Source organism: Castellaniella sp., assembly GCF_047971665.1.
Classification (GTDB): Bacteria; Pseudomonadota; Gammaproteobacteria; order Burkholderiales; family Burkholderiaceae_B; genus Castellaniella.
The window spans coordinates 55,257-167,803 of the sequence record NZ_JBKEAA010000018.1; the positions used below are offsets into that span (position 1 = coordinate 55,257).

General features: G+C 65.1%; 101 protein-coding genes, 1 pseudogene and 1 riboswitch (1 of these 103 only partly in view). Of the genes and pseudogenes, 55 read left to right on the forward strand and 47 right to left on the reverse strand.

Annotated elements, in window-relative coordinates; translation table 11 throughout:
* The 3 genes from ACK5JE_RS06970 to ACK5JE_RS06980 form a co-directional block, all read left to right on the forward strand.
* Positions 1 to 34 carry the 3' portion of a formylglycine-generating enzyme family protein gene (locus ACK5JE_RS06970; protein WP_416800971.1) on the forward strand. It extends 821 nt beyond the left edge of the window, so only the last 34 of its 855 coding nucleotides appear in the window; the start codon falls outside the window, past its left edge; its stop codon occupies positions 32 to 34.
* Between the two features lie 193 nt (positions 35 to 227).
* Entirely contained in the window at positions 228 to 1,391 is a 1,164-nt protein-coding gene (nirK, locus tag ACK5JE_RS06975; protein WP_416800972.1) for a copper-containing nitrite reductase, read from the forward strand.
* 90 nt (positions 1,392 to 1,481) lie between these two features.
* Positions 1,482 to 1,799 (forward strand): c-type cytochrome, encoded by a 318-nt coding sequence (locus tag ACK5JE_RS06980; protein WP_416800973.1) that lies wholly within the window; start codon positions 1,482 to 1,484, stop codon positions 1,797 to 1,799.
* On the opposite strand, the gene ACK5JE_RS06985 is transcribed toward ACK5JE_RS06980, so the two are convergent.
* From ACK5JE_RS06985 to ACK5JE_RS06995, 3 genes are all read right to left on the reverse strand, one after another.
* Entirely contained in the window at positions 1,800 to 2,675 is an 876-nt protein-coding gene (locus ACK5JE_RS06985; protein WP_416800974.1) for a MurR/RpiR family transcriptional regulator, read from the reverse strand. It lies immediately after the preceding gene.
* Between the two features lie 229 nt (positions 2,676 to 2,904).
* A complete protein-coding gene (locus ACK5JE_RS06990; protein WP_416800975.1) occupies positions 2,905 to 3,459 on the reverse strand; it encodes a cob(I)yrinic acid a,c-diamide adenosyltransferase in 555 nt (184 codons plus the stop codon).
* 29 nt (positions 3,460 to 3,488) lie between these two features.
* Positions 3,489 to 3,923 carry a GNAT family N-acetyltransferase gene (locus tag ACK5JE_RS06995; RefSeq protein WP_416801075.1) on the reverse strand — a complete coding sequence of 145 codons (435 nt, stop codon included), beginning with the start codon at positions 3,921 to 3,923 and terminating at the stop codon, positions 3,489 to 3,491.
* Between the two features lie 123 nt (positions 3,924 to 4,046).
* Between ACK5JE_RS06995 and ACK5JE_RS07000 the strand changes: the two genes are divergently transcribed.
* The gene (locus tag ACK5JE_RS07000; protein WP_416800976.1) at positions 4,047 to 4,409 is read left to right on the forward strand and encodes a copper-binding protein; all 363 of its coding nucleotides are present in this window, start codon (positions 4,047 to 4,049) and stop codon (positions 4,407 to 4,409) included.
* Between the two features lie 23 nt (positions 4,410 to 4,432).
* On the opposite strand, the gene hslU is transcribed toward ACK5JE_RS07000, so the two are convergent.
* From hslU to ACK5JE_RS07035, 7 genes are all read right to left on the reverse strand, one after another.
* Positions 4,433 to 5,749 (reverse strand): ATP-dependent protease ATPase subunit HslU, encoded by a 1,317-nt coding sequence (hslU, locus tag ACK5JE_RS07005; RefSeq protein ID WP_416801076.1) that lies wholly within the window; start codon positions 5,747 to 5,749, stop codon positions 4,433 to 4,435.
* A 25-nt stretch (positions 5,750 to 5,774) separates the two neighbouring features.
* Complete coding sequence (hslV, locus tag ACK5JE_RS07010) at positions 5,775 to 6,308, reverse strand: ATP-dependent protease subunit HslV (protein WP_416800977.1); 534 nt, start codon at positions 6,306 to 6,308, stop codon at positions 5,775 to 5,777.
* Positions 6,309 to 6,369: 61 nt separating this feature from the next.
* Positions 6,370 to 6,810: an RNA polymerase-binding protein DksA gene (gene dksA / locus ACK5JE_RS07015; protein WP_416800978.1), complete on the reverse strand. Its 441-nt coding sequence runs from the start codon at positions 6,808 to 6,810 to the stop codon at positions 6,370 to 6,372.
* A gap of 77 nt (positions 6,811 to 6,887) precedes the next feature.
* A complete protein-coding gene (locus tag ACK5JE_RS07020) occupies positions 6,888 to 7,991 on the reverse strand; it encodes a CobW family GTP-binding protein (RefSeq protein ID WP_416800979.1) in 1,104 nt (367 codons plus the stop codon).
* 193 nt (positions 7,992 to 8,184) lie between these two features.
* Complete coding sequence (locus tag ACK5JE_RS07025) at positions 8,185 to 8,436, reverse strand: pentapeptide MXKDX repeat protein (RefSeq protein ID WP_416800980.1); 252 nt, start codon at positions 8,434 to 8,436, stop codon at positions 8,185 to 8,187.
* A 64-nt stretch (positions 8,437 to 8,500) separates the two neighbouring features.
* Positions 8,501 to 9,283 (reverse strand): molybdopterin-dependent oxidoreductase, encoded by a 783-nt coding sequence (locus ACK5JE_RS07030; RefSeq protein ID WP_416800981.1) that lies wholly within the window; start codon positions 9,281 to 9,283, stop codon positions 8,501 to 8,503.
* Positions 9,280 to 9,933, reverse strand: coding sequence for a cytochrome b/b6 domain-containing protein (locus tag ACK5JE_RS07035; protein ID WP_416800982.1), 654 nt, complete (start codon positions 9,931 to 9,933; stop codon positions 9,280 to 9,282). Before ACK5JE_RS07035 ends, ACK5JE_RS07030 begins: the two co-directional genes overlap by 4 nt.
* A gap of 95 nt (positions 9,934 to 10,028) precedes the next feature.
* On the opposite strand from ACK5JE_RS07035, the gene ACK5JE_RS07040 reads away from it, so the two are divergent.
* Both ACK5JE_RS07040 and ACK5JE_RS07045 read left to right on the forward strand, forming a co-directional pair.
* The gene (locus tag ACK5JE_RS07040) at positions 10,029 to 10,745 is read left to right on the forward strand and encodes a response regulator transcription factor (protein ID WP_416800983.1); all 717 of its coding nucleotides are present in this window, start codon (positions 10,029 to 10,031) and stop codon (positions 10,743 to 10,745) included.
* Positions 10,739 to 12,295 (forward strand): sensor histidine kinase, encoded by a 1,557-nt coding sequence (locus tag ACK5JE_RS07045; protein ID WP_416800984.1) that lies wholly within the window; start codon positions 10,739 to 10,741, stop codon positions 12,293 to 12,295. Before ACK5JE_RS07040 ends, ACK5JE_RS07045 begins: the two co-directional genes overlap by 7 nt.
* On the opposite strand, the gene ACK5JE_RS07050 is transcribed toward ACK5JE_RS07045, so the two are convergent.
* Positions 12,260 to 12,727, reverse strand: coding sequence for a Fur family transcriptional regulator (locus ACK5JE_RS07050; protein WP_416800985.1), 468 nt, complete (start codon positions 12,725 to 12,727; stop codon positions 12,260 to 12,262). The two genes, ACK5JE_RS07045 and ACK5JE_RS07050, sit on opposite strands and share 36 nt — an antisense overlap.
* Positions 12,728 to 12,778: 51 nt before the next feature.
* Between ACK5JE_RS07050 and ACK5JE_RS07055 the strand changes: the two genes are divergently transcribed.
* The 4 genes from ACK5JE_RS07055 to ACK5JE_RS07070 all read left to right on the forward strand — a co-directional run bounded on the left by ACK5JE_RS07055 (position 12,779) and on the right by ACK5JE_RS07070 (position 15,597).
* Complete coding sequence (locus ACK5JE_RS07055; protein WP_416800986.1) at positions 12,779 to 12,922, forward strand: hypothetical protein; 144 nt, start codon at positions 12,779 to 12,781, stop codon at positions 12,920 to 12,922.
* Positions 12,913 to 13,650: a metal ABC transporter ATP-binding protein gene (locus ACK5JE_RS07060; protein ID WP_416800987.1), complete on the forward strand. Its 738-nt coding sequence runs from the start codon at positions 12,913 to 12,915 to the stop codon at positions 13,648 to 13,650. The genes ACK5JE_RS07055 and ACK5JE_RS07060 overlap by 10 nt, the downstream gene beginning before the upstream one ends.
* Entirely contained in the window at positions 13,650 to 14,555 is a 906-nt protein-coding gene (locus ACK5JE_RS07065) for a metal ABC transporter permease (protein WP_416800988.1), read from the forward strand. The genes ACK5JE_RS07060 and ACK5JE_RS07065 overlap by 1 nt, the downstream gene beginning before the upstream one ends.
* A gap of 97 nt (positions 14,556 to 14,652) precedes the next feature.
* Positions 14,653 to 15,597: a metal ABC transporter solute-binding protein, Zn/Mn family gene (locus ACK5JE_RS07070; RefSeq protein ID WP_416801077.1), complete on the forward strand. Its 945-nt coding sequence runs from the start codon at positions 14,653 to 14,655 to the stop codon at positions 15,595 to 15,597.
* On the opposite strand, the gene ACK5JE_RS07075 is transcribed toward ACK5JE_RS07070, so the two are convergent.
* The 3 genes from ACK5JE_RS07075 to dapF are packed head-to-tail and all read right to left on the reverse strand — an operon-like array spanning position 15,594 to position 18,231.
* Positions 15,594 to 16,640 (reverse strand): tyrosine recombinase XerC, encoded by a 1,047-nt coding sequence (locus ACK5JE_RS07075; RefSeq protein ID WP_416800989.1) that lies wholly within the window; start codon positions 16,638 to 16,640, stop codon positions 15,594 to 15,596. The two genes, ACK5JE_RS07070 and ACK5JE_RS07075, sit on opposite strands and share 4 nt — an antisense overlap.
* A gap of 13 nt (positions 16,641 to 16,653) precedes the next feature.
* Positions 16,654 to 17,334: a DUF484 family protein gene (locus ACK5JE_RS07080; RefSeq protein ID WP_416800990.1), complete on the reverse strand. Its 681-nt coding sequence runs from the start codon at positions 17,332 to 17,334 to the stop codon at positions 16,654 to 16,656.
* Positions 17,335 to 17,346: 12 nt separating this feature from the next.
* Positions 17,347 to 18,231, reverse strand: a complete 885-nt coding sequence (dapF, locus tag ACK5JE_RS07085; RefSeq protein ID WP_416801078.1) for a diaminopimelate epimerase — start codon at positions 18,229 to 18,231, stop codon at positions 17,347 to 17,349.
* Here dapF and ACK5JE_RS07090 point away from each other — a divergent pair.
* Complete coding sequence (locus tag ACK5JE_RS07090; protein ID WP_416801082.1) at positions 18,187 to 18,513, forward strand: hypothetical protein; 327 nt, start codon at positions 18,187 to 18,189, stop codon at positions 18,511 to 18,513. The two genes, dapF and ACK5JE_RS07090, sit on opposite strands and share 45 nt — an antisense overlap.
* Before the next feature lie 19 nt (positions 18,514 to 18,532).
* Here ACK5JE_RS07090 and ACK5JE_RS07095 read toward each other — a convergent pair whose 3' ends face one another.
* Complete coding sequence (locus ACK5JE_RS07095) at positions 18,533 to 19,423, reverse strand: lysophospholipid acyltransferase family protein (RefSeq protein ID WP_416800991.1); 891 nt, start codon at positions 19,421 to 19,423, stop codon at positions 18,533 to 18,535.
* 38 nt (positions 19,424 to 19,461) lie between these two features.
* Positions 19,462 to 20,334 carry a lysophospholipid acyltransferase family protein gene (locus tag ACK5JE_RS07100; protein WP_416800992.1) on the reverse strand — a complete coding sequence of 291 codons (873 nt, stop codon included), beginning with the start codon at positions 20,332 to 20,334 and terminating at the stop codon, positions 19,462 to 19,464.
* A gap of 293 nt (positions 20,335 to 20,627) precedes the next feature.
* Here ACK5JE_RS07100 and metK point away from each other — a divergent pair, with 293 nt between their 5' ends.
* From metK to metF, 4 genes are all read left to right on the forward strand, one after another.
* A complete protein-coding gene (gene metK, locus ACK5JE_RS07105; protein WP_416800993.1) occupies positions 20,628 to 21,791 on the forward strand; it encodes a methionine adenosyltransferase in 1,164 nt (387 codons plus the stop codon).
* Positions 21,792 to 21,834: 43 nt separating this feature from the next.
* A riboswitch (S-adenosyl-L-homocysteine riboswitch) is annotated at positions 21,835 to 21,932 on the forward strand.
* A 61-nt stretch (positions 21,933 to 21,993) separates the two neighbouring features.
* Complete coding sequence (gene ahcY, locus ACK5JE_RS07110) at positions 21,994 to 23,400, forward strand: adenosylhomocysteinase (protein ID WP_416800994.1); 1,407 nt, start codon at positions 21,994 to 21,996, stop codon at positions 23,398 to 23,400.
* A gap of 63 nt (positions 23,401 to 23,463) precedes the next feature.
* Positions 23,464 to 23,802, forward strand: a complete 339-nt coding sequence (locus tag ACK5JE_RS07115; protein WP_416801079.1) for a phage holin family protein — start codon at positions 23,464 to 23,466, stop codon at positions 23,800 to 23,802.
* Positions 23,799 to 24,644 (forward strand): methylenetetrahydrofolate reductase [NAD(P)H], encoded by an 846-nt coding sequence (gene metF / locus ACK5JE_RS07120; protein ID WP_416800995.1) that lies wholly within the window; start codon positions 23,799 to 23,801, stop codon positions 24,642 to 24,644. Before ACK5JE_RS07115 ends, metF begins: the two co-directional genes overlap by 4 nt.
* Positions 24,645 to 24,696: 52 nt before the next feature.
* On the opposite strand, the gene ACK5JE_RS07125 is transcribed toward metF, so the two are convergent.
* Complete coding sequence (locus ACK5JE_RS07125; protein ID WP_416800996.1) at positions 24,697 to 25,326, reverse strand: 5-formyltetrahydrofolate cyclo-ligase; 630 nt, start codon at positions 25,324 to 25,326, stop codon at positions 24,697 to 24,699.
* 29 nt (positions 25,327 to 25,355) lie between these two features.
* Here ACK5JE_RS07125 and ACK5JE_RS07130 point away from each other — a divergent pair, with 29 nt between their 5' ends.
* From ACK5JE_RS07130 to murI, 3 genes are read left to right on the forward strand one after another with little or no spacing between them, the layout of a single operon-like run.
* A complete protein-coding gene (locus ACK5JE_RS07130) occupies positions 25,356 to 27,476 on the forward strand; it encodes a transglycosylase SLT domain-containing protein (RefSeq protein ID WP_416800997.1) in 2,121 nt (706 codons plus the stop codon).
* Between the two features lie 47 nt (positions 27,477 to 27,523).
* Entirely contained in the window at positions 27,524 to 28,726 is a 1,203-nt protein-coding gene (locus ACK5JE_RS07135; RefSeq protein ID WP_416800998.1) for a tRNA CCA-pyrophosphorylase, read from the forward strand.
* A gap of 55 nt (positions 28,727 to 28,781) precedes the next feature.
* Positions 28,782 to 29,588, forward strand: coding sequence for a glutamate racemase (gene murI, locus ACK5JE_RS07140; RefSeq protein WP_416800999.1), 807 nt, complete (start codon positions 28,782 to 28,784; stop codon positions 29,586 to 29,588).
* Positions 29,589 to 29,591: 3 nt separating this feature from the next.
* Here murI and ACK5JE_RS07145 read toward each other — a convergent pair whose 3' ends face one another.
* Together ACK5JE_RS07145 and ACK5JE_RS07150 are read right to left on the reverse strand one after the other, a co-directional pair.
* Positions 29,592 to 30,773 carry a class I SAM-dependent methyltransferase gene (locus ACK5JE_RS07145; protein ID WP_416801000.1) on the reverse strand — a complete coding sequence of 394 codons (1,182 nt, stop codon included), beginning with the start codon at positions 30,771 to 30,773 and terminating at the stop codon, positions 29,592 to 29,594.
* Between the two features lie 111 nt (positions 30,774 to 30,884).
* On the reverse strand, positions 30,885 to 32,426 hold the full coding sequence (locus ACK5JE_RS07150; RefSeq protein ID WP_416801001.1) for a DEAD/DEAH box helicase: 1,542 nt from the start codon (positions 32,424 to 32,426) through the stop codon (positions 30,885 to 30,887).
* 353 nt (positions 32,427 to 32,779) lie between these two features.
* Between ACK5JE_RS07150 and ACK5JE_RS07155 the strand changes: the two genes are divergently transcribed.
* The 3 genes from ACK5JE_RS07155 (at position 32,780) to ACK5JE_RS07165 (ending at position 38,575) form a co-directional block, all read left to right on the forward strand.
* Positions 32,780 to 35,740 (forward strand): MHYT domain-containing protein, encoded by a 2,961-nt coding sequence (locus ACK5JE_RS07155; protein WP_416801002.1) that lies wholly within the window; start codon positions 32,780 to 32,782, stop codon positions 35,738 to 35,740.
* Positions 35,741 to 35,773: 33 nt separating this feature from the next.
* Positions 35,774 to 36,799, forward strand: a complete 1,026-nt coding sequence (locus ACK5JE_RS07160) for an HD domain-containing phosphohydrolase (protein ID WP_416801003.1) — start codon at positions 35,774 to 35,776, stop codon at positions 36,797 to 36,799.
* Between the two features lie 228 nt (positions 36,800 to 37,027).
* Positions 37,028 to 38,575 carry a mechanosensitive ion channel family protein gene (locus ACK5JE_RS07165; protein WP_416801004.1) on the forward strand — a complete coding sequence of 516 codons (1,548 nt, stop codon included), beginning with the start codon at positions 37,028 to 37,030 and terminating at the stop codon, positions 38,573 to 38,575.
* A 3-nt stretch (positions 38,576 to 38,578) separates the two neighbouring features.
* Here ACK5JE_RS07165 and ACK5JE_RS07170 read toward each other — a convergent pair whose 3' ends face one another.
* Entirely contained in the window at positions 38,579 to 39,064 is a 486-nt protein-coding gene (locus tag ACK5JE_RS07170) for an Lrp/AsnC family transcriptional regulator (protein ID WP_416801005.1), read from the reverse strand.
* 172 nt (positions 39,065 to 39,236) lie between these two features.
* On the opposite strand from ACK5JE_RS07170, the gene glmS reads away from it, so the two are divergent.
* Positions 39,237 to 41,069, forward strand: a complete 1,833-nt coding sequence (gene glmS, locus ACK5JE_RS07175; protein WP_416801006.1) for a glutamine--fructose-6-phosphate transaminase (isomerizing) — start codon at positions 39,237 to 39,239, stop codon at positions 41,067 to 41,069.
* Positions 41,070 to 41,122: 53 nt separating this feature from the next.
* Here the strand turns inward: glmS and ACK5JE_RS07180 are convergent, their stop codons facing one another.
* Together ACK5JE_RS07180 and ACK5JE_RS07185 are read right to left on the reverse strand one after the other, a co-directional pair.
* Positions 41,123 to 42,337 (reverse strand): MFS transporter, encoded by a 1,215-nt coding sequence (locus ACK5JE_RS07180; RefSeq protein ID WP_416801007.1) that lies wholly within the window; start codon positions 42,335 to 42,337, stop codon positions 41,123 to 41,125.
* 68 nt (positions 42,338 to 42,405) lie between these two features.
* Positions 42,406 to 43,767 carry an MmgE/PrpD family protein gene (locus ACK5JE_RS07185; RefSeq protein WP_416801008.1) on the reverse strand — a complete coding sequence of 454 codons (1,362 nt, stop codon included), beginning with the start codon at positions 43,765 to 43,767 and terminating at the stop codon, positions 42,406 to 42,408.
* A gap of 146 nt (positions 43,768 to 43,913) precedes the next feature.
* Here ACK5JE_RS07185 and ACK5JE_RS07190 point away from each other — a divergent pair, with 146 nt between their 5' ends.
* The 4 genes from ACK5JE_RS07190 (at position 43,914) to ACK5JE_RS07205 (ending at position 48,200) form a co-directional block, all read left to right on the forward strand.
* Positions 43,914 to 44,861, forward strand: a complete 948-nt coding sequence (locus ACK5JE_RS07190) for a LysR substrate-binding domain-containing protein (RefSeq protein WP_416801009.1) — start codon at positions 43,914 to 43,916, stop codon at positions 44,859 to 44,861.
* Positions 44,862 to 44,984: 123 nt separating this feature from the next.
* Positions 44,985 to 46,145 (forward strand): acyl-CoA dehydrogenase family protein, encoded by a 1,161-nt coding sequence (locus ACK5JE_RS07195; protein WP_416801010.1) that lies wholly within the window; start codon positions 44,985 to 44,987, stop codon positions 46,143 to 46,145.
* Positions 46,146 to 46,156: 11 nt separating this feature from the next.
* Complete coding sequence (locus ACK5JE_RS07200; RefSeq protein ID WP_416801011.1) at positions 46,157 to 47,383, forward strand: CaiB/BaiF CoA transferase family protein; 1,227 nt, start codon at positions 46,157 to 46,159, stop codon at positions 47,381 to 47,383.
* Positions 47,370 to 48,200 (forward strand): FAS1-like dehydratase domain-containing protein, encoded by an 831-nt coding sequence (locus tag ACK5JE_RS07205; RefSeq protein WP_416801012.1) that lies wholly within the window; start codon positions 47,370 to 47,372, stop codon positions 48,198 to 48,200. The genes ACK5JE_RS07200 and ACK5JE_RS07205 overlap by 14 nt, the downstream gene beginning before the upstream one ends.
* A gap of 27 nt (positions 48,201 to 48,227) precedes the next feature.
* On the opposite strand, the gene ACK5JE_RS07210 is transcribed toward ACK5JE_RS07205, so the two are convergent.
* Together ACK5JE_RS07210 and ACK5JE_RS07215 are read right to left on the reverse strand one after the other, a co-directional pair.
* Positions 48,228 to 50,825: an EAL domain-containing protein gene (locus ACK5JE_RS07210; protein WP_416801013.1), complete on the reverse strand. Its 2,598-nt coding sequence runs from the start codon at positions 50,823 to 50,825 to the stop codon at positions 48,228 to 48,230.
* Between the two features lie 113 nt (positions 50,826 to 50,938).
* Positions 50,939 to 51,856 (reverse strand): LysR family transcriptional regulator, encoded by a 918-nt coding sequence (locus tag ACK5JE_RS07215; protein ID WP_416801014.1) that lies wholly within the window; start codon positions 51,854 to 51,856, stop codon positions 50,939 to 50,941.
* Between the two features lie 162 nt (positions 51,857 to 52,018).
* Between ACK5JE_RS07215 and ACK5JE_RS07220 the strand changes: the two genes are divergently transcribed.
* The 6 genes from ACK5JE_RS07220 to hmgA all read left to right on the forward strand — a co-directional run bounded on the left by ACK5JE_RS07220 (position 52,019) and on the right by hmgA (position 58,084).
* A complete protein-coding gene (locus ACK5JE_RS07220; protein ID WP_416801015.1) occupies positions 52,019 to 52,648 on the forward strand; it encodes a TRAP transporter small permease in 630 nt (209 codons plus the stop codon).
* Complete coding sequence (locus ACK5JE_RS07225) at positions 52,645 to 53,922, forward strand: TRAP transporter large permease (RefSeq protein ID WP_416801016.1); 1,278 nt, start codon at positions 52,645 to 52,647, stop codon at positions 53,920 to 53,922. Before ACK5JE_RS07220 ends, ACK5JE_RS07225 begins: the two co-directional genes overlap by 4 nt.
* Before the next feature lie 38 nt (positions 53,923 to 53,960).
* Positions 53,961 to 54,941: a TRAP transporter substrate-binding protein gene (locus tag ACK5JE_RS07230; RefSeq protein ID WP_416801017.1), complete on the forward strand. Its 981-nt coding sequence runs from the start codon at positions 53,961 to 53,963 to the stop codon at positions 54,939 to 54,941.
* A gap of 73 nt (positions 54,942 to 55,014) precedes the next feature.
* Positions 55,015 to 56,034, forward strand: coding sequence for a fumarylacetoacetate hydrolase family protein (locus ACK5JE_RS07235; RefSeq protein ID WP_416801018.1), 1,020 nt, complete (start codon positions 55,015 to 55,017; stop codon positions 56,032 to 56,034).
* Between the two features lie 7 nt (positions 56,035 to 56,041).
* The gene (gene maiA, locus ACK5JE_RS07240) at positions 56,042 to 56,683 is read left to right on the forward strand and encodes a maleylacetoacetate isomerase (protein WP_416801080.1); all 642 of its coding nucleotides are present in this window, start codon (positions 56,042 to 56,044) and stop codon (positions 56,681 to 56,683) included.
* Between the two features lie 102 nt (positions 56,684 to 56,785).
* Positions 56,786 to 58,084: a homogentisate 1,2-dioxygenase gene (gene hmgA, locus ACK5JE_RS07245; protein ID WP_416801019.1), complete on the forward strand. Its 1,299-nt coding sequence runs from the start codon at positions 56,786 to 56,788 to the stop codon at positions 58,082 to 58,084.
* Between the two features lie 115 nt (positions 58,085 to 58,199).
* Here hmgA and ACK5JE_RS07250 read toward each other — a convergent pair whose 3' ends face one another.
* Complete coding sequence (locus ACK5JE_RS07250) at positions 58,200 to 59,330, reverse strand: homogentisate 1,2-dioxygenase (protein ID WP_416801020.1); 1,131 nt, start codon at positions 59,328 to 59,330, stop codon at positions 58,200 to 58,202.
* A 77-nt stretch (positions 59,331 to 59,407) separates the two neighbouring features.
* Here ACK5JE_RS07250 and ACK5JE_RS07255 point away from each other — a divergent pair, with 77 nt between their 5' ends.
* Both ACK5JE_RS07255 and ACK5JE_RS07260 read left to right on the forward strand, forming a co-directional pair.
* Entirely contained in the window at positions 59,408 to 60,172 is a 765-nt protein-coding gene (locus ACK5JE_RS07255; protein WP_416801021.1) for an IclR family transcriptional regulator, read from the forward strand.
* Between the two features lie 77 nt (positions 60,173 to 60,249).
* Positions 60,250 to 61,266, forward strand: a complete 1,017-nt coding sequence (locus ACK5JE_RS07260) for a zinc-dependent alcohol dehydrogenase family protein (RefSeq protein WP_416801022.1) — start codon at positions 60,250 to 60,252, stop codon at positions 61,264 to 61,266.
* Between the two features lie 138 nt (positions 61,267 to 61,404).
* Here the strand turns inward: ACK5JE_RS07260 and ACK5JE_RS07265 are convergent, their stop codons facing one another.
* Genes ACK5JE_RS07265 through paaN form a run of 7 tightly spaced genes read right to left on the reverse strand, consistent with a single transcriptional unit; the run spans position 61,405 to position 69,629 of the window.
* Complete coding sequence (locus ACK5JE_RS07265) at positions 61,405 to 62,550, reverse strand: ABC transporter substrate-binding protein (protein WP_416801023.1); 1,146 nt, start codon at positions 62,548 to 62,550, stop codon at positions 61,405 to 61,407.
* The gene (gene pcaF / locus ACK5JE_RS07270) at positions 62,547 to 63,770 is read right to left on the reverse strand and encodes a 3-oxoadipyl-CoA thiolase (RefSeq protein ID WP_416801024.1); all 1,224 of its coding nucleotides are present in this window, start codon (positions 63,768 to 63,770) and stop codon (positions 62,547 to 62,549) included. The genes ACK5JE_RS07265 and pcaF overlap by 4 nt, the downstream gene beginning before the upstream one ends.
* A gap of 10 nt (positions 63,771 to 63,780) precedes the next feature.
* Complete coding sequence (gene paaK, locus ACK5JE_RS07275; protein WP_416801025.1) at positions 63,781 to 65,103, reverse strand: phenylacetate--CoA ligase PaaK; 1,323 nt, start codon at positions 65,101 to 65,103, stop codon at positions 63,781 to 63,783.
* A 42-nt stretch (positions 65,104 to 65,145) separates the two neighbouring features.
* Positions 65,146 to 65,607 carry a hydroxyphenylacetyl-CoA thioesterase PaaI gene (gene paaI / locus ACK5JE_RS07280; protein WP_416801026.1) on the reverse strand — a complete coding sequence of 154 codons (462 nt, stop codon included), beginning with the start codon at positions 65,605 to 65,607 and terminating at the stop codon, positions 65,146 to 65,148.
* On the reverse strand, positions 65,597 to 67,123 hold the full coding sequence (locus ACK5JE_RS07285; protein ID WP_416801027.1) for a 3-hydroxyacyl-CoA dehydrogenase: 1,527 nt from the start codon (positions 67,121 to 67,123) through the stop codon (positions 65,597 to 65,599). The genes paaI and ACK5JE_RS07285 overlap by 11 nt, the downstream gene beginning before the upstream one ends.
* Before the next feature lie 4 nt (positions 67,124 to 67,127).
* Positions 67,128 to 67,928, reverse strand: coding sequence for a 2-(1,2-epoxy-1,2-dihydrophenyl)acetyl-CoA isomerase PaaG (paaG, locus tag ACK5JE_RS07290; protein WP_416801028.1), 801 nt, complete (start codon positions 67,926 to 67,928; stop codon positions 67,128 to 67,130).
* Between the two features lie 33 nt (positions 67,929 to 67,961).
* Positions 67,962 to 69,629: a phenylacetic acid degradation protein PaaN gene (gene paaN, locus ACK5JE_RS07295; protein ID WP_416801029.1), complete on the reverse strand. Its 1,668-nt coding sequence runs from the start codon at positions 69,627 to 69,629 to the stop codon at positions 67,962 to 67,964.
* Between the two features lie 368 nt (positions 69,630 to 69,997).
* On the opposite strand from paaN, the gene ACK5JE_RS07300 reads away from it, so the two are divergent.
* The 11 genes and pseudogenes from ACK5JE_RS07300 to ACK5JE_RS07350 all read left to right on the forward strand — a co-directional run bounded on the left by ACK5JE_RS07300 (position 69,998) and on the right by ACK5JE_RS07350 (position 80,405).
* Positions 69,998 to 71,023 (forward strand): hypothetical protein, encoded by a 1,026-nt coding sequence (locus ACK5JE_RS07300; protein WP_416801030.1) that lies wholly within the window; start codon positions 69,998 to 70,000, stop codon positions 71,021 to 71,023.
* 84 nt (positions 71,024 to 71,107) lie between these two features.
* Positions 71,108 to 72,145 (forward strand): 2Fe-2S iron-sulfur cluster-binding protein, encoded by a 1,038-nt coding sequence (locus ACK5JE_RS07305; RefSeq protein ID WP_416801031.1) that lies wholly within the window; start codon positions 71,108 to 71,110, stop codon positions 72,143 to 72,145.
* 19 nt (positions 72,146 to 72,164) lie between these two features.
* Complete coding sequence (gene paaX / locus ACK5JE_RS07310; protein WP_416801032.1) at positions 72,165 to 73,121, forward strand: phenylacetic acid degradation operon negative regulatory protein PaaX; 957 nt, start codon at positions 72,165 to 72,167, stop codon at positions 73,119 to 73,121.
* Positions 73,122 to 73,549: 428 nt separating this feature from the next.
* The gene (locus ACK5JE_RS07315) at positions 73,550 to 74,425 is read left to right on the forward strand and encodes a branched-chain amino acid ABC transporter permease (protein ID WP_416801033.1); all 876 of its coding nucleotides are present in this window, start codon (positions 73,550 to 73,552) and stop codon (positions 74,423 to 74,425) included.
* A gap of 2 nt (positions 74,426 to 74,427) precedes the next feature.
* Positions 74,428 to 75,360 carry a branched-chain amino acid ABC transporter permease gene (locus tag ACK5JE_RS07320; protein WP_416801034.1) on the forward strand — a complete coding sequence of 311 codons (933 nt, stop codon included), beginning with the start codon at positions 74,428 to 74,430 and terminating at the stop codon, positions 75,358 to 75,360.
* A gap of 4 nt (positions 75,361 to 75,364) precedes the next feature.
* A complete protein-coding gene (locus tag ACK5JE_RS07325) occupies positions 75,365 to 76,126 on the forward strand; it encodes an ABC transporter ATP-binding protein (protein ID WP_416801035.1) in 762 nt (253 codons plus the stop codon).
* A gap of 11 nt (positions 76,127 to 76,137) precedes the next feature.
* Positions 76,138 to 76,536, forward strand: a pseudogene (locus ACK5JE_RS07330) (hemerythrin domain-containing protein); the annotation flags it as partial.
* Between the two features lie 222 nt (positions 76,537 to 76,758).
* On the forward strand, positions 76,759 to 77,460 hold the full coding sequence (locus ACK5JE_RS07335; protein WP_416801081.1) for an ABC transporter ATP-binding protein: 702 nt from the start codon (positions 76,759 to 76,761) through the stop codon (positions 77,458 to 77,460).
* A 21-nt stretch (positions 77,461 to 77,481) separates the two neighbouring features.
* Complete coding sequence (locus tag ACK5JE_RS07340; protein WP_416801036.1) at positions 77,482 to 78,450, forward strand: MBL fold metallo-hydrolase; 969 nt, start codon at positions 77,482 to 77,484, stop codon at positions 78,448 to 78,450.
* Between the two features lie 57 nt (positions 78,451 to 78,507).
* Complete coding sequence (locus tag ACK5JE_RS07345) at positions 78,508 to 80,175, forward strand: FAD-dependent oxidoreductase (RefSeq protein WP_416801037.1); 1,668 nt, start codon at positions 78,508 to 78,510, stop codon at positions 80,173 to 80,175.
* A 5-nt stretch (positions 80,176 to 80,180) separates the two neighbouring features.
* Positions 80,181 to 80,405, forward strand: coding sequence for a DUF2783 domain-containing protein (locus ACK5JE_RS07350; protein WP_416801038.1), 225 nt, complete (start codon positions 80,181 to 80,183; stop codon positions 80,403 to 80,405).
* Positions 80,406 to 80,414: 9 nt separating this feature from the next.
* On the opposite strand, the gene ACK5JE_RS07355 is transcribed toward ACK5JE_RS07350, so the two are convergent.
* From ACK5JE_RS07355 to ACK5JE_RS07365, 3 genes are all read right to left on the reverse strand, one after another.
* Entirely contained in the window at positions 80,415 to 80,954 is a 540-nt protein-coding gene (locus ACK5JE_RS07355) for a cytochrome b (protein WP_416801039.1), read from the reverse strand.
* A gap of 38 nt (positions 80,955 to 80,992) precedes the next feature.
* The gene (locus tag ACK5JE_RS07360) at positions 80,993 to 81,586 is read right to left on the reverse strand and encodes a phosphatase PAP2 family protein (protein WP_416801040.1); all 594 of its coding nucleotides are present in this window, start codon (positions 81,584 to 81,586) and stop codon (positions 80,993 to 80,995) included.
* 233 nt (positions 81,587 to 81,819) lie between these two features.
* Entirely contained in the window at positions 81,820 to 83,220 is a 1,401-nt protein-coding gene (locus ACK5JE_RS07365) for a nucleobase:cation symporter-2 family protein (protein WP_416801041.1), read from the reverse strand.
* 360 nt (positions 83,221 to 83,580) lie between these two features.
* On the opposite strand from ACK5JE_RS07365, the gene ACK5JE_RS07370 reads away from it, so the two are divergent.
* Positions 83,581 to 85,041, forward strand: coding sequence for a diguanylate cyclase domain-containing protein (locus ACK5JE_RS07370; protein WP_416801042.1), 1,461 nt, complete (start codon positions 83,581 to 83,583; stop codon positions 85,039 to 85,041).
* Positions 85,042 to 85,145: 104 nt separating this feature from the next.
* Here the strand turns inward: ACK5JE_RS07370 and ACK5JE_RS07375 are convergent, their stop codons facing one another.
* Positions 85,146 to 85,763 carry an FmdE family protein gene (locus tag ACK5JE_RS07375; protein WP_416801043.1) on the reverse strand — a complete coding sequence of 206 codons (618 nt, stop codon included), beginning with the start codon at positions 85,761 to 85,763 and terminating at the stop codon, positions 85,146 to 85,148.
* A gap of 244 nt (positions 85,764 to 86,007) precedes the next feature.
* Here ACK5JE_RS07375 and acnA point away from each other — a divergent pair, with 244 nt between their 5' ends.
* Both acnA and ACK5JE_RS07385 read left to right on the forward strand, forming a co-directional pair.
* On the forward strand, positions 86,008 to 88,683 hold the full coding sequence (gene acnA / locus ACK5JE_RS07380; RefSeq protein ID WP_416801044.1) for an aconitate hydratase AcnA: 2,676 nt from the start codon (positions 86,008 to 86,010) through the stop codon (positions 88,681 to 88,683).
* Between the two features lie 132 nt (positions 88,684 to 88,815).
* Positions 88,816 to 90,210 carry an MFS transporter gene (locus tag ACK5JE_RS07385; protein ID WP_416801045.1) on the forward strand — a complete coding sequence of 465 codons (1,395 nt, stop codon included), beginning with the start codon at positions 88,816 to 88,818 and terminating at the stop codon, positions 90,208 to 90,210.
* A gap of 141 nt (positions 90,211 to 90,351) precedes the next feature.
* Here the strand turns inward: ACK5JE_RS07385 and ACK5JE_RS07390 are convergent, their stop codons facing one another.
* Positions 90,352 to 91,185 (reverse strand): aldo/keto reductase, encoded by an 834-nt coding sequence (locus tag ACK5JE_RS07390; RefSeq protein WP_416801046.1) that lies wholly within the window; start codon positions 91,183 to 91,185, stop codon positions 90,352 to 90,354.
* Positions 91,186 to 91,278: 93 nt separating this feature from the next.
* Here ACK5JE_RS07390 and panB point away from each other — a divergent pair, with 93 nt between their 5' ends.
* From panB to ACK5JE_RS07410, 4 genes are all read left to right on the forward strand, one after another.
* Positions 91,279 to 92,109: a 3-methyl-2-oxobutanoate hydroxymethyltransferase gene (gene panB / locus ACK5JE_RS07395; RefSeq protein ID WP_416801047.1), complete on the forward strand. Its 831-nt coding sequence runs from the start codon at positions 91,279 to 91,281 to the stop codon at positions 92,107 to 92,109.
* Between the two features lie 31 nt (positions 92,110 to 92,140).
* On the forward strand, positions 92,141 to 93,571 hold the full coding sequence (gene rmuC / locus ACK5JE_RS07400; protein WP_416801048.1) for a DNA recombination protein RmuC: 1,431 nt from the start codon (positions 92,141 to 92,143) through the stop codon (positions 93,569 to 93,571).
* Positions 93,572 to 93,686: 115 nt separating this feature from the next.
* A complete protein-coding gene (locus ACK5JE_RS07405) occupies positions 93,687 to 93,872 on the forward strand; it encodes a hypothetical protein (RefSeq protein ID WP_416801049.1) in 186 nt (61 codons plus the stop codon).
* Positions 93,847 to 94,890: a magnesium and cobalt transport protein CorA gene (locus ACK5JE_RS07410; protein ID WP_416801050.1), complete on the forward strand. Its 1,044-nt coding sequence runs from the start codon at positions 93,847 to 93,849 to the stop codon at positions 94,888 to 94,890. Before ACK5JE_RS07405 ends, ACK5JE_RS07410 begins: the two co-directional genes overlap by 26 nt.
* Positions 94,891 to 94,957: 67 nt before the next feature.
* On the opposite strand, the gene ACK5JE_RS07415 is transcribed toward ACK5JE_RS07410, so the two are convergent.
* From ACK5JE_RS07415 to ACK5JE_RS07445, 7 genes are all read right to left on the reverse strand, one after another.
* On the reverse strand, positions 94,958 to 95,080 hold the full coding sequence (locus ACK5JE_RS07415; RefSeq protein WP_416801051.1) for an MFS transporter small subunit: 123 nt from the start codon (positions 95,078 to 95,080) through the stop codon (positions 94,958 to 94,960).
* A 9-nt stretch (positions 95,081 to 95,089) separates the two neighbouring features.
* Positions 95,090 to 96,496 carry an OFA family MFS transporter gene (locus ACK5JE_RS07420; protein ID WP_416801052.1) on the reverse strand — a complete coding sequence of 469 codons (1,407 nt, stop codon included), beginning with the start codon at positions 96,494 to 96,496 and terminating at the stop codon, positions 95,090 to 95,092.
* A gap of 82 nt (positions 96,497 to 96,578) precedes the next feature.
* Positions 96,579 to 96,845, reverse strand: coding sequence for a formate dehydrogenase subunit delta (locus tag ACK5JE_RS07425; RefSeq protein ID WP_416801053.1), 267 nt, complete (start codon positions 96,843 to 96,845; stop codon positions 96,579 to 96,581).
* Complete coding sequence (gene fdhD / locus ACK5JE_RS07430; protein WP_416801054.1) at positions 96,842 to 97,699, reverse strand: formate dehydrogenase accessory sulfurtransferase FdhD; 858 nt, start codon at positions 97,697 to 97,699, stop codon at positions 96,842 to 96,844. The genes ACK5JE_RS07425 and fdhD overlap by 4 nt, the downstream gene beginning before the upstream one ends.
* Positions 97,700 to 97,712: 13 nt before the next feature.
* Complete coding sequence (fdhF, locus tag ACK5JE_RS07435; protein ID WP_416801055.1) at positions 97,713 to 100,583, reverse strand: formate dehydrogenase subunit alpha; 2,871 nt, start codon at positions 100,581 to 100,583, stop codon at positions 97,713 to 97,715.
* A gap of 9 nt (positions 100,584 to 100,592) precedes the next feature.
* Entirely contained in the window at positions 100,593 to 102,152 is a 1,560-nt protein-coding gene (locus ACK5JE_RS07440; protein ID WP_416801056.1) for a formate dehydrogenase beta subunit, read from the reverse strand.
* Between the two features lie 2 nt (positions 102,153 to 102,154).
* Positions 102,155 to 102,637, reverse strand: coding sequence for an NAD(P)H-dependent oxidoreductase subunit E (locus tag ACK5JE_RS07445; RefSeq protein ID WP_416801057.1), 483 nt, complete (start codon positions 102,635 to 102,637; stop codon positions 102,155 to 102,157).
* A gap of 194 nt (positions 102,638 to 102,831) precedes the next feature.
* On the opposite strand from ACK5JE_RS07445, the gene ACK5JE_RS07450 reads away from it, so the two are divergent.
* The gene (locus ACK5JE_RS07450; protein WP_416801058.1) at positions 102,832 to 103,935 is read left to right on the forward strand and encodes a substrate-binding domain-containing protein; all 1,104 of its coding nucleotides are present in this window, start codon (positions 102,832 to 102,834) and stop codon (positions 103,933 to 103,935) included.
* A 135-nt stretch (positions 103,936 to 104,070) separates the two neighbouring features.
* Here the strand turns inward: ACK5JE_RS07450 and ACK5JE_RS07455 are convergent, their stop codons facing one another.
* The gene (locus tag ACK5JE_RS07455; protein WP_416801059.1) at positions 104,071 to 107,472 is read right to left on the reverse strand and encodes a DUF748 domain-containing protein; all 3,402 of its coding nucleotides are present in this window, start codon (positions 107,470 to 107,472) and stop codon (positions 104,071 to 104,073) included.
* A gap of 292 nt (positions 107,473 to 107,764) precedes the next feature.
* Between ACK5JE_RS07455 and ACK5JE_RS07460 the strand changes: the two genes are divergently transcribed.
* Positions 107,765 to 108,661 carry a bifunctional helix-turn-helix transcriptional regulator/GNAT family N-acetyltransferase gene (locus ACK5JE_RS07460; RefSeq protein ID WP_416801060.1) on the forward strand — a complete coding sequence of 299 codons (897 nt, stop codon included), beginning with the start codon at positions 107,765 to 107,767 and terminating at the stop codon, positions 108,659 to 108,661.
* Between the two features lie 102 nt (positions 108,662 to 108,763).
* Positions 108,764 to 109,843, forward strand: coding sequence for a tRNA epoxyqueuosine(34) reductase QueG (gene queG, locus ACK5JE_RS07465; RefSeq protein ID WP_416801061.1), 1,080 nt, complete (start codon positions 108,764 to 108,766; stop codon positions 109,841 to 109,843).
* A gap of 22 nt (positions 109,844 to 109,865) precedes the next feature.
* Here queG and ACK5JE_RS07470 read toward each other — a convergent pair whose 3' ends face one another.
* Both ACK5JE_RS07470 and ACK5JE_RS07475 read right to left on the reverse strand, forming a co-directional pair.
* Positions 109,866 to 110,477 carry a pseudouridine synthase gene (locus ACK5JE_RS07470; RefSeq protein ID WP_416801062.1) on the reverse strand — a complete coding sequence of 204 codons (612 nt, stop codon included), beginning with the start codon at positions 110,475 to 110,477 and terminating at the stop codon, positions 109,866 to 109,868.
* A 53-nt stretch (positions 110,478 to 110,530) separates the two neighbouring features.
* The gene (locus ACK5JE_RS07475) at positions 110,531 to 112,519 is read right to left on the reverse strand and encodes a DUF4139 domain-containing protein (RefSeq protein WP_416801063.1); all 1,989 of its coding nucleotides are present in this window, start codon (positions 112,517 to 112,519) and stop codon (positions 110,531 to 110,533) included.
* Between the last annotated feature and the right edge of the window lie 28 nt (positions 112,520 to 112,547).

A 112,547-nucleotide genomic window follows, 5' to 3' on the forward strand; every position in this document is an offset into this window, starting at 1 on the left:
CAATCTGGGGTTCCGTCTGGTGCGCGTGGAGTGATCTTTTCCCCCGGCGATTCCAGGCCGGGACCCGGTCTGTCACCTTTCACAGCAAGGATTGCAGCGCGTCAAAAATTTTTACTGAAGTCCTGTCCATCTCCTGAATCTGTTTGATGCAGCGCAATAAGGGTTAACCCAGGTTGTGACAAGATTGAATTGTCAATCAGACGACATATCAAATCTGGGAGTTGAACATGAAAGTATCTCGTGAGGCCGCCGCTGCACTGATCGGACCCGACGGGCGTCGCCGCTTTCTGAAAGGCAGTCTGGGCCTGGGGGCTGTGGGCTTTCTCGGTGAGCTGTTGCCCGCCGCCGAAGCCAAAGAGCGCCCGCCCGTGTCTGCCGACGCCGTTGATACGCTCGAGCATGTCAAGGCCGAGCTGGTCACCCCGCCTCACGTGATGGCGCACGAGCAGGCGACCAAGGCCAAGCCGCGCGTGATCGAGTTCACCATGACCATCGAGGAAAAAAAGATCGTCATCGATGAAGAGAACGGCACGACGCTGCAGGCCATGACGTTCAACGGCTCGATGCCCGGTCCGACCATGGTGGTGCACGAGGGCGATTATGTTCAGCTCACCCTGATCAATCCGGACACCAATGCGCTGGAGCACAATGTCGACTTCCATGCGGCCACCGGTGCGCTGGGCGGGGCGCCGCTGACCACGGTCAAGCCGGGCGAGCAGGCGGTGCTGCGCTTCAAGGCCGACCGGGCTGGCGCGTTCATCTACCATTGCGCGCCTGAAGGCATGGTGTCCTGGCATGTGGTGTCGGGCATGAGCGGCACCCTGCTGGTGCTGCCGCGCGACGGTCTCAAGGACGAAAACGGCAAGCCGCTGCACTACGACAAGATCTACACCATCGGCGAATTCGACCTGTACATCCCGAAGGACGCGGAAGGCAACTACAAGACGTACGAAACGGCGTTGGAAAGCTACGGCGATACCGTCGAGGCCATGCGCAGCCTGATTCCGTCGCACATCGTGTTCAACGGCAAGGTCGGCGCGCTGTCCGGCGAGGGCGCCATGACGGCCAAGGTGGGCGAGACCGTGCTGTTCATCCACTCCTCGGCCAATCGCGATACCCGTCCGCACCTGATCGGCGGCCATGGAGATTATGTCTGGGAAACCGGCAAGTTCTCCAATGCGCCCGAGACCAACCTGGAAACCTGGTTCATCCGGGGCGGCTCGGCGGGCGCTGCGCTCTACACCTTCAAGCAGCCCGGCATCTATGCCTACGTCAATCACAACCTGATCGAGGCGTTCGAGCTGGGGGCCGCCGGTCACGTCAAGGTCGAAGGCCAGTGGAACGATGATCTGATGAAACAGATCATGCCGCCCAGCCCCATCAAGAAATAAGCCATGAACCCATGGGACCGCCGTGTTTGCCCGGCAGTCCCTGATACCAGGGCGGCCCCGTCGGCCGCCTCGAACCCGGAGAAAAACAAGATGTTCAAGATCATGACTGCGGCAGCCCTGTCCCTGGCGCTGCTGCCGACCCTGTCGATGGCCAATAACGCGGCCACCCTGAAAACCGGCGAAAAGCTCTACAAGAGCGCCTGTGTCGCGTGCCACAGTACCGGCGCGGCTGGCGCCCCCAAGCTCGGCAACAAGAAGGCCTGGGCGCCGCTGATCGCCAGGGGCATGGATGAAATGATGTCCGTGGCGCTCAACGGCAAGGGCGCCATGCCCGCGCGTGGCGGCACCAAGGCCGATGACGAGACCCTGCGCGCCGCTGTAGAATACATGGTCAGCCGCGCGCAGTAATCAAATTCCCTCCACGGGGTCATGCGGGCCGCAGGCGAATGCCTGGCGGCCCGCATGTCGTTCAGCCTGTGTGTGCTCGCCGTGGAGAAGCCGCAGTTGCCGGGCCAGCATTTCCACCAGCGCCTGGATGGCCACCGTGCTGGGAAAGCAGGCGTTGCTTTGTGTGGAAAAGGTCAGCACACAGTCGGCGTGCAGCGCCATGGGGGCGAGATGGCTGTCGGACAGGGCCAGCACACGGCAGCCCTGGGGCCGCAGCGACTCGGCCAGTTCGATGATCTCGCGGGAGTAAGGGGCGTAACCGATCAGGACCGCGGCGTCTGCGGGGCGCAGATGGCGTGTATCCAGGCCCAGGGTGCCGCCCGTGTTGTGCAGCAGGTGCACGTCCGGGCGGAACAGGCTGCACAGGTAGCGCAGGCTGAAGGCCGCCGGATAACTGGACCGGAATCCGGCGATCACGATGCGCCCGGCATCCGCCAGCAGAGAGACTGCCTGGGCCATGGCGGTCTCGTTGGCAGACGCGAGGGCATGCAGATTGAGCGTCTGTTGATGGAGCGTGGATTGCCAGGCCGTCTGGCCGGTATCCGGGCGGTGGAGGAGGGATTGCGCGCGCGCAGTGTAGGCGCCCGCAGTCAGGAGGGCCTGAGTGAACACAGGCTTCAGGGCGTCCCAGCCGGCATAGCCCAGGTGCTGTGCCAGTCGTACCAGCGTGGCGGGCTGCACACCGGCCAGCGCGGCCAGCTTGCGCGCCGACAGGGTGGAGACCTGGGTCGGATGGTCGAGCAGGTAGCGGGCGGCTGTCTGGAACTGGGGGCTGAGGTCCGGATACCGGGTCTGGATGTGACGAGTCAGTTCATCCAGGGTGAGGGGGGCTGACATGGTTGTGGGAAAGCCTCTGCGCCGCGCCTGTGATGGATGCGTCCTAGCGGGCGGTCGCCCGGATTCGCCAGCGGGATGTTGTGTGCCTCGACGCCGTCCGGCGGCAGAAGGAGCGGCCTGGAAGTTGAATTAAATGTTGCGTGATTAATTATATGAGAAACACTCGTTGAGTCATCTCATGACCCATGTCGTTCATCGCCATCCCCGGCATACGCTGAACCGGGCTTGTTCATTCGCGAGGCGCGTGTGGTTTCCACAGGATGTCCGGCACGTCGGCGGCGCGGTTCAGGAAGCGCGCCAGCACGAAGCACAGGTCGGACAGCCGGTTCAGGTACTGTTTCACGGGTGGATGGACGGTGTCGGTCCGCGCCAGCGTGACGACCGAGCGTTCCGCGCGGCGGGCCACGGTACGGGCCAGGTGTGCCAGCGCGGCAGCCTGAGTGCCGCCGGGCAGGATGAATTCCCGCAGCGGGTCGAGCGTGGCGTTGTAACGCGCCAGTGCCTCGTCCAGGCGCTGCACATGCGCTTCGTTCAGCGACGTCCAGTCCGGAATGCAGAGTTCGCCGCCCAGGTCGAACAGATCATGCTGAATCTGGCCCAGCAGGGCGTCCACATCGGCCGGCAGGGCTTGCGCCCGCCACAGGCCGATCACGCTGTTGAGCTCATCCACATCGCCCAGCGCCGCGATGCGCGGCGCGTCTTTAGGCACGCGGGTCTTGTCACCGAGGCCGGTGGTGCCGTCATCCCCCGTGCGGGTGGCGACGATGGAAACGCGGGTCGGCATGGCGGCGTCCTGATGGAGAGAGGCGGCGTTCAGCCCTGGCCGGCAAGCTGGCGCAGCGCATCGCCGGTGACGCGCACGACGCGCCAGTCGTCCAGGATTTCGCCGCCGTGGTGCTTGTAGAACTCGATGGCGTTCTCGTTCCAGTCCAGCACGACCCATTCGAAACGGCCGCAGCCCAGCGCCACGGCCTGTGCCGCCAGGTGCCTGAGTACCCAGCCGCCGAGACCGCGGCCCCGGTGGGCGGGGGTGATGTATACATCCTCCAGATACAGGCCGCGCCGGTCCAGGAAACTGGAATAGTTGTGGAACCACATGATGTAGGCGATAGCCGTGGCCGGCGTCTCGGTCGGGGTGATGACCAGACAGTGGGCGGCCGGCTCCGGACCGAAGAAGCTTTGTTTCAGGCTGGCATGCGTGGCCTGAAAGATATCGGTCAGTTTTTCGAATTCGGCCATTTCGAGCATCAGGGCGTGAATGGCCGGAATGTCGGATTCGGTGGCGGGCCGCAGGTCGTAGCCGGGGACTGGGGTAGACAAGAGATTCTCTGTTTCGCGGTATGCTTGGGTGAACAGACAGGAGTGTAGCCCATGCATTTTCGTGCTTTGCGGACCCGGTGTCTGGCGCTGGCCTGCGCCTTGCCTCTGACGGGCGGTGCCGCCCTGCCAGGCGTGCTGCCGCTGGCTGCCGTGGCCTTGGCCGCACCCGGCGCGGTGCTCGCCGCGACGCCCGTGCGGGCCCAGGCCAGTGGCGAGGTCGTGCGGGTGAACGCCGGGGCGGGCAAGATCGCCATTCGTCATGGCGCCATCGGCAAACTCGACCTGCCCGCCATGACCCTGATGTATCACATCGATCCGGCGCTGCTGGTGGGGATCGCGGTGGGCGACGCGGTCGATTTCACGGCCGAGCGGGCCGACGGTCAGTACCGTATCGTCGAACTGAAGAAAGACTAGCGCCTGTTCACACGAATCCTGCCTTACAGGACGTAGCGCGCCAGGTCCTGACTGCCGGCGGCCTCGGACAGCTTGTCGTTGACGTAGGCGGCGTCGATCACCACGGTCTGCGCTCCCGGACTGGCGGCTTCGAAAGACAGGTCTTCCAGCAATTTTTCCATCACCGTGTACAGGCGCCGGGCGCCGATGTTCTCGGTGCGCTCATTGACCTCGAAGGCCAGCTCGGCCAGCCGCTGGACGCCGTCCCCGGTGAATTCCAGGGTGACGTCCTCGGTCGCCAGCAGGGCGCTGTACTGCTTGGTCAGCGAGGCGTCGGTCTCGTTCAGGATGCGCACGAAGTCTCCGGCGGACAGAGAGTCCAGTTCCACCCGGATCGGAAAACGGCCCTGGAGTTCGGGGATCAGATCCGACGGCCGGGACAGGTGGAAGGCGCCGGAAGCGATGAACAGGATATGGTCGGTGCGCACCATGCCGTACTTGGTGTTGACGGTGGTGCCCTCGACCAGCGGCAGCAGGTCGCGCTGCACGCCCTGGCGCGAGACGTCCGCGCCGCCCTGTTCCTGCCGCGCGGCGATCTTGTCGATCTCGTCCAGGAACACAATGCCATGCTGTTCGGCCAGCGTCACGGCCTGGGTGCGCAGTTCTTCTTCGTTGATGCGGCGCGCGGCTTCTTCCTCGACCAGCAGCTTGAAGGCTTCTTTGACCGACAGCTTGCGTGATTTTGTCTTTCCCTGGGACAGGCCGGCGAACATGCCGCGCAACTGCTCGGTCATTTCCTCCATGCCGGGAGGGGCCATGATTTCCATGTGCGGTGGCGTCTGGGCGACCTCGATGTCGATCTGCGTATCGTCCAGCCTGCCCTCGCGCAGGCGCTTGCGGAACACCTGACGGGTGTTGTTTTCCTCGCGTTCAGGTTCGCCGCGGGCGTTGTGCGGGGGCGGCAGCAGGGTATCCAGGATGCGGTCTTCTGCGGCATCCTCGGCCTGAGTGCGCACGCGCCGCATCGCAGTCTCGCGCGTCTGCTTGAGAGCGACCTCGACGAGATCGCGCACGATCGTGTCCACATCGCGCCCGACGTAGCCCACCTCAGTGAACTTGGTGGCCTCGATCTTGACGAAAGGCGCGTTGGCCAGACGGGCCAGGCGGCGGGCGATTTCGGTCTTGCCCACGCCGGTGGGGCCGATCATCAGGATGTTCTTGGGGACGATCTCATGGCGCAGCGGTTCGGGCACCTGCTGGCGGCGCCAGCGGTTGCGCAGCGCCACGGCGACGGAACGCTTGGCCTTGTCCTGGCCGACAATGTGCTTGTCCAGTTCCGAGACGATTTCCTTGGGGGTCATGGGGGTGGCGTCAGACATGATGGGTCTAGAGCGTTTCGACGGTGTGGTTCTGGTTGGTGTAGATGCACAGCTCCCCGGCGATCTCCAGGGATTTCTTGACGATGTCGGCGGGGGGCAGTTCCGTGGCCTCCAGTAATGCGCGCGCGGCCGACTGGGCAAAGGCGCCGCCCGAACCGATGGCGGCGATGCCGTGCTCGGGTTCCAGGACGTCGCCGTTGCCCGTCAGGATCAAGGTATGTTCGCGATCGGCCACGATCAGCATCGCCTCCAGCCGGCGCAACACCCTGTCGGTGCGCCAGTCCCGGGTCAGTTCGACGGCGGCGCGCATCAGGTGGCCCTGGTGTTTTTCCAGTTTGGCCTCGAAGCGTTCCTGCAGGGTGAAGGCATCCGCCGTGGCGCCGGCGAAACCGGCCAGGACTTTGTCGTGATAGAGCTTGCGGATCTTGCGGGCCGTGCCTTTGATGACGATATTGCCCAGCGTGACCTGGCCGTCGCCTCCCAGGGCGACTTCTTCGCCGCGGCGGACGCAGACGATGGTGGTGGCGTGAAATTGTTCCATGCGGTTCTCTCGAGTGGAACAGACCACATGGGGACGGTTGGCGAAAAATCAAGCCGGAGGATCAGTCTCCGTAGAGTTTCTGGCGCATCTCGCGGCGTTCCTGGGCTTCGAGCGAGAGGGTGGCCGTGGGCCGGGCCAGCAGGCGCGGAATGCCGATCGGCTCGCCGGTCTCCTCGCACCAGCCGTATTCCCCCGCGTCGATGCGGGAAATCGATTGCTGGACTTTTTTGAGCAGCTTGCGCTCGCGGTCGCGCGTGCGCAGTTCCAGGGCGTGTTCCTCTTCGATCGTCGCGCGGTCGGCCGGGTCCGGCACGTATTGGGTCTCGCGCAGATTCTCGGTCGTGGCGCCGGCATTGGTCAGGATCTCGTGTTCGAGCTGGTGCAGGCGGTCGCGGAAGAACGCCAGCTGGGCCTCGTTCATGTAGTCCTTTTCAGGCATCGCCAGCAGTGCTTTTTCCGTGAGCGGCTTGCCCTGGGATTTGGTGCTGGATTTGGTTGCCATGTTGTGTCCTCTTTATTATGTGTCGGATCCTGTCGGCCGCGACCGAAGGGGGGGGTGGGGCGACAGTGATGTAACGTTCAGGCCAGGCATTGCTCGAGTCCCTGGGTAAAGATGTCCTGGGGGAGTTTACGGCCAATGAAGACCATCCGGGTATTCGGTTTTTCACTGGCAAGCCAGGGCTTGCCGGGCTCGGCGCCGAACATCATGTGGACCCCCTGGAACAGCATGCGGCGATTGATGCCCTTGATGTACAGGATGCCTTTGTAGCGCAGCAGATCGGGACCGTAGACCTGGACGATGCCGCCGAGGAAGTCCTCCAGCCGCTCCGGGTCGAAGGGACGGTTGGCGCGGAATACAAAGGCGCCGATCTCGTCGTCGTGATGGGCGTGATGATGATCGTGATGGCCGTGGCCGCAGGCGGGACCGCACTCATGGCCGTCGTCATCGTGGTCATGCCCATGATCGTGGCCGTGATGACCGTGATGATCGTGGCTGCCGTTCTCCTCGGCGAGGAATTCCGGATCGATGTCCAGAATGGCATCCAGATCGAATCCACTCACATCCAGCAGGGTGTGCAGATCGGTTTCGCCGAAATGCGCGGGCAGGATGGTGGCGCGCGGGTTGATCCGCACCAGCCGGGCGCGCAGGGCCTGGTAGTCGGCCTCGTTGACCAAATCCTTTTTGGAGATGAGGATGCGGTCGGCAAAGCCGACCTGGCGCTGGGCTTCTTCCTGGCGGTCCAGGGTGGCCATGCCGTGCTTGGCATCCACCACCGTGACGACGGCATCGAGCCGGTAGGTGGCGGCCACCGCGTCGTCCATGAAGAATGTCTGGCAGACCGGACCGGGATTGGCCATGCCGGTGGTCTCGATGATCACGCGATCGAAACGCACGCCGCCGGCCGAGCGCCGGGCGGCGAGGTCGCCCAGGGTCCGGATCAGATCGCCGCGCACGGTGCAGCAGACGCAGCCGTTGCTCAGTTCCACGACCTGCTCTTCGCGGTCCTGGACCAGCAGGTCGTTGTCGATGTTTTCCTCGCCGAATTCGTTCTCGATGACGGCGATGCGTTGGCCGTGGAATTCCGTCAGGATCCGGCGCAGCAGGGTCGTCTTGCCCGCGCCCAGAAAACCGGTGAGCACGGTGACGGGGGTCAGGGAATCGGCGGATGGAGCAGTGTTCATGATGGTCTCGGATGCGATGCACCGCCCTTGCCACGCCCGGTACCGGGGGGATGAGGCCCTCCCGGAGGCGGGATAGGGGCGGCGATCAACGTGCGATTACATCATAGGCCCGGGTTTAGGGCAAACCTGGAGGCCGTTTCCTGCGGGACGCATGAAACAAGTGTAACGACGGAGAGCCTGAGGACGTCAGGGCTTACTTTTTCATGCCGTCCTTGCCCATGTGCTCCTTGCCCATGCGGTCCTTGCCCATGCGGTCTTTACCCATGGCGTCTTTGCTCATGTGATCCTTGTCCATGCCCATCTTGTCCTTGTGCATGGCCTGGGCGGACGCGGCGGGCTTGTCCATGCCCATGGCGTCCTTGCCCATCGCGTCAGCGGCGAAGGCCGAGGCGGAACCCAGTGCGAGGCAGGCGGAGAGTGCGGCGGTGGTGAACGTGTTTTTCATCGTGTTTCCTTTCAAGGGAGGTTGAGCGCGGCGGATGCCGCAGTAGAGAAAAGGGGGGCATTCGTCAGCTGCCGCCGAACCAGTTGTAGCCCTGGTCTTCCCAGTAGCCGCGGTTGAAGGTGTTGCTGACGAAGATGGCTTGAACGTGTTTGGGATTCTTGTAGCCGAGCTTGGTGGGAATGCGCAGCTTCATCGGAAAGCCGTATTTCGGCGGCAAGGGCGCGTCGTTCCAGTCCAGGGCAATCAGGGTTTGCGGATGCATGGCAGTCGCCATGTCGATGCTGGTGTAGTAATCGTCGCTGCAATGCACGCCGATGTAGCGCGCGCGCATGTCGGCGCCGATCATGACCAGAAAGTCGCCCAGGCGGGGGCCGCTCCATTTGCCGATCGCGCTCCAGCCTTCGACGCAGATATGACGCGTGACCTGTGTGTATTGGGGCAGATCGCGGAGATCGCGCAGCGACCATGGACGTTTGCGGGTGACCAGGCCGGAGACTTCGAGCCGGAACGCCTCGCCATCGATCTGAGGTGCCTGGTCTTCGCCATAGAATGCGTTGAATGGGAAGGGTCGCGTGATCATGGCGTCCGGGTAAGTGGGCGCAAGCTGCGACGGGTCGAACAGTTTGCCCTGCGCCCAGTCATTGAATTGCGAGATTCGCGTCAAGGCTGCTTCGGCCGTGGCGTTGTTGTCGATCACGCAACCGCTGAGCAGGCCGACCCCGCCCAGGGTCAGCCCGCGCGCCAGGAACCGGCGGCGCGAGACCTGTGGCAGCTGTTTCTGAATCAGGGCGCGCGCCTCGGTCACGACGGCCTCGGCGTTGTCCTTGCGCCAGAGCGAGAATTTCATGATGAGGTGTGTCCGGCAGGTCGGCGGGGTTGCGACCTGCCCGAAATCATGGTGAGCAGCGTTTTCGGCACCAGCACGGCCATGGCGATATGGATGATGGCGAACGCGGCGATGACGGCCATGCTCAGGAAATGTATCCACCGGGCCGCCTCGTACCCGCCCAGGAGGTCGCGCAGCAGCGGGAATTGCACGGATTTCCAGAGGACCAGGCCGCTCAGGACCAGGATGACGAGATCCAGGATCGCGAACAGGTAGGCGGCGCGCTGCACCTGGTTGTAGCGGCCCGGGTCCGAATGCGTGAGGCGGCCCGTGAACGCCAGGCGCGTGTCGTTCAGAATCCCGCGCGCCGACACGGGGAACAGGCGGCGGGACGTTCTGCCGGTGACCAGGCTGAAGATCAGGTAGAGCAGTCCATTGAGGACGAACAGCCACATGCCGGCAAAATGCCACTGCAGCGCGCCACCCAGCCAGCCGCCCAGCGTGATGCTCCTTGGGAAGGTGAAATCGAGCAGGGGGGAGGCGTTGTAGATGCGCCAGCCGCTCATGATCATGATGAGGACGGCCAGGGCATTGATCCAGTGCGTCATCCGAAACCACAGGGGGTGCAGCGGTTTGCGATGCTCGGTCAGAGAGGTCAAATCAAATTGCATGGGCGCATTATGTGATCGCTCCGTTATCGGAATCCTCACCAAGAGTTCAAAAAAACGTGATAAACCGGCGCGCCATCCTGTCGGATAATAGGCGGATGGATGCTCCCAAACGTATTTTGATCGTCGAGGATGACGACAATATTGCCGATCTTCTGTGCCTGCACCTGCGTGACGAAGGCTATGACGCTGTGCGCGTGGCCGACGGCACGCAGGGTCTGGCCGCGCTTGAGCAGGGGGATTGGCATGCGCTGGTTCTGGACCTGATGCTGCCGGGTGTCGATGGCCTCGAGATCTGCCGCCAGACGCGGGCCATGACCCACTACATTCCGATCATCATCATCAGCGCGCGCTCCAGCGAGGTGCACCGCATCCTGGGGCTGGAGCTGGGGGCCGATGACTACATGGCCAAACCGTTCTCCATGATGGAACTCGTGGCGCGCGTGCGCGCGCTGCTGCGGCGCAGCGAGGCGCTGGCGCGCAATGCCCGCCTGGATGCCGGTGTACTCGTGCTCGACACGCTGAGCATCGATCCGATCTCCCGTGAGGTGCATCAGCATGGGCAGCCGGTGGAGTTGACGCCGCGCGAGTTCGACCTGCTGTATTTCTTTGCCCGCCATCCCGGGCGGGTGTTCTCGCGCCTCGACCTGCTCAACCAGGTCTGGGGCTATCAGCATGATGGCTATGAGCATACGGTGAATACACACATCAATCGGCTGCGTATGAAAATCGAACAGAATCCGTCCGATCCCTGCCTGATTCAGACGGTCTGGGGACGCGGCTACAAACTGGTGGGGGATTCCTCGTCATGCTGATGCGCAGGCTTTCTCTGTCGCAGCGCCTGTCGGCGGTATTCGTTGTCCTGTTGCTGGCCTGTTGCGCTGCTTCGGTGGCCTTGCAGATCCGCGAAGGCGAGCAACACGAACAGGAGGTCATCCAGCGGCTCTCCCTGGATCTGGCGCCGCATATCGCCAGCTATCCCGAATTGATGGCGGCCGGGGAGTTCAATCCTTTTGCGGTGCGCGGGCTGTTCGACAAACTGATGGTTGTGAATCCCAGTGTCGAAGTCTACCTGCTCGATGCGGCGGGGCGCATTCAGTCCTATTCGGCCCCCGAGGGAGCCGTCAAGCGCATGCGGGTGGATCTGTCGCCCATCGAGTCGCTGCTCGATGGCGGCTCCTTGCCGATTCTCGGCGATGACCCGCGCGACGCCGAGGCCCGCAAGGTGTTCAGCGCCGCGCCGCTGGGATCCGCAGACCGCAAGGCGGGATTCGTCTATGTGATCCTGCAGGGCGAAAGCCGGGACTCGCTTGCCGAGCATGTGCATGCCGGGGGCGCGGCCGAAGCCATGCTGTGGTCCATGGCGCTGGTGGCCCTGCTGGGATTGCTGGCCGGCCTGACGGCATTTCATCAGATCACGCGTCCGCTGCGCACGCTGACCGAGGCCGTGCGCGGGCTCAAGCGCCATGGCATGTCCTGGTTGCCTCAGGCCCGGCCACTGCTGGAGCAGGCGGCCAACAGCGGCAGCGACATGATGCTGCTGAGCCAGAGTTTCGAGCAGCTGGCCCTGCGGATCGATGAGCAGTGGCGCACGTTGCGCGACCAGGATCAGCAGCGGCGCGAATTCTTTGCCAACCTTTCCCACGATCTGCGCACACCGCTCACCTCGCTGCATGGCTATCTGGAGACCTTGCGGATGAAATCCGATGCGCTGGATCCGCAGGAGCGGTTGCGCTATCTCGATATTGCGCTCGGGCAAAGCCGCAAGGTCGGTCTCCTGGCCCAGGAGATGTTCGAGCTGGCCCGGCTGGAATACGGCATGGTCAGGCCGCAGATGGAGCAGTTCTTCCTGCCCGACCTGTTGCAGGACGTCTTTCAGAAATTCGAATTGGCGGCAGAGGCCCGGCGACAGGTCATGGTGGCCGACATCGCGCCCGGATTGCCGCCGGTGACGGCCGACCTCGCCATGCTGGAGCGCGTGCTGGTCAATCTGATCGACAATGCTGTGCGGGCGACGCCGGCGGGCGGGAAGATCACCGTGCAGCTTCAGTCCGACGGGCAGGGCGGGATCGTGGTCACCGTGCGCGATACCGGCCCGGGGATTTCCCCTGTCCAGGCCAGGCACCTGTTCGAGCGTCCCGTGTTCACGGGCTATGCAGCTGCTCAGGAAAAGCGTTCGGGTGGATTCGGACTGATGATCGTCGACCGCATCCTGCGATTGCACAAGAGCACGATCCGGCTGCTGCCGCAGTTCGGCTCCGGGGCGGTGTTCCAGTTCGTGCTGACGAGCAGTCCCGCGGACAAGCAGGCATTTGCATCCGACCGTGACTCAGGCTTGCTGACAGCGGGGACAGAGCGCGCGTAGCTCGGTCTCCTGGCCGCTGAGGGCGTAGCCGGCCTGGGCCACGCAGGCGGCCAGCCGGCGGCCCAGGGCCGGGTCGCTGAGTTCGGCCACGCTGCCACAGCGGGTACAGACAACCAGCACGTCATGCGGCTGGCCGCCCACGTCAGTGCAGGCGCTCCAGGCGTTGACGGCATCGAGCCGGTGGATCAGACCTTGTTCCGTGAGGAAATCCAGCGCCCGATAGACCGTGGGTGGTGCGGCGCCTGGCTGGACGGTTCGCAAAGTGTCGAGCAATTCATAAGCCTTGAGGCTGCCGTGATGACGCAGCAGCGTCTCCAGAACCAGCCTGCGCAGGGGCGTCAGCCGGGTCCCGCGCTGGGCGCAGAGCCGCTCGGCCGCGCTCAGGCGCGTTGCGATCCCTGCATGAGAGTGATGGGAAGTCTCTGTCTTCATGATAGTTATGTTATAACATAACAACTCTGGCTGTGTTCGTCACGAATCATCATGTCATTCCTTGCTCCGTTTTCCAGGCCGGGCCGCTATCGCGGCTCTTCTTTGCTGCTGTCGGCGGGCCAGCGCATGGGCCGTGTTGCGCTGGCTGTGCTGTTTCTGTGGCTGCTGACCGGATGGGCGTTGCAATGGTGGTGAATGTGCGGCCCGATGCGGTGTCCGCCATTGAGCTGCAGCAGGTCTGGCTGGGCTGGCGTGACCGGATTGCGGTGCGCGATGCCAACGGCATCTTTACTCAAGGCTCGCTGACCGCGGTGGTGGGCCCCAATGGCGCCGGAAAATCCACGTTGATCAAGGCCATGGCGGGTCGTCTGAGCCCTGTTCGCGGACGGATCAGGATCGATGCGGCGCTGGCCCGCGACCTGACGTGCCTGCCGCAGTCGGCCGAACTGGATCTCGATTTCCCCATCAGTACCTTTGACCTGGTGGCCATGGGCGCCTGGCATCGGCTGGGCGCCTGGCGGGGTCTGGACGCCGGAGGACGGGATGCGGTCGAGGCTGCGCTGCGCGCCGTGGGCCTGGCCGGTTTTGGCCGCCAGCCCGTGAATACACTGTCCGGAGGACAGCGTCAGCGTGCGCTGTTCGCGCGGCTGATGCTGCGCGATGCTCGGGTGATTCTGCTGGATGAGCCCTTTGCTGCAGTGGACCGGGCTACGACCGAGGATCTGCTGGCGCTGTTGCATCAGTGGCATACCGAAGGGCGGACTCTGATTGTCGTGCTGCACGACCTGGACATTGTGCGGGCCTATTTCCCGCAGACGCTGTTGCTGGCGGGACAGGTTGTCGGTTGGGGGGACAGCAGCCAGATGCTGAGCGCATCCAATCTGCATCTGGCCCGTCACCTGTGCGCCGGAGAAGCGGCCTGATGGACGTGTGGCATTGGCTGGTGCAGCCCTTCATCGAGTTCGGCTTCATGCGCCGCGCCCTGGCGGGCGCCTGGGCGCTGGCATTCGCGGCCGGGCCGCTGGGGGTGTTCCTGGTGTTGCGCCGCCTCAGCCTGATGGGAGATGCCATGGCCCATGCCATTTTGCCTGGAGTGGCGGTCGGTTTCCTGACGGCGGGTTTGTCCATGACGGCGATGACGCTTGGCGGACTGGTCACTGGTGTGGCCGTGGCCGTGCTCGCCGGCCTGGTGTCGCGCATGACGCCCCTGCGCGAGGATGCCAGCTTTGCCGCCTTCTATCTGGTGTCGCTGGGCCTCGGGGTGCTGCTCGTGTCCCTCAAAGGCACCAATATGGATCTGATCCATGTGCTGTTCGGCACGGTTCTCGGACTTGGCGATGCGGCGCTGATCCTGGTCACGGTCGTGAGCAGCGTGACGCTGCTGGCATTGGCGGCGCTGCTGCGCGTGCTGGCGATGGAGTGCCTGGATCCCGGCTTCCTGCGCGCCGAAGGCCGGGCGGGCGCCTGGGCGCACATGGGCTTTCTGCTGCTGCTGGTGTTGAACCTGGTGGCGGGTTTTCAGGTGCTGGGCACGCTCATGGTGGTGGGCATCATGATGCTGCCCGCGACCGCGGCCCGGTTCTGGGTGCGGCCGGTGGGCGCCCAGATGGTGCTGGCCGCCGCGCTGGGCGCCCTGGCTTCGTATGCGGGTCTGTTGGTGTCCTATCACGCGGATGTGCCTGCTTCGCCGGCCATCATCCTGGCGGCGGGCGCGATCCATTTCATTTCAGTCGCTCTCGGTCCGCATGGCGGCATTCTGCTGGCCTGGCGCGAGGCGCGGGCGCGCCGCGCCCGACTGCTGCAATCCATCGAGGAAGGAAATCAATGAAGGAAGGAAATCAATGAAGGTGCATCGATCCGGAAAACAGGGGCGTTTTGGCGTGTGGCTGGCGGGGGCAGCATGCCTTTTCGTGCTGCATGTCGCGATGATCCAGGCCGCGCGTGCCGAAGGCGCGGCGCAAGACGCGCGTCTGCCTGTGGTGGCCTCGTTCTCGATTCTGGCGGACATGGTGCGTGAGGTCGGTGGCGACGATATCCGTCTGGACGTTCTTGTCGGGCCGATGAGGGATGCGCATACTTTCGAGCCGAGGCCGAAGGATGCGCGCGCGCTGGGCCGTGCCCGGGTGCTGGTGGTCAACGGCCTGGGCTTCGAGTCCTGGATGCCGCGGCTGGTCGAGGCGGCCGGGTTTCAGGGGCGTGTGATCGAGGCTTCTCAGGGTGTTGCAGCAAGGCGTCTGGACGTTGCGTCAGAGCATGAGGCGGACAACCACGACCATGACCATTCCCATGACCACGCGCATGCGGCGCACGATCACGAGGCCCATGGCCATGATCATGGCGGCGTCGATCCGCATGCCTGGCAGAGTCTGGCCAATGGCGTGATCTATGCGCGCAATATCGCGCGCGGACTGGCCGAGGCCGATCCGGTGCATGCCGCCGCCTACCAGGCGCGGGCCGAGGCCTATGTGCGTCAGCTGCAGCAGGCCGACGCGCAATGGCGTCGTCGCCTGGAGGCCGTGCCTGCAGCTCAGCGCGTGCTGGCGACCTCGCATGATGCCTTTGGCTATTTTGGCGCGGCCTATGGGATCGAGGTGCTTTCGGTGGTTGGTCTGTCCAGCGAGGCTGAGCCCTCGGCGCGCGCCATGGCGGATCTGGTGACCCGGATCCGCGAATATCACATTCGCGCCTTGTTCGTGGAGCAGGGGGGCAATGCGCGCGCATTGCAGCAAGTCGCTTCGGAGACCGGGGTGGCGCCAAGCGGCGCGCTGTACGCGGATACGCTGGATCAGCCAGGGCATGCGGCTTCGACCTACCTGGGCATGTTCCGCTGGAACACATCGCAGGTGCTGCAGGCTTTCGGACAGCCCTAGGATTCGTCTCCGGTCTTGCGCCGCGCCCGGGGGTGGGCCTGGTCGTAGCTGGCGGCCAGATGCTGGAAATCCAGCCGGGTGTAAATCTGTGTCGTGGAGATGTTGGCGTGCCCGAGCAGTTCCTGAACGGCACGCAGGTCTTGTGTAGATTGCAGCAGGTGGCTGGCGAAACTGTGCCGCAGGCTGTGTGGATGCACGTGCAGTGGCAGACCGACGTGCTGCGCCAGGGCTTGCAGGCGCAGTTGCACCACGCGCGGACTGATGCGCAGGCCCCGTTCGCCCAGGAACAGCGCGGCCCGCGCATCGTCGTCGGACCGGGGGCCCAGCAGTCTGTCGCGGACTTCCAGCCAGGCTCGCACGGCGGCCAGGGCTTGGCGGCCCAGCGGCACGATACGGGTCTTGCCGCCCTTGCCCCGGACAACCGCTTCGCCTTCTTCGATCAGGATCCAGCTGTGCGAGATGTGGCCCGGTGTGCGCACCGGCTGCCAGTCCAGGCCGACCAGTTCCGACAAGCGCAGGCCGCCGGAATACAGGATCTCGAACATGGCCATGTCACGCCGCTCGACCGGGGTTTCGGCGGGCGGCAGCTGTTTGCGATCCAGCAGGGCCTGGGCCTGATCCACCGACAGGGCCTTGGGCAGGCTGTGAGGAATCCGGGGCGCGCGCACGCCGTGAGCGGGATTGCGCGTCAGGCCGGCCGCAGGGGCGCGCCATTCATAGTAGCTACGCCAGGCGGCCAGCGCGCGTGCCAGACTGCGCGGTTGCAGCCCGGAGGCATGCAGCCGGCCCAGTGCCTGACGGATCTGGGCTTCGCTCAGCGCATCCAGCGGCTGATCTGGGAAGCACTGACGCAGCGCCCTCAGGTCGCGTCGATAGGCGGCGATCGTATGCGCGGAATAGCGCTGTTGCGCCGCCAGTTCGCACAGCCAGGTCTCGGCCAGACGGCCGTCTGGTGAGGTGTCCTCGGGGGAGGGTTCCGTGGGTTGCGCAGGGGCGTCCGTCTCCCCGTGACCAGGGCGCGGATTCCCGGCGTGCGCGGTCATGACGGCCTGCCGCTCAGTCCGGTTCGGGCGCCTGGCGTGCCAGCCGCCCCAGCGCGGCGCCAGCCAGAGAGGCGATCAGCGACAGGAAATCCGTGCCCATGTCCGGCGTGAAACGCCCGGCCTCGTTCGCGCCCAGCACCAGCAGGCCGATCGGCGTGGGGCTGTTCAGTGTGCGCAGAGGCAGGATCGCCAGGGAGGCGGGTTCGGATGCCAGCCAGCGGGCGGGTTCCTGATCCTTGAGCGGACCGCAGTAGGGCTGCGTCAGGTTGTCGGCGTAGGCCCGGATCCCGGCATCGACGTCCTGCGCGAATTCGCTGTCTTCCAGGGCGGGCAGATCCCAGACCCGCAGCGCGATGGCGCTCAGGTCGAATTGATCCGACAGGCTGCGGATGATGTGGGCCGGGATGCGTTCGGCATCGGGCTCTGACAGCATGCGCGCGCACCACTGCATCAGCGACTGGTTGATGCGTTCGTTGCCGCCGGCGTTGTGGAGCAGCTGCATCAATCGGTGCTCGTGTTCCTTGACGCGCGCGCGCAGGGTCAGGATCTGCCGCTCTCCCAGTGAGATCGCACGGGCCTCGTGGGGGTGGGGCACGTTCAGCGAGGCGAAGACGTCGGCGTGTGTTTCGAAGAAATCAGGATTGCTTCTGAGGTAGTCCGCCACGTCGCGGGCGGTGAAGGCATCTTGTGTCATGTGTGCTTTCCGTCAGTCAGTGAAGGCATCGATATCGATCTGGCCATGAAAAACGGTCAGTGCCGGACCCTGCATGCGCAGGATCTGGCCATCCCATTCGATTTGCAGGGTGCCGCCGCGCGTATCGACCTGCGTCGGGCTGTCCAGCAGGCCGCGCCGGATGCCTGCGACCACAGCGGCGCAGGCGCCGGTGCCGCAGGCCAGCGTCTCGCCGGCGCCGCGTTCGTAGACCCTCAGCCGGATGTGGCCGCGGTCGATCACTTGCATGAAGCCGGCATTGACGCGCTGCGCGAAACGGGGATGGGATTCGATGGCGGGTCCCAGGCGGGCGACCGGACAGGTGTCCACATCGTCCACCTGAACGACGGCATGGGGATTGGAAATGGCCACCAGCGAGCACCAGACGTCGCCCGTCTCAGGTGGAAGATCCAGGCGGTACAGGATGTCCTGGCCGCAATCTCGCGTCTCCAGGCCGCTTGGGTCGAAAGCCAGATCCTGAGGGGCGAAGGTGGTCCGGCCCATCTCCACGCCGACCTGGCCGTCGTCGGCCTCGCGCAGCACGATCAGCCCAGTCGCGATCTCGGCGCGCAGCGGGTTGCGGCGCGACAGGCCCTGTTCGTGCACGAAACGCACGAAACAGCGCGCGCCATTGCCGCAATGCTCGACTTCGCCGCCGTCGGCATTGAAGATCCGGTAGCGGAAATCCGCATCCGGGTGCAGAGGTTGCTCGACCAGCAGAATCTGGTCGGCGCCGATGCCGCGATGGCGATCGGCCAGGGCCCGGGCGCGGGCTGGCGTGAGGTCGATGGACTGACGCACGCCGTCCAGGACGACGAAGTCGTTGCCCGCGCCGTGCATTTTGGTGAAATTCCAGATCATCGGTGCATTATCCAGCAAAAGCGGGTTGCGAGTGCTCCGATCCTGCTCCCCTGTGGCGCAGGGATCACGTCTGGGCGACATCCGGTCGGCCTGTTTTGCCCAGGCCCGGGCTTTATCCACCACGAAATCGATGAGTGTGCGGGTCGCCAGCGTCTGGCCATCCTGCCGTCCGACGACGCCATCGGCTGGAGCACCCAAAAGACGCAGAAACAGGCCTGCGAGGATGCCGGCTACGAGGTTGCCGATGCCAAGTTCTTCGAGCGCTCGCAGAGCGACTTCCGCAGCTTGTTGGAGCGATGAGACGACGGGAAGCCGGGCGTCAGTAAAACCCTTTTTCCCCCTCTGGCCGCGTCTTGAAGCGCCGGTGCACCCAGTAATACTGGGCGGGATCCTGACGGACCTCGGCCTCGATCAGCGCGTTCAGGCGGGCAGTCGCGGTTTCCGGGATGTCGTTGCCGGGAAAGTTCTCCACGAGCGGCCCGATATGCACGCTGTAGCGGCCCGTGTCGGGATCCAGACGGCTGATGATCGGCAACACGACGGCGTCCCAGGTGCCAGCGATCTGGGCCGCGGACAGCAGTGTGGCGGCGGGGATGCCGAAAAAAGGGATGAAGGCGCTGCCCTGGCGGCCAAAATCCATATCGGGCAGGTAGTACACGGGAATTCCCTTGCGCAGATGCCGGATCAGGCCGCGCACCCCATCGTGACGGCTGACCAGGTGAACCTGGTTGAAGCGCCCGCGCCCCAGGCGCACGATCTCGTCCACGTCCGCGTCGCTCTGGCGTGTATAAAGCGTGGCGGATTCCTTCACCAGCAGGGTCAGGCGAGTGGCGGCGGCATCCAGCGCAATGAAGTGCGGTGCGAACAGCAGGATGCGGCGTCCCTGGTCCAGCAATGTCTGGAGGTGGTGCTCACCGTGCAGCGTCACCGTGTCTAGGATGCGCTCACGCGTACCGAACCAGCACAGGCCCCGATCCACGAAGGACTGGGCCAGCAGGTGGAAATGGCGTTGCATCAGGGCATCCCGGTCGGCGGTCGACAGGTCGGGAAAGCAGCGTTCCAGGTTCACCCGGACGACGTAGGCGCGGGAACGCAGCAGGCGTGGCGTCAACCACCCCAGGATGCGTCCCCAGCGCAGTCGCGCGCGGGTGGAACAACGGCCGAAATAGCCCAGAACGGCGCGCAGCAGAGGTTTCTTGTCAAAAGCCATGGCAAAAATCAGGGTGGCCGGCTCCACCGCCCGGGTGCTCAGGCCGGCGCATCAGGTGAAGGAGTGGTCTGGTCGGGGTGGGGCGGCGCGTCGTCCGGTTCCTTGTAACGGTTGTAGCTCCACAGATATTGTTCGGGAAAGCGTCTGATCAAGGTCTCCATGGCCTGGTTGATGGTGGCGGCCAGGGCGTCCGGAGTCGTTGGCAGCGGCTCGGGCAGACGCAGGCAATGGATGCGCCAGCCACGCCCGCCGGGCAGGCGTTCGCCAGCGCTCAGAATCACCGCCACGCCTGTTTGCAGGGCCAGGCGCGCCGCCAGCGTCATGGTCAGGGCATGGCGGCCGAAGAAGGGCAGCCAGACGCCATCGCCTTCGCGGGGCACCTGGTCGGGCAGCATGCCGACGGCCTCACCGCGCTTGAGGGCGCGGACGAATTCGCGCACGCCGTGGCGGTTGGCCGGCACAGAGCGCAGATTGCGCATGTCGCGCGAAGACTCGACGATGGGTTCGAGCAACGGACTGCGGGAGGGGCGGAACATCACCGTCAGCGGCCCGTGCTGCGTCAGGTGGCGCGCGACGATCTCGAAACAGCCCAGGTGTGGGGTCAGGTACAGAACGCCCCGGCCCTCGGCCAGTGCTTCATGCACCACGGACTCCTGATCGCCGCCCGTCATGGCCAGACATTGCGGGGTGCGCCACCAGACCTTGGGAATCTCCAGAATCATGGCGCCGGATTCGGCAGCCGCCCGACGGGCGAAGGCCGCATCGGAATAGCCGGCCTGGCGGGCATTGGACTGAATGCGACGGCGGTAGCGACCCGGAAACAGATAGATGAACAGGCCGAGCGCCCGGCCCATGGCCTGAAGCCAGGACAGGGGCAGCGCAGCCAGCGGGCGGACGAGGAACAGCAGCATGAGGACTTTGAGTGATGCGGTCAGCCTCCGGCGTATCGGGCGGCCTGCGCCCATGTGCGCGTCATGCGCACATCACACCGGGGAGTATGCTTTCTTTTTGACAGGTGATATTTTCGCTTAAAATGAAAAGGATCGCTGAGTTAACCCGACAACTTGCGGAGCGATCACCTGGTCATGCTGTCTGGCCGGGCTTTTTTCCGCTAAAGCGTCGCGCCCCGATATCCTGAAGAGGTGCAACGCGTTTCGTTCAACCTCGCGCCGGTGAGCCCGGCGTTTTTACAGGACGCATCGCTGTGGCAAACAACGATTTTCTCTTTACTTCCGAATCCGTCTCCGAAGGTCACCCCGACAAGGTCGCTGACCAGATTTCCGACGCCATCCTGGACGCGCTGCTCGAGCAGGACCCGAACTCCCGGGTCGCCGCCGAGACGCTCTGCAATACCGGCCTGGTCGTGCTGGCTGGCGAAATCACGTCGCACGCCAACGTGGACTATATCCAGGTGGCCCGCGATACGATCCGCCGGATCGGCTATGACAATACCGACTATGGGATCGACTACAAGGGCTGCGCGGTCCTGGTTGCTTACGACAAGCAGTCTCCCGACATCGCCCAGGGTGTGGACCGCACCCCGGAACAAATCCTGAACCAGGGGGCCGGTGATCAGGGCCTGATGTTCGGCTATGCCTGCGACGAGACCCCCGACCTGATGCCCGCGCCGATCTGGTATTCGCACCGCATCGTCCAGCGGCAGGCCGAACTGCGCAAGGATGGCCGCCTGCCCTGGCTGCGTCCGGATGCAAAGTCCCAGGTGACTTTCCGCTATATCGACGGCAAGCCGGCCGAGGTCGACACAGTGGTGCTGTCCACCCAGCATCATCCCGACATCTCCCAGGCCGAGATTCGCGAAGCCGCCATCGAGCACATCATCCGCCCGGTCTTTGCCGATGGGCTGCTCACGGATCGGACCAAATTCCTGATCAACCCCACGGGCAAGTTCGTCATCGGCGGGCCGCAGGGCGACTGCGGTCTGACGGGGCGCAAGATCATCGTCGACACCTATGGCGGTGCCTGCCCGCACGGGGGGGGCGCGTTTTCCGGCAAGGATCCGTCCAAGGTCGACCGTTCCGCCGCCTATGCCGCTCGTTATGTGGCCAAGAATATCGTCGCCGCCGGTCTGGCGCGTCAATGCCAGGTGCAGGTCAGCTATGCCATCGGGGTGGCTGAGCCGATCAATATCACGGTCTATACCGAAGGCACGGGAGTGATTCCCGACGAGCAGATCGCGCGCCTGGTGCGAGAGCATTTCGACCTGCGCCCCAAGGGCATCATCAATATGCTGGATCTGCTGCGCCCCATCTATTCCAAGTCCGCGGCCTATGGCCATTTCGGCCGCAGCGAACCGGAATTCAGCTGGGAAGCCACCGACAAGGTCCAGGTGCTGAAGGCCGCGGCCTGATCCGGCGGGCCGTGGCACCTGCTCCACGGTATAATGCTTTCCTTCTCCTGAGGGGCGCTGCACCGGTCCCGCCGTCCGCCACGGACGCGCATGTGGATCGCCAGGCTCAGGTACCTTCATCACGAACGGCGCCCATCGTTGCCCTGCGCGGGCGGGGTGGGCACGGGCGTCCGCTTCCGCGCGCAGGCTCTACAGGATTACCATGAGCACTGCACACGACTACGTCATCGCCGATATCGCCCTGGCCGACTGGGGCCGCCGCGAACTCGCCATCGCCGAAACCGAAATGCCCGGCCTGATGGCCACCCGCGAGGAATTCGCCGCCTCACAGCCCCTCAAGGGTGCGCGCATTGCCGGCAGCCTGCACATGACCATCCAGACGGGGGTGCTGATCGAGACCCTCAAGGCGCTGGGCGCCGAGGTTCGTTGGGCCTCATGCAATATTTTTTCCACTCAGGATCATGCCGCGGCGGCCATTGCCGCCGGCGGCACGCCGGTGTTCGCCGTCAAGGGCGAGTCCCTGGAGGACTACTGGCAGTACACGCATCGCATCTTCGACTGGCCGGGCGAGCAGGCCAACATGATCCTGGATGACGGGGGGGACGCCACGCTGCTGCTGCACCTGGGCGCCCGCGCGGAAAACGACGCATCGGCCATCGCCAATCCCGACAATGAGGAAGAACGCGTGCTGTTTGCCGCCATCAAGGCGCAACTGGCCCGTGATCCCGAGTGGTATTCCGCCCGGCTGTCCCTGATCCGCGGTGTGACCGAGGAAACCACCACCGGTGTGCACCGCCTGTATCAGATGTCTCAGCGCGGCGAGCTGAAAATCCCCGCCATCAACGTCAACGATTCGGTCACCAAATCCAAGTTCGACAATCTGTATGGCTGCCGTGAGTCCCTGGTGGATGGAATCAAGCGCGCCACCGATGTGATGGTCGCGGGCAAGATCGCCGTGGTGTGCGGTTTTGGCGATGTGGGCAAGGGCTGCGCCCAGGCGCTGGCCGCCTTGCGCGCGCAGGTCTGGGTGACCGAGGTCGATCCCATCTGCGCCCTGCAGGCTTCGATGGAAGGCTACCGCGTGGTGGACCTGAATGATGCGGATGTGGTCGAGCAGGCGGACATTTTTGTGACGGCGACCGGCAACTACCATGTCATCGACCGCGATCATCTGTATCGCATGAAAGACCAGGCCATCGTCTGCAACATCGGTCACTTCGACAGCGAAATCAACGTAGCCTCGGTGGAAGACCTGTCCTGGGAGGAGATCAAGCCTCAGGTCGATCACATCATCTTCCCGGATGGCAAGCGCGTCATTCTGCTGGCCAGGGGCCGCCTGGTGAACCTCGGTTGCGCCACCGGCCACCCGTCCTTCGTGATGTCGGCTTCCTTCACCAACCAGACCATCGCCCAGATCGAGCTGTTCACCCGGGGCGACCAGTACAAGACCGGCCAGGTCTATGTATTGCCCAAGCACCTGGACGAAAAGGTGGCCCGCCTGCATCTGAAGAAACTCGGGGTGCATCTGACGCAGCTGACGCAGAAACAGGCCGACTATATCGGCGTGCCCGCCCAGGGACCCTTCAAGCCCGATCATTACCGTTATTGATCTCGTTCCGTCCGCCGGGGAACCGGGGGACGGGGCCCTTCCGATTCCTTCTTCGAGACTCTCATCATGCTGTTGCTCGTCTGGATCCTGAATGCCGTGGCCCTGCTGGTCGTGGCCTATATTCTGCCCGGCATCACCGTGGCCTCGTTCGGCTCGGCCCTGGTTGCCGCGCTGGTGCTGGGCCTGCTCAACACCGTGGTCAAGCCTTTGCTGATCCTGTTGACCCTGCCGTTGACCATCATCACGCTGGGCCTGTTTCTGCTGGTGCTCAATGCCCTGGTGTTCTGGCTCGCCGGCTCCATTCTCAAGGGCTTCCAGGTGGACGGCTTCTGGTGGGCGGTGATCGGCGCGATCGTCTACAGCATCGTGTCCACGGCATTGGCGGGGTTGTTGCTTTCATGAGCGCCTCATCCTCCGTGATCAGCCTGGAATTCTTTCCGCCGCGCGACATTGCCGCCCAGGAGCGGTTGGTGCGCTCGGCCAAGCGGCTGGCCGCGCTGCGACCCGCCTACGTCAGCGTGACCTTCGGCGCGGGCGGCTCCACCCGGACCGGCACGGTCGATACGGTACAGATGCTGCAGAATCTGGAAGTCGAAGTGGCGCCACATCTGTCCTGCATCGGCGCGACGCGTGCCGAGCTGCACGTCATCCTGGACGATTACCGCACGCGCGGCATCCGCCGTCTGGTCGCCCTGCGCGGCGACCTGCCCTCAGGCATGGGCGGAGATACGGGCGAGCTGCATCATGCCGTCGACCTGGTACGTTTCGTGCGTGAGCACTTTGGCGACCACTTTCACATCGAGGTCGCGGCCTATCCGGAAATGCATCCTCAGGCCGAAAGCGCGGCCTCGGATCTGCGGCACTTCGTGGAGAAAATCCGGGCCGGGGCCAATGGCGCCATCACGCAATATTTTTTCAATCCCGACGCCTATTTCGACTTTGTCGATCGCGTGCGCGCACAGGGGGTGGATGCCCCCATCACGCCGGGCATCATGCCGCTGACCAACTACACCCAATTGGCGCGGTTCTCGTCCATGTGCGGGGCCGAAATCCCCCGCTGGATGCGCTTGAGGTTGCAGGACTTCGGTGACGACAAAGCGTCCATCCGCGCTTTCGGCATCGACGTGGTGACGCAATTGACGGCGCGTCTGCTGGAGCAGGGCGCGCCCGGGGTGCATTTCTATACGCTGAACAATGCCGATGCCGTGACGCAGATCTGCGCCCATCTCGGACTGGACGGCTGACGGCCGGGCCGCTCTGTCGGGCGCGCGGACGCCGCCCGTTGCCGGGCGCCGCCTACAGCTCCGGAGCCGGGACGGCCCAGCCCTTGTCGGTCAGGATCGTGTCCAGCCGGACATCGTGCGCGGCGGGGGTGTAGGTCTCGCCGCTGAGGTCGCCGCAGGCCCAGGCGATGCCGACGGTCGTGAAGGCATGGCCGGAGGTTTTCAGTGCCGCCAGCGTGCGGTCATAGTAGCCGCCGCCATAGCCCAGCCGGTCGCCCTGGCGCGTATAGCCCAGGGTGGGCACCAGGATGACGTCGGGCGCCGGGGCGGGCGGCCCCGCGGGTTCCTGGATACCGTAGGCGCCCGGCGCCATGGGCGTGTCCGGCGTCCACGCGCGGAATTGCAGCGGCTGGCCGGGCGCGGTGACCACCGGCAGCGAGACCTGCAAAGTTTCGTCCTCCGCCCACTGGCCCAGCAGCGCCTGCAATGCGGGTTCGTCGGCCATGGACCAGAATGCGGCGATATGGCGGATGTCGGGGCGACCGGATTCCCTCAGCCGGGTGCGGTTGGTCGCCAGCCAGGTGTACAGGCGACCCCGGATCAACAGCGCCCCCCGGTCGCGATCCCGGGGTGGCATCTCGCGGCGTCGCTGCTTGAGTCGCGCCCGCAGGGCGGCTGCGTTATCCTGTGCGTTCTGATTCATGGGGTGATTTGGTTGCGAGGGTGTTGGCCATGGGGCGAAGCGTCATAGGATATCCGGGATTTGTCGGTGGTGCAGGGCTGGCTTCGTCCGGTCCGCATCGGGGGCTTGTGGTGCTGGGGCTGACGGCCCTGCTGGGGTTGGCAGGGTGCGCGGGCGCCCAGGCGCCCACAGCGGCCGAGCAGCAGGCCGGCGAGGCGCCGCGCGCCGCCCGGGTCTCGCATGCCGCGCCCGAGACGCCGCCGCCTGTCACGCCCAAGCCGAAGCCGGTGGGGGTGCCGCCCGCCGCCCGCCAGGCCGTCGAGGACGCCTACGAGGCGGTTCGTGCCCGGCGCTGGGATGATCTGGGGCGTTTGGCGCCGCTGGCGGCCGCCGACCCGGTACTGGGGCTGTATCCGCGCTACTGGGCGTTGCGCCAGCAGCTCCAGAATCGCGCCCAGCCGGTGCCGGATGCCGAGGTGCGCCGATTCCTGGCCGACTCGCCAGGCACCTACCTGAACGAGCGTATCCGTGCCGACTGGATCGTGGCGGCCACGCGGTCCGGTGATTATGCAACGGCCTTGGCGGTGCCGGCGCTGGCCGATCCTCCGGCCCAGGCCCGTTGTGCCCTGTTGCTGGCCCGCCACCAGACCGGCAAGCGTGCCCGGGCATCCGAGATCCTGGATGCGTTCCGGTACAACACCGATTGCTTTGCCCTGCTCGACCAGGCCGCGGCCGACCACGTGCTTGACCGCAAGGAACTGAACGGTCTGCTGCGCGATACGCTGGAAACCGGCAAGCAGAGGAACGCCGGCCGCGTGGCGGGGGGGGTGTTCGATGATGCCGCCATGGTGCAGTACGCGGCTTTGATGAAAAACCCACGCAAATGGCTGGAGTCCCGCGATCAGCCTCGCGCCGGTGTCGATGTCGAACTGGCCGCCATCGCCCTGTCCCGGCTGGCGCGCGCCGATGACCGGCCCGAGGCTGCCCGCTATATTCAGCAGCACTGGGCCGGCTGGATGCCAAAATCCGATCTGCAATGGGTCTGGGGGCAGTTTGGCCTGGTGGCTGCGCTGAACGTCGATCCCGAGGCGGCACGCTGGTACCGTCAGTCCGGCGCCGAGCCGATGACCGATTACAACCATGCCTGGGAGGTTCGCGCCGAGTTGCGCGTCGCCCCTCAGAACTGGAAACGGGTCGCGGCGGCCATTCGCAAGATGACCGACCGGCAGGCCGATGAGCCGGTCTGGCGCTATTGGTATGGTCGCGCGCTGGCGGCGCAGGGGGATGCGGCGGGCGCGCGCAAATACTATGAGTCCATTGTCGATGAGCAGGGTTTCTACGGACTGCTGGCCGCCGAGGAACTGGGCCGCACGCCGAGGCTGCCGGCACAGCCCGGTGCCTTGAATCCGGGCTGGATCGCTCAGGCGCGGGCCAACCCCGGCCTGCAGCGCGCCGTGGCGCTGTTCGATCTGGGCTGGCGCAGGGAGGCCGTCCCCGAATGGAATTTCGCCTTGCGCGGCATGAGCGATTCCCAATTGCGCGGCGCGGCGGAATTCGCCCGTGAAGAGCAAATCTATGACCGGGTGGTGAACACGTCTCAGCTCACACAGGACGTCGCCGATTTCAGCCAGCGTTTCATCGCGCCCTTCGAGGGCCAGGTGGAGGCCAAGGCGCGTCTGATCAACCTGGATACCGCCTGGGTCTATGGCCTGATCCGCCAGGAGTCGCGGTTCATCACCGATGCGCGTTCGCGTGTCGGTGCATCCGGTCTGATGCAGCTGATGCCGGCCACCGCGCGTCATGTGGCACGCAAGATCGGCATGAAGAACTTCAGCCCCAGCCAGGTCACCGATTTCGACACCAACACGATCCTCGGGACCAACTACCTGAACATGGTGTTGCAGGATCTGGACGGATCAGAGTTGCTCGCCACGGCGGGCTACAACGCCGGACCGGGCCGGCCCAAGCGCTGGCGCGCCCAGCTCCCGGCCCCGGTCGAAGGTGCGGTCTTCGCCGAGACCATTCCCTTCACCGAGACCCGGCTGTATGTGAAAAACGTGTTGTCCAACACGGTCTATTACGCCATGTTGTTCACCGGCCGCCCGGATTCGCTCAAGGCGCGCCTGGGCACGGTCGGCGCCACGACGGTGACGAGGACGGCCAGGCCGTGATCCAGCGGGGGCGGGACGCCAGCGGCAGGCCGGAAGCCGCTCCGGACATGAGTGATCCGGCCGTTGCGGGTCTGGATGTCTATATCGTGGGGGGGGCGGTGCGCGACGAGCTGCTGGGCCTGGCGGCGGGCGACCGCGACTGGGTAGTGGTGGGCGCCAGTCCCGAGATCATGGCGGTGCGCGGGTTCACGCCGGTGGGCGGGGATTTTCCCGTCTTCCTGCACCCGCGCACGCACGAGGAGTACGCCCTGGCGCGGACCGAGCGCAAATCCGGTCGGGGCTACCGGGGCTTTGTTTTTCACGCGGGACCCGATGTCAGCCTGGAAGACGATCTGCGCCGACGCGATCTCACGGTCAATGCCATGGCGCGGACGCTGACGGGCACCCTGATCGACCCGCTGGGCGGGGCGGCCGATGTGCATGCCGGTGTGCTGCGACATGTCGGCCCGGCTTTCGTCGAGGACCCGGTGCGGTTGTTGCGTCTGGCGCGCTTCGCCGCGCGGTTCCATGATTTCACGATCGCGCCCGAGACCCTGGCGTTGTGCCGTGAACTGGTGCGCGACGGCGAGGTCGATGCCTTGGTGCCCGAGCGTGTCTGGCAGGAATTCGCCAAGGGTCTGATGACCGGCCATCCTGGTCGCATGTTCGATGTGCTGGCCGAGTGCTCGGCGCTCGATCGGGTCGCGCCCGGCCTGATCTGGAATGCCGAGGTGGCGGCCGGACTGGCGCAGGGCGCCGACAGGGGGCTGGATCTGCCGCAGCGTTACGCGCTGCTCTGCCGGTGCTCCGCGCCCGGGGTGCAGGATCGGCTCAGGGCGCCCTCGGCCTGTCGCGACCTGGCGCGGCTGTTGCCGGGCATGCTGGATCGCCTGGCCGGGATGCCCATGTCGGGGAACGGCGCCGGAGCCGCCCACGCTTCGGCGCAGCCGACCGTGCTGTCGCATGAGGCGGTGGAGGCCGTGCCGGGACCCGATCGCCCAGCCGCCTGGCTGGCATTGATGGAGTCCTGCGACGCGCTGCGTCGGCCCGACCGCTTCGAGGCTTTGCTGATGGCGGCCGATTGCGTGCGGGGCGACATCGAGCCGGCGCGCTGGGCCCGGCGGCTGGCGGCGGTGCGCGCCGTGGATGCGGGCGCGATCGCCCGCGCCGCGGGCGGTGATGCCATGCGCATCCGCGATGCGCTGCGTGCTGCGCGTTTGCAGGCGCTGGATCCGGGCCGTGGCTCTGAAAAATCCGGAGGATGGGCATGAGGGCGAACCCGCTTTTGAAAAAAGAGGACAATGCCTTTTTTCCCTTGACTGCCTCATGTCTGAATTGACCGCCGATCCGGACCAGCCCGTTCTTGTCTTCGATTCCGGCATCGGCGGGCTGACCGTGCTGCGCGAGGCCCGGGTGCTGATGCCCGAGCGCCGGTTTCTCTATGTGGCCGACGATGCCGGGTTTCCCTACGGAGGCTGGGCCGAGGGGGCGCTGCGCGACCGCATCGTGCGGCTGTTCGCCGACCTGTTGCATGAACACGCGCCAGCCTTGTGCGTCATCGCCTGCAATACCGCGTTCACGGTGGCGGGCGCGGTGTTGCGGGCCGCCTATCCCGACATGACCTTTGTCGGGACTGTGCCGGCCATCAAGCCGGCGGCCGAACGGACGCGGTCCGGGCGGGTGTCCGTGCTGGCTACCCCGGGGACGGTGCGGCGCGACTATACCCGCGACCTGATTCAGTCCTTTGCTTCGCAGTGTCATGTGACTCTGGTGGGGTCGCCCCGGCTGGCGCGCATGGCGGAGGCCTATGTGCGTGGCCTGCCGGTGGGCGATGAGGCCGTATCGGCGGAAATCGCGCCCTGTTTTGTGGCTGATGGCGGTGCCCGCACCGACATCGTGGTGCTTGGCTGCACGCATTACCCTTTTCTGGCGAATGTGTTCCGGCGGCTGGCGCCCTGGCCTGTGGACTGGCTCGATCCCGCCGAGGCCATCGCGCGGCGTGCTCGCAGCCTGTTGCCGCGTCGCGCCGATGCGCTGCATCCGGAAGAGGACGATGTGGCGCTGTTTACCGGTGGATGTCCTGATTTCGCCACGCGGCGCCTGATGAACAGTTTTGGCCTGAAGGTCGCGTAGCGGCTACAGGCGGTCGCGCCGGTCCCCGCGGGCGAAACCCAGCAGGGGGGCATTCAGTCCCCGGCCAATGGCCAGCACCTTGAACAATTCACCCATCTCGGCCTCGGACAGCAGGGTGTTCAGCGCGGTCAGCTGGCGCGCGCGTTGCGCCGGATCGCCGCCGGGCGTCTGGATCAGTTCCGTCAGGCCCGCGTTCATCAGGAATCGCGCCTGCGACGTGTAGCCCAGCACCTCCAGTCCGCCGTCCAGCGCGGCATCGGCCATCGCGGTGAAGTCCACATGGGTGGTGATGTCCTGCAGGCCCGGCAGGATCAGCGCCTGATCGTGCGCGTGGTGGCGGAAATGGCACATCAAGGTGCCGCGCAGACGCTGAGGATGGTAGTACTCGGCTTGCGGGAATCCATAATCGATCAGCAGGACGGCGCCACGGTGCAGCCAGCGGCCCAGGTCACGTACCCAGGCCTCGGCCTGCGGGTTCATCTCGGACTGGTAGCCGGGCAAGGTGGGCATGCGGGCCACCAGGGTTGCTGCGGTGCCCGGCGGGGCTTGCCGCGTCGCCCAGCGAAAAGGCGCCGCGGCTTCGGGGCGGGCATCCAGGGCGACACCCAGCAGTTCCGGCGCGCCGTGCGCGTCCCAGCGAAACAGAACGGCCGGCATGGCATCCAGGACCTCGTTGGCGATCACGCAACCGCTGAACGTGGCCGGCAGCGCATCCAGCCAGCGCACCTGGCCGGGACTGGGCGACAGGCGTGCCTGCTGGCGGGCGCGCAGGTCGGCGGACAGTTCAAGGATGTCGTATTCGACGGTGAATCCCAGATCGCGCAGGGCCGGGATCAGTGCGGCGGCCAGCGCTCCCGATCCAGCGCCGAATTCGAGCACCCGGGTGGACTGGCTGGCCTCCAGTACCTGGGCGACCTGACGCGCCAGCGCCTGGCCGAACAGGGGGCTGGTTTCAGGGGCAGTGGTGAAATCGCCTTCGTGATGGAATTTGGCGCTGCCGGCGCTGTAGTAGCCCAGGCCGGGGGCATATAGCGCAGCCTGCATCCAGTGTTCGAATGGCAGCCAGCCTCCGGCGTCATGGATGCGTTGCGTCAGCATGGCCTGGACGCGGGCGCCGTGCGCGCGTGCGTCGTCGTCGAGTTCCGGCAGGCCGGAGGGCGTGTGGACAGCGGGCAGTTCAATCATGGGCGAAGCATAACAGGCGGGTGTCTCCCGTCGTGTCGCCTGCCGCCCTCGTGGTGCCGCCCGCTGATCGGGCTTCACCACGTCGCTGGGGCGTGTGCCGCAGCGTCAGGCTCAGGCGAAGCGGGGGCGCTGCGCGCGGGCCTGGTTCTGGCGGGCCAGCCGCTTGAAGGTCGACTTGGCGCCGACTTTGGCGGGCCGGGCCGCCTGGGGCGTGTGGCCGTCGCGGTTCTGGCGCGGGCCGGCGCCATGGGCGGCGCGGTCGGCCTTGGGATGAAAGCCGGGGCGGCCCTCACCGCGTTCCTTCCGGGGGCGGGCGGGCTTGTCCTGGTCCCAGGGCTTGCGGGCGCGCGGCGGCCGGGTGTCTTCGGATGCCCGGGCCTCCTGCTGCCAGGGCTTGCGCGCGCGCGGCGCGGCGTCCTTGGCGGCGCCGTCCTTGTGCCACGGCTTGCCGTGAGGCTTGCCGCCTTGGGGGCGGGCGTTACGAGGCTTGTCTTTGTAGGTGGGGCGGACGGACCGTTGCGGCTCCAGGCCGGGGATGGTTTCCAGGGGGATGGCCTGGCCGATGAAATGCTCGATGCGGCGGACCTTGTGGCGCTCGGCATGCACGGCCAGGGTGATGGCCTGGCCGCTGCGTCCGGCACGCCCGGTGCGGCCGATGCGGTGCACATAGTCCTCGGCCTGCAGGGGCAGGTCGTAGTTCACAGCGTGGCTGATGGTCTGCACGTCGATGCCGCGCGCGGCCACGTCGGTTGCCACCAGGATACGCACCCGGCCTTTCTGCATCAGGCCCAGTGTTCGGGTACGCTGGCGCTGGTTCATGTCGCCGTGCAGCGCGGCGGCAGCGAAACCCTCGTCGGCCAGGAGGTCGGCCAGGTCGTCGGCGCCGCGTTTGGTCGCGGTGAACACGATCGCCTGATCCAGGCTGGCGTCGCGCAGCAGATGATCCAGCAGACGCAGTTTATGGGCTTTGTCGTCCGCATACAGCAGGTGCTGGGTGATGTGCGTGTGCTTCTGGCGGTGCGTGGTGATCTCGATGCGTTTCGGATCGCGCATCAGGTTGGTCGCCAGATGCGCCACCGTGCCATCCAGCGTGGCCGAGAAAAGCAGCGTCTGGCGTTCGGCCGGCGTGCTGCGCACGATGGCTTCGATGTCCTCGATGAAGCCCATGTCCAGCATGCGATCGGCTTCATCCAGCACCAGGGTCTGCACGGTGGACAGGTTCACGCGGCGCGCCTGCAGGTGATCGATCAGGCGGCCTGGGGTGGCGACCAGCACGTCCACGCGGCGCGACAGGGATTTGATCTGGGCGCCGTAAGGCATGCCGCCGACCACCGTGGCGATCCGCAGGCCGTCGATCTGTTTGCCGTACGCGCGGGCGGCGTCGGCCACCTGCATGGCGAGTTCGCGCGTGGGGGTCAGCACCAGAACCTGCACGCCGCGCCCACCGGCGCCGGCGCGATGGCTCAGACGCTGCAGGGCGGGCAGCATGAAGGCGGCGGTCTTGCCGCTGCCGGTCTGCGAAGACACCATCAGGTCATGACCCGACAGGGCCTGGGGGATGGCGGAGGACTGGACGGAGGTCGGGGTGTCGATGCCGAGGTCGCGCAGAGCGGCCACGAGCCGGGGGTCGAGCCCCAGGGTGTCGAAGGACATGGGTTTCCTTGCGCCCGCGATGCGGGCGGTGTGCCGCAGGGATCGGATGAATGTCCCTGCCGGGTTGCTGTCGCGGATGTCTGCCGGACAGAATCAGTCGCATGCGCCGACCGGATCAACCCAAAAGGCACGCCAAGCGTGAAACCGAGGTCAGAAGGTCAGAAAACAGGCAATCCGGTATTTTCGCATAGGGATTTCCCTAGGTCAATAGATGTGTGGACACGCTGTTTCATTGGCGGCGCTTGTCTCGATTCGGGACCGGATTGGTACGCAATTGAATGTTATTTGTTGCATTCTGTCAGGTTGAATTTTACAATTTTTGTTATTTATATATAAAAAATTCACTCGGCAACATGATGATGCTTGATCATTTCTTCGTCGATGGTCAGGAGTTTGGGCCGCTGGTCCGTGGTTATTGGCAGGCCGGATTGGTGGTGCTGTCCATCGCGGTCGCGATTTTTCTGTCCCTGCTGGCATTGCAGATGGCGCGCATTGCACGCGAGACACGCAGCCATTTCTATCGTCATCTGGCCGTCGGCACCGGCGCCCTTGCGCTGGGGGGCGGGATCTGGTCCATGAATTTCATCGGCATGATGGCATTCCATCTGCCGGTGCCCATGTATTACCGCACGGACATCACCCTGTGGGCCCTGCTGCCCAGCCTGGCGGCCGCGTGGGTGGCCCTGTGGCTGCTGACGCAGCGTCAACCGTCCGGCTGGCTGCTCGCCCTGGGCGGCCTGGTGGTCGGCCTGGGCATCGCCGCCATGCACTACATCGGCATGATGGCCATCGTCAGTTCATTGGACATGCGCTACGGCCGCGTGATGTTCGGCCTGTCCCTCGTCGTGGCCGTGGTGCTGGCGACGCTGGGGTTGTGGATCGGTTTCCGTTTGTCGCGCACATCGCTTTCCAGGTTCATGCGATTGCTGATCAGCGCCGTGGTCATGGGGTTGGCGATTGCCGGGATTCATTACACCAGCATGCAGGCGGTGCGTTTCTTTGGCAATGTGGGTCTGTTCGACATCGGCCACAGCATCGTGCTGGGCACGGCCTGGGCGTCGCTGGGCCTGGCGTCCATCAGCCTGACGGTGGCCGTGCTGATTGTCTCCCTGAGCGGTCTCGTGCGCATTCGCGAGCTGTACCTCGAGGTCGGTGAAAGCAAGTCACGGTTGCAGGCCATCCTGGATACCGCCGTGGATGCCATCATCACCATCGATGCCTATGGCATTGTGCTGGATTTCAATCATTCCGCCGAGCGTCTGTTCGGCTACACGGCCAGAGAAGTCATCGGCCGCAACGTCAAGATGCTGATGTCCGATCCCATGAGCTCCGAGCATGACGGCTATCTGCGGCGCTATCGTGAGACCGGCGTGCCGCGCATCATCGGCAAGGTCCAGGATGTCGTCGGACGGCGCCGGGACGGCAGCTCGGTGCCGATCAGCATGACGGTCGGCCGCGTGCGCCTGCCCAACAAAGAGGTGATGTTCGTCGGCCTGCTGACCGACGTCAGCAACAAGCAGGCGCTCGAGGCGTCGCTGCGGGACGCGGCGGAGCGCGCCGAGCAGGCCGCGGCCAAGGGGTATTTCCTGGCCAACATGAGCCACGAGATCCGCACGCCGATGAATTCCATCATCGGCTTTACCGAATTGCTGCAACAGACGGACCTGAAGTCCTCCCAGCGGAATTATCTGGACACGATCAGCCAGTCGGCCCGCAGTCTGCTGCGCCTGCTCAACGATATCCTCGACTCCTCCAGGATCGAAAGCGGGCGGCTGGAGCTCGAGACCCATGATTTCTCGCTCAAGAGCCTGTCCGAGCAGATCGAGTCCTCGTTGAGCCTGGATGCGAAGGCCCGGGGATTGCGCCTGACGGTCCATTATCCGGGCGACATGCCGGAATATTTCAAGGGCGATACCTTGCGCCTGCTGCAGGTCCTGAACAACCTGGTGAGCAATGCCGTCAAGTTCACCGAAATCGGCGGGGTGGACGTCCTGTTCTCCCGGGAGGACGGGATGGTGCATGTGCAGGTGCGCGACACCGGGATCGGCATGAGCCCGGCGCAGACTGAACTCATCTTCGAACCCTTTACCCAGGCGGATGCCTCGATCAGCCGGCGTTTTGGCGGCACGGGCCTGGGCACGACCATCGCCCGCCAGCTGGTGGAAGCCATGTCGGGGCGTATCGAGGTCGAAAGCGCGCTCGGCCGGGGGAGCGCCTTCCATGTCTGGCTGCCTCTGGCGTTGGGCCATGCGCCCCGCGAGCCGCAGTCTCCGGATGACGCGCCGCAGTTGCCGCCGCTGCACATCCTGATCGCGGATGATGTGGAGCAAAACCTGGAACTGCTGACGCTGGTCCTGCAATCCGGGGGCCATCATGTGGAGTCGGTGCATAACGGCGAGCAGGCCGTCGAGCGATTCCTGGCGGGCCATTTCGATGTGATTCTGATGGATGTGTACATGCCGGTGATCGACGGGTTGCAGGCGACCCGCCTGATCCGTCAGCACGAACGCAGCCGGGGGCTGGTGGTCACGCCGGTCATCGCGCTGACGGCCAGTGTGATGGACGATGACCGGCGCGAGGCATGGCAGGCCGGCATGAACGGGTTCGCCGTCAAGCCTCTGGACATTCCCCGGCTGTACGATGAGATCGCCCGGGTTCTGGAGGGCCGGCCCACGGGAGCCGGAGACGGTCCGGTGGCCTGCGCCAACCAGACGCCGGAAAGAACGATCGACTGGGAGCGTGGCGCTGTGCTCTGGAGCGGACGGACATGGCTGGCCGATCGGATTCTGACTTTCCTGGATGAGGCGCCGGACAAATATCCGTTGCCTGACTCACGGCACGACCTGGATCCGCAGGCCCTGCTGTTCAGCCTGCATGCCCTGCGCGGCGTGGCTGGCAACCTGGCCCTGATGGCCATGTCACGGCAGGCCGCCGAACTGGAGGATCTGGGCCGGGCCGGGCGGATTGACGAGGTGCTTGGGCGTTTGCCTGAACTGCGCGCCTTGATGGATACTGCGCGCCAGGAGGCCATGATCGTCCGCCAGGAGGCGCCGGCCTTTGAATCGAGCCGCACATCGTCGTCGTCGATTTCGGATACCTGCCTGGAGTCGGCCATGATGTCTCTTCGGTTGGTCCTGGCGCGCAACGAACTGGACGAAGCGGCATTACGTGTGGTGTGCGCCGGGCTGGAGGCGCGGGGCGGCCTGGATCGAGTGCGGGCTCTGCGCGCCGCGATCGATGCTTTCGAGTTCGAGCGGGCTGGCGCGCTGCTGGATACGATTCTGGCGGATACTTCTGTACGGGCGGACGACTAGGGACTGTTCACATGTTCGACAGGGACTGGGCGCATGAATGACGGAAAAGAAGAGCGACGGACCTTGCTGCTGGTGGATGATGAGCCGGTCAATTTGCAGGTGTTGCGGCACGGCCTGCAGGCGCAATACCGCCTGTTGTTTGCCAAGGATGGCCCGACGGCGCTGGCGGTGGCGCAAAGAGAGCGGCCGGATCTGATTCTGCTCGACGTCATGCTGCCGGGCATGTCGGGTCATGAGGTCTGCGAGACACTCAAGCGCGGCAGCGACACCCACGCGATTCCGGTGATCTACGTGACGGCATTGGGACAGGCGGAGGATGAACTCAGAGGTCTGGAGCTGGGGGCGGTGGATTACATCGCCAAGCCGTTTGATCTGTCGGTGGTGCGGGCCCGCATTCGCACACACTTGTCCCTGGTGCGCGCCGAGGAGCTGCTGGAAACCAGTCTGCGGCTTGTCCGCGCACTGGGCGCGGCCGCTGAATACCGCGACAACGGCACCGGCCGGCATGTCGTGCGCATGAGTCATTACTCCTGGCGGCTGGCGTGCGAGGCAGGGTATAGCGAGGATGCGGCCCGTGAACTGCAGAACGCGGCCGTCATGCACGATGTGGGCAAGATCGGCATTCCCGACGCGGTGCTGCTCAAGCCCGGCAGACTGGATGCGATGGAGCAGACCATCATGCGCCGGCATGCCGAGATCGGTGCCCGGATCATCGGCGAGCATTCGTCCAGCCTGCTGTCTCTGGCTGCCGAGATCGCTTTGCGCCATCATGAGAAATGGGATGGAAGCGGTTATCCCGATGGCCTGGCGGGCGAAGCGATTCCGCGTGCCGCGCGCGTCATCGCGGTGGTCGATGTATTCGATGCCCTGACCAGTTCGCGGCCCTACAAACCCGCCTGGTCGGTCGAGGAGGCCGTGGCGCACATCCGTCAGGAAAGCGGCCGCCATTTCGATCCGGCGTTGGTCGATGCTTTCCTGCGCTGCCTGCCGGACATCCTGGAATTTCGCGCCCGCTGGTCGGATGAGCCTGAGGCATCGGCATCGGACGCGATGCCCTGACTGTCCGGATCGCACGGGGCTCATGGATCGGTCGGTGGCGTGTGTGACGAAAAAGCTGCGTTCATGAGGCGGCGCATGAACATACAATCAGCGGGTGCCTGATGTTTCTGTTCAGGTGTTTGTCATGTCCGCTTCATCTCGGGTCGGATCAGTGTTCTGCGCGGAGAGTTTGCAATGCGATTCATGGTCAGAGGGTGGTTTTGTCTTTGCCTGCTCCTGTTGTCGTCTATGCTGGTCCTGGCGGATGCGGCCGAGGCTCCTGACGCAGCCTCCGCAGCGACCCTGAAGGTCGCCAATCGGACGATCATCGTCCTTCGCAATACCTTTTTGGGAGAAACCCCGGATGCCCGGGTCCGGCGCGCCGCCGTCGTGATCAACGAGGTGCTCGACAGCACGGAAGACGCCGTGGTCGCCATCGAACCCATACAGACCAGTTATCTCGTGCTGGTGGGCGGCAAGCGGGCCTTCATCGTATCGCCCAAGGATATCGGTCCCGACGATGACAGCGCCAGGACAGCGGCCGAACATGCGGCGGCCAACCTGCGCGTCGTCGTGATGGAGAATCATCAGGCCAGGAACCCCCGTTTTCTGCTGATCGCCGCCGGGTATGCCCTGGCGGCCACGGTGATCTATGCCTTGCTGCTGCGCGGGATCGCGATGTTGCGGCGCAAGCTGATCAGTCTCCTGCCCGGGCTGGTCCGCAATCACTCCGTCCGCATCCGGGTCAAGGGCGCCGCAATCTTCGAGATCAGCACCGTTTTTCCGATCCTGAAGCGACTGCTGTGGTGGTTCTACTGGCTGCTGGCGCTGCTGTTTACCTACGAATGGCTCAGTTTCGTCCTGCAGCAGTTTCCCTATACCCGGCCGTGGGGCGAAAGCCTGAATGGCTATCTGGTCCACATTGCGACGTATCTGTTCAACGGCATCATCGACTCCATCCCGGGGCTGGCGATTGCCCTGAGCATTTTCCTGCTGGCCCAGGGGATCAGTTCGTTCTCGCAGAATCTGATGGCGCGTCTGGCCGCCTCCGGACACATCGGCTGGCTCAACAGCGATACGCTTTCCCAGACCAACCGCTTGCTGGCGCTTGCGGTCTGGCTGTTCGCGCTCGCCATGGCGTATCCCTACCTGCCGGGCGCGGACACCGAGGCGTTCAAGGGGCTGTCCGTGCTCATTGGCCTGATGGTCTCGCTGGGAGCGTCGAGCATGGTCGGGCAGGCGGCCGCCGGGTTGATTCTGACGTATACCCGGACGCTGCGCGTCGGCGAGTACGTCAAGATCGGCGCGGAAGAAGGCACCGTGACCGAGATGGGCATGTTCACGACGAGCGTGCGGACCGGGCTGGGCGAGGTGCTGACGATTCCGAACACCATGGTCACGGGGTCGGTGACGCGGAATTACTCGCGGGTGGTGGCGGGGACTGGCTGTATCGTGGATACAGTGGTCACCATTGGCTACGATACGCCGTGGCGGCAGGTCGAGGCGATGCTCATCGAGGCGGCCGGCCGAACCGCAGGCATCACGCAGGATCCGCGCCCCCGGGTGTTCCAGACGGCGCTGTCCGATTTCTATCCCGAGTACCGGCTGGTGGCGTATGCCCTGTCGGAGCAGCCCACCTCCCGCGCCGAACTGCTGACGGCCCTGCATGCCAATATCCAGGACGTGTTCAACGAGTACGGCGTCCAGATCATGTCGCCGCATTATGTCTTCGATCCCAAGGACGAAAAAAAGGTGGCGCTCCAGGACTGGTACCGGCCGCCCGCCCGTCGGGACTGAGTCTCAGCCCCGGAGGGGAATCGACGTCTCGAATTTGCCTCGCCCGGTGACGAAGAAACTGCGGACATTGCGAATGCGGGTGTCGCCCGTCAGTCGTCGCAATGCCAGGGCCTGGTAGGCCGCCATGTCGGCCACCTGGGCCACCAGCACGAAATCCGGGCCGCTGCTGACGCGGTAGCACTGCTGGATCGCGGCGTCGCGGATCAGATCGGCTTCGATGGCATCCACCTGCGCGGCCGACTGGCCATCCAGGGTGACTTCGATGATGACCGTCAGGGCGAGCCCCAGCCGGGCGGGATCCAGCAGCGCGACCTGACGCTGGATCAGGCCGGTCTGCTTCAGTTTGCGGACACGGCGCAGGCAGGTGGGCGGTGAGGCATGCACCCGGGCGGCCAGCTCCAGGTTGCTCAGGGCGCAGTCCTGCTGCAATTGATCCAGGATGCGCCGATCCAGGTCGTCCAGTGCGGTTCGCGGCGGGGTGTCGGGCATGGGATCTGTCAAAGGAGATGAAATTTAATTTCACTCTATTTTATCAATGAAATATAAATTCATTATATGGATAAAAAAGAAATCAAATTTCTTTCTTGCCAGCACACAATAACGACCTGAGCGAGGGGCGCGGGTCCCATCGCATGCGTCGTTCAAACTCGGGAGTTCTCTCATGTGCGGTATCGTTGGCGCGGTGGCGCGTCGCAACATTGTCCCCGTTCTCCTCGAAGGTCTGCGCCGTCTGGAATACCGGGGCTATGATTCCTGCGGCGTGGCCGTGCATACAGGCACCGGCCTGCAACGGGTGCGCAGCACGCAGCGGGTGGCTGAACTGGCGGCGCAAGTGGCGCAGGATGGCGTCCAGGGCCTGACCGGCATCGCCCACACTCGATGGGCCACGCACGGTGCGCCGCTGACGCACAACGCGCACCCGCATTTCTCCGGTCTGGATCAGGTCGCGCCGCGCATCGCGCTGGTGCACAACGGCATCATCGAGAACCACGACGCCCTGCGCGCCGAGCTGCAGGCGGCCGGCTATGTCTTCCAGAGCCAGACGGATACCGAGGTCGTCGCCCACCTGGTCGATCACCTCTACGATGGCGACCTGTATGCCGCCGTCCAGCAGGCCGTGCGCCGTCTGGAAGGCGCCTATGCCATTGCCGTGTTCTGCGCCGAGGAGCCGCACCGCGTGGTCGGCGCGCGCCAGGGTTCGCCGCTGGTCGTCGGCTGTGGCGCCGACGGCAACTATCTCGCCTCCGACGCGCTGGCGCTGGCCGGCACCACCGATCAGATCATGTATCTGGAAGACGGTGACGTGGTGGACCTGCAACTGGCCCGCGTCTGGGTGACGGACGTCCAGGGCAAGGCCGTGGAGCGGGCCGTGCATACGGTTCAGGTCCATACCGGCGAGGCCGAGCTGGGCCCCTACCGGCATTTCATGCAAAAGGAAATATTCGAGCAGCCGCGCGCGGTGGGCGATACCCTGCAGGACATCGACGCCATCATGCCGGAGCTGTTCGGTGACGGCGCGCACGCCATGTTCCAGGCCATCGACCGTGTGCTGGTGCTGGCCTGCGGCACCAGCTACTACGCCGGCCTGACGGCGCGCTACTGGATCGAATCCCTGGCCGGCATTCCCGTCAATGTGGAGATCGCCAGCGAATACCGTTATCGCACCAGCGTGCCTGATCCTCGGACCCTGGTGGTGACCATTTCCCAGTCCGGCGAGACCGCCGATACCCTGGCGGCGTTGAAGCACGCGCGCAGCCTGGGCATGGACCAGACCCTGACCATCTGCAATGTGGCGATCAGCGCCATGGTGCGCGAATGCAAGCTGGCCTTCATCACCCGCGCCGGGGTGGAAATCGGGGTGGCCTCAACCAAGGCGTTCACCACCCAGCTGACGGCCCTGTATCTGCTGACGCTGACGCTGGCCCAGGCGCGCGGCCGCCTGGACGCCGTCGCCGAGGAACAGGCCGTGAAATCATTGCGCCACCTGCCGGCCGCCGTATCTGCCGTGCTGGCGCTGGAGCCGCAGATCATTGCCTGGGCCGAACGCTTCGCCAGCAAGGAAAACGCCCTGTTCCTGGGGCGCGGCATGCATTATCCGATCGCCCTGGAGGGCGCGCTGAAGCTCAAGGAAATCAGCTACATCCACGCCGAGGCCTACCCCGCCGGGGAACTCAAGCACGGTCCGCTGGCCCTGGTGACCGATGCCATGCCCGTGATCACCATCGCGCCGCACGACGAATTGCTCGAAAAGCTCAAGTCCAACATGCAGGAGGTCCGCGCCCGTGGCGGCGAACTCTATGTGTTTGCCGATGCGGATTCGCAGATCACCAGCGCCGAAGGCATGCACGTCATCCGCATGCCCGAACACTACGGCAAGCTGTCGCCGATCCTGCACACGGTGCCGCTGCAGCTGCTGGCCTATCACACGGCCTGCGCCCGGGGCACGGACGTGGACAAGCCGCGCAATCTGGCCAAGAGCGTGACGGTCGAGTGAGGGGTGCAGGCCGCCTGGATGCAATCGCGGCGAGCGTGCCGCCGAGGCCCCGGCTACCGGGCGAATGCCGCGCGGAACCGCCACAACAGCGCCAGGCAGATCCCGGCGGGCACCAGCAGGGTGGCATAGGCAAAGCCGTAACTGCCGGTCATGGCGGCCACGGCGCCGAAGATCGGCGGCCCGACGACCACCCCCAGGAAAGTCATGGACAGTGTACCGGCGGTCGCCATGCTGGCCTGATTGCCGGGTGCCTGCCGGGCGACTTCGGCCAGATACACGCCGTTCCAGCCGATGGCGCTGCCGCCGAACAGGCAGAGCACCACCAGAACCGCGAGATTCGAATCGATCATCCTCAGCAGGGGCGTGACCAGCGCGCAGAGCGCGATCAGCAGCGACAGCCCCATCAGGGTGTGGACCGCGCCCAGATAATGATCGGACACATAGCCCCAGAGCAGGCGCCCGCCGACCCCCGCTGCCTGGGACACGGCCAGCACGAATCCGGCGGCGACCAGTTCCATGCTCAGGTCCTGGTGCAGGAACGTCACCAGGTACGAGGTCAGTGAGAGCTGCGTGATCGAGAACAGAAAGGACACTCCGGCCAGCACGGCCAGGCTGCGCTGGCTGAAGACCAGCCTCAGCGGCCCGGTCAGCCCCGCGCCGGCCGACAGCCTGCGCGCGGAGTCGCGGTCGACGTCCAGGGGCGCGCGCAAAGGCTGGATCGCCAGCGCGCAGCAGAGATTGGCGGTCGCCACGGCCAGGAACGCCGCCTGCCAGCCAGTCCACTGGGCCAGACCGGGCACGATCAGACCGGCCAGCACTCCGCCCAGCGGCACCCCCGTCTGCTTGACCGAAAAGACGAAGGACATGCGGTGGGCGGGCGTGGTGCGTGCCAGCAGATGCGAGCTGGCGGGCGTGATGGGCCCATAGCCCAGGCCGACCAGCAACGCGCCGGCGGCCATCGCAGGGATGGCTTCGATGGCGCACAGCGCCAGTCCCAGCGCGCACACGCACAGGCCGGCCTGACTGGTGCGAACGGCGCCGAAACGCCGCGTCGCTGAACCCGACAGCAGGCTGGAGACCATGGCGCCGACGTAGGCGATGGCGACATAGGTGCCGACATAGGCTGCCGGGATGCCCAGCAGGTCGGAGATGAGCGGCGCGATCGCCGGCAGCGTCAGCAGCGACATCGACACCAGCGACTGGATGGTCAGCGTGGCCGCGAGCGTGATCGCGGAGGATTCGATCGGTGAATCGGGGACAGAGGACATCGTCAGGATTGGGGCGCGGGGACCTATAGCTTACTGCCCGGGCGATGCCCCGTGACGCGCGCGCATGCTCAGGCGCCTGCCGGCAGGAAAGCGCCGATGGCCGGCATGTCGGCCAGGTGCCAGACCCGGTCGATCAGGGCATCGATGTCTCGCGCGGACACCGCATCCTGGTATCGGCCGAGCCGCCGGACCTTGTCCTCGATCTCGGCGCGGCTCAGGGTGTTGTCCGGGTCGCCCTTCGGGGTATCCACCCGGCCCTCGAGGGTCTGACCCTGGCGCGTGGTGACGGTGACCCTGCCGATCCAGCGCGCGGGATAGGCTGTGTCGACCTCGGCGTCCAACCGCATTGCGACGCGCGGCAGGAAGGCGCGGATATCCGGATCGGACAGGGCGGCGTCGAATTCCTGCAGGCCAGCCCGCCGGTGCTTGGCGATCAGTCCGAGCACGGTGCCCATGGAGAATTTCGACTGATGCACCGTCGCGGGTTCGAGCACCGGGCCCAGCACGTCGATGGCTCCCTGATGGACGTGTGTCGTCACGGACTGGATGTCGTCGATCGACAGGCCGTGCTGCTGGACGACCGCGAGCAGGGCATCGGCGGCCGGGTGCGTGTGGCGACAGGAGGCATGATATTTGAAAGAAGTCTCCAGCAGGGCCCAGCGTGTGCCCAGGCCATCCGTCAGCCGGGCGGGGTCGGCATCGCGCGACATGCCGGCTGCCATTCCCTGGGGACCTTCGAGAATGCGGGCGGCGCCCGTGAATCCGTCGCGAGCCAGCCAGGCGGCCATCAGTCCGTTGGCGGCCGCCTGGGCCGTGTGCAGCTGTTTCGAGTCGGCGCCGTCGCGCAGGAATTCCCACAGGCCGGCGGCCTGCGTGCCGGCCGATCCCAGCGCGTGCCGCATGCGCTGGGCATCCAGGCCCAGCAGCTTGCCGGTGGCCATGGCGGCCGCCAGGGTGCCGGCCGTGCCTGTCGTATGAAAGACCGTGTAGTGCGACCGCCCCAGGAATTCGCCGATGCGGATCCCGGCCTCATAGCCGGCGACCATGGCCGTCAGCAGCGCCTTGCCGGACGCGCCGAGGGTCTGGGCCGTGGCAATCGCGGGCGGGACGACCACGGCGCCCGGATGGAAGACGGAACCATTGTGCACATCGTCCTGTTCCACCATGTGCGCGGCCGCCGCGTTGCTCAGGGCGGCAAATACCGGACTGGTTCCCTGGCGCAGGACCATGTTCTCGGCGGGGCCGCCAGCGGGGCCCATGGTCCGCGCATAGCGCGCCAGGGACTGGACCGCCCGGCCGCTGGCGCCGGCCATGATCGATCCCAGGCAGTCCAGCAGCAGGTCTTCAGCACGGCGCAGGACGGGCGCGGGAATGTCGTCGTATTGCAGGTCCGCCACGAATCTGGACAGGAGGTCGCTGGGGTGGGTCATGATGTTCCTGATCAAAGCTGGCCAAGCCGCTGAGCCTGGCGTCGGAGAGGGTCGGGTCGTGAGCATTACTGTGCTTGATCGGTACGGGGTTTGCCTATTATTGTTTGCTTAAGACGGACTTTATAAATGCAAAGGATGACCGTGCCATGGCGTTGCGCTTTGACCTGACCGACATGCAGTTGATGGTGAATGTGGCCGGCGCCATGAGCCTGACCAAGGGGGCCGAACGCACTTTCCTGTCCGTGCCGGCGGCCAGCAACCGGGTCAAGAGCCTCGAAGAGCACCTGGGCACCGAATTGCTGTATCGCGGCAGCCAGGGGGTCACCCTGACGCCTTCGGGCGAGGTGTTCGTCCGCCATGCCCGCACGGTGCTGCGGCAGCTCGAACATCTGCGGGGCGACATGCAGGAATATGCGCAGGGGGTCAAGGGCCGTGTCCGGGTGTATGCCAACACGACGGCCATGAACGAGTTCATCCCGGCGCTGCTGGGCCGTTATCTGGTGTCGCATCCCGACGTCAATGTCGAACTGCGGGAGCGGCTCAGCTACCAGGTGGTGCACGCGGTCGCTGAGGGCGTGGCCGACATCGGCATCACCGCCCAGGGCAGCGGTGGCGTCGGAGTGCGCTATCTGCCGTACCGCACCGACCGTCTGGTGCTGGTGACGTGCGAGGATCACCCGCTGACCCGGATGGCCTCGAGCGGATTCGAAGAGGCGCTCGAATACGATCTCATCAGCCTGTTCGAATCCAGCGCCATTCATTCGTTTCTGCTCAAGGCCGCCGAGGATCTGGGGCGTGTGCTGCGCTTCCGGATCGAGGTGGGCAATTTCGAGGCGGCCTGCCGCCTGATCGCGGCAAAGGTCGGTATCGGCGTGATCCCCGCGTCGGCGGCCTATCGCTATGCGCGCGGCATTCCCATCCGCATCGTGCCGCTCGAGGACGACTGGTCCCTGAGGGATCTGCACATCTGCGTGCGCGACTCGGAGGCGCTGCCCGCCTTTGCCCGTGAGCTGGTCGATCTGCTGGTGGCCGATGCGGCCGCAGCCGAGGATCCCACGGCCCGAGGGGCAGGAGACGCCGGCGCGCCGGCTTGAGGCGTCCGCTGCAAAACGCGCTGTTTGGCAAAACAAAATTGTCAGCGGCCGCCCGCTCCTTCATGCTGAATGCTCCTGTCCGGGCGCTGTTCCGGACCGCACTTTTGGAGCCGAAGACCGCGCATGAACGAGACCACTGCCCGATACCAGGACATTCGAGACGCCATCCGGGGCTTGTGCGCGCAATTCGGCGATGCGTATTTCCGGCGAGTGGACGAACAGCGCGGCTATCCGGCGGAATTCGTCGACGCACTGACCCGGGCCGGCTGGCTGTCGGCACTGATTCCCGAGGCCTATGGCGGCTCCGGCCTGGGGCTGACCGAGGCTTCCGTGATCATGGAGGAGATCAACCGGGCGGGCGGCAATTCGGGCGCCTGCCACGGCCAGATGTACAACATGGGCACGGTGCTGCGGCATGGTTCCGAGGCCCAGAAGAACGCCTGGTTGCCAGGGATCGCCAGCGGGGAATTGCGGCTGCAGTCCATGGCGGTGACTGAACCGACGACCGGCACGGACACCACCCGGATCAAGACCGCGGCCGTGAAAAAAGACGGACGTTATGTGGTCAATGGTCAGAAGGTCTGGATTTCCCGTATCCAGCACTCCGACCTGATGGTGCTGCTGGCGCGCACTACGCCCCTGGATCAGGTGCGCAAGAAATCCGAGGGCATGTCGATCTTCATGGTGGATCTGCGCCACGCCATCGGCAACGGCCTGACGGTGCGCCCGATCCTGAACATGGTCAATCACGAGACCAACGAGCTGTTTTTCGAGAATCTGGAAATCCCCGAGGAAAACCTGATTGGCGAGGAAGGCAAGGGATTCAAGTACATCCTGGACGGCCTGAATGCCGAACGGACCCTGATCGCCGCCGAATGCATCGGCGATGGCTATTGGTTCGTGGACCGCGCTTGCCGATACGTTGGCGACCGGGTCGTGTTCGACCGTCCGATCGGCCAGAACCAGGGCGTGCAGTTTCCCATCGCCCGGGCCTACGTCAACGTCGAGGCCGCGAGTCTGATGCGCTACCAGGCCTGTGCGCTGTTCGATCAGCGCCAGGACTGCGGCGCGCAGGCGAACATGGCCAAGCTGCTGGCGGCCGACGCCTCCTGGGAGGCGGCCAATGCCTGCCTGCAGGCGTATGGCGGGTTCGGGTTCGCGTGCGAATACGATATCGAGCGCAAGTTCCGGGAAACACGCCTGTATCAGGTGGCCCCCATTTCGACCAATCTGATTTTGTCGTATGTCGGCCAGCATGTGCTGGGCATGCCGCGTTCGTTCTGAGGGGGACCGTCATGCTGCCGCTTCAAGGCATCACCGTCATCACGCTGGAACACGCCATCGCTGCGCCGTTCTGCACCCGCCAGCTGGCGGATCTGGGCGCGCGCGTCATCAAGATCGAAAGGCCGGGGAGCGGTGATTTCGCGCGCGACTATGACGAGCGCGTGCGCGGCCTGTCGTCTCATTTCGTCTGGGTGAACCGGTCCAAGGAAAGCCTGGCGCTGGATATCAAGGCGTTCGCTTCCGCCGAAGTCATGGACCGGCTGCTGGAAAAGGCGGACGTGCTGGTGCAGAATCTGGCGCCGGGCGCCGCCGCCCGCCTGGGCTTGTCCTACGAGGCGCTGTGCGGGCGTTATCCAGGACTGATCGTCTGTGATATTTCCGGCTATGGCAACGATGGCCCCTATCGGGACAAGAAGGCCTACGATCTGCTGATCCAGAGCGAGTCCGGCTTCCTGTCGGTGACGGGTTCGGACGACGAGCCGGCCAAGGCGGGCTGTTCGATCGCCGACATCGCGGCCGGCATGTATGCCTATACGAACATCCTGGCGGCGCTGATCGAGCGCGGCCGCACGGGCCAGGGCCAGCACATCGATGTCTCCATGCTCGAGAGCATGACCGAGTGGATGTCCTTTCCGCTGTACTACAGTTTTGAGGGCGCTGCGCCGCCGCCCCGTGCCGGCGCCTCGCATGCTTCCATCTATCCCTATGGGCCTTTTACTGCCGGTGACGGCAGGACTGTGATCCTGGGGCTGCAAAACGAGCGCGAATGGCAGGTGTTCTGCGAGCGGGTGCTGGAGCAGCCGGCACTGGCGGCCGATCCGCGTTTCTCGACCAACTCGCGCCGGTCGCAGGCGCGGGCCGAGCTGCGTGCGCTGATTCATGAGGTCTTTGCCGCGCTGACTGCAGAAGAGGTCGTGGCCCGTCTGGATGCCGCCCGGATCGCCAATGCGCGGATGAACAGCATGGCCGATTTGTGGGCTCATCCGCAGTTGCGCGCACGCCACCGCTGGGTCGACATCCAGAGCCCCGCGGGGCGGTTACCCGCGCTGCTGCCGCCCGGCAGGGCGAGCGCGGCCCAGGCCGCCATGGGAGATGTGCCGGCGTTGGGCGAGCACACGCAAGCCATTTTGGTGGAACTCGGCCTGGCCGGCGGAGGATCTGTGCCGGCCGGACCCGATGGTGTCGATCAGGCGGACGGAGGGGGTCAGGCCGATGGAGAGGATCATGACCGTGCATGATCCTGCGGCCTGGATCGGCCGTACCGAGACCTGTCTCGATGCGCTGGACGCCGGCCATGCCGGGCGGGTGGCCTTGAGCCTGGGCGCCGGGATCGGACAGCCTTTCGAATACCTGCCCCCGCTGTGGCATTGGGCCTTTTTTATCGAAGGCCAGCCCTATTCCCGGCTGGGTGAGGATGGGCATCCCCGGCGGGGCGGGTTCCTGCCGCCGGCGGCGGACCGGAACCGCATGTGGGCGGGCGGCCGGCTGGAATTTCATCGTCCGTTGCGGATCGGACAACCGGCGCAGCGGCGCTCCCGGATCGCGGCGGTCAAAGAGAAAACCGGCCGCACGGGAAGCCTGTTGTTCGTGACGGTCGAGCATCATTATTTCCAGCACGAGGCATTGTGTCTCGCCGAGGAGCAGGACATTGTCTACCGTGAGCCTTCGCCCCCCGTCCTGACAGGGACGCAGCCGGCGCCCGCCGCGCAATGGTCGGAGACCGTGACGCCTGGTCCGGTCATGCTGTTCCGCTATTCCGCGGTGACGTTCAATGGTCATCGCATCCATTACGATGCGCCCTATGCCCGGGACGAGGAAGGCTATCCCGGCCTGGTGGTGCATGGCCCGATGATCGCCACCCTGATGGTGCATGCGTTCCTGCGGGCGCACCCGGGGGCCCGGGTGCGGTCTCTGGCCTATCGAAGCGTGCGCCCGTTGATCGCGCCCAACTCCTTTCAGGTCTGCGGCTGTCTTCAGTCGGATCGCGAGGCCGATCTGTGGGCGCAGCAGGAGGGGACGCTGGCGCATCGAGCCAGTCTGTTTTTCGAGAGATGAATCAGGGGCTGGCCGGCGCGCTGGCCATCATGACGACCCGGCGCGCCTGCTCCGGACGGTGTTCAGCCAGTCCGCGATCGGCATGGGGTGGGCCAGCAGATAGCCCTGCATCGCGTCGCAGCCATGGCGGGCCAGGAAGTCGGCCTGTGGCTCGTTTTCCACGCCTTCGGCAACGACCCAGAAATCCAGCTGGCTGGCCATGGCCAGGATCAGCCGGGCGATGGCGATGCTGTCGGGATCGTCGGGCAGGTTCCGGATCAGGCTCTCGTCGATCTTCAGTTCGGAGATCGGCAGGCGCATCAGGCTGGACAGATTGGAATAGCCGGTGCCGAAATCGTCGACGGAAAAACGGATGCCCAGGTGGTTGAGTTCGCGCATGCGTCGCGCCGTGACCTCCACGTCCTGGATCCAGATGCCTTCGGTGATTTCGAAGATCAGCCGGTTGCCCGGCGCGCCGGTGCGTTTCAGCAGGTTGCGCACGGTTTCGCCGAATCCGGGGTCCATCAGGACCTTGGGGCTGAGGTTGATCGAAAGCGGATAGATTTCTCCCAGGCCCTGCAGTTCGAGCAGGGCCTGGCAGGCCACGTCCAGCGACCAGGCGGTCAGGTGGTTGATGAGGCTGGTGGCCTCGGCCAGGGGCACGAACAGGGCGGGCGGAATCGGCCCCCGGTCGGGATGCGTCCAGCGCACCAGCAGTTCCATGCCTGTCATCCGGCCATCGCGGGCATACTGAGGCTGGCTGTACATGACCAGTTGGCGGGTGTTCAAGGCCATCGTCAGGTCCTTTTCCATCCACAGGCGCTGTTCGAGCTCGGTCTGCAGCGTGAAGTCGTAGAGGACGATCTGGTTGCCGCCCCGGTGTTTGGCGCGCTGCATGGCCAGATCCGCCTCTTGGATGACATCGCCGACGGTGGTGCTGCCGATCCGCAGCATGACCAGACCGATGCTGGCGGTCACGACGCTGGTCTGCCTGCCGAGCGCCATCGGCGTGGAGAACAGGGCGAGCCGGAGTCTTTCGGCAATCCGCAGCGCTTCATGTGTGCCGGCGCTGGGGTCTGTATCCAGCTGGGTGAGCAGCACCATGAACTCGTCGCCGCTGATGCGTGAGACCCTGTCCCGCTCGGGGGTGTGCGCCCGCAGGCGACGGGCCACTTCTCGAAGTATCTGGTCGCCGATGGCATGACCATGGCTGTCGTTGATTTTCTTGAAACCATCGAGATCCAGGACCAGCACCGCGCTGCATCCCTTTTCGGGCTGCGTGCCGAGCAGCAGCTGTTTGAGCTGGTCCTGCAGCAGGATGCGGTTGGGCAGATCGGTCAGCGGATCGTGGGAGGCGTGGTGGTGGGCGAGATCCCTGGCCTGGTCGAGAGCGGTGATGTCCGTCCGCAGGGTGCAGAACATGCGTTCCGCGTCGACCCGGGCCGGCAGGGCGGTTTTGAACACATGGAACGTGTGGGTCCGCCCTGTCCGGGCAGACACCCGCTGTTCCCGGGTCACGAGGGTTTTGCCGCGCATCAGCGCCGGGAGGTCGGCCTCGGTGATGCCGTGGGTTTCAATTGAAGGGGATATCCGGCTCAGGTCGGGCGCGGGTCGGGGCGGCGAGACCGGCAGGCCAAAGAAATCACGGTATGGCGAATTGGCGTATCGGCCATGCCGGTCGCGGTCCTCGATGCAGATCAGATCGCTGGTGCGATCGAGCACGGTGGCCAGGTGGCGTCCCGCCGTTTGCATGCGCCGTATCCGGCGGCGTGACTGGCTGTACACGAGTCCGGCGGTGATCAGGGCCAGCAGGGCGGTCAGGGAGGCGGCGATCACAAATTGCGTCCCGTATCGATGCATGACCGATTCGACGGAACGGACCCCGGGGCTGTTCCAGCGCGACAGGATGCGGTAATAAATGGATTCCGGATCGGCCTTCCAGGTGCTCAGATAGTGATCGATCATTTGCAGCACGTCGGCGTGGCGACCCTTGGGCGCGGCAAAGTAGAGTCCCGATGGCAGGAAGATGATGGGTGTGGCTTCGAGGTGATATTTTTCGGAGGCGCTGCTGCCGGAAATGAAGTCGGCGGCGACGGCGTCCGCCTGGCCGGCCTGTACCAGCTGAAAGCCTTCGTTGAGCGTATCGGACGGGATGAGCCGGGCCCGGGCGCCGAGGCTGCGCAGCAACGTCTCCAGGTACCGGTATTGGATCGAACCGGACAGTATGGTCACACGCTGTCCGTTCAGATCCTCGATGGTGCGGATATTGGTGTCCGGGCGGGCGTAGACCTGGGTCCAGGTCTGCAGGACCGGTGTCTGATTGTAGGACAGAAAGGCCATGCGGTCGGGCGTCAGCGCGACGGCGGGCAGCAGGTCGATTTCGCCCGCCTGCAGCTTGCGCATGCAGTCCGGCCACTCACAGGGTTCGGTCGTCAGGGTCCAGTCTTCCTGGCGCGCGATCTCGGACAGGAGATCGCCCATCACGCCGTCGGGCTGGCCGTCGGGCGCGATCGATGTCACAGAACCGAGGTCGCTGATGCCGACCGTCAGTGTCGTGGCCAGGGACGGCTGTGGCGAGAGGCTGATCGATCCCAGGAAAAAGGACAGGCAGACACACGCGCGGATCGAATGGAGGGCAGCTTTCATCGGCGTTTCCAGTGGGTCAGTGCCGATCGGCTTCGTTTCATTATAGGATGGAGCCATGGGGCGGAGAAACGGCGCGCGTGGATCGCGACAGTTGATCCGCGCGGAGATGGCTGCTATGACTTGTCCGGGATGCCCCAGTCCCTTTCGCCGACATGTTCGTGCAGGTGCTGCATGAATGCCTGCGTGGCGGGCGGCGGGCTGGCGTTCAGCCGGCTGTAGATGAAGAACTGGCGGCGAATCACCGGGTCCAGCAGCGGTCGCATGCGCAGGCCGTACAGATCCACCAGCGTCCGGGAATAGGGGAGCCCCGCCGTCACTCCCAGGCCCGCGCTGACCATGCTCAGCGCGGTGCTCATGAACGTCACTTCATGGCTCGGGTGGATGGCGGAAATGTTGGCCATTCGATACAGGTCCAGGGCCAGTTGGTCGGTGAACTGACCCTGCAGCGCGATCAAGGGGTAGCGCACCAGATCGGACCAGCAGATGCGTTCCAGCGATTCCAGCGGGTGTCCGGGCGGAAAGACGGCCATGAACGGCAGGTCGAACAAGGGGTCGGCGGCCAGATCGGTGAGGCCTTCGCGGTGGGGGCCGATGCTGATGTCCACCTCGCCGCGCACCGCCTGCGTGATGGCGCTTTCCACGGCGCAATCCAGCAGATGGATCTGGATGTCGGGATGTTCCCGGCGGAAGCTGGCGATGACCTCCGGGATCAGGGTGCTGGCCATCAGTTGTGGCGCGGCAATGCGCACGATGCCGCGCCGCAGGCGCTTGATGTTGTCGATGTTTTCCAGAGCGCTGTCCAGATCCCGCAGGATGTGGGTGGCGACCGAATGGAATTCCCGTCCGACTTCAGACAGCTGGATGCGCCGGGTGTTGCGATCCACCAGCCGCACGCCCAGTTGCGATTCCAGTTCCTTGATCAGGCCGCTGAGGGCGGATTGCGTGATGTGCAGGGATTCGGCCGCCCGGGTAAAGCCCCCGGTGCGGGCCAGCGCGGTGAAGGCACGGAGTTGGCGCAGCGTGATTTCCATCAGATTAACCTATGAATCAATCAATAAAAACTGTTGGAATGATAGCTTGAAACTGCGTTTAATGAAGCATCAATCACAAGGAGCGCGGCGCTGCTTTCAGGCGAACAGGCGCATCCATACAGGAGACCATGCCATGATTTTCACCTCTTGTGGTGAGCGCTGATGATCGAACGCGCCGCTCGCCTGATCGTCCGGGGTTTTGAAATTCTGATTGTCGCCTGTCTGGCCATCATGGGCATCCTGGTCTTCGGTAACGTCGTATTGCGCTATGCCTTCAATTCGGGCATCGCCATCTCGGAAGAACTGTCGCGCCTGCTGTTCGTCTGGCTGATCTTCCTCGGCGCGGTCCTGGCCTCGGCGCGGCGGATTCATATCGGTTTCGACACATTACAACGAGCAATCGGCCCCCGCGCACGCCGGGCGCTGGTGGTCTTCACGGGCGGCCTGATTCTGGCCGGCTGCGTCATCTTCATCATCGGCGGCTGGCGTCAGACCCTGATCAACATGGGCAATACCTACCCGGTCCTGGGCATTTCCTATGCCTGGTTGTACGGTACGGCGCTGGTGTTCGGGGTGACGCTGATCTTCCCGGTCTGCAACAACATCTACCGGGCATTGCGCGGCATCGACGATGGCTTGACCGAAGACCTGGCCGATCGCATCGAAGGCCTGGCCGACCGGATCGACGAGAAGACGGGTCGTGAGGCAGCCGGCGCGCAGGAGGCCGCTGCGGACGATTCCGGACGGCAACCAGGCCGCGAGACGGATGTGACGAAAGGAGACCGTTCATGACCGCGCTCGTCTTCATCGGCACGCTGCTGGGCCTGATTGCGCTGGGCCTGCCGATCGCCTTTGCCCTGATGTTCGCCGGTGTGGCGCTGATGCTGCTGGTCGGACAGTTCGACGCTCAGATCGTGGTGCAGAACGCGGTCGCGGGCGCCGACAATTTTGTGCTGATGGCGGTGCCGTTCTTCATCCTGGCCGGCGAGTTCATGAACGCGGGGGGGCTGTCCAAGCGCATCGTCGACATGGCCGGCGCCTTTGTCGGCCATCTGCGTGGCGGCCTGGGCTATGTCGCCATCTGCGCCGGCATTCTGCTGGCCAGCCTGTCCGGTTCCGCCGTGGCGGACACGGCGGCGCTGGCGGCGATCCTGGTGCCCATGATGCGTCAGGCCGGTTACGACCCTGCGCGCGCCTGCGGCCTGATGGCCGCCAGCGGGATCGTTGCACCGGTCATTCCGCCGTCGATCGGATTCCTGATCTTCGGTGTGGTGGCCAATGTCTCGATCACCCGCCTGTTCCTGGCGGGAATCGTGCCCGGCATCCTGATGGGGGTGTTCCTGACCGTGGCCTGGTGGTTCGTCGCCCGGCGGCAGAAGGCCGCGCTGGCGCCCCGGGTGCCCTGGCGCCGGCGCTGGCGTCTGCTGGGGCAGGGCGGCTGGGCGTTGATGCTGCCCGTCATCATCATCGGCGGCTTGCGTTTCGGGATCTTCACGCCAACAGAATCAGCCGTGGTGGCGGCGGCCTATGCGCTGTTCGTCGGTGTGGTGGTGTATCGCGAACTGAACTGGCGCAAAGTCTACGAATGCCTGCTCGCCACGGCGCAGACGACCTCGGTCGTGCTGTTGCTGGCCGCCCTGGCGATGGTGGCTTCCTACATGATCACCATCACCGATATTTCCGGTCAGGTCGGCGGCTGGCTGACCTCGCTGTCGGATCACCCGCTGGTGCTGGTCATCGCCATGATGGTGGTGGTGTTCTTTGCCGGGATGGTGCTGGACTTCATCCCCATCGTGCTCATCTTCACGCCGGTCTTCATGCCCATCATCGAGGCGGCTGATATCGATCCGGTCTATTTCGGCGTGATCTTCATCATGAATTGTTCGATCGGCATGATCACCCCGCCCGTGGGCGTGGTGCTGAACGTCGTCAGCTCCGTGGGCAAGGTGTCCATGGCCCAGGCGACGCGCGGCATCGGGCCGTTTCTGCTGGCACTGGGTTCGCTGCTGATCGTCCTGATCCTGTTCCCTGAACTGGTGACCGTGCCTGCCCAATGGTGGCGTTAGCACGGCGCCCCGACCGATTCCACCCAAGGAGACAACCCATGAAAATCCGTACTACGCTGCTTGTCGGCCTGCTGGCCGCAACCTTGTCCGGTTCCGCCTGGGCAACCGTCACCGCGAAATTCGCCGTGACGTTGCCGGAAAAATCCCACCAGGGGCAGGGCGTGGCCAAGTTCGTTGAGCTGGTCAAGGCCAAGAGCAAGGGCGAGATCGACATCAAGCCCTATTACAGCGGCGCGCTGGGCAATGATGTGCAGGTGACTTCCGCCCTGCAGGGCGGCACGATCGAATTCACCGTGCCGCAGACCACCACGCTGACGGGCATGGTCAAGGCCTATGAGATCCTGGATTTCCCCTTCCTGTTCAAGAACAGCCAGCAGGCGGAAAAGGTGCTGGACGGCCCCGTGGGCCAGAAGCTGCTCGAGACCCTGCCCGCGCACGGGCTGGTGGGCCTGGCATACTGGGAAAACGGCTTTTTCAACGCCACCAACAGCAAGCATCCCATCACCAGGGTCGAGGACTTCGAGGGGTTGAAGTTCCGTTCGATCCAGGCCAAGATCACCCAGGAAACCATCAAGGCCCTGGGCGCCAACCCGGTGCCACTGGCTGTGCCGGAGCTCTACACTGCGCTGGAGACGCGCACGATCGACGGCCAGGGGACGCCCAATGCCGTGATTGCCGCACTCAAGCTCTATGAGGTGCAGAAATATCTGTCCATCACGCGCCACAGCTACGGCGCCTTCATCCCGCTGGTCTCCAAGGCCTTCTGGGATAAGCTCACGCCCGACCAGCAAAAGATCCTGAAGGACGCCGCCGTCGAGGCCCGGACCTATCAGCGCAAGGTGGCGCGCGACCAGGCGCAGTCCGCCAAGGAAGCCATGGCCAAGCACGGCATGGAGATCAACGAGGTCAGCGAAGCCGAGCACGACCGGATGCGCGAACGCGTGCAGCCGGTCTGGAAGATGTTCATCCCCAGCGTGGGCCAGGAACTGTTCGACCAGGTCCAGGCCGAACTGAAGTAAGTCTGTCGCTGTGCGCGGGGCGCCGCCCCGCGCCCCCGGGCATGCCTCGGCGGCCCGGGCAACCGGAGTCCTCATGAAGCTTGCCACCTTGAAAAATGCGTCGCGCGATGGCCGCCTGGTCGTCGTGTCCCGGGACCTGACACAATGCGTCGCCGTGCCCGAGATCGCGCCCACTCTGCAGGCGGCACTGGACGATTGGGATGCTTGCCTGCCTGCCCTGCGCGCCGCCTATGACCGGCTCAATTCCGGGCAGGACGGGGCGGCCCGTCCCTTTGATCCTGCCGCCTGCCATTCCCCGCTGCCGCGCGCCTATCAGTGGGCCGACGGCTCTGCCTATCTCAATCACGTGGAACTGGTGCGCCGCGCGCGCAACAGCCAGGTCCCGGAATCATTCTTTACCGATCCGCTGATGTACCAGGGCGGTTCGGACAGTTTCATCGGTCCGCGCGATCCCATCATTGCCGACACGGAAGAGTGGGGCATCGACATGGAGGCCGAGGTCGCCGTCGTCACGGGCGATGTGCCCATGGGCGCGCGTCCGGCCGACGCCGCCGGCGCGATCCGCCTGCTCATGCTGGTCAATGATGTGTCCCTGCGTGGCCTGATTCCCGGGGAGCTGGCCAAAGGCTTTGGCTTTTTTCAGTCCAAACCGGCCAGTGCCTTCTCACCGGTCGCGGTCACGCCCGATGAGCTGGGGCCGGCCTGGCATGAGGGCAAGGTCCATCTGCCGCTGCGGGTCGAACTCAACGGCGAGCCTTTCGGCTGCCCGAATGCCGGCCAGGATATGAGCTTTGATTTTCCGCAGCTGGTCGCGCACGCCGCGCGTACGCGCCGGCTCGCGGCGGGCACCATCGTCGGTTCCGGCACGGTGTCCAACAAGCAGGGGGGGCTGCATGGTTCCAGCATCCGCAATGGCGGCGTGGGCTACTGCTGCATCGCTGAAGTGCGCATGTACGAGACCATCGAAGGCGGTGCGCCGGTCACGCCCTTCATGCGTTTCGGCGACCAGGTGCGCATTCACATGAGCGATGCCCGGGGCGAGGATGTTTTCGGCGTCATCGAACAGACGGTCGAGCGTCGCGCAGGAGCCTGAGCGCATGCTGGAACTCTATTCCTACTATCGCAGTTCGGCGGCGTATCGCGTCCGGATTGCACTGAGTCTGAAGGGGCTGGACTACCGGGTTATTCCGGTGCACCTGCTGCGCCACGGCGGCGAGCACCTCACAGAAGACTACCGGCGCCGCAATCCCGAGGGCCTGGTGCCGGCGCTGGACGATGAGGGCAGGATGCTGACGCAGTCTCTGGCGATCATGGAGTACCTGGAAGAGATGCACGGGCCCGCCCTGCTGCTGCCCGCCGACGCGCCGGGCCGTGCCCGGGTGCGTGCGCTGGCGTTGCACATTGCCTGCGATATCCATCCGCTGAATAATCTGCGTGTGCTGCGCTGGCTGGCGCATGAGCTGAACATCGAGCAGCCCGCGCGCAACGACTGGTACCGGCACTGGGTAGAACAGGGTTTCCGCGCGCTGGAAATCCAGCTGCAATCGCCCGACACAGGACGCTGCTGCCACGGTGACGTCCCCAGCCTGGCGGATTGCTGCCTGGTGCCCCAGGTCTATAACGCGCGTCGCTTCGAGGTGGATCTATCATCCTTCCCGGCGATCACGCGGATTGCGGCGCATTGTGAGTCGCTGCCGGCGTTCCGCGCTGCGCACCCGGACGCCCAGCCAGACGCCGAGTGACGAATCGATTTGTGACGGGCCGGTCGACGCAGAGGCGGGCCAGGGCCCGACGGCCCTGGCGCGCATTTCGCCGTCGCCGGCCGTGTTTTCCGGGAGACCCTCATGAGTGCAGCATCGTCCTTGGAATACCAGAGCGGGTTCGGCAATGAGTTCGCGACCGAGGCCCTGCCCGGTGCCTTGCCGGTGGGGCGTAATTCGCCGCAGCGGGCGCCCTACGGCCTGTATGCCGAGCAGTTGTCGGGCACGGCCTTTACCGCGCCGCGCCACACCAACCGGCGATCCTGGCTCTACCGGATCCGGCCGGGCGCGACACATGGGCCGTTCGAGCCGTCATCAGCGGGGGCGCGGTGGCTGAGTCGCTACGACGAGGCGCCCACGCCGCCGGACCCGATGCGCTGGGACCCTCTGCCGTTGCCCGATGCGGGGACCGCCACGGATTTTGTGGAGGGCATGGTGACGATGGGCGGCAATGCCGGGTGCGGCATCCATCTGTATGCGGCCAACCGCTCGATGAAGGATCGCTATTTCTATGATGCCGATGGCGAGCTGCTGATCGTGCCGCAACAGGGCCGTCTGGAGCTGGCGACCGAGCTGGGCGTGCTGTGGGTCGAGCCCCAGGAAATCGCGGTCATCCCGCGGGGCGTGCGGTTTCAGGTCAGGCTGCCGGATGGCGTGGCGCGCGGTTATGTGTGCGAAAACCCCGGCGCGCCCTTCCGGTTGCCGGATCTGGGCGTGATCGGTTCGAACTGCCTGGCCAATCCGCGCGATTTTCTTGCGCCGGTGGCGGCGTATGAGGATGTCGAGGGCGACTTCGAGTTGCTGGTGAAATTTCAGGGACGGTTCTGGCGCGCGCCTCTCGATCATTCCCCCCTGGACGTGGTGGCCTGGCATGGCAACGACACGCCGTACAAATATGATCTGCGCCGTTTCAATGCGATCGGTTCGATCACCTACGATCACCCCGATCCGTCGATCTTCCTGGTGCTGCATGCGCCCAGCGCCGTGCCGGGCGTCGATACGATCGATTTCGTGGCCTTCGTCCCGCGCGTCCTGGCGATGCAGGACACGTTCCGTCCCCCCTGGTTCCATCGCAATCTGGCGGGCGAGTTCATGGGACTGGTGCATGGCCGTTACGATGCCAAGGCCGAGGGGTTCCAGCCCGGCGGCGCCTCGTTGCACAACACCATGACGGCGCATGGCCCTGATGCGGGGACCTTTGCCAAGGCCAGCGCAGTGGACACGACCCAGGCCGACTACATCACCGACACCATGGCGTTCATGTTCGAGACGCCGGTGGCGATCCAGGTCACCCGTCAGGCCCTGGATTCGCCGCAACGACAGCGGGAATACTACCGTTGCTGGCAGGGGCTGAAGAAGCAGTTCGATCCGGCCAGACGATAAAGACGACCCCGGCGTCCAGCGATCGGCCGAGGACGATCCGGGAAGTCCGCCTCGCGGGCGGACCGCCGGGCCGGGCGGCGCCGTGCCCCCCGGTTGCCCGGCTTGAGCATTCAGCTCATTCTTTCCACGAATCCAGGTATCCCGGGACCTTGACGCCCTCCGGCAGGGTGTCGAGTTCCAGCGGGTAGCGTGAATCGATCATCACCGCGACCTCGTCGGTGTACTTGTGCTCCCCCTTGTTGTTGGCCGCGGCGGCTGCGAACGCCTTGGGGTGCGGGCCGTGATGGAAGCCCGAGGGGTGAAGGGTGAACATGCCGGGCTCGATGTTGTCGCGGCTGAAGAAATTGCCCTGGTGGTAGAAGATCGACTCGTCGAATTCGTCGTTGTTGTGATAGAAGGGCACCTTGAGCGCGCCCGGATCACTTTCGATGGGACGCGGAGCGAACGTGCAGACGATGATGGTGTTCGACAGGAAGGTCGCGTGCACGGTCGGCGGCAGGTGATAGCGGTCCGAGAGCAGCTCCCGGATATCGCGCCAGTTCAGCTTGACCGGGACGCAATCGCCGTGCCATCCGGCGGTGTCCAGGAAGTTGTACGGGAAGGTCACGGTCGTGACCTGTTGGCGGCGCTTGGCGCGCACCCGGGTCTCATGTTCGCCATACTGGGCCTTGTAGGCGTCATCGATTTTCGGCGTATCCAGCACGGCCAGATCGAATTGCGCGTGACGGCCGGTGATGCCGCGCTCGGGAATCTGGAACAGGTCTTCGGTGGCTTCGATGGTCAGGACCTCGTTGCGCACCGAGGTTTCCAGGCGCCAGGTCGTGCCGCGCGGGATGTTGATGTAGTCGCCTTCGCGGTAGCTCATGTGGCCGTAGTCGCAGAAGAACTCGCCCTCGCCCCGGTGGAAGAACAGGATCATGTCGCCGTCGCCATTGCGCGCCAGGTCCGGCATCGACACATCGAATTTCCAGAAACAGACCTGGGTTTGCCCGTTGTGCATGAAGCGCTGGGCCTTCCAGGGGCAGGGGGCGCTGTCGCCAAGGCGGTTCAGGTTCAGCAGGGTGAGGTCCATGGGGCCCTCCCACTTTGTCCAGCCCGTGGGTTTGTGCGTATGCAGGATGTGGCTGGCCGGGCCGAAGAAGCCGTTGCGGCCGTGCTCGCGCTCGTACAGGCCGTCCGGAATGTCGCAGTGGGCCTGGCGGGTGTAGATGCCTTCGGCCTTGGGAAAGGTGATCGGATTTTTCATCAGGGTCTCCGTGTGTTACGTAATAATTAACGGTGTTATCATTGAAGCAACGAGACCAATTTAAGGCCTGGCGAATCATGAGTCCAACAGTTTTTCCCCATGAATCTATCGGCCCGGCTTCTGAGGCGGAGGAGGGCTGGCCGGGTGTCATTCCGGGCATCCAGTCGGTGGAAGTCGGGCTGATGCTGTTCCGTCATCTGGCCGAAAGCGGTTCGCCGTGTGGCCTGTCGGAGCTGGCGCGACGCGCTGGCATGCACCGGGCCAAGGCCTATCGCTACCTGGTCAGCCTGGGACGTGCCGGCTGGGTCGGTCAGGACCCGCGCACGGGCCAGTACGATATTGGTCCCGCCGTGCGCGATCTGGCCCTGTCCTGGCTGTTACGCCAGGACCCCCTGCGGTTGGCTGCTGCGCAAGCCCGCACTCTCGCGCAGACACTCGGGGAAACCTGTTTCGTGGCCGTGCGCGGGCAGGGGGGCATCACCGCCATCCGGGTCTGCCAGCCAGGGCAGGGCGTGTCCGTCGGCGTGGCCGAGGGCGCCTTGTTCGATCTCGAGTCCTCGGCCACAGGACGGGTCTTCGCGGTCTGGCAGGATCTGCCGGCCAACGCGCTGTCCACCGCCTTGCGGCGTGAGATCCAGTCGCATGGCCTGGCGGTGGTCGAGGGCGAGCATGTGCCGGGGATCAATGCGCTCAGCGTACCGGTACTCGATGGTCAGGACCAGTTGCGGCTGGCCCTGACGCTGGTGGGGCATGCGGTGTCGCTGCCAGCTGATCCGTGCAGTCCGGCCGCAGCAGCGCTGCTGGCGGCCGGGCGGCGGATTTCAGAGGCGCTGGGCGGCTGAGGCATCAAGGGGGTCGGAGAATCGGCGTTAAACTTGAAGCATAAATTTTTCTCTGGCTGCATCACGGAGCAATCGACATGCGCGCAACCGTTCTTCATGGCGAGCGGGATGTCCGGTTCGAGGACGTCCCGGAACCCGCCATTCTCAAACCGACCGACGCCATCATCCGGCTGTCGGCCACGTGCATCTGCGGTTCGGACCTGTGGCCGTACCGGGGGCTCAACGACATTCGTGGACCGTTGCACATGGGGCACGAGTACTGCGGGGTCGTGGTCGAGGTCGGCAGCGCCGTCACGTCGGTCAGTCCGGGCGAGTTCGTCGTAGGTTCGTTCTGTCTGTCCGACAACACCTGCCCGCACTGCCGTTTCGGTTTTCAGTCGTCCTGTGTGCAGCGCGAGTTCATGACGGGGGCGCAAGCGCCCTTTGCCCGCGTGCCGCTGGCCGATGGCACCCTGGTGGCCCTGCCGGCGCACCCCGCGGATGATTTGATTCCGAGTCTGCTGGCCGCCTCGGACGTGCTGGGTACGGGGTGGTATGCCGCGGATGCCGCGCGCGTCAGGCCCGGCGCGACTGCCGTCGTCGTCGGCGATGGCGCGGTGGGACTGATGGGTGTGCTGGCGGCCAGGCAACTGGGCGCCGAGCGCATCATCGCCATGAGCCGCCACAAAACCAGACAGGACCTCGCCCTCGAATACGGCGCGACCGATATTGTGGTCGAGCGTGGCGAGGCCGGTGTGGCTCGGATCAAGGAGATGACCAGGGGAGTCGGCGCGGATTCCGTGCTGGAATGCGTGGGCACTGCCGAGTCGATGCAGCAGGCGGTCGGTGTGACGCGGCCGGGCGGGATGATCGGCTATGTGGGGGTGCCGCATGGCGTCCAGTTCGAGGGAAGCAAGCTGTTCGGCGCGCAAATCGGAATGCTTGGCGGTCCTGCGCCGGTGCGCCGTTTTCTGCCGCATCTGCTGGATCTGATCGTTCAGCGCAAGATCGATCCGGGCAAGGTGTTCGACCTGGCGTTGCCGATCGCCGACGTGGCCGAAGGCTACCGCGCCATGGACGAGCGGCGGGCCATCAAGGTGCTGCTGCGTCCTTGAAAAAAGATCCCCGCCGGGCGCATCGCCTCGCGGGGATCGGTTCAGTCATGGTCATGAACCCCGGTCATGTCGTCACGGCCGGGGAAGTGACGGCGTGACCAGGGCGGTGACAGCCTGACTTCCAGGCCGATCAGTCGATCAGTCGATCAGTTTCCAGTCGCCGTTGCGGATTTCGAGCATGCGGAAGGCGCTCAGATCCAGGCCCATGTGATCGGTCGGAGACATGTTCACCACGCCGCCCGTGCCGACATAGCCCTTGGTCTGTTCAATGGCATCGCGCACCTTGGCCTTGTCGGTGGTGCCGGCCCGCTTGACGGCATCGACATACAGCATCAGGCCGTCATAGGCGTGGCCGCCAAAGGTCGAGACCTCGGATTTCCAGCGGTTCTTGAAGGCTTCGGCATAGGCCGTGACCACCGGCTTCTGGGGATCATTGTCGGGCAGCTTGTCGGCAACGACCAGCGCGGCGCAGGGCAGGCGCACTCCTTCGGCCGCGTCACCGGACAGCTTGATGAACTCGTTCGAGCACACGCCGTGCGCGTGATAGAGCGGCAGGGACACATTCAGCTGTTTGTAGTTGCGGTTGACCAGGGCCGGTCCCTGACCCAGGCCGAAGACCAGCACGGCCTGGATGTCGGGCGTGTTCTTGATCTTGGTGAGCTGCGGACTCATGTCGGTGTCCTTGGGGCCATAGGTTTCATTGGCCACGATCTGGATGCCGTATTTGGGCGCGACCAGCTCCGACTCTTTTTTGCCGGACTGGCCAAAGCCGCTGGTCTCGCTGAGCAGGGCGATCTTGGTGTAGCCGCGCTTTTTCATGTCCTCGAAGACCTTTTCGGCGGCCATGCGGTCGGTGTGCGGGGTCTTGAACAACCATTTCTTGACCGGGTCGATGATCACGACCGCGCCCGCCAGAGAGATGAACGGCACGCCGGCTTTTTCGGCCAGCGGGTCCATGGACATGGTGGAACCGGTCGTGGTGCCGCCGATGATGACATCGATCTTGTCGTCGTAGATCAGGCGCTTTGCAAAGCTGTTGGCCTTGTTGGCATCGCTGCCGTCGTCGTACTGCACGAGCTCCACCTGACGGCCCAGCAGGCCGCCCGCCTTGTTGATGGAGTCGACATACATTTCCAGTGTCTTGACTTCAGGGTCGCCCAGGAAGGCGGCGGGGCCGGTGGCCGACAGGACTGAGCCGATCTTGATGGGGTCGGCCGCTTGGGCGGTGAAGCCGAAGGCGGTCAGCGCAAAGCCGGCCATCCAGCGCCAGGTTGATGGTTTCATGGTTTGTCTCCTTTGGTGTGTGTGTTCTCGATAATCATAGCGATACCCTGGCCCACACCGATGCACATGGCGCACAGGGCGTAACGGCCGCCGGTCCGACGCAGTTCGGCGACGGCGGTGGTGATCAGCCGGGCGCCACTCATGCCCAGCGGATGGCCGATGGCGATCGCGCCGCCATTCGGATTCACATGGGGTGCGTCATCGGGCAGTCCGAGTTCGCGCAGCACCGCCAGCGACTGGGCGGCGAAGGCCTCGTTCAGTTCGATCACGTCCATCTGTTCCAGATGCAGGCCGGTCAGGGCCAGCACCTTGCGGATCGCCGGCACCGGGCCGATGCCCATGATGCGCGGCGCCACGCCCGCCACGGCCATGCCCACGATGCGGGCGCGGGTCGTCAGGCCGTGCCGGTGCACGGCCTTGTCCGAGGCCAGCAGGACGGCGCAGGCGCCATCGTTGACGCCCGAGGCGTTGCCCGCCGTGACGCTGAGATCCGGACCGTTGATGCCACGCAGACGGGCCAGGACCCCGGCGGTCGTGTCTGGGCGGGGATGCTCGTCCGTATCGATGATCAGGTCATCGGCCTTGCGGCGCGGGATCCGCACCGGCACGATTTCATCGGTAAATCGGCCAGCCGCCTGCGCGCGCGTCCAGCGCTGCTGGCTGCGCAGCGCGAAGGCATCCTGGTCGGCGCGCGAGATGCCGAATTCCTCGGCGACGTTGTCCGCGGTCTCCGGCATGGAATGCGCGCCGTGCGCCTTGGCAAGGCGCGGATTGATGAAACGCCAGCCGATGGTGGTGTCGTACATCGCCGCTTGTCGCGACCAGGCCTGTTCGGCCTTGGCCACCACAAAGGGTGCGCGCGACATGGATTCGACGCCGCCCGCGATCATCAGATGCGCTTCACCGGCGCGGATGGCGCGGGCGGCCGTGCCGATCGCGTCCATGCCGGAACCGCACAGACGGTTGATCGTGGCGCCGGGCGCGGACAGGGGCAGGCCGGCCAGCAGCGCCGCCATGCGGGCCACGTTGCGGTTGTCCTCGCCGGCCTGATTGGCGCATCCCAGCAGGATGTCGTCGAGCGCCGACCAGTCGAGATCCGGGTGGCGCTCCATCAGCGCCTGCAATGGCAGCGCGGCCAGGTCGTCGGCGCGCACGTCGGCCAGTGCGCCGCCATAGCGACCGATGGGGGTGCGTACCGCGTCACAGAGAAAGGCGTCCATGGGTCTTTCCTCAGTTCTGTTTGGGACGTTCGTCGAACACGCGGCGGGCCTTGCCGGTCTGGGTACGCGGCAGTTCGCCGTAGCGCAGGACGGTGACCCTGGTGGTGATGCCGATGTTGGTCTTGATGTTGCGTTGCAGGTTGCGGACCGATTCCTTGATGGTCTCGGGGCTGGCGCTATTGGCGTCGTTCTGCAGTTCGCAGCGGATCTCGACTTCGTCCAGGAGGTTGTCGCGAGTGACGACGATCTGGTAGATGCCGTTGAAGATCGGGTCGCGCAGGATCTGCTCCTCGACCTGGGTCGGGAACACGTTCACGCCCCGGATGATCAGCATGTCGTCGGTGCGTCCCGTGATGCGGCCCATGCGGCGGAAACTGCGGGCGGTCGGCGGCAGCAGGCGCGCGAGGTCGCGGGTCCGGTAGCGAATGATGGGCAGGGCTTCCTTGGTCAGTGAGGTGAACACCAGTTCGCCTTCCTCGCCGTCGGGGACCGGTTCGCCGGTATCGGGGTTGATGATCTCCGGGTAGAAATGGTCTTCCCAGATCACCGGGCCGTCCTTGGTCTCGATGCATTCGGAGGCCACGCCCGGGCCCATGACTTCGGACAGGCCGTAGATGTCCACGGCGTCCAGTCCCAGCTTGCGCTCGATTTCCGCGCGCATGCCTTCTCCCCAGGGTTCCGCTCCGAAAATGCCGACCTTCAGAGAGATGTCCTCGGGGGCGATGCCCTGGTTGGCGAATTCCTCGGCGATGACCAGGGAGTAGGACGGTGTCACCATGATGATGTCGGGTTTCAGGTCCATGATCAGCTGCACCTGCTTTTCGGTCTGGCCGCCGGACATGGGGATGACGGTACAGCCGGCGCGTTCGGCGCCGTAGTGGGCGCCCAGCCCGCCAGTGAACAGGCCATAGCCGTAGGCGACGTGGACGGTGTCGCCGGCGCGACCACCCGCGGCACGGATCGAGCGGGCGGTCAGGTTGGCCCAGGTGTCGATGTCCTTCAGGGTGTAGCCGACCACCGTGGGCTTGCCGGTCGTGCCCGACGAGGCGTGCAGTCTGGCCAGGCGCTCACGAGGCACGGCGAACAGGCCGAAGGGATAGTTCTTGCGCAGGTCTTCCTTGGTGGTGCAGGGAAATTTGCTGATGTCCGAGAGGCTTTTCAGGTCGTCGGGGTGGACGCCGCGCGCATCGAATACCTTGCGGTAGTGCGGCACATTGTCGTAGGCGTGGTGCAGGGTCCTGCGCAGGCGTTCGAGCTGCAAGGCGGAAATTTCATCACGGCTGGCGGTTTCGATGGGTTCGAGGTCGCCTGCTTTGACGGTCTTTACGGGCATGGTGCTTGTCTCCTTGTCTTGTGATTCGATCGGGACCGGTGCTCAGGGAGCGCTGGGCGGCAGGGTGTCGGTCACCATGCCCTGGATACGGTGGGATTTGCCGCGAAACAACGCGATGTCGCGACTTTCGGTCAGGTTGTGGACCGTGATGTCGTAGACTCCGGTGCGTCCGCCCTGGGTCCGGGTCTGGGCATGGGCCTGCAGGCGGTCTCCTTCCCGGGCCGGCGCCAGAAAATCGATGTGGCAGGCCGAGGCCACCGTATTGTGGTTGTCGCTGTTGCAGGCGTAGGCAAAGGCGGTATCGGCCAGCGTGAAGATCATGCCGCCATGGCAGATGCCGTGGCCGTTGAGCATGTCGCTGCGCACGGTCATCGACAGCCGGGCACTGCCGGGGGCAATCGAGTCCAGGCGCATCTCCATGGCTTGTGCGGCACGGTCGCGGGACCACATGGCGGCGGCCACTGTTTCGGCCAGGGTCTGGGCAGCAAGGGTTTCATGCTTCATGGAATGATTTTCCTGAGTGGATGGCGGATTGCAGGGCGACACAAGGGCGGTAGCGTTCGCCGTCGCTGCCGCGCAGATGAGTCAGGACCGTACCGATCACGCGGGCGCCGATACGGTCGCACCAGTCCAGCGGGCCCAGCGGATAGTTCACGCCCAGCCGCATGGCCAGATCGAGATCCGGGGCGCTGCAGACCCCCTGGTGAACCGTGTCGGCCGCCTCGTTGATCAGCATGGCAACGGTGCGCATCACCACCATGCCGGGCGCATCCTGGATCGGGGCCACCTCGTAACCGGCCGCCTGGAGCAGGCCGATGGCCGCCTGGCGCGCGGATTCGGGGCATTGCCGGGCCGCAGCCAGCGGCAGGCAGGTGGCCGTCTCCGGATCCAGTGCCAAGTCCAGCAGCAGGGTCGCCGGCTGGTTCAGGTCGCTGGCCCGCCGGGTGGCGCTGCGTCCGTCGGTCAGATACAGGCGGGCGTCGCCCGCCTGGGCGACGCATCCGTCTTCGCGGGCCGGCGCCGTGTCGAACGCGACCTCATGGGCCCGCAGCCGGCTGGCCAGTGCCCGGGCCAGAGGGCCGTCGCCATGGATCGAAACCATTTTCGGGCAGGCTTGCGCGGGCGCCAGTTGCGGCGCAGGGGCGGGCGTGCCTTCACGGTAGTCGTGAAAACCGCGTCCGGACTTGCGTCCCAGGCGTCCGCCGTCGACCAGTTCCTGCTGCAACAGCGAGGGTTCGAAGCGTGGTGCATGGTAGAAAGCCGTCCAGACGCTGCGGGAGACGGCGGCATTGATGTCCTGGCCGATCAGGTCGGTCAGCTCGCACGGCCCCATGCGAAAGCCGCCGCAGGTCCGCATGATGTGATCCAGCGTGGCGGGGTCCAGTGCCTGTTCCTGCAGCAGGCGCAGGCCTTCGGCATAGAAGGGGCGGGCCACGCGGTTGACGATGAAGCCCGGCGTGGAGCGGGTGAGCACTGGTGTCTTGCCCCAGGCCGTCGCGGTGTCCGCCAGTGTCCGGGTCGTTTCCGCAGAAGTGTCCAGCCCCGAGACGATCTCGACCAGCGGCATGCGCGGCGCGGGATTGAAGAAGTGCAGGCCGCCCAGGCGCTCGGGGTGGCGCAGTCCCGCGCCGATGGCGGTGACCGGGATGGACGACGTATTGGTGGCCAGCAGGCAGTCGGTGGTCACGATCGATTCGAGCGCGCCGAACAGGGCCGTCTTGGCATCGAGCCGCTCGACGATGGCCTCGATGATCAGGCCGCAGGCGCCCAGATCGGTCAGGGCGTCGGCTGCGCACAGGCCGTTCAGGGCGGATTCGACCTGGTCGGCATCGAGCCGTTTTTTGGCGACCAGCGCGCGCAGGCCATGGCGGATACCGTCGATGGCCTGCGCCGCAGCCCCTGGCCGGGTGTCATGCAGGAAAACGGGGTGACCGGCCAGGGCGGCGACCTGCGCGATGCCGGCGCCCATGGTGCCGGCGCCGATCACGGCGACGGCGATGCGGGAATCCAGGGCTGTCATGGGTTTATTCCCCCGTGAAGCGGGCAGGGCGTTTTTCCAGGAAGGCGGCGACGCCTTCGGCATAGTCGCGGCGCCAGCCCAGCTCGCGCATGATGCCGGCCTCCATCGAAAGCTGTTGTTCCAGCGTGTGCGAGGCGGCGGCCTGCATGGCCTGCCGGGTGCGCACCAGTGCGCGGGTCGGCGCCTGGGCGAGCTGTGACGCCAGCCGGTCGATTTCGCCCGCGAAGGCCCCGTCGGCGATGCATGACCAGATCAGGCCCCAGTCGGCGGCTTGCCGCGCGGGCAGTTTCTCGGCCAGCAAGGCCAGGCCCATGGCTCGCGCCATGCCGATGCGCTGGGGCAGCAGCCAGGTGCCGCCGGTATCCGGGATCAGGCCGATCTTGCTGAAGGCCTGCAGGAAATAGGCGGATTCGGTGGCCACGACCAGATCACAGGCCAGGGCGATGGAGGCGCCGGCGCCGGCGGCGATGCCGTTGACCGCCGCCAGGGTCGGTACCCGCAGGTTCTGCAGCGCCAGGATCAGCGGCTTGTAGAAGCCTTCGACGGTGGCGCCCAGGTCCGGCGCCTGTCCGGTGCCGATCTGCATGGCGCGGTCGCCCAGATCCTGGCCCGCGCAGAAACCGCGGCCCGCGCCGCTCAGGACCAGGACGCGGGCGCTGGCGTCCTGCTGGACCTGGTTCAGCGCGTCGCGCACCTCGAGATGCATGGCTTCGGTAAAGCTGTTGAGCTTGTCGGGGCGCGCCAGGGTCAGGCGGGCGATGCCCCGTTCGATGGAAAACTGAATGTTCTGGTAGGTCTTCGACATGGACGGAGCCTCAGGGGATCATGGGAACAGGTCTCAGGTGTGGCTGCGGCGCTGGACGACCCGGAAGCGGTTGGCCACAAAGGCCGAATCCGCGTAGGAGGCATTGGCCGCCGGGTTGCCTCCTGTGCCATGAAAGTCGGAGAAGGCGGCGGACTGATTCACGAAAACGCCACCGGTCAGATTCAGGGACAGGGCCACCTTGGCCCGCCAGGACATCCGGATGGCGGCGTCCAGCACCGTGTCGCGGGTGCTGTAGACCGCCAGCGTCAGCGCGCCGTGCTGGCGGGTCAGGTCTTCGGACAGCGCCAGCGCGGCTTGCGTGTCGGCGGCGCGCACCAGGAAACTGATAGGACCGAACTGTTCCCGGGCGTAGTGCGCCGTGTCCTTTGCATCGCAGGCCAGCAGGACCGGCGTGCGCGCGCGGGCCTGAGGGAATTCTTCGTATTGCGGCGTCCTGGGCGCCAGCACGACCTGGCCCATCCCGCCGCGGGCGGCCTCGTCGATGCGCGACAGGGTGGCATCGGACTGGATCGCGCCCAGCACGGCCAGGGCGGTTTCTGGTTTGGACAGGAACTTGTCGATCGCCTGGGCCAGATCCTGCCCGACCTGCTCGAAGGTCTTGCGGCCCTGGTCGGTGTCGATGCCCTGCGCCGGCACGATGAGCGCCTGGGATGTCGTGCACATCTGGCCGGAGTACAGCGACAGCGTGAAGGCTAGGTTGCGCAGCATGCCCGCGTAATCATCGGTGGAGTCGATCACGATGCTGTTGACCCCGGCCAGTTCGGCGTAGACCTGCGCCTGACGGCAGTGATCCAGCAGCCACTGGCCAAAGACGTTGCCGCCCGTGTAGTCGATCGAGTGGACGTCCGGGTGGGTATACAGCGTGTGCGCGGTCTCGTGGTCGGGGGTCAGGCACAGCGTGACCAGATTCGGGTCCAGACCGTTTTCGGTCAGCACGGCGCGGATCGTGCGCACCGTGATGGCGGCGGGCAGGACGACGTGGCCGTGCGGTTTCAGGATCACGGGGTTGCCGGTGGCCAGCGCCGCGAACAGCCCCGGATAGGTGTTCCAGGTGGGGAAGGTGGCGCAGCCGATGACCACGCCCACGCCCCGGCCGACGATTTCATAGTGCTTGCGCATGACCAGGGCGGGGTGCTTGCCCTGGGGTTTTTCCCAGACGGCCTCGGCGGGGATGAACGACATTTCGCGCCAGGCGTAGGCCACGGCCTCCAGGCCCCGGTCCTGCGCGTGGGGGCCACCCGCCTGGAACGCCATCATCCAGCCCTGACCGCTGGTCATCATGACCGCGTGGGCGATCTCGAAGCTCTGGCGGTTCAGCCGTTGCAGGATTTCCAGGCAGATGCCGACGCGGCCCTCGGCGCCCAGCGCCTGCCAGGCCGGCATGGCCGCCAGGGCGGCCTGCACCAGCGCCTTGGGGTCCGATTGCGGATAGCGGATCCCCAGGGGCACACCATAAGGCGAGGTCTCGCCCTCATGCCAGCCGCATTGGCCCGGCTGGTCGATTTCAAATGGCTTTCCCAGATGCGCTTCGAAGGCGGAACGGCCGGCTTCAGGCGCGTCTTCGCCGTAGGCCTTGGGACTGGGAGATTCAGCAAAGGCCGACCAATAGCCTCGCATGGCAATGGTCTCGAGCGCGCGCTCGAGCAGGGGACGGTGCTGATCCAGCAGGGGGTGCGACATGAGGAGTCTCCAGTGCCGGCCGAGGTGGCGGCGATTTCTTTAGAAATACGAAACTTTTTATTTGATATCGATTAATGTATCACTTTCAGCAAGTTCCAATTCAATTAGGCTTAATTTATCTGTTTTCGTGATGGACTTATAAACTGATCGAATGATTAGTGAAATCAAGGGGCTTACAGGGAATTTATCTTAAAAGCCATGATGTGTATTGATTCTCACGGGAAAACCCCTAGGCTCTAAGTGATACAAATAAATTGACAAGATAGTTGTTTGCGTAACATGATTGAGCCGTGCCTGATCTGCATCGGGACAAAGGACCAGAACCCGTCCGCCCCTACCCCCTACATCCACCCCAAAGGAGCACACTCATGTCCAGCAAGGAACGCTTTTCGGACAAGATGGAATTTCCGCCCGAAATTGAACAGCCCAATGTCTATCCCCTGTCCTGGCGCCGCAAGACCCAGAAACTGCAAGAAGTCTGGGAAGCCTCGCTCAGGGAATACTGGGAACCTGAAAAACTGCCCTGGGATACGCTCGATCTCGACAGCTATTCCTGGGAAGAACGCGAATGCATCGCCTACTGGTGGACGCTGCTGTCGGTGTTCGACGCATCGGCCCCGCCGGTTTTCGCCGAGGCACTGATCAAGACCTACGAGGTCCACGAAGAGGACCCCGTGCGCAAATGCTTCTTCTCCGTCACCAGTGACGAGCAGAATCACGAGATCATGTGCGGTCTGTCGATCACCAAGCTGCTCGACCATCCCGATCCCCTCACTTATGAACCCAAGACAGACATCGGCCGCCGTCTGCAGAAAAACGCCAAATGGCTGTATTTCAACGGCGCCCGCTACTGGAATGGCTACAAGACCGCTGTGCCCAAGTACGACCTGGCGGTGTTGTTCAGTTCCTTCCTGATGGGGGAAATCGCCGCGGCCACCATCTTCAAGCAGATGTACGAGAATTCCCGCGAACCCGTGTTCAAGGAAGCCTTCAAGAACATCGGCCGCGACGAAGGCCGCCACATGGCCATCTGTATGGCCGTGATGGAACGCGACTATCCCGGCATCAGCGATGAACACAAGTCCATCGTCACCAAGCAGATTCGTGCCGGTTACCTGTTTCTGTCAGCCGTGCTGTACGAGCCGCCCGCCGATTTCTGGGATCTGCCTTCCGACTTCATCGCCAATCAGCGCGAAGCCGAGGAAATCGCCCGCAATGCCGGGTTCGGCATCCCCTCGCTCGAAGCCAAGCGTGAAAACTGGCGTCAGGCCATCATCAACCTGAAGGGTGTGCTGGATCACTACAACATCCCCTTCCCGGCCATTCCCGAGGTCGGCATCACCGGTCAGGAAATTTCCGACGTCGAAATGGATGACATCATCCCGGTGTTCTGATCTACTTTTCTGTAGCCCGGGCCCTATCGTCCCGCAGGACGGTCGGGCCCGCCTTGATTGAATATCCCCATTACGGACACGACCATGGCAAGCATCATCATTCAACCCTCCGGCAAGACCGTGGAATGCAAAGGCAGCGACACGGTACTGATGGCTCTGGAAAAAGCCGGCTACGCACTGCCCAACAACTGTCGGGCGGGCGCCTGTGGTGAATGCAAGGTCAAGGTGCTGGACGGCCAGTACGACCAGGGCATGGTGCTCGACATGGCGTTGACCGCGGAAGAGCGTCGTCTGGGCTACGGCCTGATGTGCATGGCCAAGCCGATTTCCGATGAATTGGTGATCGAATGGGGCACGGCCGATGCGCGGCCCAAACTGTTCCCGCCCCGTGAGAATGCGCTGCACGTCCTGATCGAGCGCCGCGAGGTGTCCCGGCGCACGCTGGAAATCCGCCTGCGCCCGGTGGGGCAGCAGATTCGCTACTGGCCCGGCCAGTATGTCACCCTGGGCGACGAGCGGGCCGATATTCCCCGGCGGGCCTATTCGATCGCCAATGCGCCCCGGCCCGATGGCGAGATCACCTTGCAGGTTGCGCGCGCCGACGATGGCGTCACCAGCGCCTGGATTCATGACAAGCTGCAGGTCGGCGACAGCGTCAAGCTCAACGGCGCCTACGGCACGTTCATCGGAGACCCGTCCGCGGATACCCCGGTGCTCTGTCTGGCGGCGGGTACGGGCCTGGCGCCGATTCTGGATCTGGCCGAGGCGGCCCTGCGGCGCGGCTACCGCAAAAAAGTGGATCTGATTTTCTCGGCGCGCACGGTCGCCGATGTGTATGGTCAGGGCATGATGGCCTGGTGGCGCACCAAGCATCGTAATTTCGACTATAAAATAACCCTCACGCGCGAACAGCGGGAAGGCTACCAGGAAGGCCGTGTCGACAAGATCCTGCCTGGCCTGTACCCCGACCTGTCCGCGCATAGTATTTTCATCGCGGGCAGCCCGGAATTCGTGGATGCCTGCGTCGCGGCGGTCAAGTCGCTGGGCGCGAATGACGAACTCATCCACAAAGAGGGATTTTTCGCCATTCAGAACACCCGAACCGACGGCCGTCAATCCTGAACCCCATGCGCCGACCGCCTTGATCCCCGCCATCCAGCATCGTATCGATCGTTTCCGTCAACAGCAGCGGGTGCGTGCGGGTTCACTGATCATGTCGGTGTTCGGCGATGCCGTGCTGCCGCGCGGCGGACGGATCTGGCTGGGCAGCCTGATCAAGCTGCTCGAGCCGCTGGATCTGAGCGAACGGCTGGTGCGCACCTCGGTCTTTCGCCTCAGCAAGGAAAAATGGCTGCGGGGCGATACCCACGGACGGCGGGCCGAATATGTGCTGACCGATTCCGGGCGCCTGCGCTTTGAAGAAGCCTCGCGCCATATCTATTCGTCGCATGCGCCGATCTGGGATCGCCGGTGGCGCCTGATCCTGGTCGTCGGCGAGCTTGATGCCCGGCAGCGGGACCGCCTGCGCCAGGCCCTGCTGTGGCAGGGATTCGGGAGCCTGAGCGGGGATTGTTTCGTGCATCCCTCGACTCATCTGGAGGCCGTCTACGACACCCTGGAGGCCGATGGCCTGGGCGAGATGCAAGGCAGTCTGCTGCCGCTGTTGGCCGCCGACGCGCGTATCACCCTGACGGCTTCCGATGCCGATCTGGTGGCCCGCGCCTGGAATCTCGAACGGCTGGCCGAGTCCTATGCCGCGTTCGTGGAAGACTATCTTCCGATCCTCGCGGAGCTGAGGCGTGACCGCAGTGTCCGTCTGGAGCCCGAGGAGGCCTTTCTGGCGCGGGTGCTGCTGATCCACGACTATCGCCGCCTGCTGCTGCGCGATCCCGAACTTCCCGAGGTCCTGTTGCCGGCGGGCTGGCCCGGCCGGTCGGCGCGCATGGTGTGTCGCGAGCTGTACCGTCGGCTGGCCGAGCCTTCCGAGTGGCATCTGGATGCCCATATGCGCCTGGCCGACGGCACGATGCCCGAGCGGCTGGAAAACGGCTTCGAGCGCTTCCCTTCCGACGATCCCCTGGTTTCGATCTCGCTCTGATCGCAGTCACGCGCCGATCGCGCGCTGGACAGCCCGCGCCTGCGGCGCGTGTTCCCCGTCGAGCGCAATTCTCCGTTGATCGCACGCGTCCATTGACCGGTTTCGACCATGGATCGAGGATCATCCAGGGGCGGTTTGCGCCGCAATGATACAAACAAAAAATAAAACCAGGAATTTTCGTAGTGCTAAAAGCCCTCTCGATTCAGAGGTTGATCCGATGAGTGGATGAGATGGACTTCCAGTTGGATTGATGGTTTTCCCCAATGAGTGTGGGTTTACTCATCAGTCCCCTTGATCATCGAGCGCAAGTCCTCTATGTTTGCTTTGATACTAAATCGTATGATTAAAAAATTCATTTGTAATGCATTGGGGCCGGAGACCCTCCGCAGCATGAGGAAAAACTCCGGGCCCGGGCGAGGAGACATGCCGTGCAAGCGGAATTCCTGCAATTTCTGTTCTCGGGCCTGACGGTCGGCGCGACCTATGCCCTGGCCGCCCTGGGCTTCAGCCTGATCTACAACGCCAGCCATGTGATCAATTTCTCTCAGGGCGAATTCATCATGCTGGGCGGCATGCTGGCGGTGTTCTTCATTCAGGCGGGGCTGCATTGGGCCCCGGCCTTTGCGCTGGCCGTGCTGCTGCCGGCGCTTGTCGGGGTGATCCTCGAAAGATTCGCCATCGAGCCGGTCAAGGACGCCGATACCGTCACCCTGATCATCATCACCATTGGCGCCTCGCTGGTGCTGCGTGGTCTGATTCAGGTCTGGCTGGGCAAGGGTGCTCACAGCCTGCCGCCCTTTTCCGATCATGCGCCCCTCTCCATCCTGGGGGCCACGCTGCAGTTCCAGAGCTTCTGGGTGTTCGGTGTGACGGCCGTGGTGGTGGCGCTGCTCTGGTATTTCTTCAGCCGCACCCTGACGGGCAAAGCCATGCTGGCCACGGCCTACAACCGGGTTGCCGCGCAACTGGTGGGCGTCAGCACCGGCTGGGTCCTGCTCATGAGCTTCGCGCTGGCGGCAGCGCTCGGCGCGCTCGGCGGAATCCTCATCACGCCCATCACCCTCACATCGTATGACGTAGGCATCATGCTGGGGCTGAAGGGCTTTGTCGCCGCGGTGGTGGGCGGCCTGGGCAGCGGCCTGGGCGCCGTGGTCGGCGGTCTGCTGGTCGGTGTGCTCGAAGCCATGGGCGCGGGGTACATCTCCTCGGCCTACAAGGACGCGATCCCCTTCGTCCTGATTCTGCTGATCCTGTTCTTCATGCCGCGCGGCCTGTTCGGCGGCCTTTCCACGGAGCGGGTGTGATCATGCGTCGACGTTCTCTCATCGGTCTCGCCATCCTGACCCTGGCACTGGTCGCGGCGCCTTTCCTGGTGCCCAACAGTTACTACCTGGACATCGTCATCCGCATGTGCATCAATGCCGTGATCGTGCTCAGTCTGAACCTGCTGATCGGCTATGCGGGCCAGATCAGCCTGGGGCATGCCGGCTTCGTGGGCCTGGGGGCCTACGCCTCCGCGGTGCTGCCCAGCCATTTCGGCTGGCACCCGCTGCTGGCCCTGGTGGCCGGGGCGGTCGGCACGGGCCTGCTGGCGCTGCTGGTCGCGCGGCCGATCCTGCGGCTCAAGGGGCATTACCTGGCCATGGCGACGCTGGGCCTGGGCATCATCATCAACATCGTGATCCGCAATGAGGCGACATGGACCGGGGGCCCGGATGGCATGCCGGTGCAATCCATGGAACTGTTCGGCTTCGACCTCATGCGCGACATCCAGTGGTACTGGATCGTGGCGGTCATCCTGCTGCTGAGCGTGTGGGGCGCGTTGAATCTGATCGATTCTCCGTTCGGCCGCGCCCTGCGGGGCCTGCATGGCTCGGAGATCGCCGCCCAGGTCGTCGGGGTGGACGTGCCGCGCTACAAGACGGCCGTCTTCGTGCTGTCGGCGGTCGTCTCCAGCATCATGGGCAGTGTCCTGGCGCATTACGTCGGCTTTGTGACGCCCGAGATCGCCAATTTCTTCCATTCGATCGAACTGGTCACCATGGTGGTGGTGGGTGGCATGGCGTCGGTCTTCGGATCGGTGCTGGGCGCCGTCCTGCTGACGGCGCTGCCGCAGGCCCTGGTGACCTTCGAGGGGTGGGAAATCGTCGTGTTCGGGGCGATCCTGATGCTGTGCATGATTTTCCTGCCGCGCGGCCTGGTGCCGACCCTGGCGGCGCGTCTGCGCATGGAGGACTGACATCATGGCATTGCTCGAAGTCGATCGCCTGTCCATCCAGTTCGGCAATGTCCGCGCGGTTCAGGACGTCAGCTTTTCCGTGGATGCGGGCATCGTGTATTCCGTCATCGGCCCCAATGGCGCCGGCAAGACGACCCTGTTCAACCTGATTACCGGCGTCTACCGGCCGACGGCGGGCGCGGTCCGCCTGGACGGCCGCGAGATCCAGGGCCGCACGCCCTTCGATCTGGCCCGCCGGGGGATGGCGCGCACCTTCCAGAACCTGCAGGTCTGGATGAACATGAGCGCCCTGGAAAACGTCATGGTCGGGGCCCACCTTCACCTGGACGGCAGCCTGTTCAAGGCCTTGCTGCGCACTCCCGGGCTGCGGCGCCGTGAGCAGGCGTTGCGCGAGGAGGCCGCCGGCCTGATGGAATTCGTCGGCCTGGAATCCTATATCCGGTCGCGCGCCGACAGCATGCCCTACGGCGCGCTCAAACGCCTCGAAATCGCGCGGGCGCTGGCGATGAAGCCGCGTCTGCTGTTTCTCGATGAACCGGCTGCCGGACTCAACCCCAAGGAGACCCAGGAGGTCGACGCCCTGGTGCGCCGGATCGCCGAAACCGGCGTGACCGTCGTGCTGGTCGAGCACGACATGAAGATGGTCATGAACCTCTCGGACCGGATTCTGGTGCTGGACTACGGCAAGCGGCTGGCCGAGGGCTCGGGGCCGGAAGTCCGCCGCAATCCGGACGTGATAGCGGCCTATCTGGGCGGTCACGCCTGAGCGGAGATACCATGCACGCACTGGACATCATTCAGGAAGAACACCGCAACCTCTGGCGCATCGCCACCACCATGGACTGGGTGGCCGGCGAATTGCAGGCGGGCGAACAGGTCGACGAAGGCTTTTTCCACGCCCTGTTCGACTACATCCAGGAATTCATGGATGGCTGCCATCACGCCAAGGAGGATCAATACCTGTTTCTGGCGATGCGGCGGCGCGCTCCGGAGGCCGCCACCCCCATTCTGGATGCGCTGGAAAAGGAACATCGCCAGGGCCCCGCCAGCCTGCAGAATCTGCGTCTTTTCCTGGGACGCGAGGGCCGCCTGGCGGATCAGCCCGAGTTCATCGAGGGGCTGCGCCGCTACGCGAGCATGCTGAAGCAGCACATCCGGACCGAGGAAAAAGACGCCTTCCCGCTGGCTCGCGAGGTGCTTCGGTCCGAGGACTGGGCCGGCATCGCGGCGGCTTTCTCGGATCATCATGATCCTCTGTTCGGTGAACAGGCGCGAGCCGAATACCGCGAGCTCTACCACCGCATCGTGTCGCTGGCGCCGGATGCGATCGGTCTGGGGGGCAGCCAGGCCGGGGGCTTCCGGCATCTGGGCCCCACGACGCCGCGCAAGCCCAGGCCGCTGCTCGAAGTCCAGGACCTCGAATCCTGTTACGGGCGCATTCAGGCGCTCAAGGGCATCAGCCTCGAGGTGTTCAAGGGCGAGCTCGTGGCCCTGGTCGGTGCGAATGGTGCCGGCAAGACCACGTTCCTGCGCACGCTGTCCGGGATTCAGCCCATGAGCGCCGGCCAGATCCGGTTCGAGGGGAAGGATCTGTCCCGGGTGCGCGCGGACCGGCGCGTACGGGCCGGGATCTGTCACAGCCCTGAAGGCCGCCAGGTGTTCGGGCCCCTGTCGATCGAGGACAACCTGCGCCTGGGCGCCTACCTGCGGCCCGCCGGTCGGGTGGGCGAGGATCTGGAACGGGTCTACGAGATGTTCCCCGTGCTGCGTGAAAAGCGCCATCTGCCCGCCGGGACGCTGTCCGGAGGACAGCAGCAGATGCTGGCCATCAGCCGGGCGCTGATGGGGCGGCCGCGCCTGCTGCTGCTCGACGAGCCTTCCATGGGCCTGGCGCCCCTGCTGGTCGAAGAGGTCTTCAACGTCATCCGCACACTCAAGGCCCAGGGCATCACCATCCTGCTGGTCGAACAGAATGCCTTTGCCGCGCTGGGCATCGCCGACCGGGCCTACGTCCTGGAAACCGGCAGCATCGTGCTGTCGGGCACGGGTCAGGACATGATCCAGAACGAACAGGTGCGCGCCGCGTACCTGGGTATGTGAAACACCGAAGAGGAATCCATCATGAGCAAGAAATTCGCGTCCGTCGCCGACCTGGAGGAAAAGAAAACCACCTTTGCCCGCCTGTCCGAGCATTGCTGGTCCTATACCGCCGAGGGGGATCCGAACACCGGGGTCATCATCGGCGACGAGGCCGTCCTGATCTGCGATACGCTCGCCACCCCGGTGATGGCGCGGCGGCTGATCGCCGAAATTCGCAAGGTGACCGACAAGCCCATCAAGTACGCCGTGCTGTCTCATTACCATGCCGTGCGGGTGCTGGGCGCCGCAGCCTACCGTGACGAGGGGTTGCAGGAAATCATTGCCAGCCAGGGCACCTACGAGATGATCGTGGAGCGTGGCGCGCAGGACATGCAGTCCGAGTACGAGCGGTTCCCGCGCCTGTTCCAGGCCTTCGAGTCGATTCCGGGCCTGACCTGGCCGACGCTGGTCGTGCAGGACAGCATCAGCCTGTGGATGGGGGGCAACCTCGAAGTCCGCATCTTCCATCCCGGCGCGGGTCACACCCGGGGCGATACGGTGGTGTGGGTGCCCTCCGAGAAGGTCCTGTTTTCCGGGGATCTGGTCGAATGTGACGCCGCCTGCTATACCGGCGACGCGCAACTGGCCGACTGGCCCGCCACCCTGGATGCGCTCTCGGCCCTGGGCGCCGAAAAGCTGGTGCCTGGCCGCGGGCCGGCGCTGGACACCCCCGACAAGGTCGCTGCCGGCCTGGCCTATACCCGTGACTTCGTGTCCACGCTGTATTCATCGGCCTGCGAGGCGCACGCCAAAGGGATGGATCTGAAACAGGCCATGGCGCACATCCGCAGCCGCATGGACCCGAAATTCGCCCAGGTCTTCATCTACGAGCACTGCCTGCCGTTCGATGTGGTCAGGGCCATGGACGAGGCCAGCGGCATCCGTCATCCGCGCATCTGGACCGCCGAACGCGACAAGGAAATGTGGCACGGCCTGCAAGCGCAACAGTGAACACGCGGTGATTCGTGGCACGAGACCGCGACCCGTACCAGTCTGGAGGAGACACACATGCTCAGCACCTATCAGTACAAGAAGTTCGAATATCATCCGCCCAGCGAGCTGGGGTCGAACACGGCCGTCCGCCATCCGGTGGTGGTCGTGGGGGCCGGCCCGGCCGGCCTGGCCGTCGCCATCGATCTGGCCCAGCAGAACGTCCCTGTGCTGCTGCTCGACGATGACGACACCGTCTCGGTCGGCTCGCGCGGGGTCTGTTACGCCAAGCGGGCCCTGGAAGTGCTCGACCGCCTGGGGGTGGGGGATCCTTGCGTGGAAAAAGGCGTCAGCTGGAACGTGGGGCGGACTTTCTTTCGCGATGAGGAGGTCTACAGCTTCAACCTGCTGCCCCAGCCCGACCATCACCGGCCGGGCATGATCAACCTGCAGCAGTACTACCTCGAGGAATATCTGGTCAAACGGGCGCAGGCCCTGCCGTCGCTGGATCTGCGGTTCCGCAACAAGGTCGTGTCCGTGCGCCCGCAGGACGATGGCGTGGCATTGCAGGTCGAAACGCCGGATGGCAACTATCCGGTCGAAGCCGACTGGCTGATCGTGGCCGACGGCGCCGGCAGTCCCATCCGCCGGACGATGGGGCTGGAGGCCGAGGGCAAGGTGTTCATGGATCGGTTCCTGATCGCCGACGTGGTCATGAAGGCGGATTTTCCCGCCGAGCGCTGGTTCTGGTTCGATCCGCCCTTTCACCCGGGCCAGTCGGTGCTGTTGCATCATCAGGCCGACAACGTCTGGCGCATTGATTTCCAGCTTGGATGGGATGCCGATCCCGAAGAGGAAAAACGGCCGGAGCGGGTCATCCCGCGCATCAAGGCCATGCTGGGCGAGGAGCACGAGTTCGAACTCGAATGGGTCAGCGTCTACACCTTCCAGTGCCGGCGCATGAACAAATTCCGCCATGGCCGGGTGCTGTTCGTCGGTGATTCGGCGCACCAGGTTTCGCCGTTCGGCGCGCGCGGCGCCAATTCCGGCATCCAGGACACGGACAACCTGGCCTGGAAGCTGCGGCTGGTGATGGAGGGCAAGGCCCCCGACCGGCTGCTGGACACCTATTCCGATGAACGCACCTATGCCGCCGACGAGAACCTGCTGAACTCCACCCGTTCGACGGATTTCATCACCCCCAAGACCCAGACTTCGCGGGCTTTCCGCAATGCGGTGCTGGGGCTGGCGCGCCACTATCCGTTTGCCCGCGCGCTGGTCAACTCCGGCCGCCTCTCGGTGCCGGCCGTCCTGACGGATTCGGCCCTGAATACACCCGATGAGGCTGTGTTCGCCGGAGACATGGTGCCCGGCGCCGCGTGCGACGACAGTCCCATGCGGGCCCAGGTGGACCATTTCTGGCTGCTGGAGCGGCTGGGAGATCGCTTCCAGTTGCTGGTCTATGTGGACAAGCCGGGCGATGTGGCTCAGGCCGAAGCCTTGCAGACGCTGATGTCCGGCGCGCTGCCTGTGGACGTCATCCTGGTGACGCCGGCGGGCGGACGCTCGCCACACGGTTTCCGGGTGTTCGAAGACTATACCGGGCGTTTTGCCGAACGCTATGACGCCCGTTCAGGATCGGCCTGGCTGATCCGCCCCGACCAGCATGTCGCGGCCCGTTGGCGTACTGCGGACGCCAAGCGGATCCGCCAGGCGCTGGCCCGAGCCACCTGCAACCAGGAATGAATCTCATGGGACTGAATCTGAACCTGAATTTCGGCGAAGCCGGTCGCCATTACACGCGCGCCTACACCCCCGGTGATGACTTCTACGAGGCGCTGATCGAGATGCACCGGGATCTCAGCGACGAACAGAGCGCGCAGGTCAACGCCCGCCTGATCCTGTTGCTCGCCAATCACATCGGTGATCTGTCCGTGCTGCGCGAAGCCATGACCATCGCGCGTCAGGACCTTTGACCGGCGGGGTCAAGCGCGCGACGGCAGCATGCGGCGCAGCGTGTTGTCGCGGCTGATGTAATGGTGTTTCAGCGCGGCCAGGACATGCAGGCCGATCAGTGCGTAGCCGATGTTGGCGATCAACCTGTGCGCGTCCATGACGGACTTGGCCAGCGCCTTGTCCTCGCCGGTCAGCGCGGGCAGGGCGAAGCCCCAGACCTGTGGAGTGCCTCCCCGGGCGCTGATGGCGAACCAGGCCAGCAGCGGCAGGATGATCAGCAGGGTGTACAGCGCCACGTGCATGAGGCCGGCCGAGATCCGCTCCCATTTTGCCGGGGGCGGCACGATGTCGGGAATCCGGTTCAGCGGCCGCAAGCACAGGCGGGCCACGGTCAGCGCCAGGATCGTCAGGCCGCATGAGGCATGCAGCATCCGCGTCAGGGCGCGTTCGGGGCTGTCCTTGGGGAACAGGTCCTTGAATTCCATGGCGGCATAGACCACCACGATCAACAGCAGGGTGATCCAGTGCAGTGCGATGGCGGGACGGCTGTAACGGGCGGACATGGGCATAAAGCAGATCGGAGAAAAGAGGGGATGATGGAGGGGGCTCAGGCGCGGACCCAGCCCAGCCGGATCGGCCAGGCAAAGACGAGGCGGTAGACAGGTTCGATCAGGCGTCTGAGGGCCGGAATCAGGCTGCCGCGCAGCGGCAGGCCGAAGCCGGCGGCGACCAGGCCGGTCAGCAGGGCGCCGGCCATGTCCAGCGGAAAATGCACGCCCATGTAGATGCGCGCCCAGGCGACCGGCAGCGCGATCAGCGCCAGGATCCAGGCCGCCTTGCGCCTGACGGGGTGCAAGGCCAGCCCGGCGCAGATCGACCAGGCGAAGCTCAGGTGGTTGCTGGGGAATGAAGCGGTCGGCTTGTGGGGCATGTACAGATGGCCCAGGCCGATGACGAAGGGACGCGGGTGGAACCAGACCTTGGAAATCGCCCAGGACAGCAGCATGGCGATGGCCGCGCTCAGGGCGGCTTGCAGCAGGGCCTCTCGCCCGGGGGAATCCGACCGCAGCCAGCTCAGCGCCAGGTACAGGGGAAACAGGTAGATCAGCCCATTGGCCAGGAACCGGCCCAGCAGCAGGGCGGTGTCCGAGGGGTTGCTGGCGTTGATCCACAGGAACAAGGCGTTGTTCAAGGTTTCCATGCGATGGGATGAGAGGCGTGCCGGGGAGGGCAGCATAGCATCCGGGCGACCCGGAGATCGTATCCGGATGAAAAAACCGCGCCACCTTTGATCTGTCTCTATCGCCCGTGGTCATGCCGGGTTCCCGACCGCCACGCCTGCGCCGCTTCGATCGGACGGCGCGGGCGTGGCGACCGCTGTGGGCGGCGAGGCGTGGAGGCCGCCCCGTGTGGGACGGCCCCGTGCGGGGGGGCTCAGTGCGGGGCGGCCGAGCCGTGCCCGGTCCCATGGCCGATGGCATGGCCGGTGCCGGCCGCGAACACGGACTGCTGGTCGGAGTTCCCGGCGGTCAGGTGATTGAACATCAGGTTCAGGGTGATGGCCATGAGGGCCGTCGAACTGATGCCGGAGTGGAAGATCGTTGCGACCCAGGCGGGGAAGTGCGCGTAGAACGAGGGGGCCGCGATGGGGATCATGCCGAATCCGATGGAGGTGGCCACGATGACCAGGTTCATGTTGTTTTCGTAACTGACCCGGGCCAGGGTGCGGATGCCGCTGGCGGCCACGGTGCCGAACAGCACCAGGCCGGCGCCGCCCAGCACGGCCGTGGGGACGGCGGCGATGAAGCGGCCGATGACCGGCAGCAGTCCCAGGGTCAGCAGGATGAGGCCACTGGAGGCCACGACATAGCGGCTTTTCACCCCGGTCACGGCGACAAGCCCCACGTTCTGGGCGAAGGCGCTTTGCGTGAAGGAGCCGAAGACAGGCGCCACCGCGCTGGAGATCATGTCGGCGCGTAGCCCGTCGCCCAGGCGGCGCGAGTCGATCCGGGTATCGATGATGTCGCCGACCGCCAGGATATCGGCCGAGGTTTCCACCAGCACCACCAGGATGACGATGAACATGGAGATGATCGCGGCGGGGGGGAATTCGGGCCAGCCGAAATGGAACAGGGTCGGCAGGGCAAAGGCGGGACCGTGGGTCGCCTGAGAAAAATCGGTCATGCCCACGGCCCAGGCGATGAGTGTGCCCAACACCATCGCCAGCAGGATCGACAGGCGCGAGATCGTCGCGTTGCCGAGCTTGCTGAGCAACAGCACGATGAGCAGCGTGACGGCGGCCAGGCCGATATTGGCCATGCTGCCGAAACCGGCGGCCTTGGGGTTGCCGCCCATGGACCAATGGGCCGCCACGGGCATCAGCGACAGGCCGATGGTGGTGATCACCGATCCCGTCACCAGGGGCGGGAAAAAGTGGATGACCCGGGAAAAGACCGGCGTGATCAGCAGGCCGATCAGGGCTGCCGCCATGACGGCGCCGAAAACGGCGGGCAGGCTGCCGCCGGAGGTCAGGATGGCGACGATGGTCGCGACGCTGGCGAAAGAGACACCCTGGACCAGGGGGAGTTGACAGCCGAAGAACGGAATGCCCAGGGTCTGCAACAGGGTGGCCAGGCCTCCCATGAACAGACAGGAGGCGATCAGCACGCCGATCTCCGCGCCGCCCAGACCGGCGGCCTGGCCGACGATCAGCGGGACGGCGATGATGCCGCCATACATGGTAAGGACATGCTGGAATCCGTACATCAGGTTGGCCGTCAGGCCCAGGGCTTCGTCTTCGGGGCGCGGCGCTGCGGTGCGGGCGGATGTGTTCAAGAGAGTCTCCTTCCTCGTCATTTGTCATGGGTCGGGAGCCCGGCAGGTCGGGAAAGCGGGCAGATCCGGCGGGATGGCCCGCGGTCGAGGCCGAGGGGGCATGAGGATGATGACTTCATTGTGAGCCTGCGCCATGGATTCAGGACCATGGGCTTTTCATAGTGCCGATCTCGATGTGTTTATGATGAATTCTGTCCATTGGTGTTTTCTCTGATTCGGACGCCATGATGCGGGATGACGACAGCCGCTGGCTGTCCGGGCGGCGATTTCATTTAAAATTAAAACTTTTGCGAAACCGACGGAATCGGGATGGATGAAGTGCGGTCAGCGCCAATCGGCGACCCGTCTCCGAAGGCCGGGATGGATGCTGTGGAGATGGACATCGAGGAGGCGGGCGTTGCGGATTTTTTCGAGGCCACGCCCATGGCCTTGTGGCTCGAAGACTACAGCGCCCTGCATACGCAGTTTGCACGCTGGCGGGCCGCCGGTGTCGTGAATCTGCGGTCCTGGCTGCTCCAGGATCGCGACCGGCTGAGACACTGCGCGAGCCTGATCCGCATCCGGCGCGTCAACCGTCAGACGCTCACGCTGTTCGGCGCCCGCTCCCAGCAGGAACTGATGGGCCGGCTGGATGACGTGCTGCGTGACGACACATTCGAGGGGCTGGCCGGAGAGCTCGACCAGCTCTGGCTCGGTCACCGGGGATTCGAGAGCCAGACAGTGAATTATTCCCTGGCCGGGCGGCGCATGGACCTGTCCCTCAAGGGCGTGGTGCTCGCCGACGACCAGCATCCCTGGGATCGGGTGCTGGTGGCCATGGAGGACGTGACGCCGTTCCAGGAGGCCCGGCGCCAGGCCCAGGCCAGCGAGCGTGATGCGCGCGAATTTTTCCAGCAGGCGCCGGTTTCGCTCTGGGTCGAGGATTTCAGCGCCATCAAGCGCCTGTTCGATGAACTGCGTGAGCGGGGTATCAGCGACTTGCGCACATTCCTGGATGTGCATCCCGATTTCATCGACCGCTGCCTTCATGAAATCCGGGTCATCGATGTCAATGATTACACCCTGGAACTGTTCAAGGCGGAATCCCAGAGTCAGTTGATCTCGCGGATGGGCGATGTCTTTGGCGAGGAGTCGCGCGCCACTTTCGCCGAGCAGATGATCGATCTGTGGCATGGCCGGCTCTCCCACAAAAAAGAAGTCCGGAACCGCACGCTGGCGGGCGATGATCTGCACATTCATCTGCAACTCTCGGTGTTCCAGGGGCACGAAGAGCACTGGGGGCTGGTGCTGGTTTCCCTGACCGACATCACCGCGCGCAAGAGGGCCGAGGCCTATCTGGAGTACCTGGGCAAGCACGATGTGTTGACCCAGTTGAAGAACCGGACCTATTTTGTCGAGGAACTGGATCGTCTGCAGCGCAAGCGGATACCGCTGGTGTCCTTTGTCACCCTGGACCTGAACAACCTGAAGCAGGCCAATGACGAAGGCGGTCATGCAGTGGGCGATGACCTGTTGCGCCGCATGGGCGAGGTGCTGAACAAGGCGATCGACAGTCCCTGCCAGGCGGCCCGGATCGGCGGAGACGAGTTCGTGATCGTCCTGCCCGGCTACGACGGGGTCGCGGCGCGCAAGGTCCGCGCCAACATCCATACCCTGATCAAACTGAACAACCAGTATTACGGCGGCATCCCGCTGAGCGTTTCGGCAGGCCAGGCCACCTGCCGCGATCCCGCCGCGCTGGAATCGGCGCTGCGGAAGGCCGACAAGGCGCTGTACGAAGACAAGCGCCGTTATTACACCACCCACGACCGGCGTCACTGAGGCAGGGCCGCCGCCGGGGCGGGCGAGCCTGCGCGCCTCTGGATCAGCCTGTGTCCGGATCAGTCCGTACCCGGGTCAGGATCAGGCCCAGGCCACGCTCCGGGTCAGGCCGCGTGCGACAGCGGGCTGACCGTCACCAGACCGGGCTGGTTCGCGGCCTCGAGGATGCGGCGCACGCGATCCTGCCAGAGATGCGCGAAATCCTGCTTTTCGGTGGCGCTGGCCTGGCCGGCCAGGATTTTTTGCAGCAGCGGCATGGCGGCGGGCGAGCCCGGCACGCGCTGGGCGCTGTAAGAGACAGCGACGCGGTCGCCGGTATCGCGACGGGTGAAGACGATCTCTCCCGGGATATCGCCCTGGAAATGCATCAGGTTGCGCCGGTCGTGCTGGCCGGCCAGGCCCTTGAAGCCAGTATCGGTCGTCGCGCCGGTGAGCAGACCGACCACGTTGGCAATCACGCCGGTGACGCCGTTGGTGGCCTCGTCGGCGAAAGTGACGTCGATGTCGCCGCGTTGTGGGGGGCGATCGGGATACAGGGCCTTCAATGCATGCACCGTCATCAGCCAGGCGCCGGCCACGGTGGGGCATGAGTGGCCTGCCAGCCGGACGGCGTCCTCGTAGCTGTACTCGATCAGGCCGTTGTCGGATGCCCCCAGCAGTTCGGCCAGGGGATCGTGCAATGCGATGCGGGGGGCCAGGGCGAAGAATGCGGGAAATGCCATGGAATGTGCTCCGGGTAAATAGGAATCAACCTCAAAGTGTAGGCGGAATGCACCTCGAAACGGCGCTTAACCCTGGCCTGAGTCCGGTCGTTGATCCCTGCAGCCGCCGTTCCGGGCATCAAGGCCCTGGGGCGCATGGGGTGGCGGATGGCCGCAGGCGCAAGCCGGTGTAAGATGAACCGGACCCGTGAGCCGGCTGGATATGCTCCGGTGGCCCGGGCTTGAATTGACAGGAGAACACGGCATGACACATCCCAACAGTTTCGGCGCGTGCGCCACCCTGGATGTCGGGGACAAGTCCTATCGCATCTGGCGGCTCGACGCGCTCAAGGATCACGGACTCGATCCGGACCGCCTGCCCTACGGCCTGAAAATTCTGCTCGAGAATCTGCTGCGCACCGAGGATGGCGTCTCCGTGCGGGCCGACGAGATCCGCGCGCTCGCCGGATGGGATCCCGACGCCGAACCCAGCCGCGAAATCGCCTTCACCCCGGCACGGGTCGTCCTGCAGGATTTCACCGGGGTGCCGGCCGTGGTGGACCTGGCCGCCATGCGCGATGCCATGCGGGCCCTGGGCGGCAAGCCTGAGCGCATCAACCCGCTGGCGCCGGTGGAACTCGTCATCGATCACTCCGTGATCGTCGATGACTTCGGCCACAATCAATCGTTCCAGCGCAACCAGGCGATCGAATACCGGCGCAATGTCGAGCGCTACAAGTTCCTGCGCTGGGGGCAGACGGCTTTCGACAATTTCCGCGTCGTGCCGCCGGATACCGGCATCGTCCACCAGGTCAACCTGGAACATCTGGCTCGTGGCGTGTTCACGCGCCAGGCCGATGGGGTCACCGAAGCCTACCCCGATACCTGTGTGGGGACGGACTCGCACACGCCCATGGTCAACGGCCTGGGCGTTGTCGCCTGGGGCGTCGGCGGGATCGAGGCCGAGGCCGCCATGCTGGGCCAGCCCATCTCGATGCTGATTCCGCGCGTGGTCGGTTTCAAATTGTCCGGCGCGCTGCCCGAGGGCACCACCGCCACTGACCTGGTGCTGACCATCACCGACATGCTGCGCAAGCATGGCGTGGTGGGCAAATTCGTCGAGTTCTACGGTCCGGGCGTGGCTGCCGTGCCGTTGGCCAATCGCGCCACCATCGGCAACATGAGCCCGGAATACGGTTCCACCATCTCGATTTTCCCGATGGACGACGAAACGCTGGAATACCTGCGTTTCACCGGCCGCTCCGACGAACAGGTCGCCCTGGTCGAGGCCTATGCCAAGGCCCAGGGGCTGTGGCACGATCCCGCGCGCGAATCCCGGTATTCCGAGCGCCTGGAGCTCGATCTGGGCACTGTCGTGCCTTCGATTGCCGGACCCAAGCGGCCGCAGGACCGGATTGCGCTGACCGATGCCAGGCCCGCGCTGGCCAGGTCGCTGACCGCGCTGCCCAGCGCCCCCAAATCCAACCCGGCCGCCGTGCGCCTGGCCGATGGCAGCGAATTCCAGATCGATCATGGCGCCGTGGTCATTGCGGCCATCACTTCCTGCACCAACACCAGCAACCCGGCTGTCATGGTGGCGGCCGGCCTGCTGGCCAAAAAGGCCGTGGAACGCGGATTGCAACGCAAGCCCTGGGTCAAGACCAGTCTGGCGCCGGGCTCCCGGGTGGTCACCGACTACTACGAAAAAGCCGGACTGACGACCTATCTGGACCAGTTGGGATTCAACCTGGTCGGTTATGGCTGCACAACCTGTATCGGTAACTCGGGCCCCTTGATTCCCGAGGTCTCCGAGGCCGTGCGCGGCAACGACCTGGCGGTCGTGTCGGTGCTGTCGGGCAACCGCAACTTCGAGGGCCGCATTCACGCCGAGATCAAGCTCAATTACCTGATGTCGCCGCCGCTGGTGGTGGCCTACGCCCTGGCCGGCACCATGAACATCGACCTGCTCGACGATCCGCTGGGCCAGGATGCCCAGGGGCGGGATGTCCGCCTGCGCGACCTGTGGCCGTCGGCCGAGGAGGTCCAGGCGGTGATCCGGTCCTGCATTTCCTCGGACATGTACAAGCGCGGCTACGCGGGCGTCTTCGACGGCGGCGAACTCTGGCGCGACCTCGATACGCCCGAGGGCAGCCTGTTCCGCTGGGAGGACGATTCCACGTATGTGCGCAATCCGCCCTACTTCCAGGGCATGCCCCGCCAGCCGCGGTTGGTGGACGACATCCGGGGCGCGCGGGTCCTGGCGCTGCTGGGCGATTCCGTCACCACCGACCACATCAGTCCGGCCGGGTCGATTGGCAAGGACACCCCCGCCGGCCAGTATCTGCTCGCCCACGGGGTCGAACCCCAGGACTTCAACTCGCTGGGATCGCGGCGCGGCAATCACGAGGTCATGATCCGGGGCACCTTCGCCAACATCCGCCTGCGCAACCAGATCGCCCCGGGAACCGAGGGGGGCTGGACGCGCGACTTCACGCGCGACGGCGGACCGGTCGTCACGATCTTCGATGCCTCTCGGCACTACCTCGAGGCCGGGACGCCGCTGGTGATCCTGGCCGGCAAGGAATACGGCTCGGGCTCTTCGCGCGACTGGGCGGCCAAGGGCACGGTGCTGCTCGGCGTGCGCGCGGTGATCGCCGAATCCTATGAGCGCATCCATCGCTCCAACCTGATCGGCATGGGCGTGCTGCCGCTGCAATTCCCGGCGGGCCGGAATGCGGCCTCGCTCGGGCTCAAGGGGACGGAGACTTTCGAGATCACCGGAGTGGAGGCGTTCAATGGCGGCGCCACGCCCAAGACCGTCCATGTCCGGGCCGGCGACATCGAATTCGATGCCCTGGTGCGGATCGATACGCCGACCGAGGCCGCCTACTATCGTCATGGTGGCATCCTGCAATACGCCCTGCGGCAGTTGCTGGACTAGGGGCGGTTCGCGCGGATCGGTCCGGATTCGAGAGATCCGCGCGCCGTCCGGCGCATCCGGCCGCGCCGCCGCCTTGTCTACAATGCGGGTCTTTGGCCCGCATGTCTGCGGCGGGCGCTCTCCGGTCAACACATGACGACATCCCCTGACGCCTCGTGGGGCGCCCTGCTGCGGGGCCGAAACGGCCTGCGCTCTCTCGCCCTGGCGGGGGGCGTGGCGGTGCACGCGGTCAACGTATTCATCGCCACCACCATCCTGCCCTCGGTCGTTCAGGACATCGGCGGTCTGCCCTGGTATGCCTGGAACACCACCCTGTTCGTGGCGGCCTCGATCATGGGGTCTTCGTGCGCGCCGCTGGGCATCCGCTGGCATGGTCTGCGACGGACGTTCTTGCTGGCGCTGCTCATGTTCATGGCCGGGACCGTGGTCTGCGGACTGGCGCCCAGCATGCCCTGGTTGCTGATCGGACGGATGGGGCAGGGCCTGGGTGGCGGCATGCTGCTCAGCCTGAGCTATGCCACGGTGCCGCTGGTGTTCGACCCGGCGCTGTGGGCGCGGGCCATGGCGCTGATTTCAGGGATGTGGGGGGTGGCTACCCTGTCGGGACCGGCGATCGGCGGCCTGTTCGCCGAGTCGGGGCACTGGCGCTGGGCGTTCTGGGCGGTGCTGCCCGTGTGTGCGCTGCTGGGCGGATTGCTGGTGACCCAGCTGGGGCGCGAAGGCCGGGACCGCAGCGCCCGGTTGGAGGCACCCCTGCTGCGCATGGGGTTGCTGGTGGTCTCTGTGCTGGTCGTCTCTGCGTCGAGTCTGTACGCGTCCTGGAGCGTCCAGTTCGTGGGCGTGACGGTAGGTCTGCTGCTCGTTTTCTGGCTGGCGCGCATGGATGGCCGGGCACGCCAGCGCTTTCTGCCCGAAGGCGCCTGGTCGCTGCGTCACCCGCTGGGCCGTCGCTACGCCATGATCGGCCTGATGAGCATCGGCGTGACGACGGAAGTCTTCGTGCCCTATTTTCTTCAGATCCTGCACGGCCTGACCCCGCTGTACGCCGGTTATCTGTCCGCGCTGATGTCGGCCGGCTGGACCCTGGGCGCCCTGATCAGCTCGGGTCGCGAAGCGGTCAACATCGGCCGCCTGCTGGTGCTGGGGCCGGTCTTTTCGGCGGCCGCCCTGGCGGGACTGTATGTGTTCATGCCCGATCCGCAGGCGCCGCCAGCCTTGCTCGCCGCGCTGCTGCTGGGCGTGGGCGGCGGCGTCGGACTGTGCTGGCCGCACCTGCTGACCGGGGTGTTCCGGGCCGCGCCGCCGGATCAGCAGAACATTGCCTCGGCGGCGATTACGACCTTGCAGTTGTATGCGATCGCCTTGGGCGCCAGCGTGGCGGGCATGGTGGCCAACACGGCCGGTTTCACCGAACCGGGCGGCTGGCAGGGTGCGCGTCAGGCCGCCTGGGCGGTGTATGGCGTGTTCGCGTTTGCCCCGGCCCTGGCAATCCGCCTAGGATGGCGTGCCCGCGGCGACGGCGTTTGATGCGTCTGTGAGCAGGCCGGGGCGGCCCCGGCGGATTCCAGCCTTGTGCCGGCCTCGTGGTGGCTCATGTCGGTGCCGCGTCGGGCGGCGGGTGGGGCGGCGGATCGCGCGGGCGGCCCCGGTGTGTCGTCCCGGGCGGGTTCAGGCGGGGAATTTTTCGGGATCCGGGCCGATGCGGCCGTCGGCGCGATCCAGAGCGGCGATCCGGGCCATGGCAGCCTCGTCCAGATGCAGATTCCAGAGATTGAAATTTTCCTGGATCCGTGCGGGATTCGAGGATTTGGGGATCACCATGTGTTCCATCTGGATATGCCAGCGCAGGACGACCTGGGCCGGAGTGGCGCGCAACTGGTGCGCCAGTTCCAGAATGACCGGATCCTGGAGCACCTGGGTCCGGCCGAGCGGGCTCCAGGCCTCGGTCAGGATGCCGTGGTCTGCGTGATAGGCGCGCAGTTCGGCCTGCTGGAAATAGGGATGCAGTTCGATCTGGTTGACCACGGGCAGCACGCCGGTGCTGTCCAGCAGTCTTTGCAGGTGGCCCGTCTGGAAATTGCAGACGCCGATCGAGCGGGCGCGCCCCTCGTCGCGCAACTGGATCAGGGCTTCCCAGGTATCCAGGTAGCGCTTGCCTCTGGGCACCGGCCAATGGATCAGGTAGAGATCCACGTAGTCGAGTCCCAGCCGGTCGAGGCTTTCCTGGAAGGCGGACTTGGTACTATCGTGACCATGCCGGTCGTTCCAGACCTTGGTGGCCACGAACAGCGCTTCGCGCGGAATGCCGCACTGGGCAATGGCGCGGCCGACCTCGGCCTCGTTCTCGTAACTGGCGGCGGTGTCGATGGAGCGGTAGCCGGCTTCGACAGCGGCCTGGAGCGCCGGAATCACGGCCTCGCCGGTCAGTTGCCAGGTGCCCTGCCCCAGCTGGGGCGCGCGCCGGCCATCATGAAACGTGATATATGGTTGATTATTGGACATGAGGATCTCCGGTGGAGGCGGCAACTTGCCGTCACGGACTCGACCGGCCGGTGCATGGTCGGCCGGCATTAACAATTCTTTGGAGTCTGCCAAATGAGTGTACATAGTCAGGCGCAGCGCGTCACGGTGCCCCAACTCGTCTCTTGCAAGGGGACGCGCAAGATCGCCGCGCTGACCGCCTACATCGCGCCGATCGCCCGCATGCTGGACGAGGCGCTGGACATGCTGCTGGTCGGCGATTCCACCGCCATGGTCGGCTATGCGCTGCCCGATACGCTGTCGATCACGGTCGACACGATGGCTGCGCATGCGGCGGCGGTGGTCCGGGCCACCGAGCATGCCTGCGTGATCGTGGATATGCCATTCGGCAGCTACCAGCGCTCGCCTGAGCAGGCGTTCGCCAATGCTGCGTCCATGCTGGCCGCCAGCGGCGTGTCCGGCGTCAAGCTCGAGGGAGGGCAGCCGCTGGCCGAGACGACCCGGTTTCTGGTCGATCGCGGCGTTCCGGTGTTGGCCCATGTCGGGCTCATGCCCCAATACGTCCACACCATGGGCGGCTTCAAGGCGCAGGGCATGACCGATGCCGCCGCCCGGCGCATCATGGAAGACGCCCGGGCCCATGCGCAGGCGGGGGCTTTCGGCGTGGTGCTCGAGGGCATCAGCGAGCCGCTGGGGCGCGAGATCACGCAGGCGCTGTCGATTCCGACCATCGGTATCGGGGCCTCGCCCGCGTGCGATGGGCAGATTCTGGTGACCGAGGACATCCTGGGGCTGAGTGGCGACCGGATTCCAAAATTCGCCCAGCGTTTTGCCGATGCGGGACAGGTCATCCGCCAGGCGGCCCAGGACTATGCCCAATCCGTGCGGGAGGGCTCTTTTCCGACGCTGGCGCATTGTTTCGGCGTGAAGGCCGGCAAACCGTGATGCAGGCCGATTCATCACGCAGGACGGCATCGTGATCCCGTTTTCTCCGGAAATCCTGGCGGCGCTGGCCCTGGCCCTGCTGATCGGCGCCGTGGCGGGCGCCTGGCCCGCGCGACGGCGTCTGCTGGCGCAGGCGGCGGAGGCGGCCCGTCAGACCGAACGCGCCGATCAGTTGCGGGAGCGGATCGCACAACTCGACCTCGAGGCGGGCACGCTGACCCGGGCGCTGGAGGACTGGCGCGCCCGGGCCCAGGATGGCCGCCTGGAGCTGGCCCGGCTGCAAGCCGCTCACCAGGAAAAACTCGCTGCCTTCGAGGATCTGCGCCAGGCCTTCGAACAGGCGCGGACGTCCTTGCGGGTCGAGTTCCAGCAGTTGGCCGGACAGGTGCTGGAGGAAAAAAGTCAGGGCTTTTCCCGGACCAGCCAGGAGACGCTCGACAGCCTGCTGAAGCCGTTTCGTGAGCAGATCGAGGGGTTCCAGCGACGTGTCAACGAGGTTCACGACGCCTCGATGCGCGGGCAGGCTCAACTGGATACTGAAATCCGTCGTGTCCTTGATGTCGGCCTGAGAATGAGCGATGAGGCCGAGTCCCTGGCCACCGCACTGAAGGGTGACAAGAAGACCACGGGCAACTGGGGTGAGGTCCTGCTGGGGCGCAGCCTGCAACTGGCCGGGCTGATCGAGGGCGACCACTATCAGGCCCAGGCGGCGTTCCGGGACGAGGACGGCAACCGGCGGCAGCCGGATTTCGTCGTCCGGCTGCCCGATGGCAAGCACCTGATCATCGACAGCAAGGTCTCGCTGGTGGATTACGACCGGGCCGTGGCTGCGGTCACGCCCGAGGAACGCGAGGCCGCGCTGGCCGCGCATGTGCGCGCCGTGCGCCACCACATCGATGATCTGGCCCGCAAGGATTACAGCGGCCTGATCGGGGTGAAAAGTCCAGGTTTCGTGTTGATGTACCTGCCGATCGAGCCGGCCTACATCGAAGCCATGCGGCATGACCGCGAACTGTTCGATCATGGCTATCGTCACAACGTCGTCCTGGTGTCTCACACCACGTTGATGCCGGTGCTGCGCACGGTGGCGAACCTGTGGATGCTGGCGCGTGGCAACGAACAGGCCCGGGCGCTCGGCGATCAGGCCGGCGAACTGTACCGGCAGGTCGAGCGGGTGGCCGCCCGCCTGCAAAAACTGGGGCAGGCCCTGGGCGCGGCAGCCACGCACTACAACAGCACCGTCACTGCCGTGACAGGGCAGCAGGGTCTGTATGGTAAGGTGGGGCGCTTTGCCGAGCTGTCGGTCAAGGCCGGCCGGCCATTGCCGCCGCTCGAACCCCTGCATGCGGATTTCGAAGTCCGGCGACTGGACGGCGTTGCATCTGAGGACGGTCCGGTCCGGGATGCGGAGTCGCTCCCGGCGGCGCGGACCGGAATGCCGGATTCACCCTCGGAGCCATGACCCGTGAGGCGACACTCACAGATGCGCCAGAGCCTGTTCCGAGGCCTGTGTCAGCGCCTGTGCCCACGCGCTGGCAACGCCGCCCACGCCCGGGCGGGTGGACGAGATCGCGCGGATGGGAATCCTGTCCGCCTTTGCGCCGGAACTCGAGCCGTTGCGCGCCCGTTTGCAGGATCCGCGTGTCCACACCATCCAGGGGGTCGAGTTCACCACCGGCCGCCTCGAGGGCAAACCCGTCGCGCGCAGCTTGTCCGTCCGCATGCGAGGAGATGACGATGAATCCGCCTGCATCCGCCGATGACTCACCCTGCCCGGCGCCACCCGACGACATCGGGCTGGAGGCCTTGTTTGATCGCGCTGTCGTGGCGTCCACACTGTACGCGGCCGGGCAGCCGGACCGCGATGTCGGTCTGTTGGATCTGGGGACCGCCGCGCAGGCGGCCGGTCTGCTCTGGGTTGGCCTGAAAGCGCCGGACGAGGCGCTGGTGCGTGACGTGGGCCGTCGGCTGGGCGTGCCTGGCCGCGCCATCGAGGAAATCATTTCTCCGCACAGGCGGCCGAAGATCATCGAGTACGACCAGCTGACGCTGGTGGTCGTGGTGACGGTCGAAATCGTCCAGGATCGTCCTGGCTTTGGCGACACCCAGCTGCTGATCGGCCCCGGGTACCTGCTGACGATCCGCCGCCACGCGGAAGGCTCGTACCGGGATCTGCGCGAGCAGCTGACCGAGTCGCCGGAATTCCTCAGCCGGGGCAGCGATTATGTCGCCTCCACGCTGCTGGACCTGCTGGCGGACCGCTATATCGAAGCGCTCAACCACATGGAAGGCCGGGTCGAGAACGTCGAGCATCAGTTTCTGCTGCGGGGTTTCCGGGAAACGGACATCCGCCGCCTGTACCGCCTGCGGCGCGATCTGCTGCGCATGCAGACGGCCATCGCGCCGCTGGTGGAAATCTGCCGCCGGCTGGCCCGCCTGGACATGTGCAATATCGGTGCGGACAGCCGGGGGTATTTCAACGAGGATGCCGACCGGATCCAGCGGATCGTCGAATCCATTGCCGGTCTGCGCGAAGCGCTGGCGTTCGCTTTTGAGGCCAGCATGATGATCAGCCAGATGCAGCAGACCGACATCACCCGCAAACTGGCCGCCTGGGCGGCCATCCTGGCCGTGCCCACGGCGGTGGCGGGCATCTATGGCATGAATTTTCACGGCATGCCGGAACTGGACTGGGCCTACGGCTATCCGGCGATGCTGGCCGGGACCGGCACGGTCTGCGGCCTGCTGTACTGGAAATTCCGCCGGATCAAGTGGCTGTGAGCAAGGTGCGCGGGAGGTCCGCTCGCTGGCGAGCGTCCTCCCGCGCACGGCGCGCCGGTGTGTCCGGTCAGTGGAACAGCGCGCTGGCCTTGACCAGGGTTTCCCAGATGCCCACCGCCAGCGGGATGCCGACGTAGAGCCAGAACAGGATGACCAGGCCGGTCGGGGGGGTACGTGTCGTTTCAGGCATGGAAATCTCCTATTTCTGGGGCGCCAGGCTGGCATTCAACGGAACCGCGTCCTGCTCGGGGGCCATGTGGTGATGGGCGGCGACCGGACGGACCAGCAGGTTGCAGATGAAGCCGACGACCAGCAGGCCGGCCATCAGGTACATCGTGATGGTGTAGGACTGGCCCGGCGGGACGCCATGATCGACCTGGTACTGGCGGATGTAGTTCACCAGCACGGGGCCCAGCACGCCTGCGGCGGCCCAGGCGGTCAGGATGCGGCCATGGATGCCGCCCACGTAACGGGTGCCGAACAGGTCGGCGAGGTAGGCCGGGATGGTGGAGAAGCCGCCGCCGTACATCGAGATGATGATCGCGTAGAACAGCACGAACAGCGCAACATTGCCCGAGGCTCCCATGCCGGGCACCAGGAAGTACAGCATCGCGCCCAGCACGAAGAAGATCCCGTAGGTGGTCTTGCGTCCCAGGTAATCCGACGTGCTCGACCAGAAAAACCGGCCCAGCATGTTGGCCAGCGACAGCAGACCCACGAAGCCGGCTGCCGCCGCCGGCGTGATGGCGCCGCGGAAGCTCTCCTGGATCATCACCGACGCCTGGCCCAGCACGCCGATGCCGGCAGTCACGTTCAGGGTCAGCGCCCACCAGAGCAGCCAGAACTGTGGGGTCTTGAGCGCTTCGTCGATATGGACGTGGTTGCGCGAGATCATGGCCTTTTGTGTGGCGGGCGGCGTCCAGCCGTCCGGTTTCCAGTCCGGCGCGGGGATGCGGATGGCATAGGCGCCGATCAGCATGGAGATGAAATACAGCACTCCCATGACCATGAAGGTCTGGGCGACCCCCATGGAGGTGGGCGTGCGGAAATGCTCCATCAGCGCCACGGACATCGGCGAGGCGATGAAGGCGCCGCCGCCGAATCCCATGATCGCCATCCCGGTGGCCATGCCGCGCTTGTCCGGGAACCACTTGATCAGGGTCGAGACCGGCGAGACGTAGCCGATGCCCAGTCCGATCCCGCCCAGGACGCCGTAGCCCAGGTACAGCAGCCAGAGCTGGTGGGTCGAGATGCCGATCGAAGACACGATGAAGCCGCCGCCAAAGCAGCAGGCCGCTACGAACATGGCCTTGCGCGGCCCGACGTCCTCGAGCCACTTGCCGGCGAAGGCAGCGGAGAGGCCGAGAAACAGGATGGCCAGACTGAAGATCCAGCCCAGGGCAGGCAACCCCCAGTCGTCAGGGGCGGGCTGCTGGATGCCGATGAGCTTGGTCATGGGCCCGTTGAACACCGAGAATGCATAGGCCTGACCGATGCACAGGTGCACCGCCAGGGCGGCGGGCGGAATCATCCAGCGGTTGAAGCCGGGTGGGGCGGTGATGCGCTGCTTGCTGAAAAAACTGCTGCGGTTTGCTTCGATGCTCATGAAGTCTCCTCCTGGGTCGGATGCCCGGTATGTTCATGTGTGGGTGCTGCTGAGGTCGGAAATAAGAAGGGTTTGCGCAGGATCAGGCGGGGCTGGCGCTCTGCCTGGGATAGAGGGTTTCACGGTGGCGGGAGATGGCCTCCAGGCAGATGGGCGACAGGGTGGTGTCCCCCCATTGGCCGTCGGGATGCGTGCGGAGATAGTCCAGCAGGGCGCGCCGCATGCGCGGGTCCCAGAACCGCTGGATGTGATCGGCGATGCTGTCGACGCTGGCGGCTCTGTCGGGCATGGCCTCGAAAAACAGGCCGATGCGGTTGGCCAGGCGGATCAAGTGTTCGATATTGGTCACGTGCGGCTCCCGTCCAGGTCCAGGTAATCAGGCCGGCTGTAGATCGTGCAGCGGCCGTCGCGTGCGAAGCCTGCCAGCATCATGGAGGCTTGTTGCGCCAGCTGCACGGCAAGGGTTGTCGGCGCGGAAACGGCGACCAGCGCCCGGATGCCGGCGGCATGGGCCTTTTGCACCATCTCGAAGCTGGCACGGCTGGAAATGACCGCGAATCCCTGGCCGGGGTCGACGGATTCGCGCAGGAGCCGGCCAATGAGCTTGTCCAGCGCGTTGTGCCGTCCGACGTCCTCGTAGGTCCAGACAAGCTGTCCGGCCGGGGTGGCCCAGGCTGCCGCGTGGGTGGCGCCGGTCAGGTTGAACAGCGGCTGGCGCTGGCACAGCTGGTCGAGCGCCGAGCGGACCGCCTCGATCGCCCAGGGCCGTGACGGCGCGGTCAGGGGAGGCAGGTCGCGGCGGATCTGCGCCAGGCTTTGCACACCGCACAGTCCGCAACTGGTGCTGCCCGCCAGGGAGCGCCGGCGCAGTTTCAGGGTATGCAGCCGGGCGTTGACGATCCGCAGGCGGACCACCAGGCCGTCGGGCGTGGATTCGACCTCCGTGTCCAGCACGTCGGACGGATCGCGAATGATGCCTTCGGTGTAGGAAAAGCCCAGCGCCAGTTCATGGAGATGCAGCGGCGAGGCCAGCAGGGCGGCATGCGCGATACCGTTGTATTCCAGGGCGACCGCCTGCTCGCAGGCGATGGCGTCTTGCGAGGCCGTGGCCTGCTGATCGCCGACGCGCAGGATGTCGCCCATCGCCAGGCCGGCGGACGGGTCGGGGAACTCGGACATGGGATCGAAGTCTGCGGGGTGCATGCGCGTCTCCGGGTCAGGCGGCGGGGGTGGCCTGAGGCAGGCGGGTGTTCAGGAGCTCGTCCTGACGCTGGTCCTGCGCTTGCCAGTCCCGTTGCCAGGCCGCTGGCGCAGTGACCTTGCGCACCTGCACGGCGGTCACCTTGTATTCGGGACAGTCCGTGGCCCAGTCCGTGTTGTCTGTGGTCAGGACGTTCGATCCGCACTCGGGGAAATGGAAGGTCGTGTACACCACGCCCGGCTGTATCCGGTCGGTGACGTTGGCGCGCAGCACGGTTTCCCCTGCGCGGCTTTCGATGGCGACCCGGTCGCCCTCGACGACGCCCCGGTCCTCGGCGTCGTGGGGATGGATCTCCAGGACATCCTCGCTGTGCCAGGCATTGTTGGCCGTGCGCCGGGTCTGGACGCCGGCGTTGTATTGCGACAGGATCCGGCCCGTGGTCATCAGCAGCGGGAATCGGCGCGTGGAGCGCTCGTCGGTCGGGACATATTGCGTGATCATGAAGCGGCCCTTGCCGCGCACGAATTCGCCCACGTGCATGATCGGCGTGCCCTCCGGCGCCTCGTCGTTGCAGGGCCACTGGACGCTGCCGCCCAGGGCGGCAATGCGGCCGAAGGACACCCCCGCAAAAGTCGGCGTCAGCCGGGCGATCTCGTCGAGGATTTCGCCCGGATGGGCATAGTTCATCGGGTAGCCCATGGCATTGGACAGGGCGCAGGTGACCTCCCAGTCGGCCAGGCCGGCCTGGGGCGCCATGACCTGGCGAACGCGCGAGATGCGGCGTTCGGCGTTGGTGAAGGTGCCGTCCTTTTCCAGGAAGGACGAGCCCGGCAGGAAGATGTGCGCGTATTTTGCGGTCTCGTTCAGGAACATGTCCTGGACGATCACGCATTCCATGGCTTCGAGGGCCGCCACCACATGCCGGGTGTTGGGGTCGGATTGAGCGACGTCCTCGCCCTGGCAGTACAGGCCCTTGAACGAACCGCTGTGGGCAGCATCGAACATGTTCGGCAGCCGCAGACCCGGCTCGGATTGCAGCGGGACGCCCCAGGCGCGTTCGAATTCGCCGCGCACGGCGTCGTCGGATACATGACGGTAGCCGGGGAACTCGTGCGGGAACGAGCCCATGTCGCAGGAGCCCTGGACATTGTTCTGGCCGCGCAGGGGATTGATGCCCACGCCTTCGCGGCCGATGTTGCCGGTGACCATGGCCAGGTTGGCAATGCACATGATGGCCGTGGAACCCTGGCTGTGCTCGGTGACGCCGAGACCGTAGTAGATGGCCGCATTGCCGCCGGTGGCGTACAGGCGGGCGGCTCCGCGCAGATCGGCGGCCGGCACGCCGGTGATGGATTCGGTGGCTTCGGGCGCGTGTTCCGGGCCGCGGATGAATTGCAGCCACTCATTGAAGGCCTGATCCTCGCAGCGCGCCTGGACGAAGTCATGATTCACCAGGTCCTCGGTGACGATGACATGGGCCAGGGCGTTGAGTACGGCGACGTTGGTGCCCGGGCGCACCGGCAGGTGATAGTCCGCCTTGACGTGCGGGGCGTCGACCAGCTCGATGCGCCGCGGGTCGATGACGATCAGGCGGGCGCCCTGGCGCAGCCGGCGCTTGAGGCGGGAGGCGAACACCGGGTGGGCGGCGCTGGGGTTGGCGCCCAGCACCACGGCCACATCCACGTGCATGACCGAGTCGAAGGTCTGGGTGCCGGCCGATTCGCCGATGGTGGTCTTCAGCCCGTAGCCTGTGGGGGAATGACAGACCCGGCCACAGGTGTCGACATTGTTGTTGCCCATGGCGGCGCGCACCAGTTTTTGCACGAGATAGGTTTCCTCGTTGGTGCAGCGCGACGAAGTGATGCCGCCGATCGAGTCCACGCCGTATTTGGCCTGGATCCGTTTCAGTTCGGACGCGGCGCGGCCGATGGCCTCCTCCCAGGAGACCTCGCGCCAGGGGTCGGTGATCCTGTCGCGGATCATCGGTTTGGTCAGGCGGTCGGCATGGGTGGCATAGCTCCAGGCAAAACGGCCCTTGACGCAGGAGTGGCCGCGATTGGCCTTGCCGTCTTTCCAGGGCGTCATGCGGATGACCTTGTCGCCCTTCATTTCGGCCTTGAAGCCGCAGCCCACGCCGCAGTAGGCGCACGTGGTGATGACGGCGTGATCCGCCTGGCCCTGGTCGATGACGGTGTTCTCGATCAGCGCCGAGGTCGGACAGGTCTGGACGCAGGCGCCGCAGGAGACGCAGTCGCTTTCCAGAAATCCATCGTCCTGCCCGGCAATGATGCGCGAATCGAAGCCGCGCGCCTGAACGGTCAGCGCATAGGTGCCCTGGACGTCGTCGCAGGCCCGCACGCAGCGATTGCAGACGATGCACTTGGACGGATCGTAAGTGAAGTACGGGTTGGATGTGTCGACGACATCGTCCAGGTGGTTGGCGCCGTCCGCGTCATAGCGCACATTGCGCAGCCCCACCACCCCGGCCATGTCCTGCAGCTCGCAGTCGCCGTTGGCCGGACAGGTCAGACAGTCCAGCGGGTGGTCCGAGATGTAGAGTTCCATCACGTTGCGCCGCAGTTCGTGCAGCTTGGCGGTTTCGGTGTGGACCACCATACCGTCTTCCACGGGGGTGGTGCAGGACGCCGGGTGACCCCGGCGGCCGTCGATTTCCACCAGGCACAGGCGACAGGAGCCGAAGGCATCCAGATTGTCCGAAGCGCAGAGCTTGGGGATCTGGATGCCGGTCTCGGCGGCGGCGCGCATGACCGAGGTGCCGGCCGGGACGGTGATGTGTTGGCCGTCGATGGTCAGCGTGACGGTTTCGGTGGACAGGGACTCGGGCGTGCCCAGGTCGCGGTCGCGTTTCAGGACGGTTTCCAGCATGGCGGGCTCCTAGACGGTCTGCGAGACGGCGGCCTGGGACAGGCCGAAGTCCTCGGGGAAATGGCGCAGGGCGGACAGCACGGGATAGGGCGTCATCCCGCCCAGCGCGCACAGTGATCCGGCCATCATGGTGTCGCACAGGTCCTGCAGGAGTTCCGTCCGGTTCTCGCGGTCGCGCCCCTCACGGATCGCATGGATGATCTCGGTGCCGCGCACCGAGCCGATGCGACAGGGTGTGCATTTTCCACAGGACTCGATGGCGCAGAATTCCATGGCGTATTCGGCCATGGAGGCCATGTCGACGGTGTCATCGAAGGCCACCACGCCGCCGTGACCCAACATGGCGGAAATCTCCAGGAAAGCCTCGTAGTCCATCGGCGTGCCCCATTGGGATTCGGGCAGGTAGGCCCCCAGCGGGCCGCCCACCTGGATCGCCCGCAGGGGGCGTCCCGAGGCGCTGCCGCCGCCAAAGTCGAACAGCAGTTCGCGCAGGGTCAGGCCGAAGGCTTTTTCGACCAGGCCGCCGCAGCGGATGTTGCCCGCCAGCTGGAAGGGCAGCGTTCCCCGGGACCGGCCCATGCCGAAATTGCGGTAGGCCTGGGCCCCCTGGGCCAGGATGAAAGGGACCGTGGCCAGGGAAATCACATTGTTGATCACGGTGGGACAGCCGAACAGGCCGCGCACGGCGGGCAGCGGTGGTTTGGCGCGGACCAGACCCCGGCGGCCCTCCAGGCTCTCGAGCAGTGAGGTTTCCTCGCCGCAGATGTAGGCCCCCGCGCCGCGCCGCAGCTCGATGTCGAAGGCACGGCCCGATCGACGGATGTCGTCGCCCAACCAGCCGGCCTCGCGTGCCGCGTCCAGGGCGCCGGCCAGCACCCGTTCAGCTTGCGGATATTCGGAGCGGACGTAAAGGTAGCCGTGCGTGGCGCCCACGGCCAGGCCGGCGATGATCATGCCTTCGATGAGGGCACAGGGGTCGCCCTCCATCAGCATGCGGTCGGAAAACGTGCCCGAATCGCCCTCGTCGGCGTTGCAGACGATGTATTTCTGTGCAGCCTGCGTCTGCAGCACGGTGCGCCACTTGACGCCAGTGGGAAAGGCGGCCCCGCCGCGGCCTCGCAGTCCGGACTCGGTGATGGCGTCGACGATGGCCTCGGGAGTCATGTCCAGCGCCTTTGACAGACCGGCAAAGCCGCCATGCGCCTCGTAGTCGGAGAGGCTCAGCGGATCGGTCAGGCCGACCCGCGCGAAGGTCAGACGCTCCTGTTTTTTCAGGAAAGGAATGTCTTCGGTCAGGCCCTGGCACAGCGGATGGGTGGCGTCGTCTTTGCCGGCCGCGTCCAGGATGGATGGGACGTCTTGCGGTGTGACGGGGCCGTAGGCCACCCGCCCGGCGGGGGTGGCGATCTCGACCAGGGGTTCGAGCCAGTGCAGGCCGCGTGAGCCGTTGCGCACGATGCGCAGATCCAGACCACGGCGTGCCGCCTCGGCGCGGAAGGCATCCGCGACCGCATCGGCGCCCATCGCCAGCGCGGCGGTGTCCAGCGGGACGTAGAGGAGGTGTTCCATGCTCAGGCCTCCCGCGCTGCGGTCAGCAGGGCATCCAGTTTTTCGGGAGTGACACGCGCATGGGGCTGGCCGTCGATCATGACGGCCGGAGACTGGGCGCACAGGCCCAGACAGTACACCGGCGCCAGCGAAACCTCGTTGGCGTTTCCGGCGGCGACGCGCGTCTGGGCGTGTTCGTACAGCGCGCCCCCGCCACAGGCCTGACAGGACTCGGCGCGACAGACCTCGAGGTGGGTGCGCGCGGGCGGTGAGGTGCGGAAATGGCTGTAGAAACTGATCACGCCATGGACCTCGGCCCGGGATCGTTGCAACGCCGCCGCGATTTGCGGCACGACCGGCTCGGGAATCCATCCCAGGGCATCCTGCACGTCGTGCAGGATCGGCAGCAGGGCGCCTTGCCGGCCGGCATGCCGGGCCAGGATTTCCTGTACCAGCGGATTGGCGTCATGCGGGGCGGCCGCGGCATCGGACCGGATGGTGTCCATGGCTTGTCTCCGGACGCATGATCGGCGGGCATGCGTCTTAATAGGTTTATTTGTGCATATATAAATCAGTGCCGTTAAATGACTCTACCCTTGAAAATAATTTGATTTCAATAAGATAATAAAAACATATTATTGGCAGTCTCCATTTTTATTATGCAAATGAATTCATATTAATAAGACTTTCAGGAGGAGATATGGCGGTTTACCGGTTCAAGCCCCGGCTGTATTCGGAATGGGTATTGGAAAAACAATCCGGGGAAATACTGCAAATGGGCGATGTGTTGCGATTGCTGGCCGCCATCGATGAATATGGTCATATTTCAGGCGCCTGTCAGGCGCGCGGTGTGTCCTACCGTCATGCCTGGGGCATTCTGCGCAAGGCCGAGGCCGAATTCCAGGCGCCGCTGATCGAGACGTCCCGGCGCCGGGGTTCGCGCCTGACCAGCTTCGCGCAGCACCTGCTGTGGGCCAACCGGCGCATCGATGCCCGTCTGGCCCCGACGTTCGAGAGTCTGGCCTCCGAGCTGCAGGAAGAACTGCAACGCCTGTATTCCGAGGAAATGTCCGTGCTGCGCCTGCATGCCAGCCACGGGTTCGCCGTCGAGGGGTTGATGCGACTGGCCAACGGTCAGGACATGTTGCCGCTGGAATTGCGTTATCGCACCGCGATCGAGGCGCTGGCTTCGCTGGACCGCAGAGAATGCGACCTGGCCGGTTTTCAGGTGCCGGTTGCCGAGTACGAAAAACCCATCTTGCAACGCTACCTGCGCTGGCTCGATCCGGACCGCATGCTGCTCCTGCATCTGGCCGTCCGCAACACTGGCCTGTTCGTGCAGCCCGGAAATCCGAAGAACATCCGCTCGGCCAGCGATCTGGTGCGTCCGGACGTGCGCTTCGTGAACCGGCAGCTCGGTTCCAGCACCCGGTTCCTGATCCACCTGATGCTGGAGCATCTGGGGATCGATCCCAACGACGTGACCGGATTCGACAGCGGGGAATTCACGCACATGGCCATTGCAGCGCACATCGCCAGCGGCATGGCCGATGTCGGCATCGGGGTCGAGACCGCCGCCTGGCGCTGTGGACTGGAATTCATTCCGCTGGCGCGGGAGCGCTATTTTTTTGGCATCAACAAGGAGCTGGTCGGCACACAGTCCCTGCAGCGGCTGCTGGACCTGATGAGCGGGGATGAATACCAGGAATACGCCCGCAATCTGGTGGGCTATGACTGTAGTCTGCTGGGTCAGGTCCAGACCCTTGAGCAGGCTTTCGGACCGGAGTTTTCCTGTAGGCGCTGAACGAGCGAGGCAGGCGCTTGCTGGTCCGGTCGGCGGCGGGATCGACGCACCGCCCCGCAGTGGCAGCAGGCACGACGAGTTGGGCTGAGTGTCAGGGATATGCGTGTGATCTGACGGGCTACGGCTGTTCAGACCTCAGCGCAGCGAGAAATCCACGCGGGTTGCCGCGCCGCCGTCCTCGATTCCGCTGGCGTCGGGCTTGGGCGCCACGATGAAGACCCGATCGGTCAGATCCGGCGCGGCCGCCATGATGGCCTCGTACACGGCCTGGGCGCGGGCCTCCGCCAGGTTGACCAGGGGCTCTTTGCCCAGCGGAGCGGCAGCCAGCAGCAGGGCGTTCATCTGATCGGGTGGCAGTGATTTGGCGATGCCGATGCCGTTGCGCGGCTTGTTCTTGATCTTGGTGTCGCCGTAGACCTTTTCCAGGTATTTGGCGCGGTCGGCGTCGGTCAGCTCAATTGCCTTGACCTCGGCTTTCTTGCCGCGAACGCCCATGTCGTGGGCCTTGACCGCGCGGATCCTGTCATCCACCCAGGCCTGGCGCAGGCCCGCCTCATCGGCCTTCGGGTCGGCCCGGCCGATGATGTCCATCTTGAGCGACGGCCGCCCGGAAAGCGCCTTGACCAGCGTGGCGATATTCGATTTTGCCGTGTCGTCGAGGACGGCCTGGCCCGGTGCGAAATCGACGCGTGACAGATCTTCGCCACCGCCGAAGGCGGAGGCCAGCAGTCTGAAGGGCGCGGTCACCGCCTTGGCGATCGTGTTCACGATCACCTGCACGATGATGCCGCCCACCGAGAACTTGGGATCGTCAAGCGACCCGGAGATCGGCAGGTTGATGTCGATGTTGCCGTTGGAGTCCTTCAGCAGCGCGACAGCCAGCAGCACCGGCAGCTTGAGCGCATCGGGGCTGTCGGACGGCTTGCCGAAGGTGAGCTGGTTGAGCACGACCTTGTTGCTGGCTTGCAGGGCGCGGTCCTTGATCTGGTAGTGCAGGTCGACCGACAATTTGCCGCGATCGATCGCGTAGCCAACATATTTCGACGCGTATGTGGTGAAACGGGGCAGGTCCACGCCCTTGGCCGAGGCGTTCAGATTCAGCGCCAGATAGCGGGCGAACGGTTGCACCGTGCCGGAGATGAAAAAGGGAGCCGTGCTGTAGGCGCGGCCCGTCACGCTGACCTTCGCCGGCGCGGGCTTGGTCGAGGACACGGCCGTCAGCGTCCCCTCGATGGAGGACAGTTCGGCCCGATAATTGGGCCGCACGAAATGATCATTGAACGTCACGCGGCCCCGCTTGAGCTTGACGCTGTTGATGAAGATGTCGGGCAGGGCGCTGGTGGCGCCGCCGGTTGATTTTCTCGAGGCCGCGGATGCGGCGCCGGCCGCGCGCTTGTGGCGGGTCTGCGTGTCCTGGGTGATGGAGCCGGCGGCCGTGCCCTTGGCGACTAGGATGTCCATCACATTCATGCGTGCGTTGCTGTTGAGCAGGATGTTGCCGTAGAAATCGTCCAGCAGGATATCGCCCAGGTTCAATCCGAGCCTGGCGCCCGCCATCGTGACGTGCATGTTGCTCAGGCCCAGACGCTTCCAGTTCATGAATGCCGCCTTGTTGACGCGATCCAGAAGCGCCAGGTCATCGATCTGGACGGCGCCTCGCCAATCGACCTGCATGGCCTGTTTGCCTTGTGGCAGGGCGAGTTCGACCTTGCCGCGTGCGCCCACGCTCATGCTGCGCACCGTGGCGTTCAGGCTGGAGGCAAAGAACGGCGCCAGGGACGCTGCGTCGAAGCGGGCCAGATCGACTGAGGCCTTGAGCGTGAGCGGTTGGGTCGTCAGCGTGCCGTCCAGTGCCAGCGTGCCGCGTTTCTGGAGGCCCTCGGCTTTCAGGGTGAAGTTCGTCGGTTTGGCGTCCAGGGCCAGCCGGTTGGCCGTCAGCGCCAGAGAACCGATCGACAGATCCACGCCGGGCTTGATGGATTCGTCGCGCACGGCGAGCTGTTGCAGACCGAGCTTCACGGCCAGGGCCTCGATCCGGGCCCCGGTCACGTTGACCGTGCCTGCAAGACTCAGCCGACCCTCCTTGAGGGAAACAGGCGTGAAATGGCGCATAGTCGTTGCGAAAGGCGCCAGTGGCAGGTTGTCCAGGGTGACCTGGGCCTTGACCGACAGGGGTTGCAGCATGACCGGCGTCCGGACCTGCAGCGTGCTGCCATCGTGGCTGTTGTTCATGCTCAGCCGCGCCTGCATGGGCTGATCAGGGGACTGCGGCAGCGTGATGTGTTCGACTTCGATGTTCAATCCGTCGAGCGGGTAATCCAGGCCGTTGGGCTCGTCGCGCAGGCGCATTGTGCCGGCTTCGAGTCTGACGCTGCCCAGGGCGATTTTCCAGGTGGCGTCATCGGCTGGCTGGCTGGATGGGGGCGCCTCGGTGGCAGGATGGTTGCCCTGGGGGACATCCGGCCCGGCGGCGCCCAGCTTGGTGAAGCCTTGCGCGACCCGCTGCCAGTTCAGCTGAGTGGCGTCACGATGGGCCTCCACGTGCGGTTCCGTCAGCGTCACGGTCTCCACGGAGACCGTTCGCGCGCTCAGATCGAGCGCCAATCCCGCTGCTTTCAGTCCGGCCCAGGTCAGCAGCGGCGCCCCTGACGTCTCGGTGACATCGAGCTGGCGCAGGCTCAGGTCGCCCTGCACGCGAATGCGTGGCGCAGTGGCCGGGGGCTGTTCGAACAGGATCTTCAGTCTGGAATCCAGCAGGGCGCTTTTGACCTGGACCGGCAGCGGCATGGGCCAGAAGTCGGCCCATTTGTCGAGCGCCACGCTGTCGAGTTTGACGTTCAGTGTGGATGTGGGTGTTTTCTCGAACGGTCGCGCCGTGCCGTCCAGATCGAAGGGGCTGCCGTTGAGGCGCAGATGCACGGCGGGCTGCACATCGATGTCGGTGGCATAGCCGAAAGAGGAGAGGAACGGGATGCCCAGCGTGAGTTCATCAATCGTCTGCTTGCGGCCGGTGACCTGGTCATCGAGGCGGATCTCCCCCCCGGTCAAGGACAGATTGTTCAGTGAAAAACGCGGCGGGCCGGCATCGGTCTCATCCGGCGCATCGGGCTGTTTTGCGGCCATCGCGGCAAACCGTTCCACGATGTCGGAAAAATTGAATCGCGTGGGAGCCTGCCGGACCAGGGAGATCCTGGGCTGGTTGATATGCACCCGGTCGATCACTGGCGCGAACAGGGCGATGGAGCGCCAGGCCACACGCAGATCGATTGCGCCGATTTGCAGCAACGGCTCGGACTGAGGCTGTTCGACGACGATATCCTGCGCGCGCAGGGCCAGTGTGAAGGGGTTGAAGCGGATTTCCCCGACCTGGACCGGGCGATCCAGCAGTTCGGAGACGTTCTGCGTAAGCGCGCTGCGGATGGCCTTGGGCACCAGCCAGGCGGACAGCGCCGCCAGCACCAGCAGGGTCAGGACGATGCCCGCCAGGATCTTGAGCATCCGTCGGCTGAACTTCAGAACTGGCATTCGCAACTGCATTGCATATGTCCCCGGCTGTGTCGTTCTTATGTGTCGTTTTCGACCGCAGGTACCGATATTGCGCCGTGTACGGCCGGAGATCATTATCCTCGCCGGGTTACGGTGCGTCCATTCGAACGGGCCCGGTTTTGCGTTTTTTTGCGGTGTGCAAGAGGCCGCGCGCCCGAGCGTCGGCCTGGCCGGCCGCCTGGGGTGGTCAAATTCATCGATGTTTATATGATCAGGACTGTCAGGGTCGATATAATCTGACTGAAGTCAGGTATTGTTCGATCGTCGGTCAGAGGGCATGAAAATGGACGAGAGCCAACTGTTGCAAGTGCGCCGGTTCAACCGGATGCTGACCCGCCGGATCGGTATGCTGAGTCACGACTATCCGGGGATGGGCCGCCCGCCGGGCGCGGCGCGGCTGCTCTACGAAATCGGCCCGGATGGCGCCACGGCGCGCGATCTGCGCGCGCGTCTGGGGCTGGATTCAGGCTACTTGAGCCGGATGTTGCGCGCGCTCGAAAAAACCGGATTGATCACATTGAGGCCCGACGCGCAGGATGCGCGGGTGCGCCGGGTGATCCTGACCGCAAAAGGCCGCCGGCAATGGGCTGTGCTCGATGACCGGTCCAAAGGCCTGGCCGCCGCGTTACTGGAGCCGCTCGGGACGACACAGCGTGAACGGTTGCTGGCCGCGATGGCCGATGTGGAACGCTTTCTGCGGGCCTCGGCGGTGACGATCGAGACAGCCGATCCTTTTGGCGACGAGGCGCGCGCCTGCATCGAGACCTATTTCCGCGAGCTTCAGGCGCGGTTTGATGGAGGCTTCGCCCCCGCGTTGACCGTCTCTGCGGATCCCGAGGAACTGGTGCCGCCGCATGGGTGGTTCTTGATCGCCCGGCTGGAAGATGCGCCGGTGGGATGCGCGGCGCTCAAGAACCAGGGCAATGGTGTTGGCGAGATCAAGCGCATGTGGGTGGACTCGTCCGCCCGGGGCCTGGGCATCGCCCAGCGCCTGCTGGAGGCGCTGGAATCGCGAGCGGTCGATGTCGGTGTGAATGTGTTGCGGATGGATACGCACCGCAGTCTCGCCGAGGCGCGCGCCCTCTACGCGCGCAATGGCTATGCGGAGATTGCGGCGTACAACGCGAACCCCTATGCGCACCATTGGTTCGAAAAACGGGATCTGCGCCGGTCAGTGTGATGGCCTGTCGGCAGAGGTGTCAGCGCATGAGATGCCGCCCGACCTGGCGCGTCCATCCGGCCGCACGGCCATGACCGGGGTGGCTTTTCCTATAATTTCCCGATGAATGAGAACAGTCAATGGTGTCGCCAGATCCGGGCCTGGGCGCTGGAACTGGGGTTCTCCGGGATAGGGATTGCCGGGGTGGATCTGTCCTCGGCCGAGCCGCGGCTGCTGCAATGGCTCGCGCAGGGCTATCACGGTGACCTGCACTATATGGAGAAGCACGGTCTCAAACGTGCGCGGCCGGCTGAGCTGGTGCCTGGCACGGTGAGCGTGATCACCGCGCGCATGCCGTATTTGCCGCGTCAGACCGCGCCCGGCTGGCAGGCGCGTGAATGCGCAAGGTTGACAGACTCCCATGAAGGCGTCGTGTCGCTCTATGCCCGGGGACGTGATTATCACAAGGTGGTGCGCGCGCGCCTGCAAAAGTTGTGCGACCGGATCGAGGCGCTGGTCGGGCCGTTCGGCTATCGCGTCTTTTCCGATTCTGCGCCCGTGCTGGAAAAGGAGCTGGCCAGCCGCAGCGGCCTGGGCTGGCGCGGCAAGCATTCCATGGTGCTCTCGCGCGATGCGGGGTCGATGTTTTTCCTGGGCGAGATTTTTGTGGATTTTGCCCTCGAGCCGACCGAGCCGGTGAGCGCGCATTGCGGCACCTGTACGGCCTGCATCGATGTCTGTCCCACGGGCGCCATCGTGGCGCCCGGCGTGGTGGATGCGCGTCGCTGCATTTCCTATCTCACCATAGAGAATCATGGCCCCATCCCCGAGGCGCTGCGCCCGCTCATGGGCAATCACATTTACGGCTGCGACGACTGCCAGACGATCTGTCCCTGGAACAAGTATGCGCAGACCTCGGACCTGCCTGATTTCGATGAGCGCGCCCCGCTGGTCGGCCACCGGCTCATCGAGTTGTTCGCCTGGGATGAGGCGACATTCCTCAAGCACACCGAGGGCGGGCCGATCCGGCGGATCAATCACGAACGCTGGTTGCGCAATATCGCCGTGGCGCTGGGCAATGCGCTGCGCAGTGCCGATGCGGCGCAGGCCGTGGAATTGCGGGCTGCCCTGCTCAGCCGCGCCGACCATGAAAGCGCCCTGGTGCGCGAGCATGTGGCCTGGGCACTCGCGCAGAGCGGGTGAGACGAGTCCGATGCCATGGCGGTCATGGTGCGATTTCGCGCCACTGGCCGGGCGACAGGTCTTCGAGGCGCCAGGGTCCGATGCTTGTCCGTACCAGGCGCAAAGTCGGCAGCCCCACGGCCGCCATCATGCGCCGGACCTGGCGGTTGCGGCCTTCGTGGATGGTGATTTCGAGCCAGGCCGTCGGAATGCTTTTGCGAAAACGCACAGGCGGATCGCGCGGCCAGAGCTGCGGTTCCGCCAGCAGGCGGGCCTGGGCGGGCAGGGTGGAGCCGTCTTTCAGGTCCACGCCGGTTCGCAGATGTTGCAGCTGGGCCTCGGTCGGCTCGCCCTCGACCTGCACCCAATAGGTTTTCGACATCTTGTGTCGGGGGTCGGCGATGCGTGCCTGCAGACGGCCGTCGTTGGTCAGCAGGAGCAGCCCTTCGCTGTCGCGATCCAGCCGTCCGGCCGGGTAGACATCAGGCACGTCGACAAAGTGCTTCAGCGTGACACGGCCCTCATCGTCGCTGAATTGGGTCAGCACGCCGAATGGCTTGTTGAGCATCAGCAGGCGAGGGCGCGCGGGCGGTGTCCGGGCCGTGCGGCGCGCTTTTCCGGACCGGGGGCGCCAGAGCGGATCGGCATGAGTCATGCGTCTGCCCGATTCGCCCACGCCAGGGGCTGCATCATGCGCGGGGGCCTTTTTCAGAATGCCCTGAGCAGTTGTTGCGCTTGCTCATCGAGGGTGTTCACCTGGTCTTGCAGCGTGGTCCGCTTTTCCTCCAGGGTGCGCAGATCGTTCTCGGTAGTCTCCAGCTGCTTCAGGTAACGGGTGCTGAGCGTGCTCTTGGCAGGCACGGCCGCCAGATTGTCGCGGATGCGTTGTTGCTCATTGGCCAGGCGCTCAAAATCGGCGTCCAGGTTTTCCAGCGCGGTTTGCGCGTCCACTTGTTGCTGACGCGCCTGAGCCAATGCTTTCAGTTTGTCGCTCCACGGCTGGTCCGTGCCGGACGTGGCCCAGCCCAACAGCTCGTCGGGTGCGGTGTCACTCAGCGCATAGGCAGAGTGTTCGAGTCTTTCGTCAACGGCCTGCACGGTCTTTTCCCCACCGGCAGGCACGGTCGTTTTCAGTCGGTAGTGATCAACCGTTCTGCCGTCGCTTTCCGGAGAGGAGAACGTCCAGCCCGAGTGGACCGGATGTTCGATCACGACAGTACGCTCGCCATCGAGCGCGCCCGAGACGGTGTAGGTCGTCACAAGGCGTGATTTATGCGTCAGTTGCAGCATGCCATCCACGGCCTTGATGTCGACGATGGTGGCGGTCGGTTTCTGGTCGGTGGTGATGGTGACCTTGCGATCCGAGGCGAAGCTGGCCAGTCGCGTGTCGCCATTGGGCAGGCCCGCCAATTGCGCATCGCCCACATAGCCGGATTTGGCATCGTAGATGGTGAGCAGGCCCTGGGGCAGGCTGACGTCTCCGGTATTCTTGAGCATCAGGGCTGCCACGGGATGTGGCGATGCGGCGCCCGCGCGATACAAGGACACCATGCTGGCGGGGACCTCGATATCCACAATGGGGACGGACAGGGTGTCGCCATTGGCCAGGTCGTAGGTGCCCGGCAAGGCAAAGGTCGATGACATCTCGCTTTCGCTGGCGGCAGCCTGTGCCGGCCCCTCCATCGGGGCCCCGCCGTATTGCGCCGCGCTGAGGGACTGTATCTCGTCGATGGGCGCTCGAGCGTCCTCGGTCACCACACTGTCCTGGTCGAGGGTCGCCATCCGGCGTTTCTCGCTGGCGCGATTGGCAAGATTGCCGGTATCGACCTGGGAGATGACCGTCGATGCCGTCGTGACGGGGATTTCCTGGCGGTCTTTCCAATAGAGTTGATGCAGGCGCTGCCTCAGGGTGACGGGATCGGCGGAGGTCAGCACGAGACGCACGTTTTTCCAGTCCTCGCCGCTGGCGTTTTCCAGTACCGTCCAGGCTTGCAGCCGCGCCTTGCCGTCCTCTTGCGCCACGACCTTGTAGGTGGTTTTCCAGATGGGGGCCGCCACGACATACGAGACATTGACGCTGTTGTCGGTGTCGCCCTTGACGTTGAGCGTGATGACACGCGAACGGTCGTTCTTGGCCCGCGCAATGGCATTGGTGGCCTCGATCAGCTTGTCGCGCAGCGGCGCATCATCCACGGTCACCGAGGCGTCCTGCGCGAGTTCCAGCGTGTCCACGGCGCCTGCGGGGGTCAGCACCGACAGCAGGAACATTTGCTGCGCGTCCGGCCCTTTGCGTGATTCGACGCCCAGCACCTTGCCCCGCACGGTCTTGCTGTTGCTTTCGACCGTCACGGCCGCGCCTTGCAAGGCCGTCAGCAATGTGGGTACCGAGGCCAGGGCGTCCGCCGTAAAGGGCAATCCCTTGAAGCTTTCCTTGAGAGGTTGGGGGCCCACCAACGAAAAACTCGTGGCCGACGCCGTCACGCTGTTCACCACCAGGCTTTTCAGAATGTCGTCGACCTGATCGCGTGGCACGTCGAGCCGGATCTGGTGGTCCCGTCCCACTGGCATGGCGCGAATGATTTCGGCCAGTCCTCCAGAGGACAGACGGATTTCGCGGATGGGACCATTATTGGCGGCCAGCACGCTGGCTGGCACCAGTGCGCTGAGAACCACGCTTGCGACGACACGATTGAGCATGACGAGTCCAGTGCAAAGTCTCATGGAA

Bases quoted from the DNA above. Each gene is read 5' to 3' on its own strand.
- nirK (WP_416800972.1), top strand. From the start codon at position 228: ATGAAAGTATCTCGTGAGGCCGCCGCTGCACTGATCGGACCCGACGGG.
- ACK5JE_RS06980 (WP_416800973.1), top strand. From the start codon at position 1,482: ATGTTCAAGATCATGACTGCGGCAGCCCTGTCCCTGGCGCTGCTGCCG.
- ACK5JE_RS06985 (WP_416800974.1), bottom strand. From the start codon at position 2,675: ATGTCAGCCCCCCTCACCCTGGATGAACTGACTCGTCACATCCAGACC.
- ACK5JE_RS06990 (WP_416800975.1), bottom strand. From the start codon at position 3,459: ATGCCGACCCGCGTTTCCATCGTCGCCACCCGCACGGGGGATGACGGC.
- ACK5JE_RS06995 (WP_416801075.1), bottom strand. From the start codon at position 3,923: ATGCTCGAAATGGCCGAATTCGAAAAACTGACCGATATCTTTCAGGCC.
- ACK5JE_RS07000 (WP_416800976.1), top strand. From the start codon at position 4,047: ATGCATTTTCGTGCTTTGCGGACCCGGTGTCTGGCGCTGGCCTGCGCC.
- hslU (WP_416801076.1), bottom strand. From the start codon at position 5,749: ATGACCCCCAAGGAAATCGTCTCGGAACTGGACAAGCACATTGTCGGC.
- hslV (WP_416800977.1), bottom strand. From the start codon at position 6,308: ATGGAACAATTTCACGCCACCACCATCGTCTGCGTCCGCCGCGGCGAA.
- dksA (WP_416800978.1), bottom strand. From the start codon at position 6,810: ATGGCAACCAAATCCAGCACCAAATCCCAGGGCAAGCCGCTCACGGAA.
- ACK5JE_RS07020 (WP_416800979.1), bottom strand. From the start codon at position 7,991: ATGAACACTGCTCCATCCGCCGATTCCCTGACCCCCGTCACCGTGCTC.
- ACK5JE_RS07025 (WP_416800980.1), bottom strand. From the start codon at position 8,436: ATGAAAAACACGTTCACCACCGCCGCACTCTCCGCCTGCCTCGCACTG.
- ACK5JE_RS07030 (WP_416800981.1), bottom strand. From the start codon at position 9,283: ATGAAATTCTCGCTCTGGCGCAAGGACAACGCCGAGGCCGTCGTGACC.
- ACK5JE_RS07035 (WP_416800982.1), bottom strand. From the start codon at position 9,933: ATGCAATTTGATTTGACCTCTCTGACCGAGCATCGCAAACCGCTGCAC.
- ACK5JE_RS07040 (WP_416800983.1), top strand. From the start codon at position 10,029: ATGGATGCTCCCAAACGTATTTTGATCGTCGAGGATGACGACAATATT.
- ACK5JE_RS07045 (WP_416800984.1), top strand. From the start codon at position 10,739: ATGCTGATGCGCAGGCTTTCTCTGTCGCAGCGCCTGTCGGCGGTATTC.
- ACK5JE_RS07050 (WP_416800985.1), bottom strand. From the start codon at position 12,727: ATGAAGACAGAGACTTCCCATCACTCTCATGCAGGGATCGCAACGCGC.
- ACK5JE_RS07055 (WP_416800986.1), top strand. From the start codon at position 12,779: ATGTCATTCCTTGCTCCGTTTTCCAGGCCGGGCCGCTATCGCGGCTCT.
- ACK5JE_RS07060 (WP_416800987.1), top strand. From the start codon at position 12,913: ATGGTGGTGAATGTGCGGCCCGATGCGGTGTCCGCCATTGAGCTGCAG.
- ACK5JE_RS07065 (WP_416800988.1), top strand. From the start codon at position 13,650: ATGGACGTGTGGCATTGGCTGGTGCAGCCCTTCATCGAGTTCGGCTTC.
- ACK5JE_RS07070 (WP_416801077.1), top strand. From the start codon at position 14,653: ATGATCCAGGCCGCGCGTGCCGAAGGCGCGGCGCAAGACGCGCGTCTG.
- ACK5JE_RS07075 (WP_416800989.1), bottom strand. From the start codon at position 16,640: ATGACCGCGCACGCCGGGAATCCGCGCCCTGGTCACGGGGAGACGGAC.
- ACK5JE_RS07080 (WP_416800990.1), bottom strand. From the start codon at position 17,334: ATGACACAAGATGCCTTCACCGCCCGCGACGTGGCGGACTACCTCAGA.
- ACK5JE_RS07095 (WP_416800991.1), bottom strand. From the start codon at position 19,423: ATGGCTTTTGACAAGAAACCTCTGCTGCGCGCCGTTCTGGGCTATTTC.
- ACK5JE_RS07100 (WP_416800992.1), bottom strand. From the start codon at position 20,334: ATGCTGCTGTTCCTCGTCCGCCCGCTGGCTGCGCTGCCCCTGTCCTGG.
- ahcY (WP_416800994.1), top strand. From the start codon at position 21,994: ATGAGCACTGCACACGACTACGTCATCGCCGATATCGCCCTGGCCGAC.
- metF (WP_416800995.1), top strand. From the start codon at position 23,799: ATGAGCGCCTCATCCTCCGTGATCAGCCTGGAATTCTTTCCGCCGCGC.
- ACK5JE_RS07125 (WP_416800996.1), bottom strand. From the start codon at position 25,326: ATGAATCAGAACGCACAGGATAACGCAGCCGCCCTGCGGGCGCGACTC.
- ACK5JE_RS07130 (WP_416800997.1), top strand. From the start codon at position 25,356: ATGGGGCGAAGCGTCATAGGATATCCGGGATTTGTCGGTGGTGCAGGG.
- ACK5JE_RS07135 (WP_416800998.1), top strand. From the start codon at position 27,524: ATGAGTGATCCGGCCGTTGCGGGTCTGGATGTCTATATCGTGGGGGGG.
- murI (WP_416800999.1), top strand. From the start codon at position 28,782: ATGTCTGAATTGACCGCCGATCCGGACCAGCCCGTTCTTGTCTTCGAT.
- ACK5JE_RS07145 (WP_416801000.1), bottom strand. From the start codon at position 30,773: ATGATTGAACTGCCCGCTGTCCACACGCCCTCCGGCCTGCCGGAACTC.
- ACK5JE_RS07150 (WP_416801001.1), bottom strand. From the start codon at position 32,426: ATGTCCTTCGACACCCTGGGGCTCGACCCCCGGCTCGTGGCCGCTCTG.
- ACK5JE_RS07155 (WP_416801002.1), top strand. From the start codon at position 32,780: ATGATGATGCTTGATCATTTCTTCGTCGATGGTCAGGAGTTTGGGCCG.
- ACK5JE_RS07160 (WP_416801003.1), top strand. From the start codon at position 35,774: ATGAATGACGGAAAAGAAGAGCGACGGACCTTGCTGCTGGTGGATGAT.
- ACK5JE_RS07165 (WP_416801004.1), top strand. From the start codon at position 37,028: ATGCTGGTCCTGGCGGATGCGGCCGAGGCTCCTGACGCAGCCTCCGCA.
- ACK5JE_RS07170 (WP_416801005.1), bottom strand. From the start codon at position 39,064: ATGCCCGACACCCCGCCGCGAACCGCACTGGACGACCTGGATCGGCGC.
- glmS (WP_416801006.1), top strand. From the start codon at position 39,237: ATGTGCGGTATCGTTGGCGCGGTGGCGCGTCGCAACATTGTCCCCGTT.
- ACK5JE_RS07180 (WP_416801007.1), bottom strand. From the start codon at position 42,337: ATGTCCTCTGTCCCCGATTCACCGATCGAATCCTCCGCGATCACGCTC.
- ACK5JE_RS07185 (WP_416801008.1), bottom strand. From the start codon at position 43,767: ATGACCCACCCCAGCGACCTCCTGTCCAGATTCGTGGCGGACCTGCAA.
- ACK5JE_RS07190 (WP_416801009.1), top strand. From the start codon at position 43,914: ATGGCGTTGCGCTTTGACCTGACCGACATGCAGTTGATGGTGAATGTG.
- ACK5JE_RS07195 (WP_416801010.1), top strand. From the start codon at position 44,985: ATGAACGAGACCACTGCCCGATACCAGGACATTCGAGACGCCATCCGG.
- ACK5JE_RS07200 (WP_416801011.1), top strand. From the start codon at position 46,157: ATGCTGCCGCTTCAAGGCATCACCGTCATCACGCTGGAACACGCCATC.
- ACK5JE_RS07205 (WP_416801012.1), top strand. From the start codon at position 47,370: ATGACCGTGCATGATCCTGCGGCCTGGATCGGCCGTACCGAGACCTGT.
- ACK5JE_RS07210 (WP_416801013.1), bottom strand. From the start codon at position 50,825: ATGAAAGCTGCCCTCCATTCGATCCGCGCGTGTGTCTGCCTGTCCTTT.
- ACK5JE_RS07215 (WP_416801014.1), bottom strand. From the start codon at position 51,856: ATGGAAATCACGCTGCGCCAACTCCGTGCCTTCACCGCGCTGGCCCGC.
- ACK5JE_RS07220 (WP_416801015.1), top strand. From the start codon at position 52,019: ATGATCGAACGCGCCGCTCGCCTGATCGTCCGGGGTTTTGAAATTCTG.
- ACK5JE_RS07225 (WP_416801016.1), top strand. From the start codon at position 52,645: ATGACCGCGCTCGTCTTCATCGGCACGCTGCTGGGCCTGATTGCGCTG.
- ACK5JE_RS07230 (WP_416801017.1), top strand. From the start codon at position 53,961: ATGAAAATCCGTACTACGCTGCTTGTCGGCCTGCTGGCCGCAACCTTG.
- ACK5JE_RS07235 (WP_416801018.1), top strand. From the start codon at position 55,015: ATGAAGCTTGCCACCTTGAAAAATGCGTCGCGCGATGGCCGCCTGGTC.
- hmgA (WP_416801019.1), top strand. From the start codon at position 56,786: ATGAGTGCAGCATCGTCCTTGGAATACCAGAGCGGGTTCGGCAATGAG.
- ACK5JE_RS07250 (WP_416801020.1), bottom strand. From the start codon at position 59,330: ATGAAAAATCCGATCACCTTTCCCAAGGCCGAAGGCATCTACACCCGC.
- ACK5JE_RS07255 (WP_416801021.1), top strand. From the start codon at position 59,408: ATGAGTCCAACAGTTTTTCCCCATGAATCTATCGGCCCGGCTTCTGAG.
- ACK5JE_RS07260 (WP_416801022.1), top strand. From the start codon at position 60,250: ATGCGCGCAACCGTTCTTCATGGCGAGCGGGATGTCCGGTTCGAGGAC.
- ACK5JE_RS07265 (WP_416801023.1), bottom strand. From the start codon at position 62,550: ATGAAACCATCAACCTGGCGCTGGATGGCCGGCTTTGCGCTGACCGCC.
- pcaF (WP_416801024.1), bottom strand. From the start codon at position 63,770: ATGGACGCCTTTCTCTGTGACGCGGTACGCACCCCCATCGGTCGCTAT.
- paaK (WP_416801025.1), bottom strand. From the start codon at position 65,103: ATGCCCGTAAAGACCGTCAAAGCAGGCGACCTCGAACCCATCGAAACC.
- paaI (WP_416801026.1), bottom strand. From the start codon at position 65,607: ATGAAGCATGAAACCCTTGCTGCCCAGACCCTGGCCGAAACAGTGGCC.
- ACK5JE_RS07285 (WP_416801027.1), bottom strand. From the start codon at position 67,123: ATGACAGCCCTGGATTCCCGCATCGCCGTCGCCGTGATCGGCGCCGGC.
- paaG (WP_416801028.1), bottom strand. From the start codon at position 67,928: ATGTCGAAGACCTACCAGAACATTCAGTTTTCCATCGAACGGGGCATC.
- paaN (WP_416801029.1), bottom strand. From the start codon at position 69,629: ATGTCGCACCCCCTGCTGGATCAGCACCGTCCCCTGCTCGAGCGCGCG.
- ACK5JE_RS07300 (WP_416801030.1), top strand. From the start codon at position 69,998: ATGTCCAGCAAGGAACGCTTTTCGGACAAGATGGAATTTCCGCCCGAA.
- ACK5JE_RS07305 (WP_416801031.1), top strand. From the start codon at position 71,108: ATGGCAAGCATCATCATTCAACCCTCCGGCAAGACCGTGGAATGCAAA.
- ACK5JE_RS07320 (WP_416801034.1), top strand. From the start codon at position 74,428: ATGCGTCGACGTTCTCTCATCGGTCTCGCCATCCTGACCCTGGCACTG.
- ACK5JE_RS07325 (WP_416801035.1), top strand. From the start codon at position 75,365: ATGGCATTGCTCGAAGTCGATCGCCTGTCCATCCAGTTCGGCAATGTC.
- ACK5JE_RS07340 (WP_416801036.1), top strand. From the start codon at position 77,482: ATGAGCAAGAAATTCGCGTCCGTCGCCGACCTGGAGGAAAAGAAAACC.
- ACK5JE_RS07345 (WP_416801037.1), top strand. From the start codon at position 78,508: ATGCTCAGCACCTATCAGTACAAGAAGTTCGAATATCATCCGCCCAGC.
- ACK5JE_RS07350 (WP_416801038.1), top strand. From the start codon at position 80,181: ATGGGACTGAATCTGAACCTGAATTTCGGCGAAGCCGGTCGCCATTAC.
- ACK5JE_RS07355 (WP_416801039.1), bottom strand. From the start codon at position 80,954: ATGCCCATGTCCGCCCGTTACAGCCGTCCCGCCATCGCACTGCACTGG.
- ACK5JE_RS07360 (WP_416801040.1), bottom strand. From the start codon at position 81,586: ATGGAAACCTTGAACAACGCCTTGTTCCTGTGGATCAACGCCAGCAAC.
- ACK5JE_RS07370 (WP_416801042.1), top strand. From the start codon at position 83,581: ATGGATGCTGTGGAGATGGACATCGAGGAGGCGGGCGTTGCGGATTTT.
- ACK5JE_RS07375 (WP_416801043.1), bottom strand. From the start codon at position 85,763: ATGGCATTTCCCGCATTCTTCGCCCTGGCCCCCCGCATCGCATTGCAC.
- acnA (WP_416801044.1), top strand. From the start codon at position 86,008: ATGACACATCCCAACAGTTTCGGCGCGTGCGCCACCCTGGATGTCGGG.
- ACK5JE_RS07385 (WP_416801045.1), top strand. From the start codon at position 88,816: ATGACGACATCCCCTGACGCCTCGTGGGGCGCCCTGCTGCGGGGCCGA.
- ACK5JE_RS07390 (WP_416801046.1), bottom strand. From the start codon at position 91,185: ATGTCCAATAATCAACCATATATCACGTTTCATGATGGCCGGCGCGCG.
- panB (WP_416801047.1), top strand. From the start codon at position 91,279: ATGAGTGTACATAGTCAGGCGCAGCGCGTCACGGTGCCCCAACTCGTC.
- ACK5JE_RS07405 (WP_416801049.1), top strand. From the start codon at position 93,687: ATGGGAATCCTGTCCGCCTTTGCGCCGGAACTCGAGCCGTTGCGCGCC.
- ACK5JE_RS07410 (WP_416801050.1), top strand. From the start codon at position 93,847: ATGAATCCGCCTGCATCCGCCGATGACTCACCCTGCCCGGCGCCACCC.
- ACK5JE_RS07415 (WP_416801051.1), bottom strand. From the start codon at position 95,080: ATGCCTGAAACGACACGTACCCCCCCGACCGGCCTGGTCATCCTGTTC.
- ACK5JE_RS07420 (WP_416801052.1), bottom strand. From the start codon at position 96,496: ATGAGCATCGAAGCAAACCGCAGCAGTTTTTTCAGCAAGCAGCGCATC.
- fdhD (WP_416801054.1), bottom strand. From the start codon at position 97,699: ATGCACCCCGCAGACTTCGATCCCATGTCCGAGTTCCCCGACCCGTCC.
- fdhF (WP_416801055.1), bottom strand. From the start codon at position 100,583: ATGCTGGAAACCGTCCTGAAACGCGACCGCGACCTGGGCACGCCCGAG.
- ACK5JE_RS07440 (WP_416801056.1), bottom strand. From the start codon at position 102,152: ATGGAACACCTCCTCTACGTCCCGCTGGACACCGCCGCGCTGGCGATG.
- ACK5JE_RS07445 (WP_416801057.1), bottom strand. From the start codon at position 102,637: ATGGACACCATCCGGTCCGATGCCGCGGCCGCCCCGCATGACGCCAAT.
- ACK5JE_RS07450 (WP_416801058.1), top strand. From the start codon at position 102,832: ATGGCGGTTTACCGGTTCAAGCCCCGGCTGTATTCGGAATGGGTATTG.
- ACK5JE_RS07455 (WP_416801059.1), bottom strand. From the start codon at position 107,472: ATGCAGTTGCGAATGCCAGTTCTGAAGTTCAGCCGACGGATGCTCAAG.
- ACK5JE_RS07460 (WP_416801060.1), top strand. From the start codon at position 107,765: ATGGACGAGAGCCAACTGTTGCAAGTGCGCCGGTTCAACCGGATGCTG.
- queG (WP_416801061.1), top strand. From the start codon at position 108,764: ATGAATGAGAACAGTCAATGGTGTCGCCAGATCCGGGCCTGGGCGCTG.
- ACK5JE_RS07470 (WP_416801062.1), bottom strand. From the start codon at position 110,477: ATGACTCATGCCGATCCGCTCTGGCGCCCCCGGTCCGGAAAAGCGCGC.
- ACK5JE_RS07475 (WP_416801063.1), bottom strand. From the start codon at position 112,519: ATGCTCAATCGTGTCGTCGCAAGCGTGGTTCTCAGCGCACTGGTGCCA.